Source organism: Sporolactobacillus sp. CQH2019 (assembly GCF_028765345.1).
Taxonomy (GTDB): Bacteria; Bacillota; Bacilli; order Bacillales; family Sporolactobacillaceae; genus Sporolactobacillus.
This window is the reverse complement of sequence record NZ_JARAJZ010000009.1, coordinates 57,672-173,014: the sequence shown is the minus strand read 5'-3', so window position 1 is coordinate 173,014 and position 115,343 is coordinate 57,672. Positions and strand designations below refer to the sequence as shown.

Genomic DNA, 115,343 nt, shown 5'->3' with positions numbered 1-115,343 from the left:
GGCGTGCCCCATCATCTGATCGATATATGCGATCCTGAAGAAGCGTATACAGCAGCGGACTTTCAGGGCGATGCGCGCCGGGCTATCGCTGAAATCTCAAGCCGCGGCAAGCTTCCGATCTTAGTAGGGGGAACTGGTTTCTATGTGAAAGCGGCGCTGTTTGATTACCGTTTTTCGTCGGTCGGAGCCAATCCGGCGTATCGGAAGAAAATGGAGGTTTTCGCGGAGCAGGCTGGAAGAGAAGCGCTGCATGAACGGCTTCGGGCAGTCGATCCGGACGCAGCCGTACGGATTCATCCCCATAACGTGGTGCGCGTGATAAGGGCTCTGGAAGTCTATCATGAAACAGGACGGACTTTCAGCGGCCGGCAGCAGGCAGTTTCCGAAAATGCGCTTTTCGACGCGGTTTTAATCGGGCTGACCATGGAGCGTGATCGGCTTTATCGGCGGATTAATCGGCGTGTCGATCGAATGATTGAAAACGGCCTGCTTGATGAAGTGCGCGGCCTTTATGAACGGCGTGCACTTCGGGAATCCAGGGCTCTTCAGGCGATCGGCTATAAGGAATTTTTCCCGTACTTTGAGGGGCGTATTTCTTTAGATGAGGCGATTGCGCGGCTGAAACAGAATTCGCGCCGCTATGCGAAGCGGCAATTTACCTGGTTCAGGGGACAGATGAACAGCATTCACTGGTTTGAACTGGACGGCTCTGTTTCGGGTTATTCGAACGCGGCCGATCAGGTTCTCAGTTTTGCTGAAAAAGGGCTGAAAAAATAGAAGCTGCCGGCGAAAACGATATAGACCCCCGAGCTAGAACTTCGCGAGTATTTAAAAAGTTATTTTTTTGTCATTTTATAAACGGCGGCTTCAGGATGCTTTGCAAATGATGGAAAATTAAAATATAATTAATATGAGATCTTTCTGTGGCTGGATTAGTTTTCTTCCTTCTCAGGGAAAAGATCATGCAAAAATAATTAATTATTGCAGGAAAGTTCACCATGGAGTCGAAATACCTTTACTAGAGAGAAAAGAGGAGGAATAAAATGAAGCAGTCGATTAATATCCAGGACACGTTTCTTAATCAATTACGTAAAGAAGGGACCTTTGTAACCGTTTTTCTTGTCAGCGGTTTTCAGCTGAAGGGCAAAGTAAAGGGTTTTGATAATTTTACAGTCCTTTTGGATAGCGATGGCAAGCAGCAATTAATTTTTAAACACGCCATTTCTACTTTTACTCCGTCAAAACCCGTGAATTGGACAAGTCAGGAAGAGTCTTAATAGATAACGGAGAGGCAGCGATCGGTGCTGCCTTTCTTGCTGCTTTTCGTACGTCCTTGTTTTTTTCCGCCTTCTGAATGCCATCCGTTCATCATAAAATGATTTAGCCCTCTTTTTCCCGGAATTAACTTCTGAGAAACGGGCGATTGTCACGGAGCAGTCACAACCGGCGTATACATAATCGAACGCAGGCATTAACGTCCGGACTTGCGCCGAAAAACAGCGAGGTGATCGGAATCGTGCGGGAGGCCTATACATTTACGCAGAAAAGCCAGATTAATGTCATATTCAATCAAAAAAATGAGAGAAATACTGTCGCGCCTTTTCCTATCGAAGAAAAGGTGAGCCATGCACCGCTTGAGAAGCTGGAAGAGAAACTGGACCGGCTCGTTGGCATGGATGAAGTGAAGCATATGGTAAAAGAGCTTTATGCGTGGCTTTACATCTACAGAAAGCGGGAAGAAGCGCAATTAAAAGTAGAGAAACAGTCTTTTCATATGCTTTTTAAAGGCAATCCGGGAACCGGGAAGACGACGGTCGCCAGGCTGCTCGGAGAATTGTTCAATGAAATGGGGATACTTTCTAAGGGCCAGCTGATTGAGGCGGAACGTGCGGATCTGGTCGGTGAATACATCGGACAGACCGCGCAGAAGACAAGGGAACTGGTCAGAAAGGCACTCGGGGGCGTCCTTTTCATTGATGAAGCTTATTCGCTGGCACGAGGCGGCGATAAGGATTTCGGAAAGGAAGCCATTGATACGCTCGTTAAACAGATGGAGGATCACAAAGACGAATTCGTTCTCATTCTGGCCGGCTATTCCGATGAAATGGATGATTTTCTGCAAATGAATCCGGGGCTGCCTTCCCGTTTTCCAATGATTTTTTCTTTTCCGGATTTCAGCGGCGGAGAGCTCCTGGCCATTTCTCTTCAGATGGTCGGGGAACGTGAATATCGGCTGACAGCGGAAGCACAGAAAAGGCTGTCCCGCCATCTGCATCAAAAAGTCAGCGATCATGAAAAACAGTTCAGCAACGGACGCTATATCCGCAATCTTGTCGAAAAGATGATCCGCCAGCAGGCTGTCCGTCTGGTCAGGGAAGGAAACTATGATCGGGAATCGCTTCTGACCATTCGGGCGTGCGATCTTGTCTTTGATGACGTGAGACCGGTTTCCGGAGCGGATGAAGCATAGAAAAGCATCTGGGAAGAGGTCGTTTATGGAAAATGTGATACTTGTCGGCTGCCAGCTGCCGCATCAGTCCGATGATCGGTTCGACTCATCGCTTCAGGAACTTGAGGCACTGGTGAAAACAGCCGGAGGCGAGGTCGTTGCTGTATCGACGCAAAAACGGCAGCAAATCGATTCCGCCACGTATATCGGAAAGGGGAAGCTTGAAGAAGTCGAAGCCCTGGAGAAGCAGCTTGGAGCGGATGCCGTCATTTTTAACGGTGAACTTTCTCCGGGGCAGCAGAGCAGGCTGAATACGTCGCTTTTTTCCAAGGTTCTGGACCGGACGCAGCTTATTCTCGATATCTTCGCGATGAGGGCGCGTTCACGTGAAGGGAAGCTCCAGGTAGAGCTGGCGCAGCTGAATTATCTGCTTCCCCGGCTCAGCGGCATGGGCGATTCCCTCTCACGGCTGGGGGGCGGGATCGGTACGCGCGGTCCGGGCGAGACAAAGCTCGAAACCGACCGGCGTTATATCAGAAACAGAATGAAGGACATCGGCAATCAGTTGAAGACGGTGGCGGGGCACCGGAAACGTTACCGCGACCGGCGTACGGCCAATGATCAATGCCTTGTGGTACTGGTCGGATACACAAACGCGGGTAAATCCACTCTGTTCAATCGGCTGACGTCCGCTCATACTTATGTCGAAAATCAATTGTTTGCGACCCTTGATCCTCTGACTCGAAAAATGAAACTTCCGAACGGATTGATTTGTCTGCTTTCCGATACGGTTGGATTTATCCAGGATCTTCCGACGCAACTTGTCGCCGCTTTTCGTTCAACACTTGAAGAGATAACCGGCGCCCGATTGATTATTCATGTTGTCGACGCTTCGGATCCCGATTTGATCGCACAGGAGCGGACAGTTGCTGCCTTAATGTCCGAACTGGGCGCCGATGATCTTCCGGTTTTGAAACTATATAATAAAAGGGATCTTTTACAAACCGCATTTATCGCGCCGAAGGAAGCGCTGCTTATATCCGCACGCAGCATTGAGGACGGCGATCGTGTGTTACAGGCCGTTCAAAATGAGCTGATCAAACAAATGGTGCCGTTCAAGTGCCGGATTCCGGCCGATGAAGGCAGGCTTCTGAATGAAATCATGACGCATGCGGTGCTTGAAAGAAGAACATTTATCGAGGAAGCGCAAAGTTATGAAGTTGAAGGCTTTGTTTTTCCTGAAACGCCGCTTGCTTCAAAATTGATCAAGCATGCGGTTTTAAAAGACGGGGAGTAATAGAATGTACGGTGAATTGACTTATGGAAAAGAGCTGCAGCGGCTTGTTGAAGTCGTCGACCGGCAGATTGAGGAGAAAACAGGAACGATTGACCGGATTGCTCAGGAGAACCAGTTTCGTGTGCTCTCCAGTTTCCGAAAAAATAAAATCAGCGATGCTCATTTCAGCGGGACAACCGGTTACGGCTATGATGATTTCGGCCGAGACGGCATTGAAGCGGTTTACGCGGATTGTTTCGGCGCCGAAGCGGGACTTGTCCGGATGCAGATGGTTTCCGGAACCCACGCCATTACAACGGCGCTTTTCGGCGTGCTCAGGCCCGGCGATGAACTCATGTACATTACCGGGAGCCCTTATGATACGCTTGAGAGCGTGATCGGTATTGCTGAAGGCGGGCACGGGTCACTGAAAGACTTCGGCATCGGCTATAGAATGATGCCGCTTAAAAACGGCTGTATTGACACGGAGGCTGTTAACCGCGCAATCGGGCCGAATACAAAAATGATTGCTGTTCAGCGTTCCTGCGGCTATGGTAATCGTCCGTCGCTTTCCGTTCATCAGATCGGTGAAGCCATTTCAGCCATCAAAAGCGTCCATCCGCGGATCATTGTATTTGTAGACAACTGTTACGGGGAGTTTACCGAAACCGTAGAGCCCTGTCATGTCGGAGCCGACCTGATGGCCGGTTCGCTGATTAAAAATCCGGGAGGAGGTCTTGCTAAAGTCGGCGGATACATAGTTGGACGTTCCAATCTTGTTTCCATGTGTGCGGAACGCCTGACCGCTCCGGGTCTGGGACGGGAAGTGGGCCCGACTCTCGGCGGTCTGGCCGATCAATATCAAGGCTTTTTCCTTGCGCCGCATACCGTCGCTCAGGCGCTGAAAGGGGCTGTTTTTACAGCGGCGCTTATGGAGCGGCTGGGGATGGAAACATCGCCTTCATGGGAGTCCGTAAGAACCGATCTGATTCAGAGCATTACTTTTCGCGATCCGGATCAGATGACCGCCTTCTGTCAGGCTGTGCAGATGGCCTCCCCGATTAATTCGCATGTCCTGCCCTTTGCCAGCCCGATGCCGGGGTACCGGAGCAAAGTAATTATGGCTGCCGGCACTTTTGTTCAGGGAGCAAGCCTTGAGCTGACGGCGGACGGTCCGCTTCGCCCCCCCTATAAGCTTTATGTTCAGGGAGGACTGACACTGGAACACGTTAAAGCTGCCATGATCATTGCCGTCAATCATCTTGCTGAAAAACAGCTGATTGATGTGGTACATGCCCAATTGTGACAAGTCTATTAAAAGTATGCCATTATCTGTTAGGTAAACTAACATTGTTTGACAACATTTGTGTCGAACGTTATAATGTCTTTAAGAAGGGGGCGTCAGGCGATATGGACAACAATGTACGCCGCTCAATGCCTTTGTTTTCAATGGGAATTGTTCAAAAACTGACAAGTTTAACCGCACGGCAGATCCGCTATTATGAGGAAAATGAATTGATCCATCCGGAGCGTACAGCGGGCAATCGTCGTGTTTTTTCATTTAATGATGTCGATCGGCTGCTGGATATTAAATCCCTTCTGGATGAAGGGGTCAATCTGGCCGGCATCCGTCGTGTTCTGAGCGAGAAACCTGTTGAGGCGAACCGTCCTGTTGAAGAGAAAAAAGAAATTTCGGATGCCGAACTCATGAAGTTTCTGAAAACGGAATTGGTCGGTGCCGGTAAATATGGCAAATCTTCGTTGATACAAGGGGAACTCTCACGGTTTTTCAAGTGAGGCGGTTTCCTGTGTATATAAATTTTTTTGAAAATAGAAACTTATTTTGGGGAGGATCTCGAATGGCAAAGTTTACGAAAGAGGACATCATTTCTAAGGTAAATGAAGCAAACGTCAAATTTATTCGTTTGCAGTTCACTGACTTGCTCGGAATCATTAAAAATGTGGAAATTCCGGTCAGCCAGCTGGAGAAAGCGCTGAACAACAAGATTATGTTCGACGGTTCTTCAATCGAGGGCTTTGTAAGGATTGAAGAATCCGACATGCTTTTGTATCCGGACTACGATAGCTTTGTCGTATTTCCCTGGACTGCAGAAAAGGGCAAGGTCGCCCGAATGATTTGTGATATCCATAAGCCGGATGGCACGCCATTCCCAGGGGATCCTCGCAGTGTGCTTAAGGTTCAGCTTGAAGAAATGAAGAAGCTCGGCTTCACGGCATTTAACATCGGCCCGGAACCTGAATTCTTCCTGTTCAAGATGGATGATGAAGGAAAGCCGACACTTGATCTGAATGACAACGGCGGTTATTTCGATCTGGCTCCGACGGATCTCGGCGAAAACTGTCGCCGCGATATTGTCCTGGAACTTGAAGACATGGGTTTTGAAATCGAAGCATCGCACCACGAAGTTGCTCCGGGTCAGCACGAAATCGACTTTAAGTATGCCGATGCGGTGACAACCTGCGACAACATTCAGACATTCAAGCTTGTCGTTAAAACAATTGCCCGTCAGCATAATCTGCATGCAACCTTCATGCCGAAGCCGTTGTTTGGCGTCAACGGCTCAGGCATGCATTCCAATATGTCCCTGTTCAAAGGCAAGGAAAATGCTTTTTATGATGAATCTTCCGAGGACGGGCTCAGTGAAACGGCCAAGGCCTTCATCGCCGGCGTTTTGAAACATGCCCGTGCATTTACAGCGATTACCAACCCGACCGTCAACTCGTACAAACGGCTGGTTCCCGGATATGAGGCACCGAGCTATGTGGCCTGGTCGCTGAGCAACCGCAGTGCGCTGATTCGTATTCCGGCTTCCCGCGGGCTGAGCACACGTATTGAAGTCAGAAGCGTCGATCCGGTTACGAATCCTTACCTCGGCATGGCTGCCATGCTTGCAGCCGGTCTCGATGGCGTCAAAGAAAAACTGACGCCCGCGGATCCGGTAGACCGCAGCATCTATGTCATGGACGATGAAGAACGTGAAAAACTCGGCATTCATGAACTTCCTTCCGATCTGAAAGAAGCATTGGCCATCTTTAATGCGGATTCGGTCATCACCGGGGCTCTCGGCGAGCACACCGTTTCCCGCTTCAATGATGCAAAAGAAATTGAGTGGGATATGTTTAGAACCCAAGTTCATCAGTGGGAACGCGATCAATATCTCGAACAGTATTAATCTGGCAGACTTGCCGAACCCCTTGGCACTATTGGTGCTGAGGGGTTTTCTCTTTGCCCCTTTTTTTGACCGCCGGTTTAAAATGCCGTATGTTTTTCAAATTTCGAGATACGATCTGTTTGAAGAATACTGCTTGTGTGCGTGTACACTTCGTCTGTGATCCGCTCATTCGCGTGCTCAAGGCCGTTCGGACACAGCTCCAGACTCGATCATCAGAGCTGCGCAGGTATGGCGTAGAGGGCGTACTGATTGAAATGGTGCCGGTTTTCCCAAACCATGCGTCGATGTCGGCGTGTGTACAGCGAAGTGCTGATTCACGCCTAAGTGGAAGGATCTTCGAAGATATTCAGAGAACGATGGTTATGTGTTTTTATGTCAGAGTTCTAGAGACGATATCTATGAAAAAGTGTTAGAAAATGGGGACGTTTTTCGAGTAAGGGTGTCAAAAGGGAGCGGTGAAATCGGCAAAGGGTTGTTCTCACGAATAGTAAAACAAGAACTTCATGTGAGTAAAGAATATTCCAATGAACGATCGAGTAAAAAAAACAAATAATTTGTAGGTAAGACAAGACCTCATTGTAGTCAATATGAGGTCTTTATTATTGTAAGTCTTTCTGTTGTCGACAAGTTTTTTTATTCGTGGCGCTTTTTTCTTCGCAGATCGTGACCAAGGGTCATCAATTATGTACTTTATCTCACAATAATGATAGATTAAGCACTTATGAGTTATTTTTCTTGAATTCTTGGATTAATAATTTGATCAGTTGTAAAATCAAATTAGCCAGCTGAGTTGGAGCAAAAAAACACCATAATAAATCTAGCGTCGGGAAGATCAGTTTTGGGAATAAACTTTTCCTGAGTCCCCGACCAGCCCAGCAGCATGCTATTGTGTGCCTGTGATATGAAGCGAAAAACTTTAGATCGCAGGCGGGCAGGAGTCATTGATCGTTTCTTCTGTCACCGCCAATCCTTTGAGGGACAGCCGAACTGAAAAAGTCGGTCTGCTGGCGGCCATGGACTGATTTTAAAGCCCAAAATAAAAACAGATGTAGAGGGAGTCTGCAGTGTCAATATATGAAAAGATTGATAAAACATACAAAAAAATATGGCTTGGCGAGCAAATAAAGGATGACTGGTTGTTACTGCAGACCATCCTTACTGGAATCTCGAGAAGAAAGTTTGCTGAAGGGCTTTCCATTCAGGATGATAAATTTAAAGTTCTTGATGTAGGCACAGGATTTGGAGCGTTATCTATTGACATTGCTAGTCAATATAGGCTCATTGTAGAAGCGATCGATATCGATGAATCAAAAATTCAAGTTGCCCAAAAAATCTATAATGAAATTAAGAGCGAAGAAGATTTTTTAGGGCAGATCAACTTCAAACAACAAAACGTTGAACATTTAGATTATCCTGATAATAGCTTTGATCTTGCCGTATCACGCTTTGTTTTTCAGCATTTAACTAACCCTGTCCAAGCGGCCAAAGAAATAAAACGTGTTCTTAAACAGGGGGGGACGGTTTGTATCATAGATGTGGATGATAGCTTTACTGTTGAGTATCCGGTCGACGAAAGTCAAGAAATCTTAAAAAAAGCATTAATGGAGTTGCAAGTTATTAATGGCGGTGATCGGCATATTGGGCGCAAGTTAGCTGGCTATCTTAATGAAGCCGGGCTTGAAATTCAATCCGTAAACATTGATACATATGCAGAATTTGTAAGAGATCCTTCGTTATTGTTACTCCAAAAATTATCTTTTGTAAAGAGATTTATGGCGATTGAAGAAGAAATCATAGAACACTCTTTGCTAACGGAAAAAGAATTTAATTATCATTTTGCAAACGCATATGACCATATTCAAAGAGTTAAATTTCTTAATGATTCAAGATTCATCGTTCGGGCCTTGAAACCATAGTCTGAAAACTAGGGTTTCGTTAACACTATTAGAACGCTGAAGTATCCAGATGGACAAAAACATACTAATTTTATTTGATGTACAGAATTAAAAAAATTTTATACAAGTATCTACTCAACTTTTGCGGCATATCTCCACATGGTCGAATGGTTCTAAGATCCACTGCTAAAATCGACAGATGACCTATTTTCTGATCGCATCCTTAGTTTTGAACAGGATTTCATGGCGAAAACTCAGAAGCTAAGTCAACTCAACTAAACGGCTGCTAATTATTGATAACGACCCCTGTTAGCAAGGAAATTCTGAAGAATCATAAATCTATTTTCTGCTTGGTAGCTGAAATTCTTATCTACAAACACTTGACTTACTTTCTTTAAAAGGATAATTTGAACAATATAGGGAATTGTTTTACTTTCAATTAGAGAAACGTTATTTTAATAGAATTGGAGATGTTTGTACATGAGCGTATCTGCAGTAAATGCACAAGTCAGTCAAACGAGCAGTTTGGCGAGTTCTCAAAATTCATCAAATGTCCCAACGACTATCACGTCGAGTGATCCTACGGTTTTGGCCAATCAGGAAAAGTTATTGACTAATCAGATGATGCAGTTGCAGAGCAAGAATGGCAGCTCACAACAGGTTCAAAGGATTCAGCAGGCGATACAAATGATCAAGAATAAATTGCAGCAACAGCAGCAATTAACTGGAGGTCAGCCCTCTCAAATTGCCAATAGTCAAAACATTTCACTTGATTTTACTGGAAGAATCGATATTAAAGCTTGACGATGAACAAAATGACCCATTCAGTTTCGTTTTTTGTATCATTTTATGACAGAGTTCCAATAACTAGAGTATTTCAGAAATTTAAGATGAAATACCAGAGTGCAAAATAAAAATCAGCATTGGATGTAGGGTACATCTAATGCTGATTTTTATTGTTTTTACTACGTGAATCGCCCCTAATTAGGATCCGCTGATTAATTTAAGTCTTGTCACACCGATTTTTGGCGCCTTTTTATAGATTCAGTAGATGGGAATTCACAAAGTGCCCTTTTTTTGATGACGTTCATTCAAATAACTCTTGATCATTTTTCGTCCGGCATATCTGGTCGTGCCGGTCATCAGCCGTTTAGGTCATGTAAAGCATCTGTTTCTGGATTCATGCCGGATAAACGATATCACCAGCACTCTTCTAATTTTATTCTTCTCAACTTTCTCATCTTAAGGGCTCTTACTTTGGTTCCTGATTGGAATCTTTATTACGTTTTATCTTGAAAAGGAATTTGATCAGGCCTACACCAAGCAGAATCACGCTGCTTATGCCGGAGCAGCAACTTTAAGGACCCTAGTGCCTTGGTGAAGGGAGATAGTTTTCATTAGAATCTTGCTTTATCGCGTTGCATTGATAAATAATGTTTAAAAAATAAAAGACTAATTGATCTAAATGGGTAGGAACGTTTGTTGTAAAGAGACATGAATTATTTTGACAGCTTTAGATGGTTAGATAGTTCCCAGAGAATACGTGAATGCGGAAGGCGTGCGTCCCCCGTCCCATGGAAAGTACAGAAGGTACGAAGAGCAGGCCCGGCTATCAAGCTGAGCCCTCAGTTAGCGGGAATGCTGTCAGCTGCTTCGAAGATAAAGTCAGTACATGAGCTGTAATTCCGTCTAGCTCAGTGGTTTTTACCTTACAGAGAAGGACGGTGAAGAGACGGAGGGATCGCCCGCCTTTTCAGTTTTCTTTCAGAAAAAGAAGATAAACTGTACTTTGATACTGGGATCATGAAACAGGGTTTAATATTTATTACGGTTTCCGGTAGGATAAAACACGAAGAATGCTCATAAATAGGACAATCGGGGGAGACATAGACATGAATGCTTTATCATGGATCATCAATGTTTTTTTACATATTGACCGGTTGCTTCTGACCATCGTCAATCAATACGGGNAGACATAGACATGAATGCTTTATCATGGATCATCAATGTTTTTTTACATATTGACCGGTTGCTTCTGACCATCGTCAATCAATACGGGGGATGGACGTACGGAATTATTTTTGTGATCATATTCATTGAGACGGGCCTGGTGATCTGTCCCTTTCTTCCCGGGGATTCTCTGCTGTTCGCTGCGGGTGCGATTGCCGCGCACAGCAGTTCAGGACTCAATCTTTTGCTGCTGATTCTTTTGATTATTTTCGCCGCCGTGCTTGGCGACACCGTCAATTACTGGATCGGACGCGAACTCGGCCTGACGCTGGAGAAACACCATCTTTTCCGTAAATTGATTAATCAGGACAAAATGGAAAAAGCCGAGCGCTTTTTTAATAAATACGGCGGTTTTGCCGTATTCCTCGGCCGGTTTATTCCGTTCATCCGTACATTCATTCCTTTTATCGCCGGAGGCAGCAGAATGAATTATCCGTTTTTCTTCTTTTATAATGTGCTGGGCGGCGCTGCCTGGACGCTGCTGGGGCTGCTGGCGGGCTTCTTTTTCGGGCAGATCCCGTTTATCAAGGCTCATTTTTCGATCATTGTGCTGCTGATTGTCTTCGTTTCTTTGATCCCCATTATACTGGTCTGGCTTAAAAGTCTTTTCAGCAGAAAGAATGAAGTGTAAGAAAGTGCCGCGATCGAAATGGGGAAAAAGCGAGATTTCTCTTGGAGCATCCTTTATTAAAAGATAAAGATACGAAATTTGAAAGTATCACAGAAGTATAACTGCGGTATCTTTTCTTTAGTACAAAAACATTTTAAGACGTATCATTTTGCTCATCACGAACATGGAAGGCATTTTAAGTTTGGACCAAGCACCAGAAGAGTTGCCAAGCTGTCCTCAAATAAGCCAATACAATATAAGTTCAGAAGTTATTTAGAGGGGAAGATGGAATGAAGAGGATAAGAGTTTCATTCATTCTGGCTTTGGTTGGCATCTTATTTGATATGATATTTGTGGACATGACTTATTGGAAAACTGGGATGCTTTGGTTCTGGGTCGGAGTGTTTCTTTCTTATGCCTGCTCGATAACAGCGATTGTTCTAACTTTTTTAAAGTATAAAGAAAATATTAGCGATTTAGATTTTGCTCTTCAACTGTTAAGTTTTATTTTCTCAACTTTTAACTTGTTTGGGACAACACTTGCAGTCATGGCAGAATTTTGGGGATTTTAAAATCAATAACTCAAAGTTTTAGAGTTGAACTCACAAAACAGAAAAAACATCTTGCTCATAGCTCAAGAAATTTATCTGCAAAATAGCGGCTCTTCCCGGATCGGGGCAGTATAATTCTTCAAATCACTAACGGAAAACGATCGAGAACCCGTTCTGAACTATCACGTTCCACTTATGCCTGGATAAGATGTCCCTTATCGTGCATATTTGATCATACGACTGAAGCAGTCCAAGAATTTTCGTATGTCGTCACTCCAAGGATAGCTTTGTCATAGGCATTCTTTCAGTTGTTTTTGATTAAGACCATGCTAACCATGAAGCATTTGATAAATAGTTAAATCGCTGATCTTCTATCTGCATTATAGCATAATTGCGTCTGCTCAATTGTAAATTTATGTTAAACTATGATTTACATTATGTTCATAAATCTGTTCCAATGCTCTAAGTATTATTGAGTACCAAAAGGGAGATGGAGTATTCAATGAATCCGTTTGATGTCGCTGTATTCCATGCAATTAACAACCTGTCAGGGCATATTTCTTGGGCAGATGCGATCCTATCTTTCGTTGCACAGTATGCGCTCGAAATTTATGGACTCTTTTTCATAGCTTTCTGGTTCTTTTTGCCCCGTTCAAAGATTGAAACACGCCATTCCTTAGTGCTGGCCGTTTTTTCAGGCGTACTTGCTCTTTTAATCAATGTGATTATCTCTCACATATGGGCGCGTCCGAGACCTTTCGTTACGTTGCCGCAAGGCACCTATCATCAGCTTATTCCTCATCCGGCTGATGCTTCTTTCCCAAGCGATCACGGGTCTGGCGGTACGGCGATCGCCTCTGCCACTTGGGGTAAAAGCAAATGGGTAAGTCGTATATTCACAATTTTTACGGCGATTATGCTGTTTTCCAGAATTTATACCGGCGTTCACTGGCCGACGGATATTCTGGCAAGCATCATTGTCGGACTTTTTTCGAGCTGGGTAATCCGCAAGTATTCACGGTTTTTCTATCCTGTTACAAAAACCATTGTTCGGATCTTACACCTTCAGCCCCGGCACAATAGAGAGGATCATGTCGGATCATTTAAACGACTGTGATAAGGCTTCAGAATAAAATCAAATAAAGATGATAATTGAGACTATCTGGAGTTATTGTGAAGGCAACTGTCCATCTTTTATCGCAGATTATGGGTTAATTGGAGTAAGATGAAATCAGATTTAGTCTTTAAACAGGCCACCGTTCCGTGATGGGAATCACCTTGAGGTCATCGCGTCCTGCCTGATTCCTCAAAAAGCGACAGGTGTCAAAACGAACCGCCGTGATGCTGTCCAGCCGGTTGGCTTTTTTCTGCGGCACGCCATTCGGGTCTATAGGATGAGAAGATTGGCTTTATCGGGAATGGCTGTTACGAGGAAGAAAAAACTTGATCTTTGATAAGTGAGTGCTTATAATACTTATATCGAAAGGTATAAAACAGAAAGGATAAGAAATGCGAGATGCGTACCACTAATCCGGCAACACTTGAAGCAATCCATCAGGCAATTTACGACTTGACGATGGAAGAAGGATTAAATGGCGTCGGCATTAATAAAATTGCGAAGCGAGCCAACGTCAGTCCTGCGACTATATATATCCATTATCGGGATAAAGAAGATTTATTAAGCAAAGTTTATCTGGAAGTCAAACAAATACTGAATGCAAATGTTAATAAAGCATTGTCAGCCGTTGTCGATAATTTTGATAAAGTAGCGGCATTGATTCGTTATTTCGCTAATCGGGCGCTACAATATCCAAAGGAAACGATGTTTTTACGGACGATCGAGATGAATTCGAAAGTCATTAGTGACGAAGCAAGACAACAAGGCCGTAAAATTGATGCTGCAATCGATGCACTTTTTAATGTACTAATAAACGATGGACGCGTGATCAAAGTCAATCCCGAAGTCATGTACGCTGTGATAACAACACCCATAGACACACTCATTGTCCAAGATATTGTGGGCTATCGGAAATTAGCAAAAGCTGACATTGAGGATACAGTCCTATTAACGCTTAACGCAATTCGTGCCTGAACATTAATTTTAACTATATTAAGCGAGCGCTCATTAATGCTGAGGCTTACATCCAAAATAAAGATCCGCAGAGCAGCAGATGTCGGTTAGGTTTTTATGAAAATCTTCATATACAAGAGTAAAAAGCAGAGGGGATGCTGCCATTCGAGCTATTTTTTTTAACCGCATTAAAAAACGAGTGCTCATTTATAAAAAGGGGAAAAATGGATAATTTGCATACATGGAAAAATAGTACAAATCAAAATGGATCAAACTGGAGAACGAATTTTTATCGATTGCTGGTTGGACAGGGATTTGCCGGCGTGTTTAGTGCAGTGGTGAGTTATTCACTGTTGTATTACCTTACACTGACCAGTCATTCGCCAATTATTTTATCATTAGCTGACATCCTGGGCTTTTTGCCAATGGCGCTTTTGTCGCCCTTTGCCGGTCCATGGATTGATCGGCTTAATAAAAAGATTTTGATGATTGGCGCTGACGTGATTGTCGGAATAACAGCCGTTGGATTATTTATCCATGGCGGTGGGGGAAAACTTGAATATTGGGCGGTTTTTATTGCCATCTTCATTCGCAGTCTGGCGATGACGGTTCAACAGCCGACGTTACAATCCGTCGTGCCGACAATCGTTCCCGAAAATCAATTATTGAATGCCAACGGGCGCTTCGGTATTTTACAAGCGATGAACATGACTGCACCGCCGGTCATAGGTGCGGCTCTTTATGCGGCGGTTCCGATCTCGGCCATTATGCTGTTGAATGTTGCGGCGGCGCTGATCGGTGCGTTGACAGTCGGGTTCACTCGAATCCCCCGGACAAAACGTTCAGGGCAGCAGACAAGTATTATTGCCGACTTCAAAGAAGGATGGCGGGCTTTGAAGAATAAGACAGGGATTCTGGACTTAACCATTGCTTCGGCGTTCGCCACATTCGCTTTCATGCCGGCAGTATCCATGTTCCCATTGATGACGACGGATTATTTCCACGGATCGCTGATGCAGGTGACTCTTATCGATCTGGTCTGGGGTCTGGGCATGATTTCCGGAGGCATACTTGTTGGCCGCTTCGCAAACAATACGCAACATCGTCTGCTGCCGGTTGCAATTGCTGCCGCGGTGCTGGCATTGGTTTTTCTTGTCAGTGGTTTGCTGCCACGCAATCTGACCGGTTATATCATATTTACGGTCATCAACGCGTTCGGCGGTGTGTTCCTGCCAATAATGAATGCGCCGATCCAAACCTTGCTGCAGAGCAGTTTTGATCAAAGCATTCTTGGCCGCGTGATTGGATTAACAACAACTTTAAATACGCTGCCCGGGCCACTCGGACTGGCATTTGCAGGCCCATTAGCTGAAATGATCGGCGTCAACGGACTGTTCGTGGCTTCGGGTGTCGCCGTTCTGCTTATCATCTTGGCGGCGATGCGGGTTAAAGCGATTCGCCGGATTAATCGAGAAAATTTTGATATTGTTAAAAATGAAAGAGGGTTAGCGGAATGATATTTTCAGACCGGAAGGTACAAAAAATCATTTAAACCGGCAACGAAGAATTTCCGGTTCTTAAGGAAATTAATCTGATCTTCGAACCTGGAGATTTTGTCTCCACTTTTTTAGGAGAGCCAGGCGGCGCAATTCCAAATTATTCGGACAGAGAGGTGCAGCATCAAGGAGAGCGGATTCATGAAGCAGGGGACAGTTTATGATCTGCCCGTTATGATGCGGCCTTAACGGTACCGATCGTTGAATGTTTTATACATTCTCCTTTTTAGTAGAAACGAACGTTTGGTTAATAACGTAAGAAAAAACCGCTTTGCGAGTATACATAACAATTTTTCACTTGCAATCTGTCATATTTTGACTAAAATGAAATTACAACATTTTTGGCAGAGTAGATGACTGCGGGTCACGTGCCCGGGGGACGGGGAGTTGTCCCCGGGACGAAAAGCAACCGCTTGCCGTGCAGTCGTCGCATCCCGCTGCCGCATTCTGGAGCGCATCCTCCTCTATGTGGCAAGAGTGCCAATTGAGGAGGAATGTTCATGTCCATTTTTACAAAGGCTTATTGGCAAAGTGCCGCGGCCGAATTGAAAAAAGTGAACCGGCTGACGTTGGCCGCATTTGTCATTGCGCTTGCGACTGTTGCCGGTACATTCGCTATCCCCGTTTCGCAAAATCTGCATATTGTCTTCACCTTTTTATTTTTCGCTTTCGGCGCCATGATCTACGGCCCGGCCGTCGCTGCGGCTGCCGGGGCGGCGGCAGATATCGTCGGTTTCATCGCCCATCCGAGCGGTGCCTTTTTTCCCGGTTATACGTTGTCGGCAATACTCAGTGGGCTGATTTACGGTTTGTTTCTCTATCGGCAGCGGATCACTGTGCTACGATTGATACTCGTGAAACTGATTATCAATTACGGCATCAATGTCGGACTCGGATGCCTTTGGAGCGCCATGCTGTTCGGTAAAGCTTACTCTTTCTTTTTCATCGCCAGTTTGCTGAAAAATACGCTGATGCTGCCGATCGAAGTCGCCATGCTTTATATGACACTGCAAATACTGCTGCCGGTTCTCATCCGTGCTCATCTGCTGTCCGGCAGGCACCGGCAGCGGATCCCGCTTTTTTAAGGCCTACTGCCGGACTTTCACGGAAACAGCATAAAAGACATCAGCTGCAAAATCAGCTCCCTTCCGACAGTATTAGTGCTGGTACTGCAGCGATTCATTGAAAAATCCGCCGGATCATCCGGCGGATTTTTCTTGTAAACAGAATGCACTGTCAGCCGATAAAGGCTGCATTATAAGCAATGAGATGGTTACCATGCGTCGGATGCTTGATCTTATAAGTGATCTCAGCGGAGCAAAATGTGTAAAGGTCCGATGTTTTTGTGTCCCAACCTAACTGGCTAAATTGATTCTACAACCGGCCACAAAATTTTTTCCGATAATAAGAAAAAAACACTTTACTTTGAGTCTACTCCAAGTTGTAAGATACTTTGTGAAGTGAATAATCTACTCTTGAAAAAGGGATTTATACAACCGTTGTGCGATGGGTCCTGAAAGGTAAAAAACGGCATTTTTAGCTATACAACGCTTACGAGCATTGCCGCCGAATACGGTAAGACGGCAGTCCGGTTCATGCCGTACCGGTATGTGCGGCGGGGGTACCCCAATGTTCACAAAAACGTGTCCGAGCAATTGCAATACGCCTGCGAGTCATGCCAAAAGGAACAGAGTGAAAATTACAAACACACGCTGAAAAAAAGGGGGCGGAAATAGGAAGTATGGCATCTTGCAATGTGATTTTTATTGTTTCTCCCATCTGGCAGGGCCGATAGCTCCGCCGGTATGACTTTTCTGGAAAAATCATGATACCACCACCGCGCACGAGGGCAGCGGCGTAAAAACTTTGCCCGAAGGCAACTGTCCTGGAGGACGGTCCTGCGAATCGGGACAGCGACGTAAACAGCACGCAGGATAACGCAGAATATATCGCAGCAGATTGGCAAAAAATTGGAGTCAAAAAATAAGAAGGTTCGGGATGGGACTGGCTTCATCGGAGTGTGAACTTTGAAAAAAGCATTACAACCGGATTACGTATCTAAATTTACATGTATCGCTTCAGACTGTGAAGATACCTGCTGTCGCGGATGGAGGATTACCATCGACGACGAAAGCTATGGAAAATATCAGGAACTCAGCCGCAGGGACGATCTGTTTAGCGGAAAAATAACAAGAGACGGTATTATGTCGGTCGAAGGAGACTTTGCGGAAGTCATATTATCAGAGAATACATGTCCCTTTCTGAACGATAAAAAACTATGCCGCATACAGGAGGCATACGGTGAACGCTATTTGTCCGTTACCTGTGGCATTTTTCCCCGTAACTACAACCTCGTGAATGGAAAGTTGGAATTGTCACTGGATCTGTCATGCCCGCATGCTGCCCGTCTTGCCCTGCTTGACCCGCTCCCAATGCAGTTATCTCTTTCAGATATTAAGAAGGACTCAAGGATCAGTAAAATTCCGACTATAAAATCATCGGATACGGATTATCCCAATCAGGTTTATCCGTATTTTGAAGAAGGACGCGCCTTTGTATTAGCGCTTTTGCAGAATCGGAATTATTGCTTTGAAGACCGTTTGGTGATCCTTGGCCGTTTCTGCAATGACCTGAATCTGAAGCATGACCGTCCGAAAGATGAAATGATTCAGCTCATCTATGAATACACCCGTTTGGTCACTAACTTCGGATTTAATCAGTTTATTGACAGCATTCCGAAGCAACCTGCATCAATGCTGAAAACCTTGATGATCCTGTTGGAATATCGCTTAAAAACGGGTGTGCCCGGCCAGCGTTTTTCAGAGTGCATCGATCAATGCAAGCAGGGATTACATTTCACGATGGAAATGTCAGATCATGTTTTGCACGAAACTTTTGCGACAATCAAAACCGGCTGCTATGATCCCTTTATGGCGCAGCATGAATACATTTTTGAAAATTATTTTGTAAATTATTGTTTCAAGACGCTTTTCCCCTTTGGTAAGCAGAAAAGTATTTATAAGAAGGATATTTTCGTTGTTCCGGAAACAATGTTCACGGAATACATGCTGCTGACGTTGCATTATGCACTGATTAAAAACTTATTGGTCGGCATGGCGGGGTATTATCGAGATCAGTTCGGGACACAGCAGGTTCTGACACTGATCCAGTCCTTTGACAAAAACATCGGTCACGATGCTGCCTATCTTCAAAGGCTCCTTCAGTTTTTTGATGAGAACAAGATATTCAATGTTGCCTGCGCCGCAATGCTCATTAAAAATTGAATGCACTGTAAAAACAGAACTTACCCAATTGGCTTGCAATACGTGAGGTATACAAAGCTGGATGTTATTGAGCATTTTGATCGCTTCACTTTCACAGCAGTGATCTGGATGACCGTGCCCGCATGCTGGCATTTTCTGAACCCTCTCGTTTAGGCCTCAACTCCAATTAAAGAATTAAATGAAAGAAGAAAATTGATTTCTTGACTTGGAGCTGACTTCAGGATTTAGAATGAAATCACAGAACGAAGAAAGAAGGAATCAGCATGTCAGAGACAACAAGTAAAGTGATGGTCATTACCGGTGCTTCAAGCGGAATCGGTGAAGCGACGGCCAAGCTATTGGCGAGCCAGGGAAATAAAATTGTTCTCGGTGCCCGTCGTGAAGAACGATTAAACCAAATTGCGGAAGCTATTAAAAAGGCCGGCGGCGAAGCCGCTTATAAGGTCACCGATGTGACTTCTTTAGACGAGGTCAAAGCTTTAGCTCAGACGGCGCTTGATGCATATGGCCGAATCGACGTTTGGATGAACAATGCCGGTTTAATGCCGCACTCGGAATTTATCAAAGGCAGGGTCGATGATTGGAATCGAATGATTGATGTCAACCTGCGCGGGGTCCTGTATGGCATTCATGCCGTGTTACCAATCATGCGTGAACAAAAGAGCGGGCATTTTATCAATATTTCATCGGTAGCCGGCCACGTCGTTACTCCGGCAGCCGGCGTGTATGACGCAACGAAGTTTGGCGTTCGTGCGATTAGCGACGCGCTTCGTCAGGAAGAAGCACTGGCACAAAGCCACGTTCGTGTGACGATTATTTCTCCGGGGGCTATTGCCACTGAATTAACGGAGCATGTAACGGATAAGAAGCAGAAAGCAGCACTGGACACATTCTATAATGAGTTTGCCGTCAGTGCCGATCGGGTGGCCCAGGCCATTGCCTTTGCCGTTAATACCCCTGAGGATACGGGCATGAACGAAATCATTATTCGTCCAACAGCTCAACAATTATAATTTTTGACAAGATAGCCAAGCAGTCCGCACGAATTCGTAAGACAAACGGCAAATGGTCGAAGCCTGCAACGAACCACGGGGTATTCCGCCTATTAAAAATAGTGTGATTGATGACGCGAGTTCATATAAAGGACAAAAATAGATCGGGAAAGCGGGGGAAAACGATATATGTCTACATGGTTAATTACCGGTTGTTCGAGCGGCCTCGGCCGCAATCTCGCTCAGGCTGTGCTGAAACATGGGAATAACGCGGTTGTTACCGCGAGAAAGCTGTCCGCTGTCCAGAAAATTGTGGATGCCTATCCCAGTGCAGCACTGGCTCTCCCATTGGACGTGACCGACCATGCGCAGGTTGTCCAGGCGGTACAGCAGGGGGAGGCACGATTCGGCGGAGTGGATGTTCTCGTCAATAATGCGGGACACGGATATCGCGCCGCTGTGGAAGAGGCGGATGAAGCCGGAGTCGATGAGCTTTTCGCCACCAACTTCTTCGGGCCTGCCGCATTGATAAAGGCCGTACTGCCCGGCATGCGGGCAAGACATAAGGGCACCATCGTGAATATTTCTTCGATCGCCGCACGGATTACCGCGCCGGGATCCGGCTACTATTCGGCGACGAAGTGCGCCCTTGAGGGATTATCCAGGGGGCTCAGTGAGGAAGTCGGCCCCCTCGGCATTAAGGTTATCGTGGTTGAACCTGGGGAATTCAGAACCGATTTTTCCGGGCGCTCATTGCAGCAGTCCAAAACTGCTATTGCTGACTACGCCGAAACCGCCGGGCGTCGCCGAATAGAGAATGACCAAACGGACGGACATCAGATCGGCGACCCTGCGAGAGGGGCGCAGCTGATCATCAAAGCGGTCGAAGCTCCGAATCCGCCGTCATTGCTATTATTGGGAAGCGACGCTGTTCGGGTGGTCAGCGGTGCGCTTGATGCGGATCGTGCTCAAGTGGAAGCATGGAAAAGGGACAGTATAACCACCGATTTCCAGGCTTAAAAGAGATTTCGAATGTAGGAGGCTTTGAAATGAAAAAACGTATGTTAGGCCAATCCGGTCTTGAGGTTTCTGCGATCGGACTCGGCTGTATGGGGATGAGCCACGGCTATGGCGTTCCGGCAGACGAAAAGGAAATGATCTCGCTGCTCCATTCCGCCGTAGAGAAAGGCGTCACCTTTTTTGATACGGCAGAGGTTTATGTTTATGGATCGTATAGCAATGAAGAACTGGTTGGAAAAGCCCTGAAACCTTACAGAGACAAGATTGTCCTTGCGACGAAGTGCGGCATTAAGATGGTGGACGGTAAACAGGTTGTCGATGGCAGGCCGGAAGTCATTCGCCGGTCCATTGACGGATCTCTGAAACGGTTGCAGACAGATTATGTTGACTTGTATTATCTTCATCGAGTGGATCCCAAGGTTCCGATTGAAGAAGTTGCAGAAACAATGAAGGACCTAATGAAACAGGGGAAAATCCGCCACTGGGGCCTTTCTGAAGCCGGCGTTCAGACGATCCGCCGCGCCCATGCGGTCTGCCCTCTGACGGCGGTCCAGAGCGAATATTCCATGTGGTGGAGAGAACCGGAAAAAGAGCTGCTGCCTGCTCTCGAAGAGCTCGGCATCGGCTTTGTACCCTTCAGCCCCTTGGGGAAAGGCTTTCTGACTGGCCGGTTCAATAAAAATACCACTTTCGGCGAAGGAGACCTGCGTTCCCAATATCCCCGTTTTTCACCGGAAGCCATGGAAGCCAATCAGACTGTTGTTGATTTTGTGAAAGATTTTGCCAAGGAGAAAAAAGCTACACCGGCACAAATTGCTCTTGCCTGGATCCTGTCAAGGAAACCGTGGATTGTTCCGATTCCGGGGACCCGGAAACTGGGACGTCTTGAAGAGAACCTCGGGAGCGCGGACATTGAATTGACGTCGGAAGATCTTGTACGCATCGACGAAACACTGAACAAAATTTCGATCACAGGAGCCCGTTATCCGGAAGAATTCGCCAAAAGAGCCGGCTTGTAATTTTTCCTTATATGTCTCTGTAAGGTCGGCATTTTAATCAGTAATGGCTCTTTGATGACCAACGGCAGGTCAAGATCTGTTCTGATTCTTCCTTTATAGTTCAGAGGCAAGTCATTATAACAGGAAAAATATCTCCTTTCATTCAACGATTCTGTACGTGCCGATGCGTTTCATAGAGAACGCTGTCTTAACCTTTTAAGAACATTAAGACAGTGTTTTTTTGCCTTTTTAGATGTGAATTCCGGTACCTGTGCGTCCAGTTAATCCAAAGATTAGGCTTGTTTTCATTTTTGCGGCTATAGCACGATTTCTAAGTTCTTTCATATCCATCCGGGATGCCTATTTAAACAAGGCAAGGTCCATAATTTTTAAAACGAAGGGAGAGCAGATTATGAAGCAGAAATATAGCAAGTTAATGGAACCCCTGACGTTCAAAAGCGGAATAACCGTCAGAAATCGGATCGTCATGGCACCGATGACAACATGGTCGGCGAATGATGATCTGACGGTTTCAGACGAAGAAGTAAAATATTACAAACGCAGAGTAAACGGTGCGGGACTGGTGATTACCGGTACTACATTCGTTGCAGCGAACGGAATCGGCTTTACTAACGAATTTGCCGGATATGATGATAAATTTATCCCCAGTCTGCGGAAACTGGCAGATGCGGCCAAATGCGGCGGCGCTCCCGCTGTATTGCAGATTTTTCATGCCGGCAATAAAGCCGCCGCGGAACTCATCCCGAACGGCGATCTTGTCAGTGCGAGCCCAATAGAAACAGAAGCGACGACTCCGTTTGCCGGGCCAGGCGTCAGGCCGAGAGCGCTTACAGAAAAAGAAATCCTGGATATCATTAAGCAGTTTGGGGAAACCACACGGCGTGCGATCGAAGCCGGTTTTGATGGCGTGGAGGTACATGGCGCTCATGGATTTTTAATTCAAAACTTTTTTTCTCCGCATTTCAATCAACGGAAGGATCAATGGGGCGGAACACTTGAAAACCGTTTGCGCTTCCCGCTTGCCGTTGTTCGGGAAATTAAGAAAACCGTTAAAAAATATGCGAAAAAACCCTTTATCGTGGGCTATCGGTTCTCCCCTGAAGAACGGTCGATAAAGGACGGACTGGCGATGGACGATACCTATGTATTAATCGATCGATTGGCGGAAGAAGGTTTAGATTATATTCATGCTTCATTAGGCAATGTCTTCGAAAAATATAAAAATAATCCAAATGAAAAAACACGGTTGGAATTGATTGTGGAAAGAGCAGACAGAAGAATCCCCTTAATTGCTGCAGGTTCCGTTAGAAAACCGGATGATGCGCTCAAAGCGTTAGAGCTGGGCTTACCCCTGGTTGCTCTAGGCCGGGCCTTGATTATAAATCCGACTTGGGTGGAATGGGTCGCGGACGGACGCGAAGAAGAGATAAAAACAAAGCTGCAAGCTGCAAGCGCAGGTGCTATTGATCTTCCCGAAAAGCTCCGGCACGTGATTCAAACGACACCGGGCTGGTTTTAAATTTGAAGTTAAGTTCAGATCTGAGAATGGTTTTGTACGTTGAATAGCAATGAATCAATCAGATTTTTAGGAGGGGCTTTATTTTATGAAAGTGGTGATTTTAGGTGCAAATGGTGCCATTGCCCGTTTAGTGGAATCAAAGATCTTTAGTAATTCAAAATATGCGGATATTCATTTGACACTTTTTTTGAGAAAGAGCCATCGCATCAATGATCTGGCGGATAATGAACGAGCCAGCGTTATTGAAGGCGATGTGATGGAGCAAAAGATTCTATCGTCCGCTATGCAAAGTCAGGATATTGTTTTCGCTGCTATGGGAGCGACAGGCAGCGTTGGCTTAACGCAAGAGATTATCAATGCAATGAGGGTCAATAACGTTAAACGAGTGATTTCAATTAACGACTTGGGGATTTACGGAGAGGTGCCGGGTGCCTTTGGTGAGTGGAATAAGCAAATGGTCGGCAAAGGCCTGAAAATTGGCCGGCAATCTGCTGATTTGCTTGAAGACTCCGGTCTCGATTACACTATATTGCGTCTGGCCTGGCTAACCAATAAACCCGAAGTGAACTACGAGATCACTCAAAAGGGCGAGCAGTTCAAGGGGACCACTGTTTCAAGAGCAAGCGTTGCGGATGTCGTCTTGAGAATCATTGCCGATCCGGCTTTTGCCAATAAAGCAGGCATTGGAGTAGATAAGCCCGGCACGGATGGTAATCGGCCTGTCTATTGATTTTAAATAATGAAGATATTTGTAAAGATGATCGTTGGAATGGCGAGCGGCAAAAGCTCAAAATAAGCTTGACTTAGAATTCTTATGAAATTTAAACGGTAAATTTTCGATAATATCGCTTGACTTGGAGCCTGCTTCAAGTGCTAAGCTGACAGATGGTAGAATTCACTGATTCTTTGCCCTTAATTGTTCTTGTTGGCTTGATAGAGATTCAGGCGACAGCTGCTATTAAGAATTGCTGGTTGAATTTTTCCGCAGGTCCAGAGTATTGAGAAATTATTTAAGGAGGAGAATTAATGAGTCAGGAAGTGAAAGCATTTCGAGCAACAAGTCCCGATTACTCATCATTTGAAAGATGTACGATTATACGACGTGACCTTCGTCCGGATGATGTAGCCATTGATATTAAATATTGTGGAATTTGCCACTCGGATATTCACCAGGTTGACAATGATTTTGGAAATTCTACTTTCCCGATTATACCCGGTCACGAAATCACCGGCGTAGTTTCAGCCGTTGGTTCCGAGGTTACTGACTTTAAGATCGGCGATCATGTTGGCGTTGGTTGTTTTGTTGATTCTTGTGGTGAATGTGAAAATTGCTTAAACGGACAAGAACAGTTTTGTGAAAAAGGCGTTGTCGTTGTCTTTAATTCCACTGACTATGATGGCCATTTGACTTATGGAGGATATAGTCAAAGCATTGTGGTGAAGGATCATTTTGTGGTAAAAATTCCCGACAATATGGATCTTGCAGTAGCCAGTCCGATGCTGTGTGCCGGAATTACAACGTATTCACCCATGAACAAATGGCATGTCGGACCGGGAAAACGTGTTGGAATTATCGGGCTGGGCGGTCTTGGCCATATTGCCGTTCAATTTGCCCATGCTCTTGGTGCGGAAGTCACGGTATTGGGGCATTCGGCCAGCAAGAAAGATGAAGCCGGACAGTTTGGTGCGGATGCCTACTATGTAACGGGTGACGATCAGACTTTTAAAGGTCTAGCCGGTCAATTTGATTTTATTTTAAATACAACGGCGGTTAGTCTGGATGTCGATCGCTTTCTGGGATTATTAAAAATGGACGGCGTCATGGTTTATGTCGGCTTAGCGTCCGAGCCGCAGTCGTTTCACGTCTTCAGCCTGTTTGCCGGTGAAAAAATCATTACAGCTTCAAACGTTGGCGGACTGCCCATGACGCAGGAAATGATCAACTTTGCAGCCGAACACAATGTTGCTCCGAAGATTGAGATGATTTCCATTGATCAGGTTTCTGAGGCCTATAAGCGAATTCTGAATAGCGATGTCCGTTATCGATTTGTTATTGATATGGCGACTTTGTGATGTTCTCTAAATATGGAGTCATTTGCTTCTTTAATCGCTCTGGCAGAGGAGAGCAGAAAATGCCGTAATCTTTGTCAATACAACATGGATTGTTGAGGATGTTATATTGTCTTGAAGTTACCGGCATGAACAATGGCCTTGGCTGCCGGTTGTCCTGCATCCCCTTAAGGAAAGAATAAGGTGATCAGGACTGTCCGTAACCGGGAGAAAATCAGACATTTATCTGAAAATAATGAAAACAGGTAGGGATAACAATGGCAAAATCTGAAGTATATTTTACGAAAGAGATTACACCTGATAGTCTTATCAAGATTTTCAATGCAATGAATGTGGCTCTCAACGGTAAGGTAGCAGTTAAAATTTCTACCGGAGAACCGGGAGGTCATAACTTTTTGGATCCCGATCTGATTAAAGATTTGGTTGCCAAGCTGAACGGTACCATTGTGGAGTGCAATACGGCTTATCCCGGTAAGAGACATACGCCCGAAGATCATTGGAAGACTTTTGAGGATCATGGGTTCAGGGCGATAGCTCCCTGCGATATTATGGATGAAGAGGGTGAGATGCCGCTTCCGGTCGCAAACGGGAAGCATCTGAAAGAAAATTATGTGGGGGCACATTTGGAAAAATACGATTCGATGCTGATGTTGTCTCATTTTAAGGGACACGCGATGGGTGGCTTTGGCGGTGCGCTGAAAAACATGTCGATCGGAGTGGCCTCGGCCCATGGAAAAATGTGGATACACACTGCGGCAAAGGGCCATTCGTTTGAGGATTCATTTTCAACCGACCAGGATTCGTTTTTGGAATCTATGGCTGAGGCAGATCAGTCGGTGATCAATTATATGGGCAGAAAAAACATGGTGTATATCAACGTGGCGAACAAATTGTCAGTGGACTGCGACTGCGATTCCAATCCTCATGATCCTGAGATGGCCGACATCGGCATATTCGCTTCCACAGATCCGGTGGCAGTGGATCAGGCTAGTGTGGATGCGGTCTATAGCTCTCCGGATGAAGGAAAAGCGGCCCTGATTGAGAGAATGGAATCCCGACACGGTATCCACACCGTAGAAGCTGCTGCAGACTTAGGATTGGGTGAGCGGGAATATGATCTCGTTTCGATTGATTAATGGATCATTAATCGATAAAAATTAATTATGCAAGTATGAAAGAAATAACTGTTCTCTGCCTGTTCCCGCCGGTAGTTTTCGTCATGTCCTATAAAGGCTCATCGCCAGCTAGTTGCTGAAGCGGCCCTAAAAAGGAACATCAACGTTATCAACGGCTGCCTGTTTTGCGAATGGACAACGTATTCACGCTTCGTCATGCTTGTCCCTTTGTTCAAAACATTCGATTCCCAGGCACCTGTTGCCAATTCGCATGCCGGCCGCGGGTCATCAGACTGCCTTTTCCTTTCTCAAGTAGCCCATGAACATTTTGGGCGATCTTTACCAACATGTGAAAGCGATCCGGCATGGCGTGATTTCGAGACTTTCAACGTCTCTCATGTTGCAGAGTAGATCTCATGAATAGGGCACGTGATTTAAATCCGTAAAAATATGGATCAGGAAGAAATATATTATCTGTGGAGGCTTGCGTTCTTATAAAAAAGCAATCGTATTATCCGTTCGCTTTTCAATCGTTTTTTGATCCCATGGAATATCCTTCATAAGAGAGAAGGAGGAGAAAATGTATATCGCAGAAGTCAGTAAGAAATACAATATATCGGCTGATACGCTTCGATACTATGAAAGAATAAAACTGATACCCGCCGTTCGAAGAAAAAAGAACGGTATTCGGGATTACAGTAAGGAAGACTTAAATTGGGTCGAGTTTATCAAATGTATGAGAAAGGCAGGTCTTCCGATCGAAGTGCTGATTGAATATCTTACACTTTGTAAACAGGGAGACGATACAATTGAAGCAAGGGAAGAGCTGCTGCTGGAACAACGCGATAAGTTGATCATCAAAATAAATGAGATGAAGGAGACGTTAGAAAGACTTGATCATAAAATAGAGGGCTATGGTGGTACCTTATTAAAAAAGGAACATGAATTAATCGAAGAGAAAGAAAAACACATAAAGAATTAGCGATGTCATATTGTCCGGCGATCGATTTTAATGGAATTCATAAAGATTGGAACAGAGAAGAAGAAGGAGAATCTTTGCTTGTTGCAGTTGACTGAAACAAGCCGAAGGCCCTTGTTTTATTTCGCTTTTAGCTTTTTTATTATCTATAGATTCTGCAGCGGACCAATGATCGATCAATGAGTGTTCTATAAAACTGCAACTGTAAAATCTGCTTGGTTAAAAATCGATGCCGAAAGGGGATTTTAAAATGACGGATGATCGGACTGGCAAATTAAATAAACTCAAAGCGCTTCTGCATCATTACGAAAAAATAGCGGTCGCTTGTTCCGGAGGAGTAGACAGCACTTTTTTGCTGAAAGTTGCCTGTGACGAGCTGGGCGATGGCGCACTTGGGCTGACCGTCCAGTCGCCGACTGTCACAGAGGATGATCTAAAGGATGTTCAGGCATTCTATCGTGCAAGCGGTGTTCCCTTCGCTATCGTCAGACTGAATCAGCTCGATACGCCGTCCTTCCGGCACAATTCGCCGACACGGTGCTATGTCTGCAAAACGATTGAATTCACCAGTATGGCTAAAGAAGCGCAAAAACGCGGTTTTAAATGGATTGCCGCCGGGATCAATGCGGATGATGCGGGGGATTATCGCCCGGGTTTGCGTGCGCTTGACGAAATCGGTGTTGTCAGCCCGTTGAAAGAAGCCGGTCTGTCAAAATCGGATATCCGTTATTTTTCCAGGCAGTATCACCTGAAGACGTGGAATAAACCGGCAGGCAGCTGCCTGGCTTCGAGGATACAATACGGGGAACACATTACTCAGGAAAAACTGGATAAAATCAGTGCTGCTGAAAAAGTACTGAAAAGTTATCATCTGAAACATGTGCGGGTGCGTTATCATCATGGCAATATTGCCCGGATTGAGGTCGGCCCTGAAGAACGCCAGTTCTTTTTCAGCACGGAGATCATGGATGACGTGGCTGAAAAATTTAAAAAAATCGGATTCAGTTATACAACCCTTGATCTGAACGGTTATCGTTCGGGCAGCATGAACGAAGTGCTGAACGAAAAGATTAAGAACAGGGTAAAGATGAGCAGCTATGGCTCAAGATAAACTTCGTTCGCTGCTGCGGCAGGTACAAAACGGTACGCTTCCTGTCGATGATGCGCTTGAGCATTTAAAAACCCTCCCTTTTGAGGATCTCGGTTACGCGAAGATCGATCATCACCGGAAAATTCGAAATGGGTTTCCGGAAGTTATTTATTGCGAGGGGAAAACGATTGACCAGATCAAAGGCATTACCGGCGCACTGATGAAAACGGATAACAATATTCTCGGGACGCGGGCGACAAAAGAGATGTTTGAAGCGGTGCGCGAGATTGCGCCCAATGCTGTCTATCATAAATCTGCCCGCTGTATCGTCGTCAATCCGAAGAAAGAAGACTTTCATCCGGAGCGTTACATCGCCGTGGTAACAGCGGGGACCTCCGATATGCCGGTCGCCGAAGAAGCTGCGGTTACGGCAGAAACATTTGGAAATCGTGTGGAACGTCTCTATGATGTGGGAGTAGCCGGCCTTCACCGCCTGCTGGCCCGGCTGGACAAGCTGCGCGGGGCTTATGTTGTCATTGTCGTCGCCGGTATGGAGGGTGCACTTGCCAGTGTTGTCGGCGGCCTGGTTGATCGGCCGGTGCTTGCCGTTCCGACAAGTGTCGGGTACGGTGCCAGTTTTCATGGCATCGCTGCTTTGCTGACGATGTTAAACAGCTGCGCGAGCGGTGTCAGTGTTGTCAATATTGATAATGGCTTTGGCGCGGCGTATACGGCCAGTCTGATTATGAAAGATTGAAAAAGCGGCAGGTGAGAGAATTGAAGACGTTATTTTTTGACTGTTTTTCCGGAATCAGCGGGGACATGCTTTTAGGAACCCTGATTGATCTCGGCGTTGACCCCGAAAGACTGAGCGAAGAACTCAGAAAATTGCATGTGGACGGGTATCAATTGAACTTTACCCAAAAAATGACCAGCGGGATCAGCGGTACCGATGCCGATGTTCAGCTGAGCGACGATTCTTCGCCCGATCAGATGCAGCAGCATGCACACGCACATCACGACCATTCCGCCCATTCACGCAATTTGGAAGATTGTCTTGCGATTATTAACGGGAGCAGCCTGTCTGACCGGGTTAAGTCAGGAGCGGCCGGCACCTTTAAAGAAATTGCCTGTGCCGAAGCGCATGTACACAATAAACCGGTTCAGGAGGTTCACTTTCATGAAATCGGCGCCGTCGACAGTATTGTCGATATTGTCGGCACGTTTATCGGTCTGGAGCTTCTGGGCGTAGAAAAAGTTTTTGCTTCCGTCCTGCACGACGGAAACGGATTTATTAACTGTGCGCACGGGGTGATGCCCGTTCCCGTGCCGGCGGTTGCCCAAATGCTGGCTTCCAGTGAAAGGCGTATTCCATACGTTCAGGAGGATATTCCGACAGAACTGATTACACCGACCGGAATGGCGATTATCAAGACCATTGCCGCCGATTTTGGGAAAATGCCTTTGATGGATATCAAGCGGATTGGCTATGGAACAGGGAAACGGCAGACGGGACGAATGAACGCGCTGCGCGGTATCCTTGGCGAGATGAAGGAAAATGTGCCGGAGAACCCGGTCGATGAGATTATGCTTCTGGAAGCCAATATTGATAATCAGAATGGTGAAATGCTGGGCTATACGATGAACCGGTTGTTTGACGAAGGTGCTCTGGATGTATTTTTCACACCCATTTATATGAAGAAGAACCGGCCTGCAGCGGTGCTGTCTGTACTTGCCAAACCCGAAGATGTTAAGAAAATGACGCAGATAATTTTTGAGGAGACAACGACGCTCGGGGTTCGGACTTTTCCCTGTTCCCGTTATACGATGAACCGGGAATTCAGAACCGTCCAAACAAAATTTGGAAAGGTGCGCGTGAAGCATGCTTTCCTAAAAGAAATAGAAAAGGATGCTCCTGAGTATGAGGACTGTGTCCGTCTGGCCAAAGCGCACGCGCTGCCCCTGCATCAAGTATATGATTCCGTTTATGATGCCTTAAATAACATGAGAGCAAAGATGGAGGATAATCCCAATGAGTAGAAAAATAGTGACGCAGTCCGCAAGGCCTAGTGAAGGCATCTCAAAAATTCTGGTAGCCTGTTTTTCACGTTCCGGCCATATACTGAGCTTGCCGTTCAAATCCACGGAGCGGTTGGCGGTTCCGTTTTCAAAATTGTGCCCGCATTTTCATATCCCAGTGATTATGATGAGATCGTAAAACAGGGAAAACAGGAACAGGACTCAGATTACAGACATCCGCTGGTCGCAAAAGTCGACAATTTCGAGTTCTATGCTGTGTTCTTTGTCGGCTCGCCTATTTGGCGGAGTTCAATCGCTTCGCCGATCAAGACATTTTTATCCCAATACGATTGGACAGGGAAAACAGTTGACCCGTTTAGTACGCATGGGGGTATGGTTCGGGGCAAAGCGTTAAAGATTTTACAGAACTCTGTCCACAATCGCCTATTCTCAAAGGTTTTACAACTAAGGCGAAAAAGTGAAAAATTATCAGACTGGTGCTTCTAATTGGCTGCGTGAGATCGGAATGATAAGATAGGCTGCATTCACCCGTTAAAGGCTATCACCATCAAAGAATATTAATTTTGCGAAGATGTCTATTAGATGATGCGGAAACGGTTTGACATCAGAAGGAAAAATAAAATTCTCTTGATTTTTGTGCCGGATTTCAGGTGTTTTGCAAGGCAATAAGATGGGCAGATAGGGACGATCTATGACAAATAATCCCCCCTTTTTTAATGTTCAGCTTGATCTGGAGTTAACTCAAAATGATAACGTTAATTTTAGAAGCAATATTTAGGTAAGCAATTATAACTGATGGGGGCCAAACCGGAAAAAGGTCTATAAAAAGTGAGTAAAAACACGATGAAGAATATATTATTGCCGGCGATCTATTGTCGATAATCCTTACCCAATGGATTTCATAAATCTGTGCTGTTTTTGCGGCTGGATAAACGTTTTCAATTGTGGATTTGCGGATCATAAGATATTCCGCATATGTATAGTATCTGCAAACGAGCCGGGATCAGCCTGTGTACAGTTCGATCTTCGCTGGGATAAATAAATAGTACGTTACTGGAATACTTAATCTTCCCTTATCGCTCAGCATCGAGTTGACAATCCTATTAAGGTTGGGGCAAAGATTTTCGTTATCGGCAGGGCATGTTAACGTCAAAAAGGAAAAATGATAACATTGGTCGGAAAGGAGCAATAGAATGGGTAGAACTGAATTTTCAAATAAATATCGTGAAAGAATGTTTCCGGGATATAAATCAAAATTTTTAGAAACAGATCCCGAGTTTATCGAACGCTTTGACAACTTCGCCTTTGATGAAGTTGTCAACAGTGACGACCTTGATGACCGGACACGAATGACGGCAGTTCTGGCAACACTTATTGGCGCACAATGTGTGAGTGAGTACAAGGCGATGATGACAGCCGCCTTGAACTTTGGAATCACTCCGGTTGAAATCAAAGAGGTCGTCTATCAGGCGGTGGCCTACCTCGGCATCGGCAGAGTGTTTGATTTTCTGCATGCAACCAATGATGTACTGTCGGCTCAGGGAATTAAGCTGCCGCTTGAAGGACAAGCGACGACAACGGCGGAAAACCGTCTGGAAAAGGGCATTCAGACGCAGGTTGATATCTTTGGACCCCAAATGGCAGAATTTTATAAATCCGGACCGGCTGAATCGCGCCATATGCATCGCTGGCTGGCAGACAACTGTTTCGGAGATTATTATACGCGGAAGGGCCTTGATTATAAGATGCGCGAGATGATTACCTTCTGTTTTCTGTCAGCCCAGGGCGGTTGCGAACCGCAGCTTACCAGCCATGCCGCAGCCAATATGCGTATTGGCAATGACAAGGTATTCCTGATAAAAATCATATCTCAGTGCCTGCCCTTCATTGGCTATCCCAGGAGCCTTAATGCGCTTGGCTGCGTCAACGAAGCGGCGAATCAGATGGAGAAAACAAAGTAAAAACGCAAGACGCAAAAAAATAATGGAGATGGCGGCGATAAACATGAGTGAATCAACGGATTTAAGCAAGGGTGTCATTTTTCCTATCGGAGACAAATTGCCGGAACCATTCAGCAGCAATTTTATTGGTCAGGCTTATTTGAATATGCTGACGACTGCAGGCGTTCCGATCGGCAATGTGACTTTTGAACCGGGATGCCGGAATAACTGGCATATCCATCACAAAGGCGGGCAGATTTTGCTGGTCACCGGCGGCCGGGGTTATTACCAGGAATGGGGAAAAGAAGCGGTGGAACTGCATCCGGGAGATGTGGTCAATATTCCATCGGAAGTGAAACACTGGCATGGAGCGGCGCCCGACAGCTGGTTCTCACATCTGGCCGTCGAGGTTCCTGCAGAAGGGGCTTCCAACGAATGGCTGGAAGCGGTGACGGATCAAATCTATGGAAAATTGAAATAATCGTAAGCAGAGTATATCGTGTCTGTTAAATCCAAATCGGAAGGAAAGATAAAACAGGGTATTAGGAAGATCAAACGAAAAGGGATCTGCAATTTGGGTGAAGGCAAGCGCGATAAGTTAAGGCGGTAAATTTAAGGAGGAGAAACAAGTGGACTATGTGACGTTGAATAATGGAGTCAAGATGCCGATTTTAGGATACGGTGTCTATCAGATCCCGGATCTTGAAGAATGTGAAAGATGCGTTCTCGATGCGATCAGTGTAGGCTACCGTTCGATTGACACGGCACAGGTTTATAGAAATGAAGAGGCTGTAGGACGCGCGATTAAGAAAAGCGGCGTGCCAAGGGAAGAATTGTTCATCACAACCAAGGTCTGGGTTTCTAATGCAGGATATGATAGGGCGAAAGTATCCATTGAAGAATCACTAAAGAAATTGCAGCTGGATTATCTGGATTTATTATTAATTCATCAGCCGTTTAATGATTATTATGGGACCTACCGTGCAATGGAAGAATTTTATAAGGCGGGAAAAATAAGAGCCATCGGCATCAGCAACTTCTATCCGGACAGATATGTTGACCTTGTTCAGTTCAGCGATGTGGTTCCGGCTGTGAATCAGGTGGAAACGCACGTCTTCAATCAGCAGGCCGAAGCTCAGAAATATATGAAGAAGGACGGTACGCAGATTGAATCATGGGGCCCTTTTGCGGAAGGCAGAAACGGGCTGTTTACCAATCCAACATTAAAAGAAATCGGCGAGCATCACAGCAAGTCTATCGCGCAGACTGCCCTGCGCTTCCTGATTCAGAGAGGGATTGTTGTTATTCCGAAATCCACGCATAAAAACAGGATGGAGGAAAACTTCAATGTATTTGATTTTGAACTGACAGCAGAGGAAATGGGAAAAATATCCGGTCTGGATACCGGAAAGACCGCGTTTTTCTCTCATTATGATCCTAAAACTGTAGAGCTTTTGACTGGCCATAAACTATAAGGAATACACCATGATAGCAGGCTTTCTTCGATGAGGAGGCTGTAATGCAGGAAGCAAGAACTCCTGCAAAGTACTTAATAGTATCCTTTTAGGTCTGGGCGCAAGGGTATGACGTTCATCTAATTTGTCGTGAATAAAAAGCAATAAATTCTCGGATATTGTCTGAGAACTTATCGCTTTTTTTATTTTATCTGCTGCTCATAAATGAACGCAAACATGCATGGATAGAGAAACCACACGTTCTTTTTTAAAAATTATTTATAGGCACCAAGCATCTGGCATGTATGCTGCGCCTGTAAAATAATCAGTGTTAACTTTAGCTTTTTACCTATAGGAAATATAAGGGTTATGGTCGAGTCTGCTTCTTCAGCTATTTCTTATCCCTCCGGCATGCGTCATTTCAAATTTCCGATTGTTTTTACCATCTAAAACTTTAATAAAATGAAGGTTTCGGCCAATCTGTATTCGGTTCGCTGACACCAAGACTTGTCCGTGAATATAGCCCGCTTTTGTCTTGAATGATATCTATGACTAGTTGGGCGACCGCCTGTCTTGTGACCTACGCGCCAATAAACGGTTCTTCTTTTTGAGTCAGTGAGCAGGCTATATTTCCTTCCTGATTGTAGAGCCACGTGAGACGAAGAAGCGTGTAATCAAGTGCCGAGTCTTCTAATACTTTTGCGGCTGCAGCGTATAAAGATGACGAACTTCCCACCATCCGTTCATTCCATCTGCCGAATGCCCCGGCCACTTCGTGATAAATGCCGAGGACTGAAGCGGCAATGATTCGTTTCACTCCGGCCCGGTTCATTGCTGCAACAATAGACTGCGTTGCTCTCTCGGACCGCATATCATTAACGTACACAATGTCAACGCCTTGCATGGTTTGGACCAATTTATCCGTTTCGTTAAAATCACCGTCGACGAAGATTTCCCGTTTTGATTCTGATACTTTCAAACGCCCGGCTGCATTTCTGGCGTACAAGATCACTTTTGCATCCGTTTGTTTCAGCAGCCCGTCTGTTAACAGTCGGGAAATTTGTCCGGCCGCACCTAGAATTAACACGTTTTTCATCCAGATTCCCCCGCGCATTTTATTTTCAAAAGTCAATCTTTCGATCCATAGACTCCTCTTTTCTTTAAAGGACAAATTCATCTTATCATTTGGATCTGACTCTAAGTCAATAATTTTTCTTTTTCCCGATTAGAAAAACGATCAACAGAGATCATACTCTCAATCATGTGAACGCTTCCCAATCTCAGAGGGGTAATTAAAACAAGCAGTTGACTTAAAGCTAACTCCAGGATATAGTTGAAAATGATCAGAATGAGATCCGCTGATTTTAAGAACCTGTTGCTGAATGTCATCGTCGGAAAATCAGACGAGAATGTGCCGCATTAATCGTTTGCTTAAAATGCATGAAACCAGGTGCCGTATGGCAAAGATAGTCTGTCACGGACAGGAAAAGTTTAAGACAGTTTTTCTAAGAGTAAAAACACAGCACTGTTCAACCATTTTTTTGACAAGTGTCGGAGTGAAATCGTGCCTGTCTGAAGGAATTAGGTGGATGGGGGAAATTAAATGAATATTTCAGAAGTCAGTGAAAAGTATGCCCTTTCTCCGGATACACTCCGTTATTATGAACGAATAGGTCTAATACCCAAGGTTCATCGAACCCCAGGGGGGATACGTGCGTATGAAGAAGGGGATTTAAAATGGGTTGAATTTGTCAAATGCATGCGAAGTGCCGGCCTGTCAATTGAGGTGCTTATTAAATATATAAGACTGTTTGAGCAAGGTGACACGACTTTAAAGAAGCGAAAAGAATTACTTCTTGAACAACGGCACCTGTTAGCAGCTAAAATTCACACGATGCAAGAAACCTTAGCACTGCTGGATCGTAAAATAGAAGGCTATAATGGTGAATTATTAAAAGCCGAACATAAGTTAGCCAAAAAGTAACAGGTTCATTTAAAAATTCAGCGATCTAACAAATGAAGATGAATTAGAAAAATTTTTGAATACCTTCACATTCTCACTAATGTATTTCAGCAGTTCGGGGCTTTTTGCCCCCTCTAAAGAAAGAACATCTTCAAATAAAGTGTATGAAGCACTTACTAATCACAAGATTGACGGCAGCAGGTTTCTTATTTTTTACATTCACGGATTGCCAGTAAGGTTGATTTAAACTTCAGAGACGTAAATCCGAAACTGATAAGCAGAGAGAAAAAGATTGATCCTTTTTTTCTCTGTTTTCTTGTGCGCCCGGCATGGGTAAATAACTAGGCGGTGAAAGTCGCTGCAGGCCTGGCAGCAGGAACTGTGAATCAGAGGCCAGGGTATCCATCGTGAGGTGGAATCTGAAGAAAGCCGGAGACAAATTCCTGAACCCATAAATAAGAATCGGATACTAAGGCTGAACCAGAGTGGATAAGCTTGCAAACAAAAACGAAGTTCGATGCTGCCCGAATTCGGCTCAGTAAATGTTGGCTACTTGGGAAGAAAATTATTGCCCTTATGAGGACACTAAGCGACAAACCCGGATTTGTGCATCACTTATTGAACAGGTCATTAACCCCCGTTTTCTTGAAATTTGGCGATGGAGCTATTCGAAATCTTAAAAATGTTCCACAAGTGCAAAAAACGATCATTGATAAATAACAAAAGGGTCTGAATTGAATCATTCATTAGGGTTTATGAACGGGATTGCCAATAATCGGCCGAATCGAGGGACTCGGAAACGAAGAGCCGCCGCCTGAAATCAATGATTTACTAGGTATTTCGCTTCTGATCAATTTTATTTTTGTCATGTATGATGTAAATATGAATAAAAAAGAGACTGCTGGCAAAATCTACGAGGCTGAAAGGCCGGTTAATCAGTTGACGGAGACACCAACCGCAATTTTTGAGCAGGATCCATGCAGAGCCGTGTGACAAAAGGCCTGTTTCTTGCAAAAAGTGTGCCGTCATTCCAAAAAACAGGAGAACGTGCGATGCATCTTATCAGAGATATTGGCAAGGTATTCAGTGCCAATCTATTAAGTGTTTTAGTCGGGATGGTGACCGGGTTTCTGATTCCGGCCTTCCTGCCGTTAACAGCCTATGCTGAATTGAAAACGTTCACACTTTATGTCAGCTATGTCGGTATCCTGCATTTTGGTTTTATCGACGGCATTTTTGTGAAATATGGCGGCAGACGATACGAAGAAATCGACAAGAATGAGCTGATAAAAGAAAAAACTTTTTTGCTGTTCTTTCAGGCCGGTGTCACCATTCTTTCTTTGCTGATCGGTATTTTATCCCGTGACTGGATTTTTATTGCACTGGCTTTGTCGATTATCCCGATCAATCTGGTGACTTTCTATAAACTGGTTTTTCAAGCCGTCGGCGAATTCACCGCTTATTCCCGGATTATGTATGCTTCTTCCTGGGCGACATTATTCGTTCAACTGGTCATCCTGTTCATTCTCAGGTATCAGACGGCAATGCCCTATGTTGGCGGATGGGTTGTCCTTAATTACATCGTTTATATCGCCTTGGAATGGCGAATGCCGTTAAAAGGAATCAGGCTGGGTTTTGATCTGAAAAAGATCAAAACACTGTTTGCCGTCGGCATTTTCGTCGCACTCGGCAATTTTGCTTTCATCACGTTTTATTCCATCGACCGCTGGTTTGTGAAAGCTTTTTATTCTACTGCAAGCTTTGCATATTACTCATTTGCGATTTCGATCATGCAGACGATTAACATACTGACTACATCATTGACGGCAACTTTTTATCCATATTTGGCTAGATTGAGGGATCATGCACAAATGCAGATATTAAAAACGATGATGCTTATTTTGGGAACACTGCTCTGCGGCAGCTATTTTGTCTTTGAAATCATTGTTAGAGACTTCATTCCGAAATATATACCGGCTTTAAGCATTGTCTCAATCTTATTTGCCGCCATTCCTGCTATGATCATTTTCAATGTCATCTACGTCAATCTATATCAAATCGAGAGGAAGCAAAAGAAGTATTTTCTGGAAATGGCCGCTGTCCTGGCTATTTCCGCTGTTCTCATGCTGACTGCGAGCCGCTTTGTCCATGATTATCGAATCATTTCGTTTATTACCGCCTTTTCGTTTTATCTGTTATTTCTAATTGCGATGAGAGATTTTCGTTATCTTCCTGTCGGTACAAAAGATATTTTGTTTATTTTGAGCTTTCTTGTGGTGTTTGCTGTATGTGTCATCTCGATTCCTCTCTTTTTTAATTTGTTCGCTTTTTATTTGGGTGTTTCTATTTTAAGCGCCGCCGGCTATAAAAAAGAATTATTGCATATAAGACAGACCTTTTTAAATAAAAAAAATAAACAGACCGGCGTGATTTGAAAGCCATTGGGGGATCGGATGTTGAACAAAGTTGCTATAATCATCTTAAATTGGAACAACTACAAGGATACGACGGAATGCCTGCAGTCTGTCGATAAGCTTGATTATAAAGATTTCTGTGTTTTCCTGGTCGACAACCATTCACAGGATCATTCTTTTAGAAAGTTAAAAGAAGACTATGAGCACCGTCAATATAATATGGCGATCATGTTTATTCAGAGCACTGAAAATCTAGGATTTGCCGGCGGAAATAATCTTGCGATTAAACAGGCTTACGATCAAGGTTATTCCTATTTTTGGCTGCTGAATAATGATACGGTCGTTTCACCCGATAGTTTGATCTATTTAGTAGAAGAAATGGATACGGATCCGAATACCGGTATGGCAGGATCGAAAATTTATTATTATGGGACACGGACAATATGGTTTGCCGGCGGGAAAATCAATACCTTCACGGGAAGGGCCAGACATCCGGGCATCGGGGAATCCGATTGCGGGCAGTATGATGTGAGAAGAGAAGTCGATTATATTACCGGATGCAGTCTGCTTGTCCGCAGAGAAGTAATTGACTCGGTTGGTTTAATGAAAAAAAAATACTTCTTATATTTTGAAGAGGCCGAATGGAATTTAAGGGCAAGGAATGGCGGATGGAAAATGATTTACAGGCCGGAATCGGTTATTTTTCATAAAGTTTCCATATCTACCGGCGGAGAAAAAAAACAGGCACCGTTTGTCGCGTTCTATGAGATACGAAACGCTTATTGGATGATTAAGGAGACCCAGCAGAACAGAATAAAAATATGTGTTTCTTTTCTTTACAAATACTATCAGGCGCTTAGAAAAATCATGGATATTTATCGATTTAAACAAGATAAAAAGATAATCAGAATTAAATACATTATTAAAGGCCTACTGAATTAGTGATAAAAGTCACGCACTGCTAACTGCCATCCATTTGTGAATGATTGCTTTTTTCTTATCGAAATTGCTTCCCTTTCCTGATGCGAAAAGGTTCCTGTCTTTTATACAGCATTCCATCTTTTTGCCCATTAAGAGAGAAAATGAGACTGATGATTCATATTACGGTTTTATTGCCCAAAAAGGAAAAATATGATTTAGAATAGAGGATGAAAATTTTGGATAGATAAAAAGCTATCCGGAGAGATAGGGGAGATGATGGATATGAAATTTTAGCAGGTCAATGATCCCGGAAAATGAAAACAACGAGGATGCTATCACTGTGGAACATCTGCTTTTAAAAGAAAAAATGGCTAAATGTGTTCTAATACTCTTATTAAGCCTCCTGATAGGGACTTTAAGTGCTTTTTTTCCATTCAGGCTCTTGCTGTTTCTTTTCGCCGTACTCATAATAACGGTGTTTATCAGTTGGGGAAATGATAACAAATTCGTTTATGCGTTAGCCATCATGATCGTTTTTCAAAATTTTATCGCCATCATTTTCTCGGGGATGGGTCAATCGTTTTTTGTCACGGTCGTTATATCGCTGAAGGAATTGTTTGTCTATGGCTGCATCGTCTTTTTTTTCCTTTTTAGAAACGGCGCTGAACTAAAAACATTTCGTTTGGTCAATTGGGCCGCTTATGCTTATATCTTTTTGATTATTGCCTATTTTCTGTTTCTCAACGGCATTCCGTTATTTACGAAAAGCGTTTCGGGACGGCAATTGATCACTCCGGCGGCTCTCTATTTATTCGGCTTCTACGTCAAATCTAAACAGGAAAGAATAATGCCTTATTATCTGCGGATCGCAGCCGTTGTCGTCATTTTTGGTTTAATCGAGACTTTCCTGTTGGGCGATCAGTTCTGGATAAAGCTGGGGATTCAGCGTTATATGGATGATAAGGGAATGACTTTGTGGGCATTCGGCAACAACGGGCTGCCCGGAAATTTTTACTCGTTTGATTTTTCCGGGTTTATTGGAACGGATCTGCGGCGAATGGTGTCGTTCATTGCTGATCCGACGCTTCTCGGCCAGTTTCTCGTCCTGCCGGTTCTGTACAGTGTACTTGCAAAAGACCGGTTTAAGAATAAGAGAAAGCGACTGATGTACAGTCTTCTTTTATCAACAGGGATGCTGCTGACTTTATCTAAAGGGGCGCTGATATCGACGGCGATTGGCGTACTGGTCTATTTGCTTTTGAAAAAAAATCGATTCAGTCAGTTGATCGGTATGGCAATGGGCTATATTGTTATTTTCTTTCTCGTAATTATTCTGGCAAATTATCAGAAATTTTCTTCGCTGCCGGCACATCTGAACGGACTTACCAGCAATTTGTTAACGGTCGTAAAATTTCCGTTTGGACTCGGCTTAGGGAAAAGCGGCAATTTTGCCAGTCTCTATAACACGAATGGCTCCGCGGATACGACGAGTGCCGGAGAGAGTTTTATCGGCGCGATGCTGGGTCAAATCGGCATCGTCGGAACCCTTTTGTTTTTTGTTTTCATTGCAGCCGTTCTTTCGGCACTCGTAAAAAGATACTGTTTGAGCCAAAACAGTGATTTTTTAATCTTGGCGAGTGCTCTGGCGGGAACGGTGGCTGCTTCGTTTCTAAGCGAGTCGGCGATTAGTTTCATTTCCGCAGGACTGATTTTTACCATTTCCGGCATTTACTTATCAAATGAAAGTCATGATCAGGGAAGTGAAACATGAATGAAGATTTTATTTCTGAATAATTTGTTGCCTTACCCATTGGACAACGGCGGAAAGATCAAAACCTATAACACCTTAAAAGCCTTGTCCCGCCATCATCAGGTGGACTTGCTGGCCTTTGTTAACAGCAAAAATGAAAGGGCATACATAAGACATTTAAGTGCTGTTAGCCGTCAAATCGATGTTGTCTGCAAGACGGTGATCAAAGATACATCAAAATTAGCGTTTGTCAAAGACTATCTATTCAGCACGTTCTCTTCCTTGCCTTATGTGGTGAAAAAATTTTATACAAATGAGATGAAGAATAAAATTGTCCGTTTTCAGCGGGAAAATCAATATGATTTGATCTATGTCAATCATTTATCAATGATGGCCTATCATAACTGCTTTGAGACAAAAGTAGTACTCGATCAGCAAAATGTTGAATCCCTGATTTTCGGCAGATTTATCGCGCAAACGAAGAATCCGCTAAAAAAGGGACTCGGTTATATCGAATTTATCAAACTGAAAAAATTTGAAAAGGACATGCTTCGCCGGGCTGACCGTATTATTGCCCTGAGCGAAGCCGACAAACAGGCTTTCACCCGCATGCTGGGCCGCGATAAAAAAGAGATCGCAGTTATCAGTATTCATATTGATGAAAAAATGTTGCAGTTCAGTCCTCCCGAGCAGAATAAAATCCGTTTGCTGTTCATGGGGACGATGAGCTGGTATCCGAATAAAAACGGAATGCTCTGGTTTCTGGAAAACTGCCTTCCAAGGCTCGATCCGAAAAAATATCATCTTTACATTTGCGGAGCCCATCCGCCGAAAGAATTAACGGCCTACCAAAATAAGCAAAATGTGACGGTCACGGGATATGTGAAAGATATGAATGATTACATCCGAAAATGCGATATCGGCATTGTCCCTTTATTTATCGGCAGCGGCCAGAGAGTGAAGATCATTGAATCATTCGCCAAAGGTCTGCCCGTGATTTCAACTGCTGTCGGCGCAGAGGGGCTGGTGACGGATGAAGACAATATCTTGATCGCGGACAGTGGGGAAGAATTTCTGGATGCGATCAAAACGTTATCCGAACGTCCGGATCTCAGGGAAAAAATAAAAATGAATGCCAGGTTGACGTATGAAAACTATTATTCGAATGCCAGTTTGAGCGAGAAACTGGACAGGGCGCTGCCGGAGCATGCGGCTATGCAGTCTGGTCAAAAGGTCCTATGATCACGGCAAAAACTGACCATTCGGCGGATAAAAGCCGAATTCAGTGCTTTAAGAATCTGACGGGGACGGGTGCCCTCTGCGTTCAGCAAGGAAGTCTGTATGCGAATAAGAGCGGCGAAGCCTTTTACTGATAGAATGCGGTTTTGATTTAAGAAAGTTCAATCTTTGCGGGACAATAAAATCGGGACATGAATATGCAGGCTGTTTCTTTGCTCTTGTAAACAGAATACACGGAAAACAGGCCGGCAGAGTGCCTATATTTTACCAAATTGGTATAATATTTATTCCTGCTCTATAAGGGGTTAATCCAATAGGACCGGGGAATTGACCTTGATTTTCAACTCCCATACGTGAGTCACTGACTATAAATTTGTGAAAAAGGGGTAATGCAGATGAGATCAGCGCTAGTTACCGGCATTACGGGTCAAGACGGCGCTTACCTGGCAAAATTTCTGCTTGAAAAAGGGTATAAGGTCTACGGCCTGATTGCCAGAAGGAGCACAGATACGAAATGGAGATTAAGAGAACTGCAAATACTTGATCAGGTCGATTTGATTGAGGGCGACATGACCGATGTAATGTCACTGATTCGCACATTGAAATTGGCCGCTCCGACTGAAGTATATAATCTGGCCTCGCAGAGTTTTGTCGGCACATCCTGGCAGCAGCCGATTCTGACTGCTCAGGTGACTGGCGTCGGCGTCCTGAATATCCTTGAAGCGATCAGATGGGTTGATCCGTCGATCAGATTCTATCAGGCTTCGACTAGCGAGATGTTCGGGCTTGTTCAAGAATCGAGGCAATCTGAAAAAACACCGTTTCATCCCAGAAGCCCTTATGGTGTGGCCAAGATGTACGGTTATTGGATCACTGTAAATTATAGGGAGAGTTTCGGCATTCATGCGTCCAACGGCATTCTGTTTAATCATGAGTCGCCGCTTCGGGGAATTGAATTTGTCACCCGAAAAGTGACAAACGGCGCCGCAAGAATTAAACTCGGCCTTCAAAATGAACTGAGGCTTGGCAACATTGAAGCAAAGCGGGACTGGGGTTTTGCCGGAGACTATGTTGCGGCAATGTGGCTGATGCTTCAGCAGGATCAGCCGGATGATTTTGTCGTGGCTACGGGAAAAGCAGCTACTGTCAGAGAAATGTGCCGGATCGCTTTTGATAAAGTGGGGTTAAATTATGAGAATTATGTCACAGTTGATCCTAAATTTTATCGGCCGGCGGAAGTTGAAGTGCTATTGGGAAATCCGAAGAAAGCGTGCAAAAAATTAGGCTGGCAAGCGAAAACCTCACTGGAAGAACTTATTGGGATGATGGTGGATGCCGATTTAGAAAGAGTGGCCAAAGGAATGCAGCAAAGCCGTGTTCTGCAATGAAAGTGCTGATAACAGGAGCAAGAGGCTTTGTCGCCCGGCATTTAACAAGAAAATTGGCCCGGGATGGCTATGACGTCTATTTGACGACTCATTCCGGCATAAAAAGCAATAAAGTGAATACTGTTTTCCCGATGGATGTAAAAGATGTGATGAGCGTTCATTACGTGCTGAGTGCGGTCCGTCCCGATGCGATCATTCATTTGGCGGCTCAAAGCAATATATATGATGCCTGGCAGAAACCCACGGAGACAATGGAGATTAATTCCATCGGGACTCTGCATCTCATTCAATCGATTCTTGAGGAGGACCTACGCTGCAAATTGATTATCGTCGGCTCCGGTGAAGAATATGGGGCAGCCGCAAAGACGCATCGCCTGTTGACAGAAGAAAGCCCGTGTTATCCGCAGAATCCTTATGCCGTAAGCAAATTTGCCGCCAGTCAGCTATCGGTTCAGCTTTCACAAAAAAATGATTTAAATGTGGTTTATCTGCGGCCATTCAATCATTTTGGGCCGGGTCAGCGAAAGGGTTTTGTTATCAGTGACTTTTGCTCGCAAGTGGCTTTAATCGAGCAGGGATTAATCAAACCGATCATCAAGGTCGGAGATATTTCGACTTATCGCGACTTTTTGCCGATTGATGATATCGTTGCTGCTTACGAACGGGCGGTCAGCGAAAACATTCCGGCCGGCATCTATAATATCTCATCGGGGAATCCCATATCGATAAACTATCTTTTACATAAAATCCTGGCCTTTTCCGCGATGACCATTCATATTGCCAGAGATGAAAAACGATTCCGGCCGGCAGAAGTCAAGTCATTTGCCGGCGACGGGAGCAAGTTTCAGAAGGCTGCCGGCTGGTTGCCTCGCTATGATATCGACGGCTGTTTATTAACAACTCTCAACTGGTGGAGGAGTAAGGCAAGCCGACGCCCTGCTGATTTGTCTGCGATTTCTTCAAAAACTTCGGGTTCCCGTCAAAGTTAAATGGCTGCAGCAAAGTGAATAGTCAAAGCTCAAAAGAGGTGTCGATGCTTCTTTTGGGCTTTTTTAATGCGAACTTAAGTTTTCGTTATTTAAAAAAGCAAACTGAAGATAGGTGCCTTTCTTCCCTCTTTTTTTGCTTGACAATTTGTCGGCAAATCTTTGGGCTTTACGTATGAAACATTGATAAGCAGGCTTTCCTATCTATGGAATAGGTAAAAGTTTTTAAAAAAATGTACGGCTCTATTCGCATTTTCTGTGATTTTTTTAACATATTATCTATTATTTTTATAAAAATTTCCAAAAGTTAATACCATTCGCCTAAAATGGAAACATTAATTGTAATTAAATTACCAATTGGGACTTAGTGTTTACGACAGTTGAATGTTGAAAGCGCTTTTTTTGAATGATATTCTAAAAACGTAATAGATGTCACACATTGGTAATACATGATTTAGAGAAAAGGAGGCAAGAAAATGTTATTGAGCACATTAGGCGTCGTTCTTTATCAATTGTTGGCAAAGCTTGAATCCCTTCTCTAAAATTGCTGAAAGTTCATTACTTATTTTAAGTTACTTATCTATTTTACATCGGTAAATAAAAAAAAGAAAGAGGTCGGATTCAAATGTTATTGAGCACTCTAGGCGTTATTCTTTACCAAGTATTGGCGAAACTCGAATCTCTTCTGTGATTCGTTTGGTTAAAAGGTTCCTTGTCTGGTTTCATAGATAGAGAAAAATGGGTGTTAGGAGTTTTTCCTTCCTATGGTGACTCTCTCCTGACACTCATTTTTTTTAATTAAGGCACTGTTACTTTAAATCAGAGGGTCTGCAGCGGCGGGCTTCCATCCTGAAATATCATCGGCCACTGTGTGAAGAACGGTATGGCCTTTCATCTTCTAAAAAACGTTTTTGCCGGTCTTAAGGAGGAACAGACATCTTGATTTCAATTAAAAATCTGCAAAAGCATTACACTTTAAACAAAAAAAGTATCCCAATATTAAAAGACATTAATATTACATTAGTTCCCGGAGAGATGACCTGCCTGACCGGCGAATCGGGCTGCGGGAAATCCACACTTTTTAATATTCTTGGCGGGCTTGACGATTACGACGGGGGAGAATATCTCTTTAATGAAAAAGATGTCAAAAGTTTCTCTGAAAAGGATTGGTCGAGCTTCAGAGCGAAAAATATAGGGTTCATCTTTCAAAGTTTCAGCTTGATTCCGCACCTTTCAGCTTTAAAAAATGTTGAAATCAGTATGACCTCAAACAAAATACCTAAAAGCGAGCGGGGAAAAAGAGCGAAAGCGTTATTGGACAGCGTGGGGTTAAAGAACCGATATGATTACATACTCAGTCAATTAAGCGGCGGAAAAAAGCAAAGAGTGGCAATCGCCAGAGCCCTGGCCAACGACCCGGATATTATGCTGGCGGATGAGCCGACCGGAACGCTGGATTCCAAGAGTTCAAAGCAAGTGATGGCGATTCTCAAGTCAATCGCAGAACGAGGCAAAATTGTATTGGTTGTCACCCATTCTTCCGAGCTGTCCCAGTTGGGGGATAAGGTTATTGAAATGAAAGACGGCAAGATTGAATGTGTCCGGCGTGCCGCCGGATAAAAAAAGACAGCGGTCAGGGTGCAGTAACCCGGCTGAAAGACAGCCGACGACATATAAACGGTTCTTAAAAGTAGGAGCAAGAAATGGAGAAATTTTCTTACCTCATGGGCGCGCCGACAGCCATCTTTGAGATTGCGATCATCGCTGCGCCGCATAATAAAGCATCCAGCATGATACAGGATGAATTTTCCGGACGAAAAGCTACTGCACACATATAAGGTTCTGAGTGATGGAGTAAGAAAGCTTTTTAATAAGCTGAAAAATCTATCCGCCATTCAGACAGTCTAGCTGCCCAATTCCGTTCCAATCGGTATAAGGGACATGCAGCGATTGAGACGGAGGATCCTTTTTCCCTCCAAATGAATAAGCACGGCAGCTATTTTATCGAAAACAGTCATGATCCTGTGTAAGGCCGGATGCTGCTGGAATCGGGAGAATCGGAATCTTGAAATCACGCAACGCTTTATAACGATTTTCTGAAAGAGCCATGTCGTCGATCGTCCAGACGCCGATGGGCGCACTGTTTACCGCAGCAGCCGGCATTAGCAATCATAGGGCGGCCGAGGACATTATTGTATTATTTCAACTGAGTTTTCTGCATTATCTGTTTGATCATTATTAAGCGGTTTATTAGAAATGATTGTCTCGCTGGTATCGGCTTCTCCGCCGCTAAGCGGCAAGCCGCTGGGACTTTGAGAAACCCGAAATTTATTTGCGAACGGTTCAGTCCCCGCGGTCAATGACCGAAGCCCGCGGATAAGCCTTTCTGCGTTCACGACGGGACTTTTGACATCGAAGCGGTCAAGAAAAGCCGGTCAAGCGACGGATAACAGCCGATTTTTGTGAAATGAACGGTTTCAAGAATCAAAAATAACTATACGGCTATTTTTAATTAAAGGTGCAAACATGAAAAAAATCGCGATGTTTTCGATTGAAATTGACAATGTCGGCTTAGAAGAGGCTGCAGAATATGTGATTGAAATGGGTACTAATAAAAATTCCTATGATTATGTCGTCACACCCAATGTTGATCATATTATGAGGCTTCAGACTGACGATGAGTTTAAAAAAGTCTATGATCATGCAGCACTTATCCTGGCTGACGGGCAGCCGATAGTTTGGGGGTCTAAATTGCTGGGACAGCCGTTGAAAGAGAGAGTATCCGGTTCCGATCTCTTTCCGCTTGTTTGCAAAGCTTCTGTTTCACGACAGGTAAAGCTGTTCTTTTTAGGAGCGCGCGAGGGTGTTGCCCGAAAGGCGGCCGACAATTTGTCAAAAAAATTCGGCCCGCTGAATATCGTCGGCATTTATTCACCGCCGCTGGGGTTTGAAAGGGATGACAGAGAAACCCGAAAAATTATTAAAATGATCAATGCAGCATCACCGGACATTCTGTTTGTCGGCGTCGGAACCCCGAAACAGGAAAAGTGGATTTTTAATAATCTGCGTCAACTCAAGGTTCCGGTTTCTTTAGGAATCGGTGCTTCTTTTGATTTTGAAGCCGGAATTTTTAAAAGAGCTCCGCACCTTCTGCAGCGGACTGGATTGGAATGGTTCTGGCGGTTTGTTCATGAGCCGCGAAGACTGTTCAGGCGATATTTAATGACTGATACTCGATTTCTTTTTCTGATCCTCGATGAACTGAAAAAAAAGAACTCCCGGCAGAAGCTGAAACGGGCTGGCCGGAAACCGCGTTCCAGGAAGGGTGATCGCGGTCTGGGATCTTAAGAACCGAGAAGCGTCCCGTCATATTTAAGCAGGCGGGAATCGGGGAAAGTGAGCCGCCTTTTTAGAACCTGAGGACCGGGACTGAATGCCGAACGAGTGCGTTCCATTTCGGACAAGGAAGGAGAAAGAGAAAGATCCTCTTCCCCTTTCTTCAGGCCGAATAGCGGAATCGTTTTCATTCTGCCCGGATTAGATAAAATGGAAATCAGCCCGAATCGGAGGATGCAAGTTATGATTCGTTTATCAAAATATCTGCTGCCCTATCGCTGGCCGATTGTTTTTTCACTCGTTTTTGTCTTTTTAGAATCTCTTGCCGATCTGTTTTTGCCGACTATCATGGCGGAAATTGTTGACACGGGTATTGTCAAAAAGGATTTGCCTTACATTTGGAAGTTGGGAATCGTCATGCTGCTTGTGACGCTTTTGGCCGGAGGATTTACTTTGACGGCTAATTATTTGGCTTCAAAGGCGGCGGCCGGTTTTGGCCGCGACGTCCGCAACCGATTATTTGCGCGCGTGGAAGCTTTCCCGCTGCAGGCATTCGATCAAGTCGGTACGGCTTCCCTGATTACGCGGACGACAAATGATGTTGCCCAAGTTGAACAAGTCTGTATGATGATTCTTAAAATGATAGCTACGGCGCCATTGATGTGTATCGGCGGGTTGATCATGGCGGTTTATAAAGATGCCCGGTTATCCCTTGTCCTTGCTGTGGTGCTGCCGCTTATTTTCCTTTCTATCCTGGTCCTTGCCAAAAAGGGGCTGCCGTTATTTAAACAAATTCAGGTGAAAACGGATCGACTGAATCTGATTCTTCGCGAAATATTGACGGGGATCCGCGTTATTCGTTCTTTCAATCAGACGAAACACGAACTTGGCCGCTTCAATCGGGCCAATCGTGAAATAACACAGACCGCGATTCGCGTGAATCAAATCATGGCGGCGGCCGTACCGCTGATCATGCTGATTATGAATCTAGCGCTTATTGCGATTGTCTGGTTCGGAAGCATGCGTATCGACGTTGGCGCCATTCAGGTCGGCGATCTGATGGCCTTTATACAATATGCGATGCTGATCATGGTTTCCATTCTGATGGGCGCGATGCTCTTTATCATGATTCCGAGAGCCCAGATTTCTGCCGCGCGGATCAATGAGGTGCTGGATATCCGAACCGCTGCCGATAATAACGGGGCAAGGGTTCATCTTTCGCCGGCAGACAGTGAACCGGGCATCGTGTTCAAAGATGTAACACACTATTATCCCGGTGCTGAAAAGCCGGCCCTCTCCCATTTGTCATTTGCAGCTCGCCCGGGAGAAACGACGGCAGTTATAGGCGGCACAGGAGCGGGGAAATCAACGTTGCTGAATCTTATCTTGAGATTTTATGAACCTGAAAGCGGAAATATTCTTTTCAACGGCGTCGATATCAGGAAACTCTCTCTGAAAAGATTGCGCGGCATGGTCGGCTACGTACCCCAGAAAACCGGACTGTTCACCGGTACGGTGGCTGAAAATGTCCGGTATGGAGATGAACAAGCGACGGATCAGAAAGTCTGGCAGGCAATCCGCCTGGCCCAGGCTGAAAATTTTGTCAGGAAGATGGCAGGCGGCTGCGATTCGTTGATCAGTCAGGGCGGAAAAAATCTTTCGGGCGGACAGAAACAGCGACTGGCGATCGCCCGTGCACTGCTCAGGAAACCGGCCGTTTATCTGCTGGATGATTGTTTCTCGGCACTGGATTATAAAACAGATATGGAATTGAGAGCAGAATTGAAAAAAATAACAAATTCTGCAATAGTGATCGTCGCTGCTCAGCGGATCAGCACCATCGTCCATGCTGATCAAATTATCGTTTTAAATGAAGGAAAAACAGCGGGCATCGGCACGCATCAGGAACTTATGGCATCCTGCCCGGTCTACCGGGAAATTGTCGCTTCGCAAATGGACAGGGAGGAAACGTTATGAGCGGAAAATATTCTCACAGCAAGGTGCAGAAGCCGAAACCGGCGCCGCCGCAATTGGTGCAAAAACCCAAGAATTTTAAAGGGACGTTTAAAAGACTCCTGACTTATCTGCGGCCGCATAGGAAAGTACTGGCGACTGTTTTTGCCATGGCAGTTATAAGTACGCTTTTCACGGTTATTGCACCGATGCTGATGGGGAATATTACTACAGAACTTTTTAGAAGCATGATGAGACGAATCAGGGGCCTTTCGGGAGCGCATCCCGATTTCCGCTATATCGGCCGGATAGTACTGATATTGCTGGCTTTGTACGTACTCAGTTCATTATTTACTTATATCATGCAATATCTGATGAGCGGCATTTCGCAAAAGATCGTTTATATTCTTCGCCGCCAGGTCGGCGAAAAATTGGATCGGCTTCCGGTGAAATACTTTGACTCTCATCCTTATGGCGACGTCCTCAGCCGGGTGGTCAACGATTCAAAAAACATCAGCAACACGCTGCAGCAAAGCCTCACAGCATCAATCACGGCCATCGTCACTTTTCTTGGCGTGATCACGATGATGTTAATGATCAGCCCGCTGCTGACAGCGGTTCTGCTGTTGACCATTCCGCTGAGCCTTGTCGGCATACTATTGATTGCCAGGCCTTCTCAGCGATATTTTAAGCAGCAGCAGGAGAACATCGGCTGGCTCAACGGATACGTCGAAGAGATGTTTACCGGGCATTTGATTATCAAAGCCTTCGGTCATGAATCCCAATCGATACGGACGTTCAGAGCGATTAACGATCGTTTATACGATTCGGCCTGGAGAGCGCAGTTTCTTTCGGGGATGATGATGCCGCTGATGACGTTTGTCGGCAATATCGGTTATGTGCTGATCGCAATTTTCGGCGGCATTCTTGTCGCCGGCCGTACGATTGCTATTGGCAATATACAGGCGTTTATTCAGTATACGAGCCAGTTCGGCCAGCCTTTAATCCAAATTGCCAATATCTCGAATATTATCCAGTCTACAATCGCTTCTGCCGAGCGCCTTTTCGAGATCCTCGATGAGACCGAAGAAGCAGGCGACCATCGGCGCACGGAAGTCATTACTGATCCCAGGGGCCGTGTCTGCTTCGAACATCTCACTTTCAGATATAAAGCGGATCAGCCGCTGATCGAAGACATAAACCTTGATGTCCGGCCGGGTCAGTCGGTAGCGATTGTCGGTCCGACAGGTGCGGGAAAAACAACAATTGTCAACTTGCTGATGCGGTTTTATGCATGCGACCGGGGAAGGATAACGATCGACGGCGCCGACATCAATGAACTGAAGAGGGAAAACCTGTATCGCCTGTTCGGCATGGTCCTTCAGGATACATGGCTGTTTCAGGGGACCATTCGGGACAACATTGCGTACGGACGAGAAGGGGCGACGGAGCAGGAAATCATCGGTGCAGCCAGAGCTGTTCACGCCGATCATTTCATCCGTACTCTTCCCGCCGGTTATGACACAGTACTGAATGAGGAAAAAACTAATCTTTCGGAAGGGGAAAAACAACTTCTGACTATTGCCCGGGCGGTATTGGCCGATGCCGCGATACTGATTCTTGATGAGGCAACGAGCAGCGTGGACACGCGGACCGAGCTGCATCTTCAAAAAGCGACGAAGGCGTTGATGAAAAATCGGACCAGCTTTATCATTGCCCACCGTTTATCGACGATCCGTGAAGCCGATCTCATTCTTGTTGTCGATCACGGCCGGATCATTGAACGGGGAACGCACAAAACGCTGCTGGAAAAAGGCGGGTTTTATGCCGAACTCTTTAACAGCCAGTTTACCGGGGAGGATGGGGAACAAATGAGTATTCAACCCTCATACTCATAAAAGCTGATTTGGGTTTTTCTTAAATGCCATCCTTGCGACGGGGGTCCTGCCCTGCGAATGAAAGGGATGATTGCTTTCCGTTTTCTTCCGCCCACCACTAAGGTCAGTTCGACAAGGCAGGCGGTCAAAGTCTCATGTACGAAGGCATCGGGCAGTTGAAACAAGCTTTTTATCAAAATGGAGACAAAATTAATGAAGCATTTTTAGATAAAGCGTTGGTCGGGAAAGGACGCGGTCATAAAGGAACGGGCGGAATAAATTTCGTTTCATTTATATACGGATTGTTTGATCATCCAGGTACAGATTTCGGATGCGGCTCGATGGAGGCATGAACACATAGACTGAAAAAAATTCACGAAAAATACGTTTTATTAGATAAAAAAAGATTTACAGATTTATTGTTACCCTGAGTGATATTCTGCGGATTAATTAATTCATGGACAGTTATAAAAAGATTACTATCTGAATGGCCACGGTCTGCATGCTTTTTTAAGAAAAATCGGATCAAGCCGTTTGAAGGAAGAAGCGATAAGGATAGGGTAGGTTACCTATTTAGCGGCGGTGTGAGTTTTCAGAACTTAACCTTTGGAATATCTGATCATCTGCACCAGTGCAGTCATTCATTTTTCTATGGTTATGGTCAGCCCGGTTCTGCTGCTTATCATGTCTCCACGCTGCCGTCCGGCTCCGGCTTATCAGGGCTCTCTATCTAAGATCAGGCAACGGCAGCCTCGAGAATTTGATTTTTCTTATAGAGATTCCATCCTTATTTATTCAGCAGGTAATAGAACCTTGCGATAAACGATTTTGCGATCATGCAGACAGCGAGAACAATCAGAGCTGTCCGCGGATCTCCTACCCATGGCAGCTCCCATTTAAATATCTGCGATAAAACTGCGATTGCGGCGACTGTACCCAATAAATAGCCCAGAATGGACAGCGGGGTGTGCCGGTGCTGCAGATATGAATTTACTGACGCCTAGCATACAGAGCAGCAAGCCGATGATGCCGAGGGTAATCGCGGCAGCCCGCGGGCCTGCAAGAAAAAGATCCTGATTCCGGATAAACCGGACCATACCAGTAACCCGACAATAAGGGTCATGAAAATCAAAATGGACAGATCTCTCATTTTACAGCCGCCCTTATGCGATTCAGATTTTAATCCGATTTATTATTACATGCCCCTTCAGCCATGTCGAGATCACATTTAACTGCAAATACATCACCTCTGAATCCACTTCTGAAGGCGAGTCGATTTCATGGTAAATGGATGAAGCACTGATTCAGTCTCTGGTTTCTCGCGCAGCGACAGAATCTGTACCAGGAGACCATATCCCGTCCAGTTTGACCGCGATGCCTGCTTTGTTCAACATTTTTTTATAGTCCAGAAGATCCTCCCCATGCAGTTGAGCAACATCTTTCAACATATATTCTCGGCCAAGCTGATCATATTTTTTGAGACCGAATTGATGAAAGGGCAGCAATTCAACCTTTTTTATTCCCACCTTATTAAATAGCTCGCCAAAATGAATGGCATCGCCCAATGTATCGTTAAATTGCGGAATGACAGGGATTCTGACCAAAAGATCCTTTCCGGCCTTTACAGCAGTCTGCAGATTCTGAAGAATTAATTCATTATTAACACCTGTTCCCTCATGATGTTTCTGACTGTTCCACTGTTTGACATCAAAAAACATAAAGTTCATGTATTTAATGAATTCTTTAAACAAACTTGGTGCCGTATAACCGGTTGTTTCACAGGCGAGATGAATTCCTTCATTCTTGATCGCCTTAGCAAGTTCAATTGCGAACCTTGCCTGATTGAGGACCTCTCCGCCGGAAAAGGTGACACCGCCTCCGGATTCTTCATAAAAATCACGATCCTGCCTGATCACTTTCATAATTTCCGAGACACTCATATATTCTCCGACCGTTGTAAAACCCCCGTGCGTATCGTCGCGCATTTGTTCAGGCCGGGCTCTCTGAGATTCAGGATTCGAACACCAAGCACATCTCAGCGGGCATCCCTTAAAAAAAACAACGGTACGTATACCCTCTCCATCATTGATACTGAACTTCTGAATATTAAAAATGAGTCCCTTTAAGTCTTTTTTTTCGTTGTGAAATGTGTGATTCAGCTTATTTTCAGAAAACGTTTCCATTCTTAAAACCTCACTTCTGTTAATACACTATTTTTCTTTTATAATTATATCATGGTTATTACGCTTGAAATATGTATAAGTTGTGAAAGAAACTAAACTGAAGAATATTGTCTCTTCAGTATAATAATGCGGTGCGGGAAGGGGGACAATGATTTTGAACCTTGAATGTCACGTGAAAATGATTTGTGAAACATCGTTAATGATCGGACAAAATAGATGGTAAATGCGCCGGCCGAATTGTTGAATGTATCAAAAGTGATCGTCAGGAAAGACTTAGACCGGCTGAAATCGAGGGGCTGCTTCAGAGAAAACACGGCTATGCAATAATGAATCATGCCGACGATATGGCTACAGATCGGCAAAAATTACGATGTAAAAAAAGAATCGCCTGATCGGCTGCTAAATCGGTCCATGATAATGAAACAATCCAAGTCCTGGACCTTGCCGGCTGAGAAAATCGCCATGACAAAACAGGTTATAATACCCATTAAAAATTCTTTTTTATCACTCTCTGTATAAAAAAATATAAAGGCATCCATTCAGTTGTTTCCGGAGGAATTTATCAAAATGATTCATAAGTGACCGTCGGTCTGGCTGCGAAACAAAATTCACGTGGCTTTTTTGCCGGAACGGACGGTTTTGATAAAAAAACCGGTTTCTTTGAGAATGACATGATGAGCGCCGAAAGGGTGCAGACGATGGCTTTGTCCAGTTAGAAAATAGTGATTCTTACGGATTCAAGCAAGCCTTATGAAAGAAGCCCGGTTGAACCATTTAACCTGGATGAAGTCCAGGAGATCTATACTGACAGCAGGCTGGATTCAGACACAGGCCAGCTTATGACAGATAGCGGGTGATCGTTTACATTCAGCTGCATAAGCAAATATGCACAAATGACCATTTTCAGGGATATTAGAGAGAATCGGCGGATAAGCATTGATCACGTTTACATTAGATGCTATTATGGTTTCGTAAGAAAGAATAAGTAAATTCAAAAGCAATATAGGGGAGGCTTCATAATGACGGCAGAATCAGCGGCTAAAACAACGGCTTCAGGAAAAAAGTCGCATTTTGGACAATTGACACCGAAAATGAAACATTATCGGGACACAATTCTTGATGCCAAGCCTTACATTGATGCTGAACGGGCTATTTTGGTTACACAAAGTTATACAGAACATGCAGATGAACAGCTTGACATGAAACGTGCTTATATGCTGGAAAATATTCTGGAGCATATGTCGATCTACATTGAGAATGATACCCTGCTTGCCGGAAATCAGGCCCGGTCCAATCGCTGGGCGCCGGTCTATCCGGAATACTCCATGAACTGGGTTATTGATGAACTGGACACTTTTGAAAAACGTCCCGGCGATATTTTTTATATCACCGAAGAGACAAAAAAGCAGTTGAGAGAAATCGCTCCTTTCTGGCAGCATAACACGCTTGAAGATCGCGGACTCGCTGCTTTTCCGGCACAGAGCCGAGTTTTTTACGATTTAGGAATTATCGGTGCTGATGGAAATATTACTTCAGGTGACGGGCATATTGCTGTAGATTACAAAAATGTGATTAACTACGGTTTGAAGTCATTTGAAAAACGCGTTATAGATGCAAAGAGCAAATTGGATTTGACCGATATTGAAGATCAAAAGAAGCTCTATTTTTATGAAGCAAGCCTTAGAGTAATGAAGGCGATGAAGGATTTTGCTAAACGTTATGCTGATCTGGCTGCCAAAAGAGCGGAAGAAGAAAAGAATCTGGAAAGAAAAGCTGAATTATTGAAAATGTCCCGCATTCTAAATAAGGTTCCTTACGAACCGGCAGAGACTTTTTATGAGGCCGTTCAGTCTGTCTGGCTGGTTCACTTGGTTCTCCAAATAGAATCTAATGGTCATTCAGTTTCTTACGGGCGAATGGATCAGTATCTGTATCCTTTCTACCAGCGCGATCTTGACAAAGCACGGATCACGCCTGATCAGGCGTGCGAACTGCTGACAAACTTGTGGATGAAGACGCTGACGATCAACAAAGTCCGTTCCTGGGGGCATACGGAATTCAGCGCCGGCAGTCCGCTTTATCAGAACGTAACAGTCGGCGGACAGACAGCAGGAAAAAAGGACGCTGTAAATGACCTTTCTTATCTGATTTTACGGAGCGTTGCTCAGGCGCATCTGCCGCAGCCGAACCTGACTGTTCGTTATCATCGTGGATTAAGCGATGACTTTATGCGCGAATGTGTTGAGGTGATCAAGCTGGGCATGGGTATGCCGGCATTCAACAACGATGAAGTCATTATTCCTTCATTTATTAGACGCGGAATCAAGGAAAAAGATGCGTATAATTACAGTGCAATCGGCTGTGTCGAAACAGCGGTGCCGGGGAAATGGGGCTACCGCTGTACAGGAATGAGCTTCATCAATTTTCCGCGCACACTGTTAATTGTAATGAATAATGGGGTCGATCCGGAATCCGGAAAGAAGCTCCTGGAAGGCAGCGGCCACTTCGTTGATATGGAATCGTATGCTGATCTTGAAAAAGCCTGGGACAAAGCGCTTCGTGAAATAACGCGGCAGAGTGTCATTATTGAAAACACCTGTGATCTGGTCCTGGAACAGGATTGCCCGGACATCCTCTGTTCAGTATTGACTGATGATTGCATCGGCCGCGGCAAGACCCTCAAAGAGGGAGGTGCCGTTTATGATTTTATCAGTGGTCTGCAGGTAGGCATTGCCAATCTTGCTGATTCACTGGCTGCCGTTAAAAAACTGGTTTACGAAGATAAAAAAATTGGCCGTCAGGAATTGTGGGATGCGCTGACGAGTGATTTTGCCGGCGAAAAGGGTGAAGGAATTCGTCAGATGCTGCTGAACGAGGCACCTAAATATGGCAACGACGATGATTATGTGGATGAATTGATTGCGAAAGCCTATCATCCGTATATTGATGAAATCTCGAAATATAAAAATACGCGTTATGGCCGAGGCCCGATCGGCGGTCTCCGCTATGCCGGCACCTCCTCAATTTCGGCTAACGTCGGTCAGGGCCACAGCACACTGGCTACGCCGGATGGCCGTCATGCACGCACCGCCCTGGCTGAGGGATGCTCTCCGGAACATTCGATGGATCAGGATGGACCGACTGCTGTTTTTAAATCGGTATCGAAATTACCGACGGAGGATATCACTGGAGGTGTCCTGTTAAACCAGAAAATGTCGCCGCAGATTCTGCAGAATGATGAAAACTGCATGAAACTGATCGCTTTGTTGAGAACGTTCTTCAATCGTCTTCATGGTTACCATGTTCAGTATAATATCGTTTCGCGAGAGACATTGATTGACGCGCAAAAGCATCCGGAAAATTATCGTGACCTAATTGTGAGAGTGGCCGGGTATTCGGCATTCTTCACTGTCCTTTCTAAGGAAACTCAGGACGATATTATTGCCAGAACAGAACAGACGCTGTAAAAATGTTTGAATTTCAGGCTGCTGATTTATAAAAAGAACTCCAGTCTAAACAATTATCAGGCATGAATCCAATCGGGTTCATGCCTTTTTTAGGCGGTCCGGAGTGACGGACGATAATGATGTGGATCCGCTGAAAGCCGGCAGCAGGAATGTGAGTCAAAGGTTCCCTGCGAGGGGGAATCTGAAGGGGGCCGGAGGCAAACTGCTGAGATGACGAACAGAAACCGATTAGAAGATTTGTGGCGGCAGATAAGCTTTCAAACGAAACAAAGTTCGATGTTTTCCGAATTTCTGACGGGGTCAGACACTTGCACGGAAGAGATGCGCTGTCTTGAGACAAGCCCATGTCGGTTGATCAACTGTTGGCTTCTCATAGGAGAGTCACCCGTTTGGACCGGGATCTGTCCAAATTAACCGGATTTCCAGTATCGGCATCGCGGATCCGGATGAAAGAGTCGTGAGATAAGTGAGACAGAAGAAAAAAATGGAAAAAAACAGCGGTTCCAGACCGTCCGGCCATCTATGACGTACGCTGGGACCGGTTCTGAGTGAGTCTTTCGGCAGGGAGTGCGGTGACAGAGCAAGATCACACGGACCGGGTCTGTTCGCTCAATGCCGGTCAAAATCAGCTGGGCTGGCGGCGGTTAAGGGGAGACTGAAAAAGTCAGGAAGGCCGGCCTGACTGAACGCCTGGAGAGCCGGGAACAGGCTGTATAAGAGTAACCCCGTACTGTATTTTTTCTAAAGCAGCCCTTATCAAACTAAAGTCAGTCCTCCGTCAACGACAATTGTCTGTCCGGTAATAAAAGAGTTTTCCATGAGGAAAATATAAGTCATTGCCACTTCTGAGATATTCGCTGTTCTTCCCAGAGGAATCATACCCGAAAAAAGTTTTTGAGTTTGATCGACTTCTTCCTCCGGAATATCCCGATATAGTGATGTACGTGTCCATGTTGGTGCGACAGCGTTTATGCGTGCCCGGGGAGCAACTTCTACCGCCAGGCCCTGGACCATGGTTCTGATCGCATCATTTCCTATAATTGCTCCTGATGCGTTATTGGGTTTTCCGCCGGACCCGGCTGTAAATACCATGCTGCCGTTCGCTTTCAGATGAGACGCAGCAAGACGCGCGATACGAAGATTTATAAAGAGCTTGTCATGGATTGTTTTCAGTATAGTTTCCAGTGCGGCATCTAAAAATCCACCGCCCATAAACCCACCGGCCGTTGATACCAAATGGTCGATTTTTCCTATGCTATCAAAAAATTTTTTCAGGTCTTCCTCTTTTGAAACATCGAGAGTATGTCCCTCTACCTGGTTCCCATATTGTTGAAGTTCCGCTTTGACGCTATCTAATTTTTCCTTGTTCCGGCCGACGATTATAAGATTAGCCCCTTTTTGGGCCGCAAGCATGGCTACATGCTTTCCAAAGCCCGCTGTTCCGCCGATAATTAAGATGACTTTATTCTTTAACATGATACAATTTCCTTCTTTAAAAAATCTTTTTTTATTGATCATTTTTTCCTTGCGAATATACTAATTGTAGCATGTTCGATAAATAAGCGTCCATTAACCGAATTTTCGCGGGCCTTCTTTTATCAATAGGGAAAGCCGAAAGCCGTTTAATTTTTGAAATAGTAAGGATCTCTCTTATCCGGCTGCTGTGCTTTTTGTCCCCGATCACCGGAAGAAGGGGAGGGGCCTATGGCTTATTCTCATTTAAAATCAAATAGTCGAAGAGATTCTGAAACTTTAATTGACTTGATAAGCTCATGATTCTCATTATAATTAGGAGTTAGGAGTCTGATACTATGTCGGAAACATTATCCCATACAGTAAAAGAAAATGGCGGAGTTGCTTATCGGAATATATTGATCGCTGTCGATGAATCCAAGGAGGCCGCTAAAGCCTTCGGGGTGGCTGTCGATCTGGCGAAGAAATACGATGCACATCTGCTGATCGTCTCTTTTTTAAACACAGGTTCACTGGCAGCATTAAAGACTTTTACCTCGCAAATCCATAACATGCGGGCAGAGGTCGCTGACCGGGTAGAAATTTTTAAAAAGATCGCACAAAACAAAGGAGTAAAAAGTGTCTCGGTTTTTACTGGTGAGGATTCACCGGCGTCAGCGATCATCGAGAAGGTGATTCCGCAGTACCATTGCGATCTGATTGTTTGTGGTGCCACGGGAACCACAAAATTAGATCGTTTCCTGATCGGTATCGGCAGTCAGTCCTCGTATATGGCCCGGTTAGCCCCTTGTTCTGTATTGATTGTCCGCTGATTACTCACGTTGCATAAATTTATCGGCCCCATCTTTTCATATATATCCAGAATGCTATTTTCTCTGGCCTGATCAAAAAAGCCAATGGGCCCCCAAAAAAGTGTTCCATCCCGTTTTACAATATTATTCGGTTTATCCAGGGTAACGGCCTTCAGGGATTCCTGTAGGTTTTTGTCTGAAACTGGAGGTGCCGAAGCCTCTTTTTGGCGGAATCCCCAACCATCCTTTAAAACGCCGGCTGATCTTCAGCAGGGAAACGCGGATCTCCGCTTCCTGTTGGGATCAGGAGGAATACACAGGAGTGGATCGGTGACAAAATCATTTGATTCTGCACCGCGTTCTCACTTTGGCCAAAAAAATTTTTCAGACGGACATGCTGCTTCAGTCATTTGAAAATGAGCCCGATGGTCCGGCGTTCCCGGCAGATGGTGCGATTTCCTTGGCCAAGGATCCGGATCGTCCGGCCCTGATCATGCCGGGAGAGGATCAGGCGAAAGAAATTTTCCGCCTGATGAATCGGATCACCTGGGAGAATCATCCGATCGGACTGGATCCCCCGTCTTCCGCGTCGTAGTCACGAACCGTCTGGGATGACCGCGTTTTTCTTCAGACGGGAGGCAAAGAACATTCCGTTGTCCGAGAAACGGTCATTGATTCTGCGGGAGAAAAGTTGACGCATTATTTACAAGTGTAATATAGAACGTGCGATCGTATTATAACTGTAACGCTGTTTCAATCGCTTTGTGATATTCGTCCCCTATAATGTAGGATGTTGAAACGATAGTGAACAGTCATTGCTCATGAGGACGCATGAAAAGCATCATATATTAAGGGGGAAAGGCTTCATGCGATTGAAACGAATGCAGAAAGTGACGGCGGCGCTTCTTGCCGCCGGACTGGCGGTACCTTTGACGGCGGGATCGACTTTAGTTCAAGCCAAACAGCCGCAGCAGAAAAGCGAGTCACACGTGAACTATCAGCAGGAAAACGATAATGATTCGTTAGATCAGGCGATAAATGAAATTCAAAAGGAGAAATTAGCGCGCTGGCAACAATTTTACAGACAAAAGGCACTGAGCGGCGAAAAGCAGCTCCAAAGCAAGGCGGCGAAAAATCGTGGGCAGGAAACAGCGGAGTCGGTAAAACCGAAAGCAACTAAGCCGGCAGCAACATCGCCTGTTGCCACGCAAGCGAAGAAGCCGTCGGTTGAACAAACGGCGGCCCGGAAAGCACCGACTACTGTTGAAACCAAACCGACTGCCGACCGAAAGGCAACAAGCAACGAGCCGGTCCGGCAACTAACGCAGGCAACAGCTCAGAAAACATCGACCGTGCAGGAAACATCGCCTGTTCGTCAAGCAGCTAAGCCGGAGATCAGCCAAAATCAATCCGGATCTGCGGCTGCGGCACATCCGGTACAGAAGGCTGTCCAGCCTTCGCAGACAACGGCTTCTGCACAATCCTTTGTCGTAACGGCTTATTCGCTGAGCGGCCGGACGGCGACCGGAGTGAATCTGGGAACCCATTCGAATGCCCGCGTAGTCGCTGTCGATCCATCGTTAATTCCACTTGGCTCGAAAGTAACGATTGAAGGCCTCGGGACCTATACGGCAGCCGATACCGGCGCGGCCATTAAGGGCAATCGAATCGATGTACACATGCCTTCCAACCAGCAGGCGGTGAATTTCGGCCGCCGCACATTGAATGTAACGGTACAACGCTAATCATAAATCATAGAGTTAGAAAAGCCATTCGAAAGAGTGGCTTTTTTTGTGTGTCCGTCGAAGCCAAACAGAGAATGACTGTATCTAATTGCCACTATCACACGGGCTGCCTGTACCGATGGTTCCGTCCTTCCGCGGCGCTGCCGTCAATGAGCTAATATTGTATTTGTTGATATTAATATCGAATTTCTGCAAAATTCCTTCAGAAACATATGAAATAGAAGATATTCTCACGATTACATTGCTCCCGCTTATTCGTCTTTTCTCACGAATTCAGCTGTATCTGCTTTCGGTCCAAGCGGCGGCAGCGGTAATGGCAGTCGGCCGATCCGTCCGTTAAAGCCGTACAAGGGCTATGATTGCCTGATCTTTTTGCAGCCGGCTAATTCTTGGTTACCCCATTATTGCGTTCTTATCTGAGACTTCTGAAGGGAGGACTTTCCTAAAAACGTTTTAATTCGCAGATACATAACATACGGGCGAAGATAACTGACCGGGTAAAATTATGGGTGGATTATTTTATTATTCGATGCATGTCAATCATTTTGGGATGCGCTGCAGGTAACGGCATCGGCTCTGCTGACACGTAATCCCTGGTTTTTGCCTATCCCTCTATTGGGTTTTTGTGCATGTTTATTTTTTATAATATAATATTCCCTGTTGAATAAGCATTTAAAACAAAAGTATGGTGAAGAATTTCAGGATTAAAAAAAGACGACTCATAAATTGATCCCGTTTATCCACTGATTCCGATTTCCATTGAAAGCCAAGGCTAGTCTCTGAGTCCTGACTGGCTTAAGAAATTACAGGATGGTAAAAGAAAGGGAAGCACCCTAAACAAAGTATCCCTTTTTACGGAATATTGTCTTTTATAGAGATTGCCCTTCATATCATATATTGAACGAACGTTACATAAAAATGGGTCAACGCATCTTTAATTTTGTACAGTCACGATTATTCACGAAAGAAATGTGTTTAGCGAGAGCGGTGAGTTTGACTCTTGAAACAAGCTAAGACAAAGTCAGCATTCGATGCCACACGTTTATTATTTATTCTAAAAGGTTTGGTAGTTGGCATTCTGACGGGATTTGTAGTCAGTCTTTTTCGCATACTCATTGAGGGATCATTGCATCTATGGACAAAGTTGTATCAGTTTATTCCGGGTCATCCGCTGATCGTTTTCGCAGCGATACTGTTGAGTTCATTGTTGGCAATCATCATCGGTCTCATTGTCAGGCCGCAGCCCAATATTATGGGATCCGGTATTCCCCAGGTTGAAGGCCAACTGGCAGGAGATCTTGAAATGGACTGGCGGCACGTTTTATGGCGCAAGTTTGTCACAGGCGTTCTGGGCATCGGGGCCGGCCTTTTTCTCGGACGGGAAGGCCCGTCCATTCAGTTGGGGGCTGCTGTAGGCCAGGGTATGGCCCAGGGACTTAAAGACAACGGGATATCGCGCCGGGTTTTAATTGCCAGCGGTTCTGCCGCCGGCCTGTCCGCGGCCTTTAACGCGCCGATAGCCGGGACCTTGTTTGTGCTGGAGGAAATCTATCATAATTTTTCTCCGCTCGTCTGGATGGCTTCCCTTGCCGGGGCAATCGGTTCTGATTTTGTTTCATCAAACTTTTTCGGCTTAGTGCCCGTCTTACATATCAGCTACTCGAGGAGTTTTCCTCTCTATCTGTATTGGCATCTCATTTTACTGGGGATTGTCCTCGGCCTGTTCGGTTATTTTTATCAGAGAGTGCTGCTCGTCATGCCGCAATGGTATGCCCGATTCATCAGACTGCCCCGCTGTTTTCACGGCCTTATTCCCTTTCTCCTGGTCATTCCGATCGGCATTTTTTGGCCGCATACGCTGGGCGGAGGGAATGCCACTATTTTGGAAATGGGGCATTTCATTCCCGGATTGATGATCTTATTGGGATTATTTGTACTTCGCTTTATTTTTTCGATGATTTCATACGGCTCCGGACTGCCCGGAGGCATCTTTCTGCCGATTCTGTCTCTTGGAGCCCTGCTGGGGGCTATTTACGGCACGATTATGTCCAGATTGGGATTGCTGCCTGATATCTATATCATGAACCTGATGATTATCTCAATGGCCGGGTATTTTGCCGGAATTGGGAAAGCCCCTTTTACTGCAATTATTTTGATTACTGAGATGGTCGGATCGCTGCAGCACTTAATGCCCCTTGCCGTTGTGTCGCTTGTCGCTTATCTTGTTGTCGATATGCTCGGAGGAGCTCCGATCTATGCGTCGCTCCTGACCCGCCTCAATCTGGGGAAGAAGTTAAATGAATTAAGCGGTAAAAATGATCGGATAGAGATCCCGGTTTTTCTTGAAAGCAGCCTGAATGAACGGCAGGTTCGTGATGTGAGCTGGCCCAGTCACAGTCTTCTTATTGCCATTCGTCGAGGCGATCATGAGCTTATCCCGCACGGAGATACCGTTATCCGCTCCGGAGATACACTTGTCCTGTTAACCAGTTGCAATGAAGTCAGTACGGTTCGCAGGAGAGTCCTGGAAATGAGCGGAGTAAAGCCGGATCTGTAGACAGTTAAAGACGGCATCATGCCGCCGGAAGAAGCGTATCAGGCCAAACGAAATCGAGTAAGAATTCTGATTGCCAGCAGTAGGAGGGACTTATGTCTCTTCGATCGAAGAAAAATCGTCAGGGAAAATTCAGATACAGGCAGAATAGAAAACAATTAGGTTATAGTTAATCCTTAAATTTTTTCTTTCCAATGCTTTTGTCATGTCTATATGGTATGGCCAATGACCGCTTGTTGCTTCACCCAGTTGCCGGTTTCTTCAATTCTTCATATGAGGGCTTACCGTGTATAAATATTTCCTTTGTAAAAAGACATTTTTTATGATCTGATCATTCAATCCAATTTTTTGCTCTGTCGAAATTTCGGCATAGTTGGCAGCGGATCCATGTCATCCAGACCGTCCGGGACAAAAATTAAATTAGGCTCCCGGGCGATTCTTTTTTAAGAAGGTGGCTTGAAATCGGAAAGATGTGCGCGACGATTCGTATCCAGCCCCTGTCATAAGTACCCTTTTCGGGATAAAGAGTGACTGAAAAAATGGGTAAATGCCTCTTTTTATTCCTGTGCAAAAAACCGCCCAATTTAAGTGGTACCATTTTTTAGTAAACTTAAATTTATTATTATTTCCTTTATTAGTTGATTTATTGATTATTTAGTAACATAATATGGACTATATTGTATTTGGGAGAGATTGCCTATGGACCCATCGGCTGCGAAAGAATATGTGACGCTGATCTCCAATTTGTTCACTCATTATCAGGGCTTAAATAGGGGATCTATGAAAGTCACTCACCTTCAGGGACATATTCTGGAGTTCATGTACAGCAAACAAAAAGCTCTCAACCTCAAAGAGATCAGCGAGGGCCTGGAAATAGCCAAACAGCAACTGACCCATGTCGTCAGCGGGCTTGAGAAAAAAGGATATCTGATCAAAAGACCTGATGAGCGGGATAAGCGCGCGGTCCTGGTCACACTAACGCCGGCCGGGAAAGCTATAGAGGAGCAGAAATGGAGGGTATTATACCAGAAATTCATAAAAAGCTTCAATCAGCTTACCGAGGAAGAACAGTTTGATTTCTGTTTCGCGCTGCACAAAGTCAACACATTATTACAAAAAATGGGAGGCTGAATTTTCTCATGTCAGGAAAGTTCTCATTCGGTATCTATCCGCTGAGTGCAGCAGGCACGCCTTTTGGCCTGGCCACGGGCCCCGCGGACGACTATAAAAAGGTAAAGGCTGCGCTTGCCGACCTCAATAATGGAACAGCAAGGCTGGCTCCAAGAGTCTATCTGATTTATACACCCGAATGGGAGAAAAAGATGTTTGCACTGGCGGATCGATACCGCGCTGCCGGCCTGCTTGGCGATCTGACAATAGGCTGCGGAAACTGGACGGAGCTTCAGGAGAATTTTGCTCTGGAACATTGGTACGCTTTCATCCGGAAAATCATAGAACGCTATCATGCATCCCTGTGCTCGCTGCAAATCACCAATGAGCCCAATTTGTCCTTTATGGAAGGTTCAAAGCCGTATATTCTGCAGGCTCTTACGGAGGGGGTCCTGACTGCCAAACAGGAGTGCCGAAAGCGGGGTTTTTCCATTCCGGTAGGGTTCGGTTCGGTGCCGGACGGCCCGGCAGCGGTACCGGACTTCTGGAATCAGCTGTCGGGGGTCAAAGCGCCATTTCAGGATGCCGTCGATTTTGTCGGGCATAACGTCTACGTGGATGTCTTTGAGGAGAGACCGCTCGACTTGCCGGAAATCTCCGCTGCAGCAGAACGGGCTTTACGGGAACTCAGAAACAATCTGAAAACGGCAGGCTTCACGGATAATGTTCCGATCCGCATCACTGAAAACGGATGGCCGACCGGCAAACACCCGTTTACTAAGCTGGAAAGATCTTATCAGCGTCAGTCGCAGGTGCTGGAGAAAGTGATCCGGACAATTTACAGTCTGCGGATCCAATATCATGTTTCGCAATATACTCTTTTCGGACTCAGAGATGCGGATACCCATAAAGACGACCTTTTCCATCAATACGGGATCCTGAGAGACGATTACTCTCCAAAGCCCGCTTATGCGCTATACAAAAAACTGATTCAAGAATTGATGTAGAACAACTGCTCGAGAAATGAGAAGATCAAACCGGCAAAGGGGATTGTCTGCAGAAAAAAGTGCCCGAATGACTGTTTCATGTGCGAATCGACACAATTTACAGTTGGCCGTTTAATGCCAAAGGTCTTTATTTTATACAGATTCGCGGACTGCCGCTATGGATGCTCAGATTGCGGCAGTGTGCAATGTTACACTCAGAAATTTTATTGATCAGTAGACATTGAAAAGGGACAGTAAAGATTCTGCCCAATGAGGCAGTCTCAAATAGGTTCATAGCATCCTCAAAAAAAAAGTTATGATGAACAAAGCCAGCCCGCGATCGCAGAATCACGGGCTAATTGGAGTAGATCAACCTTCCGTCTCCAAACAGAGCCGTCAAACGAAGAGGGCTGGCATTGATAACAGTATAGATGCCGGATCGGGTAAGCAACTTTCTTTCTATACAACGTCTTTTACAGGCCCATCTGTTTTCTTTGCCTTCTCATATGCATCAAATGGTGAGAAAGCAATATTATCCGAAAAACAGGTCCAGATCTTCCTTTACAGAATGAATTCCCGAGATCCCGAATTTCCTGACCAGCAGATTGGCAACGTTGGGGGACAGAAAAGCGGGTAAAGTCGGCCCCAGATGAATATTCTTAATACCCAGATACAGCAGTGCCAGCAATATGATCACTGCTTTCTGTTCGTACCACGCGATGTTGTAAATAATCGGTAAATCATTAATATCTTCCAGGCCGAACACTTCTTTTAGCTTCAGTGCGATGGCAACAAGGGAGTAGGAATCGTTGCACTGCCCTGCATCCAGTACGCGGGGAATGCCGTTGATATCGCCCAGGTTGAGTTTGTTATATTTATATTTTGCGCAGCCGGCCGTCAGAATTACCGTGTCTTTAGGCAGGGCTTTGGCAAAGTCGGTGTAGTATTTTCGCGATCTTACTCTGCCGTCGCAACCGGCCATCACAACGAACTTCTTAATCGCTCCGGATTTGACTGCATCCGCCACTTTATCGGCCAGCGAAAGGAGTTGATGATGGGCAAATCCGCCGACGATTTCGCCGTTTTCAATTTCTGCAGGCGGCGGGCATTTCTGAGCGGCCTTGATTATTTCAGAAAAGTCTTTTGGCTCCCCGATTTCACCCGGGATATGTTTACATCCGGGAAAACCTGCGGCTCCTGTCGTATATAGCCTGTCTTTATAACTGTCTTCCGGCGGAACAATACAATTTGTCGTCATTAAAATCGGACCATTGAAACTTTCAAATTCCTCTTTTTGCTTCCACCAGGCGTTTCCATAATTGCCTATGAAATTCGAATACTTTTTAAAAGCCGGATAATAGTGTGCAGGCAGCATTTCCGAATGGGTGTATACATCTACGCCCGTCCCCTGCGTCTGTTGGAGAAGCATTTCGATGTCATGCAGGTCATGCCCGGAGATCAGAATGCCGGGCCGATTGCCGACACCGGTTTTCACTTTTGTGATTTCCGGATCACCGTAGGTGTCTGAATTTGCCTGATCCAGCAAGGCTAAGCCTTTCACGCCGTATTTTCCGGTTTCCAGGACGAGAGCGGTTAACGCATCTGCTCCAAGGGAATCATCCAGTGTCTTTGCGAGCGCACGTTGCAGGAAAGCATCCACTTCCTCATCGTCTTTTAATAAAACGTTGGCATGCCTGCTGTATGCGGAAAGCCCTTTCAAACCATAGGTGATCAGCTCGCGCAGGCTGCGGATGTCCTCATCCTTTGTTGAAAGCACTCCGATATGAGTCACTTTGCGGTCGGATCCTCCGCCATTTCCAAAGGTCCAGACAGATGCATCAGGGAGATTTTCTTTGTTCGTCAGCTTGTCAATCAGTTCTTTCCTTTTTTTCAGTGTAGAGACGACACGTGAGCGAATCACACGTTCATCGAAATTTGCATTGGTGATCGTTGTAAATAAATTCTCGGTAATCAAATGATTGGTTTCGCGATCAACTTTTTTCCCTTCGGCGCGCAGCCGGGTCGTGATCGCGGAAATTCCTTTTGTCACATACATCAATAAATCCTGGGCGGCAGCTACCTCCGGTTTTTTGCCGCAGATGCCTATCTGCGTGCATCCGCTGCCTCTTGCGGTTTCCTGACACTGAAAACAAAACATTGCGTTTTCCATCCGTCATCCCTCCGTTTTTAAAGCCTGTTTGATAGACTCAGATATTCACATGTTGAAATGGTTCTGCAGAAAAGCCTGAAGAATGGGCACATGGCTTACTTCTACATGCTTTGCTGCAGAGAGCAGTGTGACGGTTTGCGCCTGTCCGAGCTGTGCAAGCTGTTCCAGCGCTTTTTTCTTTTCCTGATCATGTTCCAGTTCTTTTTCATAAGCCTCTTTAAATGCAGCGAATTGGTCCCGATGCCGGTGATACCATTGACGCAGGCCGGCACTTGGCGCGACATCTTTCATCCAATGGTCCAGCTGAGCGCGTTCTTTTGAAATGCCTCTGGGCCAGAGTCTGTCGACGAGAATGCGGATGCCGTCTGAAGACAATTTTTCTTGATAAATTCGTTTGATCTTTATCAATGGCTCATCCTCTCTTCATTGTGATAAAAATCAGAACGGAAAAAGTATTTTAGAACAAGGCATCATAGATCATTTATCCCTTTGGACTGGCCGTTTTAAACGGCACGTCCGATACTTGAATGGACTCCGTGGGGCAACCCTCGTAAGCGTCATCCAAGTCCATTAACAATTCTTCGGGAATCGGCCGTATTCCCTGATTGTTATCGATGATTGAAAAAGCAAGTCCTTCGTCATCCGCATCAAAAATATCAGGAGCAGCCATTTGGCAGGCTCCGCAGGAGATGCAAGTGTCCCGGTTGACGATTGTAAATTTAAGAGGCTCTGCACTATTTACACGTTTTGATTCATTCAATTGACTCTTCACCTTCCCCAAAAATGGATCGGATCACAGAAAACCGATCCGGCATGATCATCTGCCTTTGCCGGCAGCCATTTGAAAACAGCGAAGCTGCTGTTCTGCAGATACGGCTTATACTTCGGGCCGAACGACTTTTCCGGGCGGGGAACTCCGGTCATTCCCTGCAGAGAAACCAATTTTTCCTTTGTTCCGGAATGGCGGAGGCCTATGCACATCGCTCTGCAATTTAGAGATCGGTTTTTTCGGTTTTTAAGGATAAGTGAAAAGTAGTCTGGGTGACTGATCGTGGCAAGTTCTTCCTTTCGCGGACAAGTTTCGAAAAGTAAAGATATCCATGCTTTTGCTCCTCAGTAATTATTTTAACAACAAGAGTCATTTTGATAACTTCCAGCAATTATGATACAGGTGAAATGAACAGAATACCTTGATCCGGATCAAGTTTCATTCACTAATGTAACCGATCGCATAGGTTTCATATTCTTGAATCAGAATGGGGTCGGAATTTGCCTTTTTTGATGGTCGTCAGGGCGGGGGAGGCACGTTGAATCGGAATCTCGGACAGGATGAGTGCAAACTTATCGCGCAAAAAAGCTGATTTTAAAAAAAATGACTCACTACTTTTTTGATGCCGCCTATCGGCAAAATCGTGACGGTAAAATACCTTTTTTGAAGCTCTGAGAGCGAAACTGCTTTCCATGCAGGAATAGAGAGGCCGCTGCGTCATTGGATCTATCATACGAAATTCCGCTGCCCCTCTATCTATACGATTTTCCCGCATACTTAAAAAAAACTAATATTACACAGCTTGTACAATTTGAATCAGTTGGATGGCCAGTTGATTCAAACGTTGCCAATCGTCAGCTGTAAACTCTAGGTCTATCTTGAGCGGCGGGGTTAGTAAGCTGGCTCCTGCCGTAGTCACGGCCTTGGCCACAACATCTACTGCTTTGCAAAAATCATTATGATAATAACGATCGCCAATTCCGGTTACGCCGCACTGCAGATGTGTCAACGACAATTGCCTCAATTTTTCTACAAAAGGGAGGGCTTCAAAGGCAAGTTCGCCCATGCCGTAGGTACCGGTAATTATTAGTGCTGTCGGAACTTTTGTCAACAGTATCGGATTTGCCGTTGCCATATTGACTGTCATTGTGTCAACCCCGGCATTCCTGAACTGGTTGACAAACCACAATGCCAATTCCAGGTTATGTCCGGTTTGCGTACTGTAAAAAATCGGCAGGGTCTCCATTTGTAAGTCCTCCCCCTTTTTAATACTTCTTTAATATCTCTTCAGATTATCAGTATATCGGATCACAGCGATTCTGATTATTAGGGAATTGCCCAATTTCTATTTTCATTTCTGTTTGACATAATAAATTCGGATCAACCGGTACAACGCTACAGGATGGTGAGCATATGGCCTATATTCGTGTAACAGCGGATCCGCTGGATGTGGAGACGTTGTATAAAAAACTAAAGGCGCCTTCATTTGGTGGTGTGGTTGTTTTTGTCGGGACGGTCCGCCAATGGACCGGCAGTATTGAGACAGAAGCCATTGAATACTCAGCTCATAAAGAAATGGCGATCAAAGAACTGGCAAAAATAAGTGCTCCGATCGAAAGCCGAGGCGTTCGTGTAGTGATAGCTCACCGGATTGGTCTGCTACGTCCGTCAGAGGAGGTGGTTTTTGTCGGTACTGCAGCCGGCCATCGCAAGGAAGCTTTCAGGTGGTGCGAGTATCTGATTGATACACTCAAAGCAAGGGTTCCTATTTGGAAGCGAGAAGTTGATGTGGACAAGATAAGATGGGGAGGTCCTGAACAGGCTGGTCAAAAAGAACGGTGTCCCAATACACGGATAAAGTAAAACAAGGAGGAGATTTATTGTGATCTATTCAGTCCGGTTGTTCGCGATGCTAAGTGAGCAACTGGGTGCCCAAGTTAACGTCGAACTGTCCACGCCGGTTTCGGCACAAGCTGTTCGCGCAGCCGTCATCCGCAAGTATCCACAGGTGCGTGCAGACATCGTCCGATCTGCTGTTGCCATTAATCAGAACTTCGTTAACGATGAAATATATTTGCCGGATGATATCGAAGAAATCGCATTGATTCCGCCGGTTAGCGGGGGGTAAGATGGAAAATCTCTATGATAGATACGGCCGGTTGCACGATTACGTGAGAATTTCGATAACTGATCATTGCAGCCTTCGCTGTGTTTACTGTATGCCGGAAGAAGGGTTGCCGTTTTTTTCGAGCGACCGGCTGCTTTCATTGGACGAAATCGTTCAGATGGTTAAAAATTTTGTTGATTTGGGTGTCAACAAAGTCCGGATCACCGGCGGAGAACCTCTGCTGCGTAAAGATGCGGCCGATATCGTGCGCCGAATTCACGCGATCCCGGAAATTACCGATATATCAATCACAACGAACGGACTGCTTTTAAAGAAAAAAGCAAAAATTTTGAAAGAAGCGGGGCTAGACCGGATTAATATCAGTTTGGATACGCTTCGTGCTGACAAGTACAGGAACATTACAAGAGGCGGTAACATCCAGCAAGTACTGGACGGCATTCAAGCGGCAATTCGATGGCACTTCAAGCAGATCAAGCTGAATGTTGTGCTGCTCAAGGGCATAAACGACGATGAGATCCTTGATTTTCTTCATTACAGCTATAATCATAATGTCAATGTCCGCTTTATCGAGGTTATGCCGATTAGCAATCCGATTGATAAATGGCAGAACGAGTATGTCGGACTGAACAAGATTTTTTATCTTTGTGATAATAATCACATTAAATATCATCCATTTGATTTACCAGGCAATGGACCATCTGAAAATTATCGGATTGATGGAGCAGCGGGCAGTTTCGGGTTAATTCATCCGATCAGTGACAGGTTCTGTGAGACTTGCAACCGCTTACGAGTCACTGCTGACGGTTATCTTAAAGCTTGCCTGTACTGGAATGAAGAATTCAACATTCGTCCGGCGATTCCGCATAAGGAAGAGTTCTGTCGGCTCGTTCACCAAGCTCTCAATAACAAACCTCTTAATCATAAGATGGGGCTTAACGACATGGGTAAGCGTGTCAATGGTTCATCAACATGGCGGCATATGAGTCAAATTGGCGGATAATTTAATGGGCAAAAAATGAATGAGAATGATCGGCACTTTTTTGAAAAGATTTGGTGAATGGGAGGCAATTCAGTGGATAAGAAAAAAGAAATCACAGGAAATCGTTTCTATGCGTATTCGGCGCTGACCATGGGGACCTTGGCAATGGTCGCCTGTTTCATGGCCTGGTCAAATTTTGCTCCATTGACGGCGACGCTTACGAAAATGTTCGGATTATCAGAATCTGAAAAAACATTACTCTTAGCAACACCCGTCCTGCTGGGTTCGATCATGCGAATTCCGATTGGTATTCTATGCGACAAATATGGCGGCAAGAAAATTTATATTATTTTAATGTTGTTTTTGCTGATTCCGCTGTTTATGGTACCGCGGGTTCACAATTTTGGGATGTTGATTTTCCTTGCACTGCTATTGGGAATGGCCGGAACTTCATTTGCTGTCGGCATTTCTTACGTGTCCGTTTGGTTTCCGCCGGAACGTCAGGGCGCCGTATTGGGAATTGCGGGCTTAGGAAATATAGGCAACGCTGTTGCAGCGCTGACATTGCCACGAATTCAGTTGGCCGCCGGCTTAAGTGCTGTTTACAATTTTCTGATGAGTTTACTCGTCGTGATGATTATACTGTTTTTGATTTTCTGTAAAGAAATGCCGGTTAACAAAGAAAAAACATTTGCTTCTGCATTTTCTGTTGCAAAAGAAGCCAACACATGGTATCTATCACTGTTTTATGCTTTAACTTTTGGCTTATTCATGTCCTTCAGTAACCTCACGCCGATGCTCTTGAATGGATTATTCAATCTGACACCGGTAATGGCCGGTCTATACGCTGCGTTATTTGGAATTGTCTGTACATTAGTCCGACCGGTCGGAGGCAGCCTGGCTGATAAGATCCGGCCAATGTCACTCTTGCAATGGATTTTTATCGGCATTGCACTTTTTGCATTATGGCTTACCTTTTCCTTGCATTCAGAAGGAATGTTTATCTGGGGTGTCATTATTATTGGTTTGTTCGCGGGCCTGGGCAATGGCATCATTTTCAAAATGGTTCCCTACGTTTCTAAAGGCAACACCGGTGCTGTAACCGGTTTTGTTGGTGCCATGGGAGGACTCGGAGGTTACTTTCCGCCAATTGTCATTGGATTTATTAAAACTTGGACCGGGTCGTATCAGCTAGGAATTATTCTGCTCGTACTGGCTGCTATCCTTTGCTGGATTGTCCTGTACCGGGTTTTCATTCACGGAGGCAATCGGATTGTTCAATGAGGGAAAAGCAGTAAGAAAATCTTAAAAAATCCGTTCGAATTCATCTATACTTTAGTGTCATTGCCGATTTTTCTCACTGGATACGGATACATTTAGCTGCACAAGTCTGTACTCATAGGGAAAGTCAGGCCCTTTTATTTAAAAAGGAGAATAGAGATTGAAAAATCACAGATTCTTAAATATATCCATTTTATCACTTGTTCTTATTTTGATATTAGCGACGCTGATGACTGGATGCAGTAATGGGGAACAGGGCTCTAAAAAAACAACGGGGAAAGAAAAAGAGGTAACGTTGACAGTAGCGGCCGCCGCCAGTCTGCAAAATCCATTAAACAAGATCAAGGAACTCTATATGAAAGGCCATCCTGATGTCAAAATTACGTATAATTTCGGAGGTTCAGGAGCCCTTCAGCAGCAAATTGAGCAAGGGGCGCCTATTGATCTGTTCTTTTCGGCAGCGACTAAACAAATGACAGCATTGAAAAATGAACATCTGCTGATTGATTCATCAATCAAAAATTTGTTAAAAAACGATGTCGTTTTGATAGTACCCAAAACTTCAACAGATGTTAAGAGCCTGAATGATTTAACCAAAGCGTCTGTTAAAAAAGTTGCACTTGGTGAACCGGCGAGTGTGCCGGCCGGACAATACGGCAAAGAGGTGCTGACTCATTTTCAATTGATGGATAAATTGAAATCAAAAGCAGTGTATGGTAAAGACGTGGAAACCGTTCTGAATTGGGTGGCAACGGGAAACGCAGATGCAGGAATCGTTTATAAGACGGACGCCCTTTCGTCGAAAAGTGTCAGGCTCGTGACTACTGCACCTGCCGGTTCTCATGATCCGGTTGTTTATCCGGCAGCTGTGATAAAGGGAAGCAAGCATGCTGCGGCGGCAAAACAGTTTTTAAATTATCTGACGGAAGATACTGCCACAAAGATCTTTAAAAATGCGGGTTTCGAAATTGATGACTGATGCTTCTCATTATCAATGAGAGGGCAGAGTGTATGAAATAATTTGGATGTTGGGGGCAGGCGACAATCTGACAAATCAGACTGCCGTCTTTATTTCAATTTTATGATGAAGCGAGCAGATGGATGCATTGCGGGGCCCCTTTTTAACGTTCATGACACTTAAAAAGAATACATGGCATGCCATAAAGAACGAATGTAGAAAGATTTTTCTGTCTGCAAATGAAGTGTCTTGTGCCTATTAATTGAGAGGGGATGAAAGATGGGATGACATTTGATCTTTCGCCGGGCTGGATTTCTTTAAAAACAGTTATTGCCGCTACAGTCATCACGTTTTTTCTTGGTCTGTCAGCAGCTTATTGGATGTACCGCTACCACGGAAGGCTCAAAAATTTCGCTGATACACTCTTTACATTGCCATTGGTGCTTCCTCCGACAGTCGTAGGTTTTTTCCTGCTTCTCTTCTTTGGACGGAACGGGCCCATTGGGAAGTTATTGCTGATGTTTGGCACCACTCTGATTTTTTCATGGCCGGCCACCGTCCTGGCTGCAACGGTTGTCGCTTTTCCATTGATGTATCGTACGACTAAAGCTGCTTTTGAGCAATTGGACGATAATATCATTAATGCGGCGCGCACCCTTGGCGTGAACGAATCCAGGATATTTTGGCAAGTCATGATTCCAATGGCCTGGCCCGGAATTGCGGCCGCAACGGTGCTCTCTTTTGCACGGGCATTAGGAGAATTCGGTGCCACGCTTATGGTTGCAGGCAGCATTCCTCATCAGACGGAAACCATTCCTTTGGCCATTTATTTTGCCGCTGAAGACGGCAATATGCGTCTGGCCTTGGTTTGGGTATTATTAATTGTAGTGATTTCAGCACTGGTGCTCTTTTTAATAAATAATTGGAGTGATCATTTGCAAAAAAATACAAGCGATGTTAGGAGAAAGTGAAATGGGAATTTACGTGGATATCGAAAAAAGATGGTCTTCCTTTTATCTAAAGGTCAAATTTTATTCAAGAGATAACATTGTCGGTCTTCTTGGAGCTTCGGGTTCAGGGAAAAGCATGACGCTTAAATGCTTGGCCGGCATGATCACACCCGACAGGGGAAGAATTGTATGCGATGATAAAACATTCTTTGATTCTGAACAAGGAATTAATCTTCCGATGCGAGATAGAAAAGTCGGTTTTTTGTTCCAAAATTATGCGCTGTTCCCCAATATGACGGTTAGTCAAAATATAGGATTTGCACTTAATAAGCTTAGTAGAAAAGAGAAAGGAGAAATAATCAGGGAAAAAATGAAGATGTTCGATCTGCAGGGCCTTGAAAAACGATTTCCTAACCAATTATCGGGCGGACAGCAACAACGGGTCGCAATTGCCCGGGCTCTTGCTATAAATCCGGGTGTTTTGGCTTTAGATGAACCCTTTTCCGCACTGGATACCCATCTGCGAAGCAAGCTGGAAGATAAATTAGCCGATGTATTAGCCGATTATAAGGGATCGACGTTATTCGTCTCCCATAATAGGAGTGAAATCTATCATCTATGCAAAAGTATTGTTGTGATTAATAACGGACAAGTCGATACCTTCGGCGATCGGACAGCAATTTTTGAAAATCCTCCGACTTTCGCGGCTGCATTGCTCACGGGTTGCAAAAATATATCAAAAATTAAAGTATTAGACAGTTATACTCTGGAAGCACTGGATTGGGGCTGTACACTCAAAGTGGCTGAAAAAATCGATATACAAAGCAATCCGGGCTGGATCGGGATTCGAGCCCATTTTATTGAGCCTGCTGAGGACAGCGATGCCGAGAACATTGTTGAATGCCAGTTGAATCACGTAAGTGAAGGCCCTTTTAACGTTGCCGTATATTTGGAAAATGCCAGCAAGCCTGTAAACGGTCCCGTAAAACTTTTACGATGGGAAATGGAGAAAGAAAAATGGAAGGATATAAAAAAAGGGGGCCAGCCATGGAAGATAAAGCTTCCGGCAAAAAATCTTTTTTTAATCAGTCCTCATAATGCCAATAAAGGATAAATGGAAGGGAGGGGATAAGATGGCCAGTTGTTCTGAATAGGAGATATGATACGAAAATGAACGACAGTTCGATTAAACTCAGCGAGAGGGTGCTTCAATTACTAAAAACGGCGCTTGAAAGTTGAATATCTTTCATTTGAAGATTTGGACAATTATTTATCCGCTTTTTCTCCCGTCTCTTAGTCAACGCTGCTTGTGAATATTAAATATCAATTAATTTATGATGAACGGCGTAGCGAACCAAATCAACCCGGGAATTCAAAGACAGTTTGCTCATGATATTCGCTTTATGCGCTTCCACTGTTTTAGTCGAAATGAAAAGTTTAGCAGCGATTTCCTTGTTGGAATAACCCAAAGCTACCAAGGGAAAAACCTCGATCTCTCGCTTGGACAGGTTTGCATAACCGCTGAGATTCAGGTTGACGTCATCTGTATTAATGGCTTCGATATCTTTCTTAGAAATCTTAATATTGCTGTCCAGATAGGGCCTTTTGATTGCTGCCATTCTCAAAGCTTTTAATAATTCCGTATCGGGAGAACTTTTGAGGATATAGGAAATTCCGCCGTTATGCATCGCCTTATTGATGTACTCCTGTTCTTCATGCATAGAAAGGATCACAATCCTGACCTTCGGGAACCGTCTGTGAATCCGTGTGGTTGTGATCAGGCCGCTCTCGCCGGGAGGCATGCTTAAGTCCAAAATCACGATGTCGATTGATTGTTGCTCCGTCAACAGATAGGTTTCAGTCCCATTGGCCGCTTCTGCGCAAACCTGAAAATCCGGCTGCTGATTGATTAACAAAGACAGGCCGTTTCGTACAATGGCATGGTCGTCAGCAATTAGAACACGATACACACTGCACATCTCCAATTCCATTAATTTCGACATTTATGCTACCGGAAATTCAGCTTTGACCGTTGTCCCTTTGCCGATGACAGAATCGACAGTAAAGACCCCATGGAGTGCTTTTACCCGTTCATTCATATTCATCAGCCCTAAAGAATGGCCGTTAAAGCCTTGCTGCACGTCAATGCTGAATCCCTGGCCATTATCAATAACTTCCAAAGAAATCCGATGATCATGACCAACGAGGAGAACAATAACTTCATCGGCTTCAGTATGTTTAAGCACGTTAGTCATGCTTTCCTGTGCAATCCGATAAAGGACGGTTGCTAAGTCATCTGAAAGCTGGCTCGTATCCGTGCGGATGATCAGTCTGATCGTCAGTCCGGTGTTTTCTTCCAATCTCTGTGCCAGTGCCCGAAGTGCCGCATCTAAACCAAAGCTGTCCAATACGGCAGGGCGGATGTCCACAGCTATTCCCTTAATTTCGTTTAATAGCGAATGCAGCTCGCTGTCCAGAACGGCAATTTGCCGCTTCCGCTCGTCAGAAGATGCGTCAATTAGCCGATGGAGACCAATAATCGTTGAATAAACGCCCTGGGCAATACTGTCATGCAGATCCTGAGAAATACGTTTCCGCTCTTCCTCATGGGCACGGTTCACGTATTGAACCAGACGTTTTTGCTGAGCGATCTGATTCATTCGCTGGACCATTCCCCGGCTTTTCAATGTCAGCGAATAAACGCCGTTCTTCTCATCCAGTGAGGTATACACCATGAAATTGACAATTGGATTTTCACCCTCTGCATTTACTGTAAATGGGATCGCGATTCGCGTCATTGAATTACGGGCCGTACAGGGGTAACAGTCGTCTATTGTAGACGTCCTCTCCTCGATGGCGGTTTTGGCCAGTGATACTAAGTAGCTGGCATCAATCTTAAATTCTGCCTGAAACTGTTGTGCCAATCTATTGGCGATCAATAATTCATCATGCTGAAATACGAGAATGGCATCAGTCGCCTCTTCAAAATACTTCGCCATCCAATTGGCTGTCTCCAACACGACAAATCATCTCCAGTGATGGTCGCTCGTTGCTGCACCTGACAAGTAATTTTGGAGCAAATAAACTGTGAATTTATTCACAACGTGATCGCCGCGATACCCCCCTAAGAGAACACCAGTGACCAGCGAAGCCTTGTTTGAAAAAATGGGTACAGCGGCCACAGCCGTCAACTTTTCTATCTTAGTAATCGGGCGGTACATATAATCGGCATAGTTTTTATTGGCAACATAATTGTCCCAATAAGGTTTACCGGTTCGGATGACTAACCCGGCAATGCCAATCCCGGGGCGCAGGACGATTTTCCGGAATCGCTCGCCTTGATTGCCGGCAGCATATCTCCAGCGAATTTTCTGATCGGTGGAATTCTCCTGCAGTGCAACACCAACGAAGTTAAAATTTTCGTTATAATAAATCACGTTTACTAACTTCTGATAATCGATCAACGGACTTGGCTGTTCTTTAGTCAAGAACTTCACCTCTATACTAGCACAGTTTGGCAGTTGCCATTCCTACATTCGTTTATTTCTTAATTTCATGTGTATTTTAACAGATTATGATGAGTTTGTCTGCCAAACTTTATCATATTTGGCGGACGGCAGCCTTGACCGTCGAAAAAATGGGTACTGCCCTAGCGCTTTTTTTCTTCCTTCGGATAATGATTCAGCCGATTTGTGGAGCAGCTCCGGAAATAATAAGTAAACGCTCTAAAAGATTGCTATAGTGTGCGACATGTGGCGCTTCCGTTGTGATCGGTCGGGCATGGAGCCGGATCGTTGCTTCCGGCACGAGTGTTCAGCTCCGGCTGACTGAGCGCGGCAGCTGTCCTTTCTGCATGATCATGACAAACGGGATTCCTGATACCCTCCGACATCATTAAGCCGGCCTAGCCGTGAATACGTTGTCTTTACCCAAAAACGGGAGAGGTCCCCGTTTTGGAATTAATCAATAAGCTCTTCAATTTGAATTTTCGTAGTGAGTGGCTGCTCGTTGATTCAAATTAAGCATCAGTTGCTCATTGCTTATTGCGACAGGAACAGCAGCCACCTCTTGCTCGTAAATCTGCAGTCGGTGTTCGCCACTGCTAAGCAGGCCGGCCAGTATAGGCTGGATAAGCGGCAGGTGGGCGACACAGTAATGGTTGTGGAGAGGGGTTCGTATATACGCGGACGAGTACATTAATAATTTTTCTAAGATCGGGCCAATCAGATTGACATAGTCCACTGCAATCATCAAGCAATCTTCAGCCTCACTTGTTTCGGCTGCGGTGAGAAGAGCAGCCAACGGTCCTTGACCTCTCCATTGTGCCAGATCCGCAATTACCGTGATCTGCGGATGTTCTGCAGTCAGGCACCGGATTTGCGAAGCATTCTGAGAATTGGCGGCAACCAGTACTTTCCCGGTTAACCCGATGAGCAAATTACAGGCCTGCAGTACATTAGGCTGACTCCGTTTAGAAAGTTTATAGAGAGCCTTGTCTTCTCCGAAACGTTGTGATCGTCCTCCTGCCAGTACGAGTCCCACTGTCATGGGTTTTGTTTTACGGCTTCTGCTGATGACTTTGTAAAAACGAAATGGCCGCTTTTGCCACCGCTTTTTTCAACCAAATGCACGTTACTGATTTCCATTCCGCGATCGATCGCCTTGCACATATCATAAATCGTGAGCAGAGCGATCTGTACAGCATTCAGGGCTTCAATTTCGACACCGGTCATGTACTTAGTTTTCACAACGGATGTTACAGTAATTGTGTCCTGATCGTTGTTGCTGAAGTGGATGTCGATCCCCGTCAGTGGAATCAGGTGGCACATGGGAACCAGATTGCTCGTTTGTTTGGCCGCCATAATCGCGGCTAATTGGGCCGTAGCGAGAACGTCGCCCTTTTTTATCCGATCTTTGTAAATTCGTTGCAGGGTCACTGATTTCATGTGGATCCGGCCGGTCGCGACCGCAATCCGTTGGGTCATTGATTTAGCTGTGACGTCAACTATCCTTGCACGGCCCCGCCGGTCAAAGTGCGTTAATTTTTCCATTTTAATTCCTCCCTGAAGTAAGTAGCAAACCATTCCTGCCGCTGTTTACTGCCGGAAAAATCCAGTACATCAGTTGCTGAAGGGCTCGTCAAACTGGCTGCAGCAATTACATGAGTCAGAGGGGGCAAATTTTCCAGTGTTTCACCGGACCGGAGCAGCACAAGTTTGGGGTAGTCTGCCGCTTTAAACCCTTCTAGAACCTGCAAATCGTGCGGCGGCAGATTGCCTAACAGTTCGGACAGCTTCAGCAGACGTGTGGATCGTTTCTGATGAATGAAAAGGTCCGACCCGCTGACCAGGACTGTCATTTTAGCTCCGTGCGCAGTGAAAGCAGCGGTATCCGTTCCCGGCCGGTCCATTTGAGCCCCATGAATATCATGCTTGAGAACGACAGCCGCTTTTTTAAATTGAGCCGCGACAACAAGTAAGTCATTAATCGTTTGTGTTTTTCCACTCTTCTTATAGCCTACTATCTGAAGGGTAGGAACCATGTTTCTACCTCAGCGTTCAGCTTAATTGGTTCAGTACTGTGCGGAATTTTAAAGAGACAGGTCGTGCTCTGAAGATTGCCCAGCGAACCGGATCGATCGCTGCCAACCAAATGAACGTAATATTTTCCCTGATCCGTGTGGTAAACTCCGCGCAGCATTCGATCATATCCGTTCGTTTTCTTATAAAGCTTGTCCAGGAGTGCCGTTCGCTTTATTACTCGGGATGTCTGATGAACCAGTTGCCGCAGGACAGGCTCCACGAATAAATAGAAACCGGTAAAACAGGCGCCGGGATTTCCTGAAAGAGCGATTACCGGTTGATCATCGGCAAGGAACGCTGTGGTAACACTGCCTGGGCGCATACGCAGCTTATTGAACAGGAGCTTCCGGCTCGCTTTTGCAGCACGTGCAATAAAGTCGAAGTCGCCGACAGATACACCGCCGTTTGTGACAATAAGATCATTCTTGGCAGCAGCGGCGCTTAAAGCGTTTATCAGCTGCTCATACCTATCCGTCAACTGGATGTAATCAGTGACGGCAGCACCGTTTTCTTCGACTAAACTTTTAATCATCGGACCGTTACTGTTGAATATTTTTCCTCGAACGGGGACGCTGCCGTCAGCCAGTAATTCACTGCCTGTAGTGATGACGGCGACCCGCGGTTTACAGAAAACGCTGACTGTGTCGATAGCAAACGCACGGAGGAGGCCCAGACCGCCGGGGTTCAGTTCGGTGTTTGCGGGAATCAGTTCATCCCCTTTGCTAAATTCTGAGCCAACCGGGGTGATATTATCCTGCCGGGAGGTCGTCAAAATTTCAACCTGGCTGCTATGCCCCCCGACCGGACGGGTCTGCTCCAGCATAATCACTTTGCCGGCATTTTCCGGAACAAATGCGCCGGTCATAACTCGGACGGTGTCATTTCGGCCAAGTGTTCCATCAAACGTAGCCCCGGCGGGAATTTCTCCGCAGCAGTGGAAAATTTTGGGGAAGCCGTCATCGTCCGCCGCACGGATGGCGTAGCCGTCATAACCGGAGCGGCGAAAATACGGAAGGGAATAAGGAGCTGCTATTCTTTCCGAGGTGACTCGATGGTTCGCTTCGTTGACAGGAATGATTTCTGTTTTCGTTGATAGGTTCAGGGCTCCCAGGCGTTTCTGGGCTTCAGTATAGAGAATAGCTTCTCGTCGATCCAGCATATTTACCACTCACTTTCGATGTTCATAGAGTAAATGCTCATATTCAGGCAATATCAGTTTTTCCATAGCAGTCTGACAGGCATTGCCGGCGCCGGGCAGCAGATAGCACAGTTGACCGCGCAGGTTGAAGCCGGCTTCCGCCCGTGATGCCAGCGCGCGGGTTCCGATTTCTCTGAAACTGATTGCCCGAAAGGCTTCACCGAATCCGGGAATGAGTTTGGTTAGTAGCGGAGCAATAGCCGGAATGGTCACATCTCGTTGGGCAATGCCAGTCCCGCCGTTAGTAATAATTAAGTCTAACTTTTGTCTTTCGAAACTCAGAAAACTGATCTGAATGTCCAAGGGATCGTCGATGACAACCTGCCGATCAAAAATGGCCATCCCGGCATCTTCACAGAGGCTGCTGATCAGTTGGCCGCTTGTATCCGTCTCTAGATTGCGAGTATCACTGACGGTCAAGATCGCTGCTGTTGTCATTCGATTATTGCCGCCTTTCTCAATGCGTTGCATAAGTTTCGGTAACCGGCGGTAGCGTCGGCCAGCGATTGGGCTTCATAAAGCATCATCTTTCCACTTTGGAAATAACTGATATGTGTTGCCTGCCACTCAAAACTGACAAACGTCTTACGCAGAGAAACACTGATTTTCTCTGATTTCAGGAAACGGACAAGATCTGCCAATCCGATACGGGCCGGCAGGCAGGCGCTGTACACGTTTTTGCCGCAGAGCGACCGCACCTCGTCTTTGGATGACGTTATGGCGGCTTGATGCAGACAGCAGGCCGGGCAGTTGCTGCGTTTTGTGACTGCAAACCTGTCTGCCTCGAGTGACCAGTTATTAACAACCAACAGCTGGTTAAAGTTGACAGTCGCACGGTCCACCAGCCAGTGTATAGCCAGACTAACTTGCAGTGCTGCGACCAGCGGTACGAGTGCCGTGTTCACTCCGATTTGATCGCAGTCAATTTGTTTTAACTTTTCCAGCCTGGGGAAAACGCACTCGAGGCACGGGTGCGTTGCCGGACTGATGGGCATCACGTTGCCGCTGACCCCGGCACACGATGCAAAAATATAATCAAAATGCTGGCGGATAGCACATCGGTTTAGAAGATCGCGTACAGAAAAGTTGTCGCTGCAATCCAATACCAGATTAAACGTCGCTTTTTTTAAGAACTCCGCGGTTATTTTGTGCGGAATGGCCTGCACGTCGACGGCCGCATTGATTTCAGCCAACCGCCTCTTTGCCGCTTCAACTTTAAGCACACTATTATTGGCATCCTGTTCAGTAAACAAGGCCTGTCTCTGCAGGTTGGTTAGTGTAACGACATCGGGATCAACTAAAAATAAGCGTTTGATTCCGGCCCGGGTCAGCTGTTCGGCGGCATAACTGCCCAGTGCGCCGCAGCCTACGATCAAAATGCTGGACGATTTGAGCTTTTCCTGACCCGAATCCCCGATCTGGCACACTCGGCGCTGACGATCATATCGATCCAATTCAAGTCCTCCTCTTTGTAAAATATAGGCATTTCCCTAGTCGCAGTATAGCATTGCCCGTGCTACTGTTGAATTAGGGTTTTGACTTACTTTTACGGCATCGATGAATGGTGCCGGGGGAAATGGTCGTTTCTTCAATTTGGAAGGATGTGAGAAAGTGCTTAAGTCCCGTTTTTTCAAGCACGTTGAGAAATTCAATGGCAGTTTTACACAATTGGAAGAAAATGATCGCCGCTGGGAAAAGCTTTACAGACAGCGCTGGGCACACGATAAAGTGGTCCGGACGACGCATGGCGTCAACTGTACAGGTTCGTGCAGCTGGAATGTATATGTCAAACAAGGTGTCATTACCTGGGAACACCAGGCGATAGATTATCCGCCATGTCAAACCGATATGCCTGAATATGAACCGCGCGGATGTCCCCGGGGTGCCAGTTTTTCGTGGTACGAATACAGCCCTGTCCGAATCAAGTATCCTTATATTCGCGGAAAGCTATGGCAGCTCTGGGTAGCCGCCAGAAAGGAACACAACAGTCCGGTGGCTGCCTGGCAGAGTATCGTTGAAGATCCGAAGAAAACCAAGTTGTATAAATCGGCCCGAGGTCATGGCGGCCTGGTTCGGGTTCACAGGGAGGAAGCCTTGGAACTGATTTCCGCCATGCTGATTTATACGATTAAAAAGTATGGGCCGGACCGGCTGGCCGGCTTTACACCCATACCGGCCATGTCGATGATTAGCTATGCATCCGGAGCGCGTTTCCTTTCGCTGCTTGGAGGGGAGATGCTGAGCTTCTATGATTGGTATGCTGATTTGCCGCCTGCGTCGCCGCAGGTCTGGGGCGAACAAACCGATGTACCGGAATCGGCCGATTGGTACAACAGCCAGTACATTATCATGTGGGGATCTAATGTTCCATTGACTCGGACTCCGGATGCACACTTCATGACTGAAGCCAGATATCATGGGGCTAAAGTGGTCACTGTCAGTCCGGATTATGCTGAAAATGTTAAATTTGCCGATAATTGGCTGGCACCGCATCCCGGTACCGACTCTGCATTAGCGCAAGGGATGATCCATGTCATCCTGAAAAATTTTTATGCTGACAAACAAATCCCTCAATTTATCAACTATGCCAAACAGTATACCGATCTGCCGTTCTTAGTCATGCTGGATCGAAGTGCGGCCAATAGCAATCATTACTCGTCTGATCGTTTTGTCCGCATTTCCGATCTGAGTCCTTTGCCCGTTGCTCAAGGTGAATGGAAAACTGTTGTGCTGGATCGAATAACCGGTCAGCCGGTGGTTCCTAATGGAACGATTGGTCAGCGGTGGGAAAAGGGTGCGAAATGGAATCTGACCCTGAAAGATGATAAGGGGAATCCAATTGATCCGATATTGAGCATTCAGCCGGATCAATGGATCAAGGTTGATTTCCCGATTTTTGACCAGCGGGGAAACGGTGTTTTGAGCCGGAATCTTCCCGTATGCAACATGACGTTTGCTGACGGTTCTCAGCATTTTGTTACGACGATTTATGAATTGATGATGAGCCAGTACGGGATCGCCCGCAGACCCGGCGATGATCTGGCTGCTAAAGGATTTAATGATGCTGCCAGTCCGTTTACTCCGGCCTGGCAGGAAAAGGTGACCGGTGTCAAACAGAGTCTGGTCATTCAGATTGCCAACGAATTTGCCCAAAATGCCATTGAAACCGGGGGCAAATCGATGGTTATCATGGGTGCAGGGATTAATCATTGGTTCAATTCGGATATGACTTATCGGACAATCATCAACATGCTTCTCCTGTGTGGCTGTGAAGGGATTTCCGGCGGCGGCTGGGCTCACTATGTCGGGCAGGAAAAACTGCGGCCGCAGGAAGGGTGGATGACGATTGCCTTTGCCAACGATTGGAGGAAAGGCGGTGCCCGGCAGCAGAACAGCCCTTCGTTTTTCTACTTTGCTTCCGATCAATGGAAGTACGATGAATTAGACAACAAGGCCCTGAAATCGCCGGTCTGGAAAACCGCTCATAGCTATGATCATCCGGCTGACTATAACCAACTGGCCATCCGCCTGGGATGGCTGCCTTCATATCCCCAGTTCGACCGCAATCCGCTGCAATTTGCGAAGCGTTACGGAACGACTGATCTAAAGACAATCAGTCAGAAAGTGGTCGGTGAGCTTAAATCCGGTCGTCTGCACTTCGCGGCAGAGGCTCCGGATGAATCTGTCAATCAGCCGAAAGGTCTGTTTGTCTGGCGTTCCAATCTGTTCAGTTCTTCCGGCAAGGGCCAGGAATATTTCATGAAGCATATGCTGGGCACCGAAAATGGCCTGCTGGCCCGGCCTAATGATCAGTTCAAACCTTCGGAGATGAAATGGAGCGGCGAGTCAGTGGAGGGGAAATTGGACCTGATTATTGATATTGACTTCCGGATGGTGACAACGTCGTTGTATTCTGATGTGGTGCTGCCGGGAGCCACCTGGTATGAGAAGGAAGACTTGTCTTCTACAGATATGCATCCGTTTATCCATCCGTTTAATGCCGCCATCAGTCCGCTTTGGGAGGCGAAAAGCGATTGGCAGACGTTTAAACTGCTGGCAAAATGCTTCTCTGAGATGGCTAAAACTGAACTGCCGGAGACAGAATATGACTTAAAAACGCAGCCGCTTGGCCATGATTCACCGGCTGAGATTGCACAGCCGTTTGGCAGGATAAGAGATTGGAAGAAAGGCGAAATCGATTGCATTCCGGGAAAGACGATGCCGGGTTTATCGCTGATTCCGCGCAATTACGGCGATGTCTATGACAAGTTCATATCACTTGGCCCCGAAGCCCGGGGTCATGTCGGAAGCGTCGGTTACAGCTATGACGTTACAGAGCAGTATGACGAATTAAAGGATATAAATGGCACGTTTGTGAACGGTATCAACAAAGGCTGTCCCAGGTTGGATCAGGATCGTAAAGTTGTTGATGCAATTCTGCATCTCTCCAGTACGTCAAACGGACATGTGGCCCGAAAAGCCTGGGCTGACGCTGAAGCGAAAACCGGTCGGAGATTAGCTGATATCAGTGCCGGTCGGAGCGAGGATCTGATGACTTTTAAAAGTATTACGGTTCAGCCGGCCGAAACGATCCCAACGCCGATCTTCAGTTCTGATAAACGTGACGGTGAACGCTACTCACCTTTTACCACCAATATTGATCGACTGGTTCCGTTTCGGACTTTGACCGGGCGGCAGCAGTTTTATCTGGATCATGAGATCTTCCAGGAATACGGTGAGGCGCTGGCCACTTACAAACCGACTTTGCCGCCGGTTGTGATGGGACCTAAAGATGTGAAAATTGCACCTGACTCAAGCGAACTGGTCCTGCGCTACATGACACCGCATGGAAAATGGAATATTCATACAATGTATCAGGATAACCTGGAAATGCTGACGCTGTTTCGAGGCGGGCCGAATGTCTGGCTGAGTCCGGCCGATGCTGAAAAGATCGGCATTAAAGATAACGATTGGCTGGAGATTTATAACCGTAATGGAGCGGTGACCTGCCGGGCGGTGATTTCCAATCGAATGCCTGAAGGATCACTTTACATGTATCATGCTCAGGATATGAATATTCAGGAACCGCTGTCGACGATCACCGGTCAGCGCGGCGGTTCGCATAACGCACCTACGCAGATCCACATCAAACCGACACAAATGGTCGGCGGATATGCACAGTTGAGCTACGGGTTCAATTACTATGGCCCTATCGGCAACCAGCGCGATTTGTATGTGGCTGTGCGTAAATTAAAGAAGGTGAACTGGAATGAAGATTAAGGCTCAGATTGGTATGGTATTGAATCTCGATAAGTGCATAGGCTGTCATACTTGCTCGGTTACGTGCAAGAATACCTGGACTAACCGTCCGGGTGCCGAATATATGTGGTTCAACAATGTAGAAACGAAACCGGGTGTCGGCTATCCGAATCGCTGGGAAGATGAAGATTATTATCGTGGCGGTTGGGAACTCGGCAAAAAAGGTAAATTGCGGCTGAAAGCCGGTTCCAGGCTTAATAAAGTGGCGTTGGGGAAAATTTTCTACAACCCGAATATGCCGCAGCTCGACGATTATTATGAACCATGGACGTACGATTATCAGACTTTGTTCGGTCCCGAAAGCAAACATCAGCCTGTTGCCCGGGCTAAATCACAAATAACGGGTCAGACCATGGATTTGAAAAATGGTCCAAATTGGGATGATGATCTGGCGGGCTCCACGGAATACTTCGATAAGGACCCAAATATTCAAAAAATTTCAGCGGATATTAAGGCTAACTTTGAACAGGCTTTCATGATGTATCTGCCGCGGCTGTGCGAGCACTGTCTGAATGCATCATGTGTGGCTTCCTGTCCATCAGGGGCTATGTACAAACGAGATGAAGACGGTATTGTTCTGGTTGACCAGAAACGCTGCCGTGGCTGGCGATTCTGCATGACCGGCTGTCCTTATAAAAAGGTGTATTTTAACTGGAAGACACACAAAGCGGAGAAGTGTACATTCTGTTATCCGCGAATTGAAGAGGGAATGCCGACCGTCTGCGCCGAAACCTGTGTGGGCCGGATTCGTTACCTCGGTGTCATTCTCTATGATGCCGATCGAGTCAGAGCCGCTGCTGAGGAACCGGACAACACGAAATTGTACGAGCAGCAGTTGAAACTATTTCTGGATCCCCGGGATCCGAAAGTGATTCAGTTGGCTCTTGCCGAAGGCATCTCCGAAAATATGATTGATGCTGCTCAACGTTCGCCGATCTATAAACTGGCGGTAGAAGAAAAGATTGCTTTTCCATTGCACCCTGAATACCGCACCATGCCGATGGTGTGGTATGTTCCGCCGTTGAGTCCGATTATGAGTTATTTTGAAGGCCGTGACTCGATCAACGATCCGGACATGATCTTTCCGGGGATCGATGAACTGCGTATCCCTCTGGACTATTTAGCAAGCCTGCTGACTGGCGGCAACACCGAAGTCATCAGGGACTGCTTATACAAATTGGCAACGATGCGCCTGTACATGCGGGCCGTGACCTGTGGCAGATCCTTTGACAGGAACAGGCTTGAACGGGTCGGCCTGACGCCGGAAAGCGCTGCATCATTGTACCGTTTACTGGCGATTGCTAAGTATGAAGATCGGTTTGTTATTCCAATGAATCACAAGGAACGGGTAGAAGATGTCCAATCTGAGCAGGGAGATTTAGGCTATGACACGTGTGAAGGATGTGCGTTAGGCTCACAATATGGAAACCTGTTCAAAAGAGCTGCGGCCGGTAAATCCGGCAAAGAGATCTATGCAGACAATTTCTATGGGGGGATATGGCGTGATTAATCTTGAAAAAGTCAAGGCCATTCGCAGCGGATTCGCTTATGTATCGCATATGCTGGATTATCCATCTGAAGAAATCCTTTCGCTGGAATTTCGAAACGGCCTCGTCCGGGACTATTGCGCAATGTCGCAGCGGGCGAGCGTTCTTACCATTTTAGACGAACTGCGGGGACAAAAACTATATGACCTGCAGAAACATTATTCGGATCTGTTCGATTCCAATAAGCGTTTTACTCTGTATATGACTTACTACAAGTTTGAAGACTCCCGCAAACGAGGTACGCTGCTGGCTAAACTGAAGCTGCTCTATGAAATGTTTGGCCTTGAAATCTCGGAACGGGAACTCGCTGATTATCTGCCGATGATGCTGGAATTCCTGGCATTCGGCCACTGGCAGGGGGATCGTCGCCGGCAGGATATCAACCTGCTGTTTCAAGTCATTGAAGACGGCACATATCATTTGCTGAAAAGAGGCAGGGAGTACCGCGACGATCCGTATTTCCGACTGATTGATGCCGTTCGCAAAGAACTGAAGGCTTGCCTTGAACAGGAGGCTGATGTGTCATGACACATCCGTTTCAGTACTTCTTATGGATCATTTTTCCATACATTGCTTTAGGGTCATTTTTCTTTGGAACGATTCTCCGTTTAACGCTTTTCAACAGCTCGATCACTGCCGTTTCCAGTGAATTACTGGAAAAACATCGGCTGATCATCGGCAGTATCTCGTTTCATACTGGCATTATTCTCGTTTTTTTGGGACATATTTTGGGGATTTTGATCCCAAAAGGTTGGATCGATGCTTTGGGAATTTCTGAACATATGTATCACATCTTCGGGTCCATTCTGATGGGCGGTCTTGCAGGCGTGCTGGCATTGGTTGGGATGCTGCTGCTGACCTGGCGGCGTTTCAGTGACGTTCGAGTTTTTCGGACAAGTTCATTAGGCGATTTAATCGTGAACATAGCACTGTTGATTACGATTATTTTGGGTTTAATTGCAACATTGACATCGTCGCTACACCCGGCCTTTAATTATAGGACGTCATTGTCGGTCTGGGCTCGCCAGCTTTTTACATTCTATCCGGATCTTCGATTCATGCTGCACGTACCGCTCATTTACAAACTACATGTAATCTGCGGATTTCTGATTTTGGGGATGTTTCCCTATACCCGGCTGATGCACGCACTGGTTCTGCCGTGGCAATATGTTTTTCGACGGTTCATTATTTATCGCCGGAAACCTCAATATGATCGTTAAGGAGGGTCTAACGTAACGCCTGTGGAATGAAGGGAGCGTTCAGTAAGTCGTTACAGGAAATTCATTGTAACTAAAGTGGAGACGTGATCAGTATTTTTATAATGTCCGCATATCGGGTACGGAACTGGGGTTAAGAGACTGTTTTTTCAAAAAAGAGATACTGCTAAATCCCAGTATTCGAAAAAAAGGTGGAAGGAATATAAATTTCCTTCCATTCTTAATTTTTAAGATGTTTTTCACGGGTCACCGTGGCCCGAATCGAAACCATTGTCTGACCGGTTCGAAAGAGATTTTGACTGCTATGCCCCAGTTTCCATTGGGATCAGGAAGCCGATTATCATCACTTTCGAAAGAGAGAATTAAAATCTTCAAATTCTTGATAGCCGTCAATCTTCTTTCAATGATCTTTGGCTATGCTGAAGAAGTCAAAGGGAGGAGGAAATGATGAATATTCAAAAATGGCTGCAGCGGCATCATAAACACATTACATTTTCCACTGGTATTTTGATTGTACTCGGCTTTTTAAGCAAAGATCTTTTGCGGTGGGGGACTGGTTATGAGGTAACGTTTATCACGGCTTCAATTCTCAGTTTTTTACCGATTGCGATTCGCGCGTGGCAGGCGCTGAAGGTTAAAGTCATTAGTATCGAATTATTGGTCAGTATCGCTGTAATCGGTGCATTCTTCATTGGCGAGTACAACGAATCGGCCATCGTGACATTCCTTTTTTTATTCGGGAGCTATTTGGAACAGAAAACATTACAGAAGACCCGCAGCTCGATTCAGGCACTGACTAAAATGGCTCCGGTGACCGCCTGGGTCTATCAAAAAGACGGTGAAGCAGAGGAAAAAGAGATTGATGAAGTTAATGCGGGTGATGAGCTTTTAGTGAAAACCGGAGCTCAAGTACCGGTGGACGGCATGATTGTATCCGGCCGCGGCTATCTCAATGAAGCGAGCATCACCGGCGAGTCCCGGGTTGTCGACAAGACGGTCGGCGCGACGGTCTTTGCCGGAACAATTTTAGACAATGGGACGTTGCGTATTAAGGCGACCCGCGTTGGCGAGGATACCACATTTGGGAAAATCATTGAATTGATTGAAGAGGCTCAGGATACGAAGTCGCATGCAGAAAAGTTTATTGATCGTTTCGCCCGTTTCTATACACCGGCGGTTTTATTGTTGGCTCTTGTTGTCTGGGGGATCACGCAAGACATTCGCCTGGCCATTACGATCTTAGTTCTAGGCTGTCCGGGAGCTTTAGTCATCGGTGCCCCGGTATCCAATGTCGCCGGTATCGGCAATGGGGCAAAACGCGGCGTCCTGATCAAAGGCGGCGAAATCATGGATACTTTTAGTAAGGTGGATACCTTAGTTTTTGACAAAACAGGAACGCTGACGAAGGGGCGGACTGAGCTTGTAGAAATTCATGCGGTGTCAGATCAGCGACGCGGGCTAGCCTATGCGGCTGCCTTAGAAAGGGAATCGGATCACCCGCTCGGCAAGGCGATTTTAGCCTATGCACAAAGGCACGCCGTTGATTATCGTCACCTGAAAGTTACTCAGACTCAAGTAGACAAGGGCAAGGGGATTAGGGCGGTTGTGGAACATCGAACAGTCCGGGTTGGCAATCGCGTTCTGTTGACTGAAGCCGGTATTCGATTGAACCATAAACAGGAACAAAAATTGATGGAAATGGAAGAAAAAGGAGTATCTACGGTATTAGTGGCGGTCGATCAGCAGCTGGTGTTAATGCTGGGGATCGCCGATACGCCGAGAGATGGGGCTAAAGAAGCTTTAGCGGCATTAAAAACGATGGGCGTCAGAAAGAGGGTCATGCTGACGGGGGACAATGCGCGAACGGCGCAGGCTATTGCGCAGCAGCTTGGCATCGATGAAGTTCATGCGGAGCTTTTGCCGGAAGATAAAGTGCTTTATGTCGAAAAATTGAAAGAGTCCGGTCATACCGTCGCTTTCATCGGCGACGGCGTCAACGACAGCCCTTCCATTGCCTCGGCAAATATCGGAATTGCTATGGGCAGCGGGACCGATGTTGCGGTGGAGACCTCAGATATTGTGCTAATGAAATCCAGTTTTGCCGAGCTTGTCCATGCGTACGGGTTAACAAAGAAAACAGTGATAAATATGAAAGAAAATATAATGATTGCCATCGCTACCGTTATTTTCTTAATAATCGGCTTGATCCTGGGTTATATTTATATGGCGAGCGGGATGTTCGTTCACGAAGCCAGTATTTTAGTGGTCATCTTTAATGGGATGCGTTTACTAGGCTACCATGCTGAAAACGCCAGTAAAAACTTTATTGCTCCGGCCGTTATTTCTAAAAATTGATACCTATCAATTTTTTTATAAACGAGTTGTTTTAGACTGAAGACAAAAGAAAAGGAGGAATAGCCATGTCAAAAGTCATTCTGCAATTGGAAGCACTGACGTGTCCGTCCTGTCTGCAAAAAATCGAATCCGCCCTTGCCCATCAGGAAGGAATTGAGAAATCAAAAGTGCTGTTTAATTCCAGCAAGGTTAAAGCAGAAATCAACCCAGGTAAGATCTCGGCTGAAGAAGTCGCCCGGCTTGTATCGAAACTCGGATACGAAGTAAAAGCCGTAAAAGTGAAGGAAGCCTGAATCGGTCGATAATGGAAAAATGATGAGGAGGAACCCATATGTCCATCGACAAATTATATGAAGCAGAAGTTGCCCAGTCCGAGAAAGATCATCATACGCCAACTGCCGGAGCGATGAGCGGACACATTTTAGCTAACCTGAAGATACATCAGGTAAAGATGGCTCAGGCTGTTTATTACGCCAGGGGAACCGAGACTGCTTTTTTAAGAAAATTCTTCAGCCAGGCGATCCAAGAGGAATTCGAACTTTTTGACGAACTCGCACAATTGTTGTTAGATGAAAGCGAGGTGATCCCGACAACAACCGGGGAGTTTAGCCGTTACAGCATGCTGGAGGAACAGGGGAAATTCAAATACCTTTCTGCTAGAGAATGGCTCGTTACCGCAGTGAAAGACTTTGACACGCAAAATCTGTTTATTACGCGTGCGATTAAATTAGCCGCAAAAGAAGATAAACTGGCAATCCAGGCGTTCCTGGTCCGACACTTAAGCTGGAATCATCGTAAAATCCGCGAGTTACAAGCGTTCTTAGATCATACTCCTCGAGAGGGCCTTGATGAAGAGGGCGATAATTGATTAATGGAGGTCTGAATGATGGAAAAGCATAGCTGTTTGATCCTGGTTCCTTTGTTTAATCATATGGACGAGCATGATTTGGAAAAAATTTATTCGCTTACTAAACAGCGTACGTATAAAAAAGGTGAGCAGATCTTCAAGCCTTATGATCAGCAGCAGCTGACCATCGTGGCAAAGGGCCGCATGAAGGTCTACCAGCTTTCCGGTTCGGGCCGTGAGCAGCTTCTGCGTGTTGTAGAAACGGGTGAGTATGAAGGTGAATCGGCATTATTCGGTGTAAAAAACGACAGCTTATTCGCTGAAGCGCTTCAAGAAACCGTTGTCTGCACACTGGCTCACCATGACTTTCAAAAGTTATTGCTGACGTATCCCCAAATCAGTCTAAGGTTATTAGAGACTAATGCAGAGAAACTATCATCTGCCCAACACCAGGCACAGTTTTTGGTAATGGAAGCTATTGAAACCCGACTAGCCGTTTATCTATTGGAATTAGCGAAGGAAAATGATCGCCTGACGTTTGAGCTGCCCATGAAAATGAAGGAATTGGCAGGTTTTCTGGGTACAACGCCGGAGACATTGTCTCGAAAATTTAAATTATTAAGTGACAAAGCTCTAATCCGTCGGGAGCGACAAAAAATAACGTTGCTCGACCCGGAAGAACTGGAAGATTGTTATGTCTGATCAGAGCATCATCCCGTCGGCCTTCCCGATGGGAGTTTTAATTCTGGACGGATAAGGATAATTAAAAGAAAACACGTCCAGTATCCGAGGTCGGGAGACAGATCTGAGATCAGCGTTGTCGACAATCACTATCAATTGACTGAGGCAGTTATCGGATCAGGAAACGCCATCATTCATATTACTGATGAAGGGTTGTTTTAGCCCCATAACGCTGAAGGTAGTCAGTACGTCGGGAGGTAATCATGGTGAACGTATTAAAAGATATTTTTAATCGTATAAAAGCAGATCCTGAAAATATTCAGTTTACAAACAAAGATATCGAACCGCTCTACTATGCCGCTTCGACGGCCAAAATACTAATTATAGGTCAAGCTCCTGGTAAGAGAGCACAGAATACAAAGATCATCTGGAACGATCGAAGCGGGACTCGGTTGAGGGAATGGATGGGCGTATCAGATGATACTTTCTATAACTCGGGAAAAATTGCTGTTCTCCCCCTGGATTTTTATTTTCCGGGCAAAGGGAAGAGTGGGGATCTGCCACCCAGGGAAGGATTCGCTCCTAAATGGCACGCCCAAATTATTAAAGCCATGCCGGATATTGAGTTAACTCTATTAGTGGGTTCGTATGCTCAAAGGTACTACCTGAAGACTAATTCTCAAATGACGTTAACTGATATTGTTAAAAATTATCGCAGCTATTTACCTGACTATTTTCCATTGGTCCATCCTTCACCGCGTAACCAAATCTGGATTAAAAAGAATCCTTGGTTTGAAGAAAAGGTACTGCCAGATTTGAAAGAGTATATTTACCAGATTTTATAGCATCTGCAATTTATAATGGAACCCCCTAGCTTATAACTGATAAGTGTTTATGAGTATCTCTTTAGCCCATTTTCCTGCTGTGCTGTCAGATGATGATCGATTTTTCCTGAGATCGTCAATCGCTCGAAAAACGAAGAGCCTTTCCGCGATCAATAAACTTCCCTAACAATTTGATAGACCAGGTGCAACGGAATCGGGCAAACTCCCTGTGATGACCGATAAACGGCATGCAGCGGCCGATAAACTCCCTGCAATGACTGATAAACGGCGCCTGACGATGATAACCCGGGTACGGCCGGATACATGAGTTGAAGGGATATCCATTTAATTGTTTCATGGATTTTGAAAGAGGGAAAAATAGGATTCCTTCTGATCTGAATTGGACTGAAATTTAAGCTCGCAGTGAAAGGCAGCTATCCCGGCTGGGTAGACTGCACGGTGAATACGGCGGAAGCGGTCTTTGATAGACGGACTGGAAGTCTATCGCTATGGCTGTTTATGCATGAATTGCTATTAGCAAAATGATGAAGAAGAAGGCTGCATTGATGATCTCTATAATTCCGATCGTCAATATCTTTACAGATTTCCCGTACATTATTAAAGAGCGTAGCAAACCGGGAAAGAAAGCCAAAGCGATAAGAAAATTGCCACCCAGAACTGGCAGAAGAACCATAAGAAAATGATAGATCCAGGACAGGTAGTGATATGAAAGACTTTTACGTTTGCGGATCATCGTTTTTACATACAATGCTGTTCCCACGAAAAAAAGCACGTTGAGTACAGCGATTTCCAATGCCTGCCTGTCTATCGAGCTATTGGCGGATAGACAGGCAGCCAGACCTCCAATCGAAAAGATACAGACAGCGGCAATATCGTTTACCAGTGAACGTTCATTTTTTCTTTTAGCATAATAGATATTTATACAGAAAAAAGGAAGCATGCAGCAGCCTACTAAGAGGATCAGCCAATTCGATAATAAACTGCAAACGATCAAAACGAACGCAATTGCGCTGTAAATTAGAAAACTTTGTTTATACTGTTTTTTCTTAGTCTGATTATTCGTTTTTAATAGACTGAATCCGGTGTAAACGGAAAGATAGAGTGAAACCCAGGCAAAAAACGTAACAAACTGCGGCCAGGTGAAATGCGCAGCACTGGCCTCCAGCCAATAAGGGACGAAAAGCATTGCCCAGGCTCCATGTTGTTTGGGTACAGAGAGCTTCATCATCCAACCCCTTCTTTAAAATGGATCTACTGCTATCTGAAATATTGATTGACTATCACTGTTTTTTTATCATCACAGCTTCGCAGTTCCGGCGGCCGGGCAAATTCTTTCCGGATGCACAATTCTGCCAGAAATCGTGTTTTCACATGACTGGAAAAAATCAATTTCTTCTTAACGAGAATAATAAGCCACCCAGTCGGCGGATAGTCATCCATTTTAACTGTAATCGTCAATGATTATAGTAAATCAGCGATCGGAGAAAAAACTATGATCTGGATCAAATCCGGCCGACTATTCAGTTGCTATTTTATCTAAATCCATTTTTCCCGCGGTAATTTAGCTTTTCGTTTCTTTCCGCATTTTAACAGCCTGTTTCCCAAATGGTGTTACAACGGTTCGAACCTAACGGGCACCGAAGGATGAAAAGAGAAAGATCGTCATTTTGGTAGTAAGGAAAGAAAATATAGAGCAAAAACCATACAAAAATGAAGAAGTCGGCATCCTGAACTGTCAGTGGTAAGGATGACGGTTTGACGTAAGAACCGCTAATCATTCTAATGATCCGGTGGTGAAATATCTAAAACGGCGCATGGAGACAAAAACTGACTCTTCATGATGATGTCGGCAATCTCATCCAGGCTTTCGGGATTTTTCTTGGAAATCCAAAACAGGATAGGGCTCAGTAAACTGTTTAAAATCAGCTCTTTTGCGTAATCTTCCGGCAAAGTAGGAATAAATTTTGCGGATCCTTTTTTTTGTATGAGCGCTTTTTCGATTTCATCCGCTAATAACATTTTGATTTTGTCCAGAAAATGAGGCCCCCCGTCTCCGCTGATTAAAGCATTGAGAATTTTCGCATTTTCGTGTACGTAGTTCAACGCGGATATGACAATTCTGTAAAGCGAATAATTTTCTGCCTCTAAAGCAGCATGATCCATGGCTGCAGGAAGATTGGTTTTCATAATCTGCCGCAATTTATCCAGCAGCTCTTTCTCATATTTCTCCAGAAGGTCAAACTTATCCATATAATGCAGATAGAAGGTGCCGCGGTTGATGCGGGCTGCCCGTGTAATGTCCATCACAGTCAGGTCATGAAATCCTTTCGTACAGACAATCTGAATAAAGGTTTCCTTAATCACTTCCTCGGTATGGGCAAATTTAGCGTTCTGTTTCATTTCTATTCACCTCTATTTTAAATCAACAGATGATTTGAAATTGTTTATTGTATTTTCCCTTTGTTCTCTCTATGATAAAAGAAACAATCAATAAAATCAACATGATGTTCATTTTAAAAGGGGAGGATAAACATGACTGTTGCTGATAAGGAAGGGACTGTTTGATGAGCATTAATGAATGGAAGCAGGGGGTTAAAATGGTCAAAGGTTTAGGCAAGGCCAAAAGGAATATGAAAATTGATGTGCATGTCCATTATCTGCCTCCGAGTTATGTCGAAGCACTACGTGAAAACGAGGGCGAAAGGCCGGACGGGTTTCAGACGCCGGATTGGGATCCGAGACAGCATATTGCACTCATGGAACGTCTCGGCATCGAAATTTCGATACTGTCTTTATCCTCTCCCCATGTGTATTTTGGCGATGAGGCAGCCGCAAAAACACTGGCCCGCCGAGTGAATGAATATGGGGCGGAACTTGCCGGGCAGTATCCGGGGAAGTTCCGCCTCTTAGCGTCACTGCCCTTGCCGAACGTTAAAGACAGCATCGAGGAAATACGGTTTGCCCTCGATGAATTGGATGCGGACGGTTTCACCCTGCCGACGAATACACGGGGCATTTATTTGGGAAGAACGGATCTGGACCCGGTTTTTGAAGTGCTGAATGAGCGAAAAGCAGTGGTCGTGCTTCATCCGAATAAGCCGGGCCGTGTTCCGGAAAATGTGAATGAAGGTCTGCCCATTCCTGCGATGGAATTTCTGTTTGATACGACGCGGACTGTGATCAACATGATCATTAATGGAACGTTCAGCCGCTATAAAAATATTAAGTTTGTGATTCCGCATGCCGGTGCTTTTTTGTCCCTGCTTGCCGACCGGCTGGATCCGTTCTTTAAGATCATACCGGTAGGAGAGAGGAAGGTTAAAGCCGATGTGTATGCCGTGCTAAAAAGATTGTATTATGACGTCGCCGGTTTCTGCGTGCCAAGGCAGCTGGGAACTCTTTTGCAGCTTGTGGATGCGAGCCATTTGCTGTACGGCAGCGATTATCCGTATACGCCGGCGATCGGCTGCGCCAGTCTGGCCGGTATGCTCAGCGATACGGACCTGCTGACGGAGAAGCAGCGTCAGGCCATGTTTTACGATAATGCGCTCACTCTGTTTCCGCGATTAGGAGATGTTAAAAAATGAAAGGAAGCGGTCTGCGCTGTCTTTGTTGCGAAAGATAGGTTTCGATCTTTGCTATCCCAGGTGGAGGTAACAAAAGGGCGTACGGGCTTTGCACTGAAGAAAAATAAAAGTATCAGGTACCGGGATATGATCAAAATTCATTTTGAAAGATAAGAATAAGCAGATATAGAAGGTGAACGGATGCGAAAAATCATTTCATTACGCTGGGTCATGTTGGGTATTTGGATCGCGGGGATGATTGCCCTCATTTTAACTTCACCCGATATGAGTGCACTTGTACAGGAGAAGGGCAGCTATGCACTGCCTGACACTTATTCAACGAGTCAGGCAAACAGGCTGGAAAAGCAGTTCAGCGGCAAGGATACAACCATCTATGTTGCGGTCTTCCATTCGAACAAAGCTCTATCAAATAATGACCTGAGCGCGATTAAGCAGACGCTGCAAAGAGTCAAGAATAACAAAAATACTTTAAAGATCAGCAGTGTTACTGACAGCTTTGATCATAAAGAATTGCAGGATCAGTTTCTTTCAAAAAATAAAAAAACACTCATGGCGGCTTTAGAAGTTCAAAATGTGAATCAGACGTTTGTACAGGGCGTCCGCGGCAAAATTAATCAGGAAATAAGAACGAACGGTGTCCAGACCTATCTGACCGGTCAGGAATTGATTACGAATGACATGAATAAGGCGGCCGAAGCGGGGCTGCACCGGACGGAAGGCCTGACCGTTATCTTCATTCTTGTTATTCTCCTGCTCGTCTTCCGTTCGTTTGTCGCTCCGTTTATTCCGCTGTTCACCATCGGAATCAGCTATACGGTGGCTCAGGTTATTGTCGCTTTTCTCGTCAAGTTTATGAATTTTCCAATCTCCAATTTCACGCAAACCTTTATGGTTGCCGTCATGTTCGGCATCGGAACGGACTATTGCATCTTACTCATGAGCCGGTTTAAAGAAGAACTGGCCAAGGGAACCGACAAATATCAGGCAACGCTGACGACATTTAAAACGGCCGGCGTCACCGTCCTGCATAGCGGAATTCCCGTCTTTATTGCTTTTCTGTCGCTGGTTTTTGTTCAATTCAATCTGTACCGCAGTGCGGTCGCCGTCGGTGTCGGCGTGGTTTTCCTGCTTCTCGCGCTGTTTACGCTGCTCCCGCTTTTTATGGTCACGTTCGGCAAACAGCTTTTCTGGCCGATGCGCGGAAAAATAAAGGAATCGAAAAGCGATCTCTGGGCCGGCGCCGGAAAACTCGCTTTCGCCCGTCCGCTGATCGCTTTGCTCATCGTTGCATTATTTACGATTCCGCCGATCCTCACGTATCATGGCCAGCTTTCGTTTAACTCGCCCCAGGAACTGCCTGATACTTATTCGGCGAAACAGGGCTATAACATCGTTTCCAGCGATTTTGGCGCCGGAAATTTATCGCCGGTAACGATCTATCTGAAAAATGACGATAATATGAGGACGAGCGACTATGTCGCGTTAATCGAACGTATTTCCATCGCCTTGAAGAAGGACGCAAACGTTGACACGGTCATGAGCGTTTCCCGTCCGCTCGGCAATCGGCTGGATGATATTTATGTCACGAAACAGGCTGATACGCTTCACAGCGGTTTGTCCAATGCCTCCGGCGGTTTGAGCAGCCTGCAGGAGAATCTTCAAGGCACAAGTAAAAAAATCGATGGGTCACAGCCCCAGCTGCAAGCGGCGGTAACTAATGTCGGTAAACTTCAGAGCGGGACAAACGATACGGAAAAAGGCGTTCAGCAGATGCAAAGCGTACTCTCGCAGATATCCGTCGGTATTAAATCGGGGGCTTCAGGCACCGCGGAAATGGAAAGAAAAGTCCATACCGCCCGGACTCAGCTGGCACAGCTGCAGTCCGGCCAGACGCAGCTTCAGAGCGGCTATCATAAAGTTGCGCAAAACCTGCGAACCCTGTCCGCGCAGCTGAATCAATTTACTACGGCGTCCGGGAGCCGGCCGGCTATTGACACAAGCGAGCTGGAGCAAACAATGGGGCAAATTCAAACTAATCTGAATGCTTATTTAGCCGTTCATCCCGAGGCGATGCAGGATGCCCATTTCCGCCTGTTCGTTGCGGCCCTGCAGCAACTGCCGGCGGAAATGAAAAATACGCAGGCGGCTGCGCAAGCGGAAATCAGCCGCCAGACGCAAATGGAAAAGGCAAAAATCAATCAGCTGAATACAGGGATCAAAGCTCTGGCCGATGCCACGGACCAGCTGAACAGCCAGTCGACAAAAATTACAGATGGACTTGGAGCGTTTCAGTCCGGCCTGGCGCAGCTGGACACGGGGCTTGCTCAGCTTGAAAGCGGTCTGAATCAGGCAGGCAGCGGCCAGGATCAGACGGTGAAAGGCTCATCGAAAATCAGCGATGCTTTAAATCAAATTGCCTCCGGCCAGGCGCAGCTGAAAAGCGGGTCCGGCCAGATCCAGGATCAAATGAAGAGTTTGTCCGTGGGATTAGCTCAGGGGGCCGACGGTGCGGAGAAAATTAAAAACGGTATCAATTCGGCCAATGATTTTATGAACAACTGGACGAAAGTTCCTTATGAGCAATCGGGTATTTATGTCCCGAGTAAGATCTTTGACAATAAAGATTTTCAATCTGCACTCAATAATTATATGAGCGGCAATGGGAAGATAACCAAGATTCAGGTGAAGATGAAGGATGATCCATACTCAAATGAAGGCATCGCTCATTTCAAACAATTGAAAGACGAACTTCCCTCTGTTCTGAAAGGGACAAGGTTGGAGAATGCCCGCATCGGCATCAGCGGGACAGCCAGTTTTAACAACGATTTGAGGCAGCTTTCGAGTTCCGACTATCAAAGGGCTGTCACTTATGTCATTATCGGCGTCTTTATTGCCCTTACTATCGTCTTACGTTCGTTCAGCATGCCGATTTACCTGATGGCTTCGCTGCTGCTGACTTATTTTTCATCGATGGGGTTCGCAGAGCTGATTTTTACCAGACTGGGTCACTACGCCGGTTTGACATGGGAGACGCAATTTTTCGGCTTTATTGTCCTTATCTCCTTAGGAATTGACTACTCGATTTTTGTCATGACACGATTCAATGAATATATGAAGATGGAGATTAAAGAACGGATGCTCCTGACCCTCTGGCATATGGGCAGTGTCATTTTCTCGGCGGTTATCATCCTGAGTGGAACTTTCGCTGCCATGATGCCGTCCGGAATGCTATCGCTTGTCGAGATTTCTACTGTTGTCATTATTGGTTTGATTCTCTACGCTGTCATTATCATCCCGCTCTTTGTTCCGGTCATGGTCAAATTCTTCGGCCGTGGGAACTGGTGGCCGTTCCTGCCGAAGAAAACAGGAACAAGTGATGACGGCAAAGGAGTCCTATCCGATCAGTCGCTCTAAGTGGATTCAGCCTGCTCACGTTCAGTAAAAAAAACACGGCGGCTTCTTTTATTTGAGCTGGGAATTATCAAGAGTGCGGATAGAGTATAATCATCAGAAGAAAAGAGAGAAGGCTGTCTCCTCCCTTTTTCTTTTTGGTGAGGGTCTGCCATGGCATAGATTTTGAAAGCTTTAATTTCATTTTTGCAGAGTCGCCGAATGATGCGTCCTTTCAAGGATTTTTCTGCCCGGCTATCCGGAAGTCAAAGTTAAATTGCCATTTATCATTAAAAACACATAAAAATAATATGATTTAGCATTGACAATCCAGATCGAATTTCCTATGATTAAATCAACAATTGAATGAGTGCTGAGAATTTCTTATCCAGAGCGGCGGAGGGACTTGCCCTATGAAACCCGACAACCAGCATGGACAGTATCCCGTGTATGGTGTTAATTCAAGCAGATTTTTCTGTAAAGATGAGAAAACAGGCGTACGAGTCGGAGATGCTTGCTGTTTTCTTTTTACAGAAAACGGCATTTTTATTTATTATTGTAATTATTTTTAAAAAGGGGCAGATGTCAAATCGATTAAGGTGGGCGCTATACATAATGAAAGACCATTTTCAGACACGGCGATTGCAAACAGGCAACACAAAAAATATTAAAAGAGGGTAAAGTCATGAGTGAAAGAGATGAAATTGTTGAACGATACAAAAAATATCTGGCCGATTACATCGCATTTCCATCTGTATCGGCTCAAAATACGTCCATTAAGGAGACAGCGGATTTTCTGACCGGATTATTCAGAACGGCCGGCGGGCATTCTGAAACACTCACAGATTATAAATATCCGTTAGTGTATGCCGACTTTCAGTCAAGCGATCCGGAAAAAAACAAGACAACTCTTTTATTTTATAATCACTATGATGTTCAGCCGCCTGAGCCGCTCGATGAATGGAACTCTGATCCGTTTACATTGACTGAGACTGAAGGCAGGCTGATTGGACGCGGTGTTTCAGACTGCAAAGGTGAACTGATCGTGCGGCTCACTGCCTTGAAGATTTATGAGCACGAGCATGGAGATTTTCCCTGCCGGGTTAAGTTTTTTGTGGAAGGCGCAGAAGAAATTGCCAGTCGGAATCTGGAGGATTATTTAAAAAAATATGCCGATCTTTTCCAGGCAGACCTCGTTGTCTGGGAAGGCGGATCGAAGACGGCTGAAGGAAAACTGGAAATTACAGGCGGGAACAAGGGCATCAGCTGCTTTGACCTAGTGGCCAGAACCGGAAAAGACGATATCCATTCATCTTCAGCAGCTTACATTGAAGGACCGGGGTGGCGCCTTGCCCAGGCATTATCGACTCTGCGGGATGTTGAAACAGGAAAAATTCTGGTTGATGGATTTTATGATGACGTTGAGCGGCCGTCGCAGCGAGCCAGAGATCTCATTAACAAGATGAACCTGGATAAGAATGCGATAAAAACATTGCATGGACTGACGCGGCCCTTCCTATTTGAAAATATTAAGGAAGCTTATGCTTTTGAACCAACGATCAATATCGCCGGGCTGACCAGCGGCTATGAGGGTGAAAGCGTTAAAACGGTTCTTCCGCATACAGCCAGGGCAAAGATTGATTGCCGGCTGGTACCGCACCAGGACCCTGCCGATATTCAGGAAAAGGTGCAGAAGTACCTAATTAAACGGGGATTCACTGATGTAAAAGTAGAATACCTGATGGGAGAAAAAAGCTACCGTTCCGATCTGGACGCGCCCATTGTTCAGGATGTACTCAAGGTGGCGGCAGATGTCTATGGCGGAGAAGATCAGTTACAATTGGTGCCGACCAGTTCAGGAACGGGGCCGATGTATCTGTTTCATCATTATCTTCATGCACCCTTGATGTCCTTCGGTATCAGCGATCCGGGTTCGGGGGCCCATTCACCGAATGAACATATTCACTTAAGTGATTATGATAAGGGCATTGATTTTGTCACGGCAATTTTAGAAAAACTGGCTCAGAAAACTGAACCGGTTCAATAACAAGAGGAGCGGGTACAATCCACCATTGGAACAGGTTTACTATATAGGTTATACTTCTTCTCTTTTGCATGGCCGTCCTTTATTCTTAATTCGGCAAGCCGGCTTTGAAGAGGATAGATAAAATAAATTGGCAGAAAATAGATCCCTGTTTATCGAATGACACTCATACATTTTGCCAGATCGGGCATGTGGAAATATCGTTTTTTAATGGAGGATTTTCAGCTTTTGACACTGTTTCGGCAGAAAGCGGCGGACTTTGCTTGGTCACCCGTTCATATGATGAATCCTTCCATACTGTGAGATCGCGGATGAAAAGCAACGGGTTATGTCTATGTCATTTTGCTCGCCCACTGCACTGCATGAGCGGAATAGTAAGCGTGCTGTTTCTGTTTAACCTGGAGAGGAGCCTTTTAAGCGATCCGAAACATGGCATATGATGCGGCGTTTTGCCGGACATAAACGGGAGATTGTTAATCGGGTTAACTCGTGTCAGCGTGCCTTGCTTTGATAAATGCTGATTCGCTATTGTATTGAAAATTATTTATCGCCGATCTGTCGGAATTAATCCAAGAATTCATATGTCAATACTTATTCAATCTTTACACTTATTAACTGCCGCATCGGCATTTGAATAAAAAACCAGATTTTAATGAGAGAGGGAGAGAAAATCCATGGGAACGAATAAGCGGCTTAAGAATCCCTGTTGTTGAAATTCCGTTTTTTTATAAAGCTTCTGCACCGCATAAAAGTGCAGGAAGCATAGCGGATTTTTACACAGGGAGATCTTAAGGCTTTAATTCAAAAAGTATGCGAAAGCTCAATGTTGATTGAGTGAAGGTGCGATAACCGGCGAATATCGGCCGGATTCGCGGATCATACGCGGAAGGGACGTGTGTAGGACCGTAAATTAACAGACAAGTTTAACAGGACCGTTCAGAAAAAAGAGGGGGAAGCACTCATGAAGAAAATAGGTAAAAAAGTAAGCACGTTTCTTGGAATCATCCTTTTGATCGTCTCATTGACAGCCTGCGGGACGAGTGCAAACAGCAGCAGTTCCTCAACGAAAAAAACGACCGGCAATCTGGCTGACAAGCAAGTGTTAAACTGGGTTGCCCTGACCGAATTGCCGACGGCAGATTCGGTAAAAGAGTATGATACCGCCAGTGCGGAACAAATTGATATTTTCGGTGAAGGTTTGTATAAAATAAATGGGAACAATGATCCCGTGCCGGCGCTTGCCGTTGGAAATCCAGTACCGGCGAATAGTGCGAAAACCTCATACACTATTAATATTAAAAAGGGCCTTAAGTGGTCGAACGGGGATCCGCTGACTGCCAAAGATTTTGTTTTTGCCTGGCGGCGCCTGTTTGATCCCAAAACGGCTGCTCAGAATGCCAGTGTTTTTTTTAACATTAAAAATGCACAGGCAATCAGCGAAGGAAAGAAGAGTACAGACCAACTGGGGGTCAAAGCACTGTCGGATACGAAGCTTCAAGTAGATCTGGAACAGCCGGATTCCTATTTTGAGGAAACGCTCTCGTCAGAAAACCTCTTTCCTCAAGATGAAAAGTTTGTTACTCAGAAAGGGAGCAAATACGGCACAAGCAGTGCCAATACATTAAGCAACGGACCCTTCGTTTTGACGAACTGGGATGGAACGGGCCTGTCATGGACGTACAAGAAAAACCCGAATTACTGGGACAAAAAAAATATTCATCTGAATCAAATTAATGTTCAGGTTGTGAAAGAGACATCCACCGGAATCAATCTCTTCCAGGCAGGAAAGCTGGATGCAGCAGAGTTGTCCGGTGATTTCGTCAAACAATTTCAGAAAGATCCAAGGTATAAAACGGTTTTAGCGCTTCGGTCCACAAACCTGGAATTCGGGACAAGTTCCAACAAATATTTACAGAACGAAAATTTACGCAAGGCCATAAGCCTGTCCATCGATCGCAATCAGCTGGTTAAAAATGTTCTTGCAGACGGCTCGCGTGCGGCAACCGGAGTGGTTCCCAAGGGGCTGGCAAAGAGTCCGGTAAACGGACAGGATTTTGCCGATGCTGCGGGGAATCTGGTTGTTCATAATACCGCCCAGGCCAAACAATTATGGGATCAGGCGAAAAAAGAACTCGGCGTTAATAAGGTTACTTTTACCTTGCTGACGACTGACGATGCCAGTTCGAAGAGTGTCGGCCAATACTTGCAGAATCAAATTGAAACGGCTTTACCGGGCGTAACCATCAATTTAAGCAATATCCCGGCTAAAGTACGTTTCCAGAAGATGATGTCCTATAAATTCGACTTGGCTTTAGGCGGCTGGACCGGAGATTTTGATCCGGTTAGCTTCCTGGAACAGTTCTATTCTACTTTCGAGCATAATCATGCTAAATTCAATGACCCGAAGTACGACAAGCTTATAGATAAGATTAAAACAACAGATCTGACCAACCTGAAACAGAGATGGAATGATCTTCTGAGCGCCCAGAAATACTTACTCGATAAGCAAGCCGTTGTTCCGCTGGATCAGGGTTCGGAAAACTATTTAGTGAACGCAAAGGTAAAGGGAATTGTAACGCACAACCTCGGTGCTCCGCTTGATATTACTCATGCCTATCTCGTTAAATAAATGGTTATGGAAAGGGGAGGACGATTGACCTGTCTTCCCTTTTTTTGTTTTTTCTTCAGGAAAGAGGGGTTACAGAGATTGAAGAGTTTCCTAAAATACATGTTCAAAAGGATTCTGTACATGATTGTTACCATATTACTAATCAGTTCAGTGACCTTTCTATTGATGCAAAAATTGCCCGGCTCGCCTTATGGTAATGAGGAAAAATTAACAAATGTTCAGAAGACGGTCATGAACAAACAATATGGGCTGGATAAACCGGTAGCGGAACAATACCTGCTTTATATGGAAGGAGTTGTGAAAGGCAATTTCGGCATTTCCCTTCAGTTCGGGAACCAGCCTGTCAGTAAGATCATTGCAACACGATTAGGACCTTCCGTTCAGCTTGGCATTCAGGCAATCCTGTTTGGCACAGTAGTGGGCATTTTTTTCGGTATCATTGCCGCGATGTTTCAGAATATGTGGCTGGATACCTCAACGTCTTTAATTGCAATATTAGGACGATCTGTCCCCAATTTTGTTTTCGCCGTCCTTCTGCAACTCCTTTTTGCCATCAATTTAAAATGGCTGCCTATCGGGCTCTGGGAGAACGGATTTGCTTCGTCGGTTCTCCCATCGCTGGCATTAGCCTTCGCGCCTCTGGCTGATTCCGCCAGGTTTGTCAGGACTGAGATGATTGATGTATTGCACAGCGATTATATCGAATTAGCGCGCTCTACGGGACTCAGCGAATGGGAGATTGCTGTCAGGTACGGATTGCGGAATGCGGTGATTCCGCTTATTACGGTCCTGGGCCCGATGGTCGCTAGTTTGTTAGTCGGGTCCCTGGTTGTCGAACAGATTTTTGCCGTGCCCGGCATCGGGGAACAATTTGTCAAATCGATCCTTTCAAACGATTACTTTACCATTATGGGTCTGACTATCCTCTATTCAACGTTTCTCGTTGTCGTGATTTTGATTGTCGATCTTCTTTATGTACTGATTGATCCGCGGATACGCTTAATTGGGGGAAGCGAAAAATGAATGAACAGGCTGTTAAAAGAGTGCCCGATAAATATTTCAAGTTATCTCCTCAGGTTGAAGAGTATAAAAATGAAGAGGATCAGTCAGTCACAACCGGTTTCTATCAAGACAGCTGGAGGCGGATCAGGAAAAATAAAGGCGCTGTGATTTCCTTCATGGTTCTGCTTTTGATTTTATTCGCCGCAGTCGCCTCGATCTGGATTTCGCCGCATAATCCCGATACTCAGCAAGTCCAGTATTCTTTTTTGCCCCCGAAGATCCCCGGTGTACATATTAACGGGTTCAATGGTTATGCGAATCAGGCCGGCGTCTGGGTTGATGTCTACAAGCAGAAAAATGTTCCCGCCTCGGTTTACTTTTATTTAGGCACCGACCAGTTCGGCAGAGATTTGCTCTCGAGGTTGCTCTATGGGACAAGAATCTCATTGCTTATCGCATTTGCGGCAGCATTTCTTGATTTAACAATCGGCGTCGCCTACGGGCTGATTTCAGGATGGTCGGGCGGAAAGACGGACACGGTGATGCAGCGGCTGCTTGAAATTATCTCAGGCATTCCAACCCTGGTCGTCGTCGTACTGATGCTGCTTGTTTTTCCGCCGGGCATTGTTTCAATTATTATGGCCCTGGCGTTAATCGGCTGGATCACCATGGCGAGAGTTGTCAGGGGAAAAACACTCCGGCTAAAGGAAGAGGAATTTATCCTGGCAGCAAGAGTTCTAGGAGAGGGACCGATGAAAATTGCCTTCAGCCATATTCTTCCTAACTTAAGCAGTGTCATCATTATTCAAACGATGTTCACCATTCCCAATGCCATCTTCTTTGAAGCTTTTTTAAGTTTTATAGGCGTGGGGATGAGAGCTCCCAATGCTTCTCTCGGGACGCTGATTAATGACGGATATCAGACTTTCCAGTTTTATCCTCACCTGATGTGGTATCCGGCTCTTGTTATCAGTTTAATTATGATTTCATTTAATATTTTCGCCGATGGGCTCAGAGATGCTTTCGATCCGAAAATGAAGGGATGATCCTGTGTCAGACAAAAATAAAATACTGTCTATAGAAAATCTGCATGTGTCTTTTGATACACTTTCCGGGAAAGTTCATGCGGTCAGAGGTGTTTCGTTTGACTTGTTTCATGGAGAGACACTCGCCCTTGTGGGGGAATCCGGCTCAGGCAAATCGGTAACGTGCAGAAGCATTGTCCGCCTGCTTTCAAAAAATGCCTCAATTGATGCCGGCAGCATTCTTTATAAAGGAAGCGAAATACTGACCAAAACGCCCCGTGAATTGAGGAATATTCGCGGGAAAGAAATTTCGATTATTTTTCAGGATCCAATGACATCACTGAATCCGACAATGCCTGTCGGCAAACAGATCGCCAGACCGATGATTCATCATTTACACTTGTCAAAGCATGAGGCTAAAAAAAGAACACTGGAGTTGTTGCGTCTCGTTGGCATACCCAATAGTGAAGTTAGGTATAAAAATTATCCTCATCAGTTTTCAGGGGGCCAAAGACAAAGAATTGTTATCGCAGTTGCATTGGCTTGCAACCCGAATGTCCTGATTGCGGATGAACCGACGACTGCTTTAGATGTAACCATACAGGCACAGATAATCGAGCTGATGCAGGATATTCAGAAAAAGAATGGAACGTCCATTATTTTCATCACCCATGATTTGGGCGTAGTGGCAAAGATAGCAGACCGGGTCGCTGTCATGTACGGAGGAAAAATTGTCGAAATAGGGACCTCGGAAGAAATTTTCTATTATCCTCAGCATCCTTATACCTGGGGATTACTGCAATCCGTTCCTTCAATGGACGAAACGAGCGAAGAATTATACGCGATTCCGGGGACGCCGCCTGATTTGCTGAATCCCCCAAAGGGCGATGTGTTTTATTCAAGAAATCCATATGCGCTTGAAGCGGATCGTTACTTCGAGCCGCCGTTTTTTCAACTGTCGCCGACCCATTTTGCGGCAACCTGGCTGCTCGATGAAAGAGCGCCGAAGATTGATATACCTCTTTCAATACGACGTCGATATGAAATTTTTTATAAGAAACGGGGAGAAGCCGATGAGCAGAAACAGTCTATTGCAAGTGAAGGGATTAAAAAAGTTTTTTGCCCGGGCCGAACGAACGGAGGTCAAGGCGGTTAACGACATCAGTTTTGACATATTTGAGGGTGAGACCCTTGGATTAGTCGGTGAATCCGGTTGCGGTAAGACGACAACCGGGAGATGCATTGTAAAATTATATAGACCGACTGCAGGGAAAATATATTTTGCGGGTAGAGATATATCAACAATTAAATCGAAAAAAGAGCAGCTTGGATTTCGCAGAAATGTTCAGATGATTTTTCAGGATCCATATGCTTCGCTGGACCCCAAAAAGAAGGTCCTGGATATTATCGGAGAAGGGATTGACGTGCATCATCTGTCCGGTTCAAGGGAAGACCGGGATCGTCAGGTCAGGGAGCTGCTGGAAACCGTGGGTTTAAATCCGGAGCATGCCGGACGCTATCCGCACGAATTTTCCGGCGGGCAGCGTCAGCGAATCGGCATTGCACGGGCCCTGGCGGTAAAACCGAAGCTAATCATTTGCGACGAACCGATTTCTGCACTTGACGTGTCCATTCAGGCTCAGATCGTCAATCTTCTGAAAAAGTTGCAAAAAGAGAGGAATCTAACCTATTTATTTATCGCGCATGATCTATCAATGGTTAAGTATATCAGTGACAGAGTGGCTGTCATGTACCGCGGCTCAATCGTAGAGTCCGGAGAGACAGCTGAAGTCTATCGCCGCCCTCTTCATCGCTATACCAGAAGTCTATTATCGGCTATTCCCCATGCCGATCCGTACAAAGAAATCAGGCGTTCGCGGATTATTTACCAGAACCATGAGGGTGACCTGAGCGGGGGACTGCAGGAGATAGAAACGAGCCATTTTGTTTTATGCAAAGAGAATCAAATCGAAACATATAAGGAACAGTTAAAAAATGCGAGAAAAAATCAAGCTGCTGAAACTTATTAAATATTTTGCTCTATCGTTGCCCGTCTATCTGATTTTCATTATTTGGGAAGGCGGCCGCTTCAACGTGCTCACACTTTCCAATTCAAGTTTTTTGTTTGCTCTTGTATTGAGCATTGTCATTATGTCTCAATGGCTATGGCACGAACGGGCATTTGTAATTTTCTTTGAAAACTGTAAAAAATTTTTCTTTAAGAACAGCAGCAGTATAAAAAGAAAGGTGGAAAAAAATAACTGCCGAAAGCCCCATTCCCTCCAATGGTACGGAATGGTTATTTCTTTCGTTTATTATCTTTTCAGCATCATGCTGATTCTGTTTTTCTGATTGGACAGCCATTCATGTCAGGGCTCTTTTTTGCGCCGCCCGGGCAGGCAAAGCAAGCGGCATCCGTCCTGAAGATTATTTGGCCGGGTGTCTTTTTAATTGCCAGGCCGTCTTTATTTATTGGATCATTTTTAAAAATTCGTCTTCACCTATAACCTGAATATCGATGCCTTCGGACACTAATTTTTCCGCCTTTTTAATCTTTGTTGACTTGCCGTCCGGGCCGACGACTTTAGGGTCCTCCTTTCCAATGACAAGGACATTGGTTTTTTTGTTCATGCTTTTCTGAGGAATCCCGCCGCAATCAACAATACACTGCATGGCGTCTTTTCGCTGGATCTTTAATAATCTGCCTGTAAACACAACGTTTTTTCCGTAGAAATATCCGCTCTTATCTGCATTGCCGGCCTTGCTGAAATCGAGTGAACGAAAGGTATCCGGGGCAGCCGGCGATTTCCGCCTTTTCCTGAATGGCCGCCAGCTTTCATCCTGATTGACGTGTCCGAAACAGTTGTATCCCCCCATATGGATCAATTCTTCAATGGTTTCCGCTTTGTGCCTAACGGCCAGCTCATGAATGATAAACGAACAGGCTCTGCAGTCTTCCAGTGCATGGTGGTGTTTAAAAGATCGATAGCCCAGATAGCGGGCAACCTCATCCAACTTATAAGAATGTATCCCCGACTTAATCAATGAACGGGCAAGGGAATAGGAATCGAAGTAATCAAATGAAAAATGGATGCCGTATCGCTGATTGCTGTCTCTTATGACCCCCGTGTCAAAGGGAGCAAAATGAGCGACGACGGGCAGATCCTTAATGAATGCCCGAATATCGCCGGCAATTTTCGGATAGGCCGGCGCCCCGGAAACGTCTTCCTCTGTAATGCCATGGATATAGGTATTGTATGGGTCAAAATAAGTTTCCGGATTGATTAGGCTGTAATATGAATCATCGAGTTTTCCGTTGATCATTTTCAGCATACCAAGCGAACAGGCGGATGCCCGATATCCATTTGCAGTTTCAAAATCGATGACGGCATAATTTAAACGATCCATAAACAACTCCCCCTTTGAGCCCGCAGAACTATCCTAGCATTATTCGGTTCTGCCCTTCAAGCAAAAGACGGCACAGCATCTGCCGTTCCGGCGGATGACTGCGGCAGCCGCTGTTTTAGCTGACTCAGGCCGACGTCAGCCGCGATTATAAGCCGTGGCCGGGGCACAATAGCCGGCATGCAGAAACATTCCGGATAAGCTCAGGGGAATGAGCGGCTCCGGAGAAAAATTTTCATCCGTCCGCTCCTCAGGAAAATAATTTCAGAGTAACTTTTATTTAAAAGAAAATGGCGGGCTTCTTGGATTTAGATAATCTGGATAGAAAAGTTATTTACAGAGACAGCCGTAAAGCGTACAGTTATTTACGTAAAGGAGGAAGCCGGGTGGAGAATAAAAAACTTAAAAGAGGTCTTAGTGCGCGTCATATACAAATGATTGCTTTAGGCGGCACAATTGGCGTGGGCTTATTTATGGGATCCGCCAGCACGATACAATGGACGGGTCCGTCTGTTCTGCTCGCTTACGCAATCAGCGGAATCTTTGTATTTTTTATCATGCGCGCAATGGGAGAAATGCTGTATTTGGAACCCAGTACGGGTTCATTTGCCAAGTTCGGACACAATTACATCCATCCGCTGGCAGGGTATGTGACCGCATGGAGCAACTGGTTTCAGTGGGTTATCGTCGGAATGTCCGAAATTATAGCTGTCGGAGCTTATATGAAGTTCTGGTTTCCGACTCTGCCTGCCTGGATACCGAGCATCGTTGTCATGTTGATTCTCGGTACGGCGAATTTAGTTTCAGTGAAATCGTTTGGAGAATTTGAATTTTGGTTTGCGATGATTAAAGTTGTAACCATCGTATTAATGATAGTCGCCGGAATCGGCCTTATTTTTTTCGGATTCGGTAATGGAGGAAAGGCGATCGGATTATCCAATCTCTGGGCGCACGGCGGATTCTTTACAGGAGGCTGGAAAGGATTTTTCTTTGCATTATCGCTGGTCATTGCGGCCTATCAGGGGGTTGAACTTATCGGGATCACGGCCGGTGAAGCGAAAGACCCGCAGAATACGCTGACCCGGGCGATTCAAAACATTATTTGGCGTATTTTGATCTTTTACATCGGGGCTATTTTTGTGATCGTAACGATTTATCCGTGGAATGAGCTTCATGCAATCGGCAGCCCCTTTGTGACGACTTTTGCTAAAATCGGGATTACGGCAGCAGCCGGCGTGATTAATTTTGTCGTCATTACAGCCGCCATGTCCGGATGTAACAGCGGGATTTTCAGTGCCGGACGTATGCTTTATACACTGGGCGTGTTCGGACAGGCACCTAAATGTTTTATGAAAGTTTCCCGGAACGGTGTTCCGTTATACGGTACGATTGCCGTACTCATTGGTTTGGCTATAGGGGTTGTTTTAAACTATATTGCGCCGTCCAAGGTATTTGTGTACGTGTACAGTGCAAGCGTGCTGCCCGGCATGATCCCCTGGTTTACCATTCTGATAAGTCAAATACGATTCAGAAAAGCAAGAAGGGCAGAAATGGGCCAACATCCGTTTAAAATGCCTTTTGCCCCTTTTACAAACTATCTGACAATTGCTTTCTTAGTGACGGTATTGATCGGTATGTGGTTTAATAACGACACACGCTTGTCGCTTATTGCCGGAATTATTTTCTTAGGTGTCGTTGTGATCAGTTATTATGCCTTTGGAGTTAATAAACGTGATCATGCTCATCAGTCCGTTCAGACTTCTTATGCGGCGGGTCAGGGTGCGAAGCAGCTTTCCGAAAAATAATCAGCTCCCTGAACGGCACCGTCAGGAAATAAACGGCGGCCAGGGAGTAAAGTTGATCATTTTGTTATGATTTTTAAAAATGCTAAAATAAATGTTCGATCTGTAAGCGTTCAAAAGTTTCCCCCCTTATTTCCGGAGCGGGCTATTGAACGCTTATAATTTTCCGAAGCATCAGGATCCCGGCGTCACCGTTTTCCTGTACGTCTTATGAGATCGCTTTTCGATAGACCCGGGTCGACCAGCAGAGCACGAGGGCCGTCAGGATGATCATAATCAGAAACGCTTCATAGACGCGGGAAGCGAGCAGGGTGCCGTTTGCCAGAACACGTGCTGCTTCTACATCATAAAAAAGCGGATTGAAATGGGCGATAAGCTGAAGCCATTTCGGTCCGAAAGAGAGCGGGAGCAGGACGCCTGCCAGCAAGGTCAGAGGAAGCTGCATGCCTGTCACAATCGCAGCCAGGCTTCCGATGTTTTTCAGAATCATGCCCAGACTGTTGGATGCAGCCGAAATGACGGCAGTCAGAAGAGCGAGAAGAATCAGAAGCAGAACTAAACCGGCCGGATGTATCGGAAAGCCGAAGACAGCGGCAATAGCCAGAATCAACATTGCCGGGACGAGAAACATGACGGTATCCCGAAGAACAGGCCCCATAAGTAATGAAAACCGGCTTACCGGAGTGACTCTGAATCTTTCGGTCACTCCGTTTTGCAGCTCGCCGATAATTTCCCAGCCGGATCCCATGCCGGCTCCGAATGCCATCAGGACCAGAATTCCCGGAACAAAGACATCAAGAACTTCCGATGATGATCCAAACACGGGAGAATGAAGCCCTTTAAGCAGCGGGGCAAAGAGAATAAGATAAAGCAGGGGCGTAGACAATCCGGTAAAGATCCAGACCGGTTCTCTGAGTGTCTCAAGCATTTTGCGCCAGAACAGCAGTCTTGTTTCATGAATAATTTTCATTGAATCTGCTCCCTTCCTGTGTCTCTTAACGAACGTCCGGTATATTTTAAGAACACATCGTCAAGCGAAGGCTGCGATAGCGAAACGGACTCAAGACTAATATGTCTTTTCTCAAGCCATGTAAAAATGCGAGGCAGCGTTTGTGTGCCGTTTTCTACATAGAGATAAATGGAATCTCCGTTTACCTTTGCATGGTTAATCGAATCAGAGCCGGACAGACTTTCTGCCAGTTGTGATCGATCCGCTTGATAATCCTGCGGTTTAATAATAATGATATCCGCTTGGATTTGTCTTTTTAATGATCCCGGCGTTCCCTCGGCGATCATTTTTCCATGATCCATAATGGATAAATGATCGGCCAGTTCATCGGCCTCTTCCAAGTAGTGCGTCGTT

99 protein-coding genes and 2 riboswitches (2 of these 101 cut by a window edge) are annotated in these 115,343 nt (G+C 45.4%); of the genes, 77 read left to right on the top strand and 22 right to left on the bottom strand.

Annotated features, from left to right (window positions below; genetic code table 11):
- The 31 genes from miaA to OYT88_RS13930 form a co-directional block, all read left to right on the top strand.
- Window positions 1–777, top strand: partial view of a tRNA (adenosine(37)-N6)-dimethylallyltransferase MiaA gene (gene miaA / locus OYT88_RS14075; RefSeq protein WP_274400914.1) — the 3' portion only. It extends 168 nt beyond the left edge of the window; only the last 777 of its 945 coding nucleotides appear in the window; its start codon lies beyond the left edge, outside the window; it ends in the stop codon at window positions 775–777.
- A gap of 266 nt (window positions 778–1,043) precedes the next feature.
- Window positions 1,044–1,277: an RNA chaperone Hfq gene (gene hfq / locus OYT88_RS14070; protein ID WP_188805127.1), complete on the top strand. Its 234-nt coding sequence runs from the start codon at window positions 1,044–1,046 to the stop codon at window positions 1,275–1,277.
- A 239-nt stretch (window positions 1,278–1,516) separates the two neighbouring features.
- On the top strand, window positions 1,517–2,470 hold the full coding sequence (locus tag OYT88_RS14065) for an AAA family ATPase (protein ID WP_443029739.1): 954 nt from the start codon (window positions 1,517–1,519) through the stop codon (window positions 2,468–2,470).
- A gap of 25 nt (window positions 2,471–2,495) precedes the next feature.
- Window positions 2,496–3,746 (top strand): GTPase HflX, encoded by a 1,251-nt coding sequence (hflX, locus tag OYT88_RS14060; protein WP_274400912.1) that lies wholly within the window; start codon window positions 2,496–2,498, stop codon window positions 3,744–3,746.
- Window positions 3,747–3,750: 4 nt separating this feature from the next.
- Window positions 3,751–5,031 carry a methionine gamma-lyase family protein gene (locus tag OYT88_RS14055; RefSeq protein ID WP_274400911.1) on the top strand — a complete coding sequence of 427 codons (1,281 nt, stop codon included), beginning with the start codon at window positions 3,751–3,753 and terminating at the stop codon, window positions 5,029–5,031.
- A gap of 104 nt (window positions 5,032–5,135) precedes the next feature.
- Window positions 5,136–5,522, top strand: a complete 387-nt coding sequence (locus OYT88_RS14050) for a MerR family transcriptional regulator (protein ID WP_274400910.1) — start codon at window positions 5,136–5,138, stop codon at window positions 5,520–5,522.
- Between the two features lie 62 nt (window positions 5,523–5,584).
- Entirely contained in the window at window positions 5,585–6,919 is a 1,335-nt protein-coding gene (gene glnA, locus OYT88_RS14045; RefSeq protein WP_274400908.1) for a type I glutamate--ammonia ligase, read from the top strand.
- 1,064 nt (window positions 6,920–7,983) lie between these two features.
- A complete protein-coding gene (locus OYT88_RS14040; RefSeq protein WP_274400907.1) occupies window positions 7,984–8,835 on the top strand; it encodes a methyltransferase domain-containing protein in 852 nt (283 codons plus the stop codon).
- Between the two features lie 459 nt (window positions 8,836–9,294).
- Window positions 9,295–9,618, top strand: a complete 324-nt coding sequence (locus OYT88_RS14035) for a hypothetical protein (protein WP_274400905.1) — start codon at window positions 9,295–9,297, stop codon at window positions 9,616–9,618.
- Window positions 9,619–10,795: 1,177 nt separating this feature from the next.
- The gene (locus OYT88_RS14030) at window positions 10,796–11,455 is read left to right on the top strand and encodes a VTT domain-containing protein (RefSeq protein ID WP_274400904.1); all 660 of its coding nucleotides are present in this window, start codon (window positions 10,796–10,798) and stop codon (window positions 11,453–11,455) included.
- A 269-nt stretch (window positions 11,456–11,724) separates the two neighbouring features.
- On the top strand, window positions 11,725–12,006 hold the full coding sequence (locus tag OYT88_RS14025) for a hypothetical protein (RefSeq protein ID WP_274400903.1): 282 nt from the start codon (window positions 11,725–11,727) through the stop codon (window positions 12,004–12,006).
- Window positions 12,007–12,487: 481 nt separating this feature from the next.
- Window positions 12,488–13,102, top strand: a complete 615-nt coding sequence (locus OYT88_RS14020) for a phosphatase PAP2 family protein (RefSeq protein ID WP_274400901.1) — start codon at window positions 12,488–12,490, stop codon at window positions 13,100–13,102.
- A 399-nt stretch (window positions 13,103–13,501) separates the two neighbouring features.
- Complete coding sequence (locus OYT88_RS14015) at window positions 13,502–14,077, top strand: TetR/AcrR family transcriptional regulator (RefSeq protein ID WP_274400899.1); 576 nt, start codon at window positions 13,502–13,504, stop codon at window positions 14,075–14,077.
- 203 nt (window positions 14,078–14,280) lie between these two features.
- On the top strand, window positions 14,281–15,573 hold the full coding sequence (locus OYT88_RS14010) for an MFS transporter (protein WP_274400897.1): 1,293 nt from the start codon (window positions 14,281–14,283) through the stop codon (window positions 15,571–15,573).
- Window positions 15,574–15,955: 382 nt separating this feature from the next.
- Window positions 15,956–16,054, top strand: a riboswitch (THF riboswitch).
- A 58-nt stretch (window positions 16,055–16,112) separates the two neighbouring features.
- The gene (locus OYT88_RS14005; protein ID WP_274400895.1) at window positions 16,113–16,697 is read left to right on the top strand and encodes a folate family ECF transporter S component; all 585 of its coding nucleotides are present in this window, start codon (window positions 16,113–16,115) and stop codon (window positions 16,695–16,697) included.
- A gap of 942 nt (window positions 16,698–17,639) precedes the next feature.
- Window positions 17,640–18,896 (top strand): flagellin lysine-N-methylase, encoded by a 1,257-nt coding sequence (gene fliB, locus OYT88_RS14000; RefSeq protein WP_274400893.1) that lies wholly within the window; start codon window positions 17,640–17,642, stop codon window positions 18,894–18,896.
- Window positions 18,897–19,159: 263 nt separating this feature from the next.
- Window positions 19,160–19,909: an SDR family oxidoreductase gene (locus tag OYT88_RS13995; RefSeq protein WP_274400892.1), complete on the top strand. Its 750-nt coding sequence runs from the start codon at window positions 19,160–19,162 to the stop codon at window positions 19,907–19,909.
- Window positions 19,910–20,077: 168 nt separating this feature from the next.
- The gene (locus tag OYT88_RS13990) at window positions 20,078–20,908 is read left to right on the top strand and encodes an oxidoreductase (protein ID WP_274400890.1); all 831 of its coding nucleotides are present in this window, start codon (window positions 20,078–20,080) and stop codon (window positions 20,906–20,908) included.
- 29 nt (window positions 20,909–20,937) lie between these two features.
- On the top strand, window positions 20,938–21,927 hold the full coding sequence (locus tag OYT88_RS13985) for an aldo/keto reductase (RefSeq protein ID WP_274400888.1): 990 nt from the start codon (window positions 20,938–20,940) through the stop codon (window positions 21,925–21,927).
- Between the two features lie 391 nt (window positions 21,928–22,318).
- Window positions 22,319–23,446: an NADH-dependent flavin oxidoreductase gene (locus OYT88_RS13980; protein WP_274400887.1), complete on the top strand. Its 1,128-nt coding sequence runs from the start codon at window positions 22,319–22,321 to the stop codon at window positions 23,444–23,446.
- An 85-nt stretch (window positions 23,447–23,531) separates the two neighbouring features.
- Window positions 23,532–24,176, top strand: coding sequence for an NAD(P)H-binding protein (locus tag OYT88_RS13975; RefSeq protein ID WP_274400885.1), 645 nt, complete (start codon window positions 23,532–23,534; stop codon window positions 24,174–24,176).
- 296 nt (window positions 24,177–24,472) lie between these two features.
- The gene (locus OYT88_RS13970) at window positions 24,473–25,519 is read left to right on the top strand and encodes an NAD(P)-dependent alcohol dehydrogenase (RefSeq protein ID WP_274400883.1); all 1,047 of its coding nucleotides are present in this window, start codon (window positions 24,473–24,475) and stop codon (window positions 25,517–25,519) included.
- Window positions 25,520–25,773: 254 nt separating this feature from the next.
- Entirely contained in the window at window positions 25,774–26,652 is an 879-nt protein-coding gene (locus OYT88_RS13965; protein WP_274400881.1) for a DUF362 domain-containing protein, read from the top strand.
- A gap of 559 nt (window positions 26,653–27,211) precedes the next feature.
- Window positions 27,212–27,613, top strand: coding sequence for a MerR family transcriptional regulator (locus OYT88_RS13960; RefSeq protein WP_274400879.1), 402 nt, complete (start codon window positions 27,212–27,214; stop codon window positions 27,611–27,613).
- A gap of 247 nt (window positions 27,614–27,860) precedes the next feature.
- Window positions 27,861–28,721: an ATP-dependent sacrificial sulfur transferase LarE gene (gene larE / locus OYT88_RS13955; protein WP_274400878.1), complete on the top strand. Its 861-nt coding sequence runs from the start codon at window positions 27,861–27,863 to the stop codon at window positions 28,719–28,721.
- Window positions 28,708–29,457 (top strand): nickel pincer cofactor biosynthesis protein LarB, encoded by a 750-nt coding sequence (larB, locus tag OYT88_RS13950; RefSeq protein WP_274400877.1) that lies wholly within the window; start codon window positions 28,708–28,710, stop codon window positions 29,455–29,457. Before larE ends, larB begins: the two co-directional genes overlap by 14 nt.
- Window positions 29,458–29,477: 20 nt before the next feature.
- Entirely contained in the window at window positions 29,478–30,740 is a 1,263-nt protein-coding gene (gene larC / locus OYT88_RS13945) for a nickel pincer cofactor biosynthesis protein LarC (protein WP_274400876.1), read from the top strand.
- 57 nt (window positions 30,741–30,797) lie between these two features.
- The gene (locus OYT88_RS20950) at window positions 30,798–31,226 is read left to right on the top strand and encodes a flavodoxin (RefSeq protein ID WP_443217517.1); all 429 of its coding nucleotides are present in this window, start codon (window positions 30,798–30,800) and stop codon (window positions 31,224–31,226) included.
- 707 nt (window positions 31,227–31,933) lie between these two features.
- Entirely contained in the window at window positions 31,934–32,701 is a 768-nt protein-coding gene (locus OYT88_RS13940) for a carboxymuconolactone decarboxylase family protein (RefSeq protein WP_274400874.1), read from the top strand.
- A 43-nt stretch (window positions 32,702–32,744) separates the two neighbouring features.
- A complete protein-coding gene (locus tag OYT88_RS13935) occupies window positions 32,745–33,161 on the top strand; it encodes a cupin domain-containing protein (protein WP_274400872.1) in 417 nt (138 codons plus the stop codon).
- A 148-nt stretch (window positions 33,162–33,309) separates the two neighbouring features.
- Window positions 33,310–34,155 carry an aldo/keto reductase gene (locus OYT88_RS13930; protein ID WP_274400870.1) on the top strand — a complete coding sequence of 282 codons (846 nt, stop codon included), beginning with the start codon at window positions 33,310–33,312 and terminating at the stop codon, window positions 34,153–34,155.
- Between the two features lie 559 nt (window positions 34,156–34,714).
- Here OYT88_RS13930 and OYT88_RS13925 read toward each other — a convergent pair.
- The gene (locus OYT88_RS13925) at window positions 34,715–35,230 is read right to left on the bottom strand and encodes an NAD(P)H-binding protein (RefSeq protein WP_274400869.1); all 516 of its coding nucleotides are present in this window, start codon (window positions 35,228–35,230) and stop codon (window positions 34,715–34,717) included.
- 507 nt (window positions 35,231–35,737) lie between these two features.
- On the opposite strand from OYT88_RS13925, the gene OYT88_RS13920 reads away from it, so the two are divergent.
- From OYT88_RS13920 to OYT88_RS13875, 10 genes are all read left to right on the top strand, one after another.
- The gene (locus tag OYT88_RS13920) at window positions 35,738–36,118 is read left to right on the top strand and encodes a MerR family transcriptional regulator (RefSeq protein WP_274400868.1); all 381 of its coding nucleotides are present in this window, start codon (window positions 35,738–35,740) and stop codon (window positions 36,116–36,118) included.
- Between the two features lie 1,031 nt (window positions 36,119–37,149).
- Window positions 37,150–38,532, top strand: a complete 1,383-nt coding sequence (locus OYT88_RS13915) for an oligosaccharide flippase family protein (protein WP_274400867.1) — start codon at window positions 37,150–37,152, stop codon at window positions 38,530–38,532.
- A 21-nt stretch (window positions 38,533–38,553) separates the two neighbouring features.
- Window positions 38,554–39,453: a glycosyltransferase family 2 protein gene (locus OYT88_RS13910; RefSeq protein ID WP_274400866.1), complete on the top strand. Its 900-nt coding sequence runs from the start codon at window positions 38,554–38,556 to the stop codon at window positions 39,451–39,453.
- Between the two features lie 319 nt (window positions 39,454–39,772).
- Window positions 39,773–41,203, top strand: coding sequence for an O-antigen ligase family protein (locus OYT88_RS13905; protein WP_274400864.1), 1,431 nt, complete (start codon window positions 39,773–39,775; stop codon window positions 41,201–41,203).
- Window positions 41,204–42,424: a glycosyltransferase family 4 protein gene (locus OYT88_RS13900; protein WP_274400862.1), complete on the top strand. Its 1,221-nt coding sequence runs from the start codon at window positions 41,204–41,206 to the stop codon at window positions 42,422–42,424.
- Window positions 42,425–42,816: 392 nt separating this feature from the next.
- Window positions 42,817–43,809, top strand: coding sequence for a GDP-mannose 4,6-dehydratase (gene gmd / locus OYT88_RS13895; RefSeq protein WP_274400861.1), 993 nt, complete (start codon window positions 42,817–42,819; stop codon window positions 43,807–43,809).
- A complete protein-coding gene (locus OYT88_RS13890; protein WP_274400860.1) occupies window positions 43,806–44,798 on the top strand; it encodes a GDP-mannose 4,6-dehydratase in 993 nt (330 codons plus the stop codon). The genes gmd and OYT88_RS13890 overlap by 4 nt, the downstream gene beginning before the upstream one ends.
- Window positions 44,799–45,734: 936 nt before the next feature.
- The gene (locus OYT88_RS13885) at window positions 45,735–46,415 is read left to right on the top strand and encodes an ABC transporter ATP-binding protein (RefSeq protein ID WP_274400859.1); all 681 of its coding nucleotides are present in this window, start codon (window positions 45,735–45,737) and stop codon (window positions 46,413–46,415) included.
- Window positions 46,416–46,498: 83 nt separating this feature from the next.
- Window positions 46,499–46,633: a hypothetical protein gene (locus OYT88_RS13880; protein WP_274400857.1), complete on the top strand. Its 135-nt coding sequence runs from the start codon at window positions 46,499–46,501 to the stop codon at window positions 46,631–46,633.
- A 688-nt stretch (window positions 46,634–47,321) separates the two neighbouring features.
- On the top strand, window positions 47,322–48,143 hold the full coding sequence (locus OYT88_RS13875; protein WP_274400856.1) for a WecB/TagA/CpsF family glycosyltransferase: 822 nt from the start codon (window positions 47,322–47,324) through the stop codon (window positions 48,141–48,143).
- Here OYT88_RS13875 and OYT88_RS13870 read toward each other — a convergent pair.
- Complete coding sequence (locus OYT88_RS13870) at window positions 48,140–48,322, bottom strand: hypothetical protein (protein ID WP_274400854.1); 183 nt, start codon at window positions 48,320–48,322, stop codon at window positions 48,140–48,142. The genes OYT88_RS13875 and OYT88_RS13870 overlap by 4 nt on opposite strands.
- A 52-nt stretch (window positions 48,323–48,374) precedes the next feature.
- Here OYT88_RS13870 and OYT88_RS13865 point away from each other — a divergent pair, with 52 nt between their 5' ends.
- The 3 genes from OYT88_RS13865 to OYT88_RS13855 all read left to right on the top strand — a co-directional run bounded on the left by OYT88_RS13865 (window position 48,375) and on the right by OYT88_RS13855 (window position 52,314).
- Window positions 48,375–50,108: an ABC transporter ATP-binding protein gene (locus OYT88_RS13865; protein WP_274400852.1), complete on the top strand. Its 1,734-nt coding sequence runs from the start codon at window positions 48,375–48,377 to the stop codon at window positions 50,106–50,108.
- Complete coding sequence (locus tag OYT88_RS13860) at window positions 50,105–51,982, top strand: ABC transporter ATP-binding protein (protein ID WP_274400851.1); 1,878 nt, start codon at window positions 50,105–50,107, stop codon at window positions 51,980–51,982. The genes OYT88_RS13865 and OYT88_RS13860 overlap by 4 nt, the downstream gene beginning before the upstream one ends.
- A gap of 134 nt (window positions 51,983–52,116) precedes the next feature.
- Window positions 52,117–52,314: a hypothetical protein gene (locus OYT88_RS13855; protein WP_274400850.1), complete on the top strand. Its 198-nt coding sequence runs from the start codon at window positions 52,117–52,119 to the stop codon at window positions 52,312–52,314.
- Window positions 52,315–53,265: 951 nt separating this feature from the next.
- Here the strand turns inward: OYT88_RS13855 and OYT88_RS13850 are convergent.
- The gene (locus OYT88_RS13850; RefSeq protein WP_274400848.1) at window positions 53,266–54,144 is read right to left on the bottom strand and encodes a glycyl-radical enzyme activating protein; all 879 of its coding nucleotides are present in this window, start codon (window positions 54,142–54,144) and stop codon (window positions 53,266–53,268) included.
- 1,019 nt (window positions 54,145–55,163) lie between these two features.
- On the opposite strand from OYT88_RS13850, the gene OYT88_RS13845 reads away from it, so the two are divergent.
- Entirely contained in the window at window positions 55,164–57,611 is a 2,448-nt protein-coding gene (locus OYT88_RS13845) for a glycyl radical protein (RefSeq protein WP_274400846.1), read from the top strand.
- Window positions 57,612–58,367: 756 nt separating this feature from the next.
- Here the strand turns inward: OYT88_RS13845 and OYT88_RS13840 are convergent.
- The gene (locus tag OYT88_RS13840) at window positions 58,368–59,087 is read right to left on the bottom strand and encodes an SDR family NAD(P)-dependent oxidoreductase (RefSeq protein WP_274400844.1); all 720 of its coding nucleotides are present in this window, start codon (window positions 59,085–59,087) and stop codon (window positions 58,368–58,370) included.
- A gap of 335 nt (window positions 59,088–59,422) precedes the next feature.
- Between OYT88_RS13840 and OYT88_RS13835 the strand changes: the two genes are divergently transcribed.
- The 6 genes from OYT88_RS13835 (at window position 59,423) to OYT88_RS13810 (ending at window position 66,291) form a co-directional block, all read left to right on the top strand.
- Window positions 59,423–59,896, top strand: a complete 474-nt coding sequence (locus tag OYT88_RS13835) for a universal stress protein (protein WP_274400842.1) — start codon at window positions 59,423–59,425, stop codon at window positions 59,894–59,896.
- A gap of 322 nt (window positions 59,897–60,218) precedes the next feature.
- Window positions 60,219–60,470, top strand: a complete 252-nt coding sequence (locus tag OYT88_RS13830; RefSeq protein ID WP_274400841.1) for a hypothetical protein — start codon at window positions 60,219–60,221, stop codon at window positions 60,468–60,470.
- A 271-nt stretch (window positions 60,471–60,741) separates the two neighbouring features.
- The gene (locus OYT88_RS13825) at window positions 60,742–61,620 is read left to right on the top strand and encodes a 3D domain-containing protein (RefSeq protein WP_274400840.1); all 879 of its coding nucleotides are present in this window, start codon (window positions 60,742–60,744) and stop codon (window positions 61,618–61,620) included.
- Between the two features lie 1,000 nt (window positions 61,621–62,620).
- On the top strand, window positions 62,621–64,177 hold the full coding sequence (locus OYT88_RS13820) for a chloride channel protein (RefSeq protein ID WP_274400837.1): 1,557 nt from the start codon (window positions 62,621–62,623) through the stop codon (window positions 64,175–64,177).
- Window positions 64,178–64,873: 696 nt separating this feature from the next.
- The gene (locus OYT88_RS13815) at window positions 64,874–65,305 is read left to right on the top strand and encodes a MarR family winged helix-turn-helix transcriptional regulator (protein ID WP_274400836.1); all 432 of its coding nucleotides are present in this window, start codon (window positions 64,874–64,876) and stop codon (window positions 65,303–65,305) included.
- 8 nt (window positions 65,306–65,313) lie between these two features.
- On the top strand, window positions 65,314–66,291 hold the full coding sequence (locus OYT88_RS13810; RefSeq protein ID WP_274400834.1) for a hypothetical protein: 978 nt from the start codon (window positions 65,314–65,316) through the stop codon (window positions 66,289–66,291).
- Between the two features lie 511 nt (window positions 66,292–66,802).
- Here the strand turns inward: OYT88_RS13810 and hcp are convergent.
- The 4 genes from hcp to OYT88_RS13790 all read right to left on the bottom strand — a co-directional run bounded on the left by hcp (window position 66,803) and on the right by OYT88_RS13790 (window position 70,455).
- Window positions 66,803–68,440: a hydroxylamine reductase gene (gene hcp / locus OYT88_RS13805; protein ID WP_274400832.1), complete on the bottom strand. Its 1,638-nt coding sequence runs from the start codon at window positions 68,438–68,440 to the stop codon at window positions 66,803–66,805.
- Window positions 68,441–68,485: 45 nt separating this feature from the next.
- Window positions 68,486–68,848 (bottom strand): DUF488 domain-containing protein, encoded by a 363-nt coding sequence (locus OYT88_RS13800; protein WP_274400830.1) that lies wholly within the window; start codon window positions 68,846–68,848, stop codon window positions 68,486–68,488.
- Between the two features lie 73 nt (window positions 68,849–68,921).
- The gene (locus tag OYT88_RS13795; protein WP_274400829.1) at window positions 68,922–69,200 is read right to left on the bottom strand and encodes a ferredoxin; all 279 of its coding nucleotides are present in this window, start codon (window positions 69,198–69,200) and stop codon (window positions 68,922–68,924) included.
- 802 nt (window positions 69,201–70,002) lie between these two features.
- Window positions 70,003–70,455: a flavodoxin domain-containing protein gene (locus OYT88_RS13790; protein WP_274400827.1), complete on the bottom strand. Its 453-nt coding sequence runs from the start codon at window positions 70,453–70,455 to the stop codon at window positions 70,003–70,005.
- A gap of 167 nt (window positions 70,456–70,622) precedes the next feature.
- On the opposite strand from OYT88_RS13790, the gene OYT88_RS13785 reads away from it, so the two are divergent.
- The 7 genes from OYT88_RS13785 (at window position 70,623) to OYT88_RS13755 (ending at window position 76,619) form a co-directional block, all read left to right on the top strand.
- A complete protein-coding gene (locus OYT88_RS13785) occupies window positions 70,623–71,072 on the top strand; it encodes a molybdenum cofactor biosynthesis protein MoaE (protein WP_274400826.1) in 450 nt (149 codons plus the stop codon).
- A 19-nt stretch (window positions 71,073–71,091) separates the two neighbouring features.
- Window positions 71,092–71,337 (top strand): MoaD/ThiS family protein, encoded by a 246-nt coding sequence (locus OYT88_RS13780; RefSeq protein ID WP_274400825.1) that lies wholly within the window; start codon window positions 71,092–71,094, stop codon window positions 71,335–71,337.
- Between the two features lies 1 nt (window position 71,338).
- On the top strand, window positions 71,339–72,337 hold the full coding sequence (moaA, locus tag OYT88_RS13775; protein ID WP_274400823.1) for a GTP 3',8-cyclase MoaA: 999 nt from the start codon (window positions 71,339–71,341) through the stop codon (window positions 72,335–72,337).
- 72 nt (window positions 72,338–72,409) lie between these two features.
- Entirely contained in the window at window positions 72,410–73,600 is a 1,191-nt protein-coding gene (locus OYT88_RS13770) for a nitrate/nitrite transporter (protein ID WP_274400822.1), read from the top strand.
- A gap of 157 nt (window positions 73,601–73,757) precedes the next feature.
- Entirely contained in the window at window positions 73,758–74,576 is an 819-nt protein-coding gene (gene modA, locus OYT88_RS13765; RefSeq protein WP_274400820.1) for a molybdate ABC transporter substrate-binding protein, read from the top strand.
- A 263-nt stretch (window positions 74,577–74,839) separates the two neighbouring features.
- A complete protein-coding gene (modB, locus tag OYT88_RS13760; protein WP_274400819.1) occupies window positions 74,840–75,526 on the top strand; it encodes a molybdate ABC transporter permease subunit in 687 nt (228 codons plus the stop codon).
- A 1-nt stretch (window position 75,527) separates the two neighbouring features.
- Entirely contained in the window at window positions 75,528–76,619 is a 1,092-nt protein-coding gene (locus tag OYT88_RS13755; RefSeq protein WP_274400817.1) for a sulfate/molybdate ABC transporter ATP-binding protein, read from the top strand.
- 202 nt (window positions 76,620–76,821) lie between these two features.
- Here OYT88_RS13755 and OYT88_RS13750 read toward each other — a convergent pair whose 3' ends face one another.
- The 9 genes from OYT88_RS13750 to OYT88_RS13710 all read right to left on the bottom strand — a co-directional run bounded on the left by OYT88_RS13750 (window position 76,822) and on the right by OYT88_RS13710 (window position 83,739).
- A complete protein-coding gene (locus OYT88_RS13750) occupies window positions 76,822–77,475 on the bottom strand; it encodes a response regulator (protein WP_274400816.1) in 654 nt (217 codons plus the stop codon).
- A gap of 33 nt (window positions 77,476–77,508) precedes the next feature.
- On the bottom strand, window positions 77,509–78,525 hold the full coding sequence (locus OYT88_RS13745) for a sensor histidine kinase (RefSeq protein ID WP_274400814.1): 1,017 nt from the start codon (window positions 78,523–78,525) through the stop codon (window positions 77,509–77,511).
- 6 nt (window positions 78,526–78,531) lie between these two features.
- On the bottom strand, window positions 78,532–78,993 hold the full coding sequence (locus OYT88_RS13740; RefSeq protein WP_274400813.1) for a GAF domain-containing protein: 462 nt from the start codon (window positions 78,991–78,993) through the stop codon (window positions 78,532–78,534).
- Between the two features lie 487 nt (window positions 78,994–79,480).
- Window positions 79,481–80,053, bottom strand: a complete 573-nt coding sequence (locus OYT88_RS13735) for an NTP transferase domain-containing protein (RefSeq protein WP_274400811.1) — start codon at window positions 80,051–80,053, stop codon at window positions 79,481–79,483.
- The gene (gene moaC / locus OYT88_RS13730; RefSeq protein WP_274400809.1) at window positions 80,050–80,556 is read right to left on the bottom strand and encodes a cyclic pyranopterin monophosphate synthase MoaC; all 507 of its coding nucleotides are present in this window, start codon (window positions 80,554–80,556) and stop codon (window positions 80,050–80,052) included. The genes OYT88_RS13735 and moaC overlap by 4 nt, the downstream gene beginning before the upstream one ends.
- Window positions 80,544–81,047, bottom strand: a complete 504-nt coding sequence (gene mobB / locus OYT88_RS13725) for a molybdopterin-guanine dinucleotide biosynthesis protein B (RefSeq protein ID WP_274400807.1) — start codon at window positions 81,045–81,047, stop codon at window positions 80,544–80,546. Before mobB ends, moaC begins: the two co-directional genes overlap by 13 nt.
- Window positions 81,026–82,246, bottom strand: a complete 1,221-nt coding sequence (locus OYT88_RS13720) for a molybdopterin molybdotransferase MoeA (RefSeq protein WP_274400805.1) — start codon at window positions 82,244–82,246, stop codon at window positions 81,026–81,028. The genes mobB and OYT88_RS13720 overlap by 22 nt, the downstream gene beginning before the upstream one ends.
- 9 nt (window positions 82,247–82,255) lie before the next feature.
- A complete protein-coding gene (locus OYT88_RS13715; protein WP_274400804.1) occupies window positions 82,256–82,723 on the bottom strand; it encodes a MogA/MoaB family molybdenum cofactor biosynthesis protein in 468 nt (155 codons plus the stop codon).
- Window positions 82,720–83,739 (bottom strand): HesA/MoeB/ThiF family protein, encoded by a 1,020-nt coding sequence (locus OYT88_RS13710; RefSeq protein ID WP_274400801.1) that lies wholly within the window; start codon window positions 83,737–83,739, stop codon window positions 82,720–82,722. The genes OYT88_RS13715 and OYT88_RS13710 overlap by 4 nt, the downstream gene beginning before the upstream one ends.
- A 103-nt stretch (window positions 83,740–83,842) precedes the next feature.
- On the opposite strand from OYT88_RS13710, the gene OYT88_RS13705 reads away from it, so the two are divergent.
- From OYT88_RS13705 to OYT88_RS13665, 9 genes are all read left to right on the top strand, one after another.
- Window positions 83,843–87,565: a nitrate reductase subunit alpha gene (locus tag OYT88_RS13705; protein ID WP_443217515.1), complete on the top strand. Its 3,723-nt coding sequence runs from the start codon at window positions 83,843–83,845 to the stop codon at window positions 87,563–87,565.
- Window positions 87,555–89,114 carry a nitrate reductase subunit beta gene (gene narH / locus OYT88_RS13700; RefSeq protein WP_274400798.1) on the top strand — a complete coding sequence of 520 codons (1,560 nt, stop codon included), beginning with the start codon at window positions 87,555–87,557 and terminating at the stop codon, window positions 89,112–89,114. Before OYT88_RS13705 ends, narH begins: the two co-directional genes overlap by 11 nt.
- A complete protein-coding gene (gene narJ / locus OYT88_RS13695) occupies window positions 89,107–89,679 on the top strand; it encodes a nitrate reductase molybdenum cofactor assembly chaperone (RefSeq protein ID WP_274400796.1) in 573 nt (190 codons plus the stop codon). Before narH ends, narJ begins: the two co-directional genes overlap by 8 nt.
- Entirely contained in the window at window positions 89,676–90,371 is a 696-nt protein-coding gene (gene narI / locus OYT88_RS13690) for a respiratory nitrate reductase subunit gamma (protein WP_274400794.1), read from the top strand. The genes narJ and narI overlap by 4 nt, the downstream gene beginning before the upstream one ends.
- A gap of 444 nt (window positions 90,372–90,815) precedes the next feature.
- Window positions 90,816–92,723 carry a heavy metal translocating P-type ATPase gene (locus tag OYT88_RS13685; RefSeq protein ID WP_274400792.1) on the top strand — a complete coding sequence of 636 codons (1,908 nt, stop codon included), beginning with the start codon at window positions 90,816–90,818 and terminating at the stop codon, window positions 92,721–92,723.
- 65 nt (window positions 92,724–92,788) lie between these two features.
- Window positions 92,789–93,016, top strand: coding sequence for a heavy-metal-associated domain-containing protein (locus tag OYT88_RS13680; protein WP_274400790.1), 228 nt, complete (start codon window positions 92,789–92,791; stop codon window positions 93,014–93,016).
- A 38-nt stretch (window positions 93,017–93,054) separates the two neighbouring features.
- Window positions 93,055–93,591 (top strand): ferritin-like domain-containing protein, encoded by a 537-nt coding sequence (locus OYT88_RS13675; protein ID WP_274400789.1) that lies wholly within the window; start codon window positions 93,055–93,057, stop codon window positions 93,589–93,591.
- A gap of 18 nt (window positions 93,592–93,609) precedes the next feature.
- The gene (locus OYT88_RS13670; RefSeq protein ID WP_274400787.1) at window positions 93,610–94,272 is read left to right on the top strand and encodes a Crp/Fnr family transcriptional regulator; all 663 of its coding nucleotides are present in this window, start codon (window positions 93,610–93,612) and stop codon (window positions 94,270–94,272) included.
- Window positions 94,273–94,514: 242 nt separating this feature from the next.
- Window positions 94,515–95,096: a uracil-DNA glycosylase family protein gene (locus OYT88_RS13665; protein ID WP_338000554.1), complete on the top strand. Its 582-nt coding sequence runs from the start codon at window positions 94,515–94,517 to the stop codon at window positions 95,094–95,096.
- Between the two features lie 496 nt (window positions 95,097–95,592).
- Here the strand turns inward: OYT88_RS13665 and OYT88_RS13660 are convergent, their stop codons facing one another.
- Window positions 95,593–96,324 carry a YwiC-like family protein gene (locus OYT88_RS13660; protein WP_274400784.1) on the bottom strand — a complete coding sequence of 244 codons (732 nt, stop codon included), beginning with the start codon at window positions 96,322–96,324 and terminating at the stop codon, window positions 95,593–95,595.
- Window positions 96,325–96,875: 551 nt separating this feature from the next.
- Window positions 96,876–97,496 (bottom strand): TetR/AcrR family transcriptional regulator, encoded by a 621-nt coding sequence (locus OYT88_RS13655; RefSeq protein WP_274400783.1) that lies wholly within the window; start codon window positions 97,494–97,496, stop codon window positions 96,876–96,878.
- Window positions 97,497–97,660: 164 nt separating this feature from the next.
- Between OYT88_RS13655 and OYT88_RS13650 the strand changes: the two genes are divergently transcribed.
- The 9 genes from OYT88_RS13650 (at window position 97,661) to OYT88_RS13610 (ending at window position 111,125) form a co-directional block, all read left to right on the top strand.
- Window positions 97,661–98,683 carry an amidohydrolase family protein gene (locus OYT88_RS13650; protein ID WP_274400781.1) on the top strand — a complete coding sequence of 341 codons (1,023 nt, stop codon included), beginning with the start codon at window positions 97,661–97,663 and terminating at the stop codon, window positions 98,681–98,683.
- A 180-nt stretch (window positions 98,684–98,863) separates the two neighbouring features.
- Window positions 98,864–102,097 carry an MMPL family transporter gene (locus OYT88_RS13645; protein ID WP_274400779.1) on the top strand — a complete coding sequence of 1,078 codons (3,234 nt, stop codon included), beginning with the start codon at window positions 98,864–98,866 and terminating at the stop codon, window positions 102,095–102,097.
- Between the two features lie 357 nt (window positions 102,098–102,454).
- Window positions 102,455–102,563: riboswitch (SAM riboswitch) on the top strand.
- A gap of 195 nt (window positions 102,564–102,758) precedes the next feature.
- Window positions 102,759–104,120 carry a M20/M25/M40 family metallo-hydrolase gene (locus tag OYT88_RS13640; RefSeq protein ID WP_274400777.1) on the top strand — a complete coding sequence of 454 codons (1,362 nt, stop codon included), beginning with the start codon at window positions 102,759–102,761 and terminating at the stop codon, window positions 104,118–104,120.
- Window positions 104,121–105,078: 958 nt separating this feature from the next.
- Complete coding sequence (locus OYT88_RS13635) at window positions 105,079–106,746, top strand: peptide ABC transporter substrate-binding protein (protein WP_274400776.1); 1,668 nt, start codon at window positions 105,079–105,081, stop codon at window positions 106,744–106,746.
- Window positions 106,747–106,845: 99 nt separating this feature from the next.
- Window positions 106,846–107,769, top strand: coding sequence for an ABC transporter permease (locus OYT88_RS13630; protein ID WP_274400955.1), 924 nt, complete (start codon window positions 106,846–106,848; stop codon window positions 107,767–107,769).
- Window positions 107,766–108,794, top strand: coding sequence for an ABC transporter permease (locus tag OYT88_RS13625; protein WP_274400775.1), 1,029 nt, complete (start codon window positions 107,766–107,768; stop codon window positions 108,792–108,794). Before OYT88_RS13630 ends, OYT88_RS13625 begins: the two co-directional genes overlap by 4 nt.
- A 4-nt stretch (window positions 108,795–108,798) precedes the next feature.
- The gene (locus OYT88_RS13620; protein ID WP_274400773.1) at window positions 108,799–109,929 is read left to right on the top strand and encodes an ABC transporter ATP-binding protein; all 1,131 of its coding nucleotides are present in this window, start codon (window positions 108,799–108,801) and stop codon (window positions 109,927–109,929) included.
- On the top strand, window positions 109,847–110,803 hold the full coding sequence (locus OYT88_RS13615) for an ABC transporter ATP-binding protein (protein ID WP_274400771.1): 957 nt from the start codon (window positions 109,847–109,849) through the stop codon (window positions 110,801–110,803). Before OYT88_RS13620 ends, OYT88_RS13615 begins: the two co-directional genes overlap by 83 nt.
- A complete protein-coding gene (locus OYT88_RS13610; RefSeq protein ID WP_274400959.1) occupies window positions 110,769–111,125 on the top strand; it encodes a hypothetical protein in 357 nt (118 codons plus the stop codon). Before OYT88_RS13615 ends, OYT88_RS13610 begins: the two co-directional genes overlap by 35 nt.
- Window positions 111,126–111,242: 117 nt before the next feature.
- Here the strand turns inward: OYT88_RS13610 and OYT88_RS13605 are convergent, their stop codons facing one another.
- On the bottom strand, window positions 111,243–112,181 hold the full coding sequence (locus OYT88_RS13605) for an exonuclease domain-containing protein (RefSeq protein WP_274400770.1): 939 nt from the start codon (window positions 112,179–112,181) through the stop codon (window positions 111,243–111,245).
- A 383-nt stretch (window positions 112,182–112,564) separates the two neighbouring features.
- Between OYT88_RS13605 and OYT88_RS13600 the strand changes: the two genes are divergently transcribed.
- Window positions 112,565–113,983, top strand: a complete 1,419-nt coding sequence (locus OYT88_RS13600; protein ID WP_274400769.1) for an amino acid permease — start codon at window positions 112,565–112,567, stop codon at window positions 113,981–113,983.
- Window positions 113,984–114,188: 205 nt separating this feature from the next.
- On the opposite strand, the gene OYT88_RS13595 is transcribed toward OYT88_RS13600, so the two are convergent.
- Both OYT88_RS13595 and OYT88_RS13590 read right to left on the bottom strand, forming a co-directional pair.
- Entirely contained in the window at window positions 114,189–114,950 is a 762-nt protein-coding gene (locus OYT88_RS13595) for an ABC transporter permease (protein WP_274400768.1), read from the bottom strand.
- Window positions 114,947–115,343, bottom strand: partial view of an efflux ABC transporter ATPase subunit, DrrA-related gene (locus tag OYT88_RS13590; protein ID WP_274400767.1) — the 3' portion only. The gene runs 581 nt beyond the window's last position; only the last 397 of its 978 coding nucleotides appear in the window; its start codon lies beyond the right edge, outside the window — the gene reads right to left on this strand; it ends in the stop codon at window positions 114,947–114,949. Before OYT88_RS13590 ends, OYT88_RS13595 begins: the two co-directional genes overlap by 4 nt.

Excerpts from the sequence above, each read along its gene's own strand:
- larE (WP_274400878.1), top strand. The coding sequence starts at position 27,861 with ATGACGGATGATCGGACTGGCAAATTAAATAAACTCAAAGCGCTTCTG.
- OYT88_RS13810 (WP_274400834.1), top strand. The coding sequence starts at position 65,314 with ATGTCAGGAAAGTTCTCATTCGGTATCTATCCGCTGAGTGCAGCAGGC.
- gmd (WP_274400861.1), top strand. The coding sequence starts at position 42,817 with ATGAGATCAGCGCTAGTTACCGGCATTACGGGTCAAGACGGCGCTTAC.
- OYT88_RS13880 (WP_274400857.1), top strand. The coding sequence starts at position 46,499 with ATGGAGAAATTTTCTTACCTCATGGGCGCGCCGACAGCCATCTTTGAG.
- OYT88_RS13630 (WP_274400955.1), top strand. The coding sequence starts at position 106,846 with ATGTTCAAAAGGATTCTGTACATGATTGTTACCATATTACTAATCAGT.
- OYT88_RS13755 (WP_274400817.1), top strand. The coding sequence starts at position 75,528 with ATGGGAATTTACGTGGATATCGAAAAAAGATGGTCTTCCTTTTATCTA.
- OYT88_RS14050 (WP_274400910.1), top strand. The coding sequence starts at position 5,136 with ATGGACAACAATGTACGCCGCTCAATGCCTTTGTTTTCAATGGGAATT.
- hcp (WP_274400832.1), bottom strand. The coding sequence starts at position 68,440 with ATGGAAAACGCAATGTTTTGTTTTCAGTGTCAGGAAACCGCAAGAGGC.
- OYT88_RS13655 (WP_274400783.1), bottom strand. The coding sequence starts at position 97,496 with ATGAAACAGAACGCTAAATTTGCCCATACCGAGGAAGTGATTAAGGAA.
- OYT88_RS14055 (WP_274400911.1), top strand. The coding sequence starts at position 3,751 with ATGTACGGTGAATTGACTTATGGAAAAGAGCTGCAGCGGCTTGTTGAA.
- OYT88_RS13995 (WP_274400892.1), top strand. The coding sequence starts at position 19,160 with ATGTCAGAGACAACAAGTAAAGTGATGGTCATTACCGGTGCTTCAAGC.
- OYT88_RS13645 (WP_274400779.1), top strand. The coding sequence starts at position 98,864 with ATGCGAAAAATCATTTCATTACGCTGGGTCATGTTGGGTATTTGGATC.
- OYT88_RS13850 (WP_274400848.1), bottom strand. The coding sequence starts at position 54,144 with ATGGAAACGTTTTCTGAAAATAAGCTGAATCACACATTTCACAACGAA.
- OYT88_RS13920 (WP_274400868.1), top strand. The coding sequence starts at position 35,738 with ATGAATATTTCAGAAGTCAGTGAAAAGTATGCCCTTTCTCCGGATACA.
- OYT88_RS14005 (WP_274400895.1), top strand. The coding sequence starts at position 16,113 with ATGTCCATTTTTACAAAGGCTTATTGGCAAAGTGCCGCGGCCGAATTG.
- OYT88_RS13735 (WP_274400811.1), bottom strand. The coding sequence starts at position 80,053 with ATGACAGTGGGACTCGTACTGGCAGGAGGACGATCACAACGTTTCGGA.
- OYT88_RS13970 (WP_274400883.1), top strand. The coding sequence starts at position 24,473 with ATGAGTCAGGAAGTGAAAGCATTTCGAGCAACAAGTCCCGATTACTCA.
- OYT88_RS14025 (WP_274400903.1), top strand. The coding sequence starts at position 11,725 with ATGAAGAGGATAAGAGTTTCATTCATTCTGGCTTTGGTTGGCATCTTA.
- OYT88_RS13975 (WP_274400885.1), top strand. The coding sequence starts at position 23,532 with ATGAAAGTGGTGATTTTAGGTGCAAATGGTGCCATTGCCCGTTTAGTG.
- OYT88_RS13875 (WP_274400856.1), top strand. The coding sequence starts at position 47,322 with ATGAAAAAAATCGCGATGTTTTCGATTGAAATTGACAATGTCGGCTTA.
- modB (WP_274400819.1), top strand. The coding sequence starts at position 74,840 with ATGACATTTGATCTTTCGCCGGGCTGGATTTCTTTAAAAACAGTTATT.
- moaC (WP_274400809.1), bottom strand. The coding sequence starts at position 80,556 with ATGGAAAAATTAACGCACTTTGACCGGCGGGGCCGTGCAAGGATAGTT.
- OYT88_RS13705 (WP_443217515.1), top strand. The coding sequence starts at position 83,843 with ATGAATGGTGCCGGGGGAAATGGTCGTTTCTTCAATTTGGAAGGATGT.
- OYT88_RS13670 (WP_274400787.1), top strand. The coding sequence starts at position 93,610 with ATGGAAAAGCATAGCTGTTTGATCCTGGTTCCTTTGTTTAATCATATG.
- narI (WP_274400794.1), top strand. The coding sequence starts at position 89,676 with ATGACACATCCGTTTCAGTACTTCTTATGGATCATTTTTCCATACATT.
- OYT88_RS13985 (WP_274400888.1), top strand. The coding sequence starts at position 20,938 with ATGAAAAAACGTATGTTAGGCCAATCCGGTCTTGAGGTTTCTGCGATC.
- OYT88_RS13720 (WP_274400805.1), bottom strand. The coding sequence starts at position 82,246 with ATGCTGGATCGACGAGAAGCTATTCTCTATACTGAAGCCCAGAAACGC.
- mobB (WP_274400807.1), bottom strand. The coding sequence starts at position 81,047 with ATGGTTCCTACCCTTCAGATAGTAGGCTATAAGAAGAGTGGAAAAACA.
- hfq (WP_188805127.1), top strand. The coding sequence starts at position 1,044 with ATGAAGCAGTCGATTAATATCCAGGACACGTTTCTTAATCAATTACGT.
- OYT88_RS13855 (WP_274400850.1), top strand. The coding sequence starts at position 52,117 with ATGTACGAAGGCATCGGGCAGTTGAAACAAGCTTTTTATCAAAATGGA.
- moaA (WP_274400823.1), top strand. The coding sequence starts at position 71,339 with ATGGAAAATCTCTATGATAGATACGGCCGGTTGCACGATTACGTGAGA.
- OYT88_RS14030 (WP_274400904.1), top strand. The coding sequence starts at position 10,796 with ATGAATGCTTTATCATGGATCATCAATGTTTTTTTACATATTGACCGG.
- OYT88_RS13790 (WP_274400827.1), bottom strand. The coding sequence starts at position 70,455 with ATGGAGACCCTGCCGATTTTTTACAGTACGCAAACCGGACATAACCTG.
- OYT88_RS14020 (WP_274400901.1), top strand. The coding sequence starts at position 12,488 with ATGAATCCGTTTGATGTCGCTGTATTCCATGCAATTAACAACCTGTCA.
- OYT88_RS13605 (WP_274400770.1), bottom strand. The coding sequence starts at position 112,181 with ATGGATCGTTTAAATTATGCCGTCATCGATTTTGAAACTGCAAATGGA.
- glnA (WP_274400908.1), top strand. The coding sequence starts at position 5,585 with ATGGCAAAGTTTACGAAAGAGGACATCATTTCTAAGGTAAATGAAGCA.
- OYT88_RS13840 (WP_274400844.1), bottom strand. The coding sequence starts at position 59,087 with ATGTTAAAGAATAAAGTCATCTTAATTATCGGCGGAACAGCGGGCTTT.
- OYT88_RS13665 (WP_338000554.1), top strand. The coding sequence starts at position 94,515 with ATGGTGAACGTATTAAAAGATATTTTTAATCGTATAAAAGCAGATCCT.
- OYT88_RS13785 (WP_274400826.1), top strand. The coding sequence starts at position 70,623 with ATGGCCTATATTCGTGTAACAGCGGATCCGCTGGATGTGGAGACGTTG.
- OYT88_RS13615 (WP_274400771.1), top strand. The coding sequence starts at position 109,847 with ATGAGCAGAAACAGTCTATTGCAAGTGAAGGGATTAAAAAAGTTTTTT.
- OYT88_RS13650 (WP_274400781.1), top strand. The coding sequence starts at position 97,661 with ATGAGCATTAATGAATGGAAGCAGGGGGTTAAAATGGTCAAAGGTTTA.
- OYT88_RS13660 (WP_274400784.1), bottom strand. The coding sequence starts at position 96,324 with ATGATGAAGCTCTCTGTACCCAAACAACATGGAGCCTGGGCAATGCTT.
- OYT88_RS13595 (WP_274400768.1), bottom strand. The coding sequence starts at position 114,950 with ATGAAAATTATTCATGAAACAAGACTGCTGTTCTGGCGCAAAATGCTT.
- OYT88_RS13685 (WP_274400792.1), top strand. The coding sequence starts at position 90,816 with ATGAATATTCAAAAATGGCTGCAGCGGCATCATAAACACATTACATTT.
- OYT88_RS14015 (WP_274400899.1), top strand. The coding sequence starts at position 13,502 with ATGCGTACCACTAATCCGGCAACACTTGAAGCAATCCATCAGGCAATT.
- OYT88_RS13635 (WP_274400776.1), top strand. The coding sequence starts at position 105,079 with ATGAAGAAAATAGGTAAAAAAGTAAGCACGTTTCTTGGAATCATCCTT.
- narH (WP_274400798.1), top strand. The coding sequence starts at position 87,555 with ATGAAGATTAAGGCTCAGATTGGTATGGTATTGAATCTCGATAAGTGC.
- OYT88_RS13835 (WP_274400842.1), top strand. The coding sequence starts at position 59,423 with ATGTCGGAAACATTATCCCATACAGTAAAAGAAAATGGCGGAGTTGCT.
- larB (WP_274400877.1), top strand. The coding sequence starts at position 28,708 with ATGGCTCAAGATAAACTTCGTTCGCTGCTGCGGCAGGTACAAAACGGT.
- OYT88_RS14035 (WP_274400905.1), top strand. The coding sequence starts at position 9,295 with ATGAGCGTATCTGCAGTAAATGCACAAGTCAGTCAAACGAGCAGTTTG.
- OYT88_RS13825 (WP_274400840.1), top strand. The coding sequence starts at position 60,742 with ATGCGATTGAAACGAATGCAGAAAGTGACGGCGGCGCTTCTTGCCGCC.
- OYT88_RS14010 (WP_274400897.1), top strand. The coding sequence starts at position 14,281 with ATGGATAATTTGCATACATGGAAAAATAGTACAAATCAAAATGGATCA.
- OYT88_RS13965 (WP_274400881.1), top strand. The coding sequence starts at position 25,774 with ATGGCAAAATCTGAAGTATATTTTACGAAAGAGATTACACCTGATAGT.
- OYT88_RS13915 (WP_274400867.1), top strand. The coding sequence starts at position 37,150 with ATGCATCTTATCAGAGATATTGGCAAGGTATTCAGTGCCAATCTATTA.
- OYT88_RS13860 (WP_274400851.1), top strand. The coding sequence starts at position 50,105 with ATGAGCGGAAAATATTCTCACAGCAAGGTGCAGAAGCCGAAACCGGCG.
- OYT88_RS13845 (WP_274400846.1), top strand. The coding sequence starts at position 55,164 with ATGACGGCAGAATCAGCGGCTAAAACAACGGCTTCAGGAAAAAAGTCG.
- OYT88_RS13815 (WP_274400836.1), top strand. The coding sequence starts at position 64,874 with ATGGACCCATCGGCTGCGAAAGAATATGTGACGCTGATCTCCAATTTG.
- OYT88_RS13925 (WP_274400869.1), bottom strand. The coding sequence starts at position 35,230 with ATGAAAAACGTGTTAATTCTAGGTGCGGCCGGACAAATTTCCCGACTG.
- OYT88_RS13870 (WP_274400854.1), bottom strand. The coding sequence starts at position 48,322 with ATGAAAACGATTCCGCTATTCGGCCTGAAGAAAGGGGAAGAGGATCTT.
- OYT88_RS13625 (WP_274400775.1), top strand. The coding sequence starts at position 107,766 with ATGAATGAACAGGCTGTTAAAAGAGTGCCCGATAAATATTTCAAGTTA.
- OYT88_RS13940 (WP_274400874.1), top strand. The coding sequence starts at position 31,934 with ATGGGTAGAACTGAATTTTCAAATAAATATCGTGAAAGAATGTTTCCG.
- OYT88_RS13980 (WP_274400887.1), top strand. The coding sequence starts at position 22,319 with ATGAAGCAGAAATATAGCAAGTTAATGGAACCCCTGACGTTCAAAAGC.
- OYT88_RS13715 (WP_274400804.1), bottom strand. The coding sequence starts at position 82,723 with ATGACAACAGCAGCGATCTTGACCGTCAGTGATACTCGCAATCTAGAG.
- OYT88_RS13935 (WP_274400872.1), top strand. The coding sequence starts at position 32,745 with ATGAGTGAATCAACGGATTTAAGCAAGGGTGTCATTTTTCCTATCGGA.
- OYT88_RS13610 (WP_274400959.1), top strand. The coding sequence starts at position 110,769 with ATGCGAGAAAAAATCAAGCTGCTGAAACTTATTAAATATTTTGCTCTA.
- OYT88_RS13675 (WP_274400789.1), top strand. The coding sequence starts at position 93,055 with ATGTCCATCGACAAATTATATGAAGCAGAAGTTGCCCAGTCCGAGAAA.
- hflX (WP_274400912.1), top strand. The coding sequence starts at position 2,496 with ATGGAAAATGTGATACTTGTCGGCTGCCAGCTGCCGCATCAGTCCGAT.
- OYT88_RS13640 (WP_274400777.1), top strand. The coding sequence starts at position 102,759 with ATGAGTGAAAGAGATGAAATTGTTGAACGATACAAAAAATATCTGGCC.
- OYT88_RS13865 (WP_274400852.1), top strand. The coding sequence starts at position 48,375 with ATGATTCGTTTATCAAAATATCTGCTGCCCTATCGCTGGCCGATTGTT.
- OYT88_RS13890 (WP_274400860.1), top strand. The coding sequence starts at position 43,806 with ATGAAAGTGCTGATAACAGGAGCAAGAGGCTTTGTCGCCCGGCATTTA.
- OYT88_RS13900 (WP_274400862.1), top strand. The coding sequence starts at position 41,204 with ATGAAGATTTTATTTCTGAATAATTTGTTGCCTTACCCATTGGACAAC.
- OYT88_RS13990 (WP_274400890.1), top strand. The coding sequence starts at position 20,078 with ATGTCTACATGGTTAATTACCGGTTGTTCGAGCGGCCTCGGCCGCAAT.
- OYT88_RS13680 (WP_274400790.1), top strand. The coding sequence starts at position 92,789 with ATGTCAAAAGTCATTCTGCAATTGGAAGCACTGACGTGTCCGTCCTGT.
- OYT88_RS13960 (WP_274400879.1), top strand. The coding sequence starts at position 27,212 with ATGTATATCGCAGAAGTCAGTAAGAAATACAATATATCGGCTGATACG.